Here is a 90,970-nt window from a genome sequence, read left to right as displayed (position 1 = left end):
CCGGCGAAGGCTGGCCACTCTATGGACGGGATGACTCGCCGCACTCGGTCGTAGAGCGCGGTCGTGCGCGTGGAGGCGTTGAGCATGCTTTACCCTCATTATGCTCTCATTGAGTATAATCAGGGTATATGCTTAACTTGAGCATATTGAATGTCAAGCGCGTGAAAGTGGCAATTTTGTCCCTACCACAGTTCGTTCCGCCAGAACCGTCTGGCGGAAGCGGAAGCGTTTGGCCGGAGGCCCTCGTGTTTCCGACACCGTCTCACCGGTCTCCTCGACTAGGTCCTGCTGTTCGATGAGACGCCGGAAGTTCTGCTTGTGCACGAGCCGGCCGGCGAGCGCTTCAACGGTGCGCTGCAACTGCAGCAACGTGAATGTCGGCGGCATCAGTTCGAAGACGACCGGCCGATATTTGATCTTGGCGCGCAACCTGGCAATGCCGGTGGCCAGAATGCGACGGTGATCAGCCTGCATTGCTCGGCCGAACACCGACTGCAGAATGTCTGGATCGCGGCCGCGGTTTGCTTCACAGACAAACGCCGCCTCGTAAAGCAGTTCGTATCGCTGCAGGACCAATTCCTCGTTCCAGCCATAGCCATCCAGACCGAAGGCGATCGCCGCTCGCTGCCGGCGATCATGGTGCATAGGTCGATCGTCGGCGGCATCCACCCAGGCCTTCAGTCGCGGAACGATCACCTCCAATAATGAAGAGGGGACACCAGCTCGATGATCTTCCCATGGGAAGTACTCGTACCAGTTGCGCCAAGCGCCTTCGTCGGCGGATGCCGCGTGCTCCTCTCGGGTCAAGGCGAGATAGCTGATCGAAACCACACGTTGCGCGCTCCCGTTCGACGCTCTGTCGCGATCGGCGAATGTGTACAGCTGCTCGATGTAACCCAAAGGGTGTTTTGTCTGCTGTTCAACCCAATCCCTTAGACCCGATTGCAGTGAACGATGAACGAGTTCAAAAGGGCCGGACGGCAAAGCGTCCGCCCGCCCAATCGTCAGGACGCGTGGCTCACCATTCGTCACGGCGATCACAACAGCGATGAGATCCGCACAGACGGCCTGGCTTCGGTTGCTTCTTGCTGGCTGCTTCGTCCTTAGTGTTGTCTTGTCCTGCATTGGGGTTCGATGAAATTCCGATTATCGAGTCGCCCCCAAGGGGCCAACGTGAGCCAAGGTGAACTGCTGTCTGCGGCCCGTCAACGTTCCGTGCTACCGCATTCTCCCCAGTCATACGACTGCCAGTTGGTCGGTGGAACAACGCAATGATCGAATATTCGTGGGCGAGAAGCGCAAACGGTTGGTATCGAAGCAGCGCGATGGGGGCTCTGACCAGGTTCCAGAGAAGATCGTCATTGTCGCCGGCGGCGCGGCCGGTTTCGCAGCGGCCAAAAAACTACGGCGCGAACACTATCAAGGCAGCATCGTCATGCTCAGCAACGACGAAGCGTTTCATTGGTCTGGAAGTTGCCGCGCCCCCTGCGCTCGCGCAATATCGAAGTTCATGTAGTCGCGCGGGACAAACGACCCATGGAGCGGGTCTTGCGTCCGCAAATGGGTCGTATTCCATCTCAAGGACACGGCGGGCAGCATTGACGGCAGCAAGGTGAAGCTCAGCTGCGGCCGCACGTTGGCGGCGGATTTCGTCGTCGCCGGCGTGCGACCGCGGACCGAGCTTGCCGAAAAGGCGGGCTCAGCCTCAATCACGGTGTCGCGGTGAACGCTTTCTGGAGACAAGCGCGCCGGGGATATTCGCGGCCCCCGAGCAAGCCCTTGAGCAATGGCGCGTTCTGGGCTGGCATATCCTCCTCGAAAAGCCCGTATGCAGTTCAACTCTTCCGCACCTGCCAAGCGAGGTAAGCAATCGCCGCGCCCACGCTTAGCAGCTCCATCCCCAACAGCAGTCCGATTAGCCACACGGCCGTCACGGGAATCCTGATCCACAGTATCGGGGAAAGAAGAATCCCGATCAGTCCACTCCCCAAGACCCAGCCCCAGTTGGGAAAGGGACGGATGGTGAGGGCGAAAACGACCTTCGAGATGCCCTCGATCATGAAGAAGACGATCAGCAGCAAGGTGATAGTTAGCAGGCCGTTTCCAGGATGGCGCAGAAAAAGGAGACCAATCATCACAGCAAGGATGACAGAGATGAGTTGCAACCAGAAATGAGGCACGTGGCGCGCACCGACCAGGCCTATGCCTTGCAGGGCTCCGCTGATGATCAGCAGCCACCCGAGCAGGACCACCACACCGACCGACGAGATCACAGGAAAGATCACCGCTAGAATTCCGGCCGCGACCAGCAGCACGCCCTCTACCAGATACCAAAGTGAGTACCGCTTGACAGTCTGCCGCATTGCGTCGCGAAAGACCTCTGCGGCAGCATCCAACGAAATCGAGCTGGCCCGCCTCCAAAAACCGTCTGTATCTACGATAACCTCAAGCCGGTCCGCATGCGCCTTTGCGATTCTCAGGAGAGTTGCCGCCGTTTCCTGGGCTGTTCATCCGCGGGCTTGTGAAGCGGCAACCAGTTCCTTGAAAGGGGCCTCTAATGCGACCTCACAGTTGACTTCCCGATCGGGGCTGTTCTCGGGCAGGATTGGTGGTTCAACCTTCTGGGACATGCACAAGAAGTGCATCGCGGAGGAAAGGTTCCGACGCGCCTCAATGATTGATCATGTTTCTGAAAAAGCGGCCGGCTCATCAGCCGGCGAGGCGCCCCTCGCATTGGTCGAGACATCCCCGACTCCTGGAGGGACAGCGGGGCGCCCACCACCAATGCCGATCTGCGCAAGCTCGCACGGCTCGAGCGCTTTGCCCGCGGCCTGGCTTGCGCTTTTCCCTGGCCGGCCGCGATGGTGCGGGCGCTCCCCGATGAAGCAATCGTCTGCCGCTGCGAGAACGTGACTGCCGGAGCCGTACGCGAGAGCGCGGGTTTCGGCGGCGGCGAGGCCAACAGGGTGAAATCGCTGTCGCGCGTCGGCATGGGGCGATGCCAAGGGCGCTATTGTCAGTTGGCTGCCGTTGAGCTTGTTGCGGGCCAAGCCGGCTGCACCCCCAGCGCTGTCGGCCGGTTTCGCGGGCAGGCTCCTGTCCGGCCAGCGCCTATCGGCGCTTTTCTGCGGAACGGTTGATGCAAATTGCGAAGGCCGCGCATGGATCAGGATCACATCCTAGAAATCGGCGACCTTCCCCCAGGCCGAAGCATCGAAGCGCCGCGGGTCGTAGGACTTCGGATCAACGATCGGTTTGGAGCCAGTCACCAGATCGGCGACGAGGTGCCCGGCGCCTGGTCCGATGCCAAAGCCGTGTCCCGAAAACCCGGCAGCCAGGAAGAAACCAGGAATCGTATTTATCTCGCCGATGGCAGGCACGCCTTCTGGCGCCAGTAGTGAGTGAATTGATCTAAAAGCGCGGCGGAGGCTCCGTTCGGCCTGATGCGCTGGGCGATCTTGCGGAAACCTGAACAAGTGCCAGCGAAGGCCGTTTCATGCCGTCGAACGTGTCCGTCGAAGTGGGCCGGTGAAACCCTCCTTCGCCGAAGGATTGCAAACTGGGCCAGTGGCCACCTTGTCATGTTCAGCTTGGTGCCTCGTCGCCGCTTCGTTCTCAAGGCAGCCTCTCAGCGCGCGCTTGCTAGGACGTAGTGACGATTTAAGGGTTTGGGATTCCCAAGGATTGGCAAATCAGATTCAACGCTGATTTTTGGAGATCGGCGATGGATTGCGATGCGCTTGGGGACGACCAGTGGGACCGGATCAAGGGTTTTGTGCCCGGCGGCACGAAAGGCAAGCGCGGCCCGCGTACAGATAATCGGAAGTTCCTCGACGCGCTGTTGTGGATGGCGCGTTCGGGTGGCCGTTGGCGCGACCTGCCGGAGCGGCTTGGCGATTACCGCTCGGTGAAGCGGCGCTATTATCGTTGGATCGGGATGGGTGTGCTGGACGATATGCTGGAAATGCTCGCCCGCGAAGCCGACCTCGAATGGCTGATGATCGACAGCACGATCGTGCGAGCGCACCAGCATGCCGCCGGGGCACGCAAGGTCAAAGGGGGGCGGATGCCCAGGGCCTGGGTCGGTCTCGCGGCGGCCTGAGTACCAAGATCCACGCCGCCACCGAGGCGCTCGGCCTTCCCATCCGCCTGATCGGCACCCCCGGCCAGCGCAACGACATCGCCTTGGCCCACGACCTGATCGACGGTATCGACGCCGATGCCGCCATCGCCGACAAGGGATACGACGCCGATCACCTCGTTGACAGGATCACTGAACAGGGCGCAGAGGTCGTCATCCCGCCCAAGCGCAACCGCAAGGCCCAGCGGCCATACGACCGCGATCTCTACAAGGAGCGCAACCGCATCGAGCGCTTCTTCAACAAGCTCAAGCAGTTCAGGCGCGTCGCAACCCGTTACGACAAGCTGCTCGCAAACTTCATGGGTTTCGTCAAACTCGCAGCGATCGCCATTTGGCTCAGATAGTTAAATCGTCACTACGTCCTAGTACTGGAAATCGACCAGCGAGCCGTTTCGATAACACAAAAAACCCGGCGGTTGCCCGCCGGGTTTTCGATTTCGACAAGTCGAAATGTATTAGAACGAGCGCTGGAAGCGGAGGAGACCGCCGACGCTGCTCTTCTTGTCGGCGCCAGTCCAGTTGGAGAAGTCGGCGTCGTCGAACTTGCCTGCATTGAGGTAGTCGACTTCGGCCGTGATCGTCATGCCGGGAACGATGTCGTAGGCGATGTTCGCGGCGACGCCGAGATTCTTCCATTCGTCATACGAAATCTGGGCGTTGAACGAGGTCTTCTCGTTGAACTTGTAGGTACCACCGCCCCACACTGCCCAGTTGCCGCCCCACTGCTTGTAGAAGCCGCGACCGCCAGCCGGAATGGCCCAGGTGCCGTCGCTCAGGTTGTCGTCGGTGCCGTAACCGCCCATGACCCACAGCTGGATGGCGTCATTGACGTTCACGTCCAAGCGGACCTTGCCGGCGACTTCTTCGTAGTTGCTGTCATAAGCAACGACGCCGGTGATCGCGCCCCAGCCCTGCGTGTACTTCACGCCGCCGACGACGTGCGGAACGTAGCTGTCGATCGTGCCGACCAAGCCCGCGCCTTCTTCGAGCGAGAGAACGGCCGAGAAGCCGTTGCCTGCGTCGAAGTAGTACTGGACGACGTTGGTGTCGAAATCGCCGTAGGGAACCAGCGTATCCTGGATGACGTTGCCGGCGTAGCCGATGAACGTGTTGAAGGCCGATTCGTCCTTACCGACGCGCAGGCCACCGAGCTGGATCCAGGCGAAGTTCAGCGAGGTGCCCTTGTTGCCGGCAGAGTTGTTGTTAAATTCATTTGCTTCCGTGAGCGGATCGTCAACCGACGGGTAGCCATTGCGGTTGCCGAAGTTCCACCGGGTCTCGGTGTAGGTCTTCAAGGTGCCGAGTTCGGTTTCCTGGCCGGTCCAGGTCTTCAGCGTGAAGCGGGCATTCTTGTACCAGGTGCTGTTTTCTTCACCATCCTCGTGATCGAAGCTCTTAGCACCATCGAACGAGCCGACGTCGCCGAGGCCGATGTCGTAACGGACATAGCCGCCGATGCGCAGGCAGGTTTCGGTGCCGGGGATGTAGAAGTAGCCAGCGCCGTAGACGTCGCAGATCTTGACGTATTCAGCGGGTTCCGGCTCGGCGACGACGACGGCGTCGGCGGCGCGCGCACCGGAAACTGCGAGCAGAGCCGCAGCGGAGCCGAGGAGAAGGCTCTTGATGTTCATTTTCTGACCTCCAGTCAAAAGTTAAAAAACGGGTCTGGGTATTCTTTGCTGAAGGACAGCGTTCCCTGCCCCATCCCCACTACCGAAAAAGATGCGCACCGCGCCGCTCCTTCGAATTCGACATTACCCATGAGACGGCGGCGTTCAACCACGATCGTACCGGCGAAAGGGCTGTTCGGCTGCTATCCCCCCGCGTTGTTGCACAAATGACACGATTTGGCCTCACTCAGAAAGCTCTCGTTAACCATTCGCCCCTCTGCAACCCCCTTGTTTGCCGCGGAATCCGGCGATCGGCCGACGGAATCATGGCAAGGCCCCGAGTCGCCAGCCAGGAAACTGCCGCAGAACCGCCGCATCCATGGAAAGACGCGGGTTCGGCGCGTTCTTATTTTTCCACATAATGACGCGGGCTTGCTGATTGTACCGGCGCTTTCCTTGATCCAGCGGCGCAACGGAGAGGTGGCCGAGTGGTCGAAGGCGCTCACCTGCCAAGGGAGTGGAGGTCAAAAGCTTCTCGTGGGTTCGGATCCCATCCTCTCCGCCACTTTTGCCGGCTTCGAAGGCGACCATCCAAAAATTATTACATGAAAACAGATGGATGGCGGGATATTCCGCTGCCAGCGCCGTGCGATTCGGCGATAAAACGCACTGAAGAAAACGCCGGTTTGTTCGATTCTGACTGGAGGTCAGAAAATGAACATCAAGAGCCTTCTCCTCGGCTCCGCTGCGGCTCTGCTCGCAGTTTCCGGTGCGCGCGCCGCCGACGCCGTTGTCGTCGCCGAGCCGGAACCCGCTGAATACGTCAAGATCTGCGACGTCTACGGCGCTGGCTACTTCTACATCCCCGGCACCGAAACCTGCCTGCGCATCGGCGGCTTTATCCGTTATGATATCAGCGCCGGCGAGGAAGGCAGCTTCGATGGTGCTCGCGCCTCGGACGTGGAAGACGGCAGCAGCAACGACACCTGGCACAAGAACGCCCGCTTCACGCTGAAGACCTGGACTGGCCAGGAAACCGAACTCGGCACCTTGAAGACGTTCACCGAGACCCGCTGGAACTTCGGCAACGGTGATGGCGGCGTCGCCAGCAATGCCACTCCTTCGCTGAACTTCGCCTGGATCCAGCTCGGTGGTCTGCGCGTCGGTAAGGACGAATCGGCCTTCAATACGTTCATCGGCTACGCCGGCAACGTCATCCAGGATACGCTGGTTCCCTATGGCGATTTCGACACCAACGTCATCCAGTACTATTTCGACGCAGGCAACGGCTTCTCGGCCGTTCTCTCGCTCGAAGAAGGCGCGGGCGCTGGCAAGCCTGGCGTATACGGCGTCGGTACGATCGACAGCTACGTTCCGCATGTCGTCGGCGGCTTGAAGTACACGCAGGGCTGGGGCGCGATCACCGGCGTTGTGTCGTATGACAGCAACTACGAAGAAGTGGCCACCAAGGTTCGCTTGGACGTGAACGCGTCTGACGCCATACAGCTGTGGGTCATGGGCGGCTACGGCACCGACGACAACCTCTCGGATCCGACCTGGGCCAGCCCGGCTGGTGGCCGCGGCTTCTACAAGCAGTGGGGCGGCAATTGGGCGATCTGGGGCGGTGGCACCTACAAGTTCAACGAGAAGACCTCGTTCAACGCTCAGGTCTCCTATGACGAGGACCAGAACCTCGGCGTCGCGGCGAACATCGCCTACGACATCGTTCCAGGTCTCACGGTCACGGCCGAAGTCGACTACGTCAATGAAGGCGACTCCAACTGGACTGGTATTCCGGCTGGTGAGGATAGCGCCATCGGCGGTCTCCTCCGCTTCCAGCGCTCGTTCTAAGGGCTGGTTCCAACAGGTGAAATCCAGCCCGGGCGCACAAACGCCCGGGCTGTTTTTGTTTCGCGGTTAGCAGACAAGAGGAAAAGGGGGATCGGTGGCTGAATAAGTCTGCGGGACGATTTCGTGGGATTCGTCGTCTTGGCGAATGAAATCGTTTTGTCTGACAAAAGCTCTTGAAAGGACGCTTTCAAGCGGGTAGGGCTGACCTATCCACTCGGGGGTGTGGCAAAAAAATGACGAACGAAGCGATTCAAGAGGGAGTGCCCTCTGACCATTTTGCGATATTCTCTTCTCAGACTGCAAAGATACAATACAGTTACAACAAGATACGAGAAGTAAAGTCGTTCAGGGTCGGGGAGCTGTTTTCAGCATATCGGGACATATTGTGGGATGATGGGCGGCATAAATACAATGTCAGCTCTTTCATCGGCGAGATAGATGAGCTTCTCCTCGGGGAGCGATTCAGCGCCTTTGACCAAAGTACCCTGGATAACCTTATTGGTACCTTGCGCCAGCGCGGCAACAGCAACGCAACCATCAATCGAAAGATGGCTGCCCTCAGCAAACTGCTGCGCAAGGCTCAAAAGATGGGGGATATCCACAGCCTGCCCGAGTTCCGCCGCCAGAAGGAGCGGGCGGGGCGGATTCGTTTCCTCGAGAGGGACGAAGAGGCACGGCTGTTCGCCACCATCAAGAACCGCAGCGAGGATGCCTACAGGCTGTCAGTCTTCCTGGTGGACAGCGGATGCCGTCTCGGCGAAGCACTCGGGTTGATCTGGAACGACATCCAGGAGCATCGCGTCAGTTTCTGGATCACCAAATCCGGCCGCAGCCGCACCATTCCGATGACCGAGCGGGTCAAGGAGGTCATCAAGCTGCCAGCCACCGAAGGCCGTCGGCCCAAAGGCCCGTTCACCAAGCTCAGCCAGGCACAGTTCCGTGCCATCTGGAACGATGCCAAAGCCGAAGTCGGCCTTGGCGCCGATGACCAGGTGGTGCCGCACATCCTGCGCCACACTTGCGCCTCGCGTCTCGTCCAGGGCGGCATCGACATCAGGCGCGTACAGATGTGGCTTGGCCATCAGACGCTGTCGATGACCATGCGTTATGCGCATCTCGCCACCAATGACCTCGATGGCTGCGTCGTCGTGCTGGAAACGCCTCGACCCGCCCAGTCGGACATAGGGGCGGAAAGTCCTCTGCCTTCTTCGGCAGCTCAGCAAGGGGCGAAGACCGAGCCCGTCGCGGCTATGACATCGTCCAGGGCGACCAGGAATGGCGCCAAAGCCTGACGGTTCCGTCGACTTGAAGTAAGTCTAGTGAATACCCGAGATCGATTTTTTGAGCTTGGGTTTTACTTTAGGTTAGCCTGTCGCCCGCCCAATCAAGAAAAGCCGCGATGTTGCCAGACGGACGGCCTGGCCACTGTCACGATCTTGGCACTCGCAATGCTCCGAAACTATCGAGCGATCATATCGATGTTGATGGAGCGATAGACTTTATCCGGGAGGGCAGTTTCAGGCGGACCAAAAATCCAGCAAGAATTCCTCGGGTGCCAAAAACACCCAAAATCTTGTCGATATTCGTTATGACGATCGACGCTGTCGTCACGATAAGGCTGACGTTAGAAATCGAGCCTAACACCGGCTTCATCCGGCGGGCGAGGTCCTCGTACCACGCCTTGAGACGAGCCCAACACCAAGCGGGAGGGCAAAGTTTTCCACTTGATCAGCGATGCAAATTCTCCGCGATCGGCACGCAACCTAAATTCCGCGATCGCCGCCGCCTTTTCCTCGGCCGACATCATAACTGCACCAGCACTTCCTGCTACTGGAGATCGCTCTCCCACGTGACGGATCCGCCATCGCGTTTATCTTCCTGCGCGTCGTGGTTGTCCTCGTCGCCAAGCTTGGCAAAGCCCGCGCCCTGAAGCGAAAACCCACGCTCGACCGTTACCAGACCTTCCTGGCCAACCATCGCCGCTTTCGGGGCACTGCTATCTGGGGCTTATCCATTTCCAGGTGCCGTCAAGTTGACACTCGTTCCAGGCCACGTCTTTACCGCCCTCGATAGCGCCAGCGCTGTAGAACTGGCCTCTGTAGATGCACCCCCACGCAGAGGCTTTGGTGGCCTCCCAAACGAACGCAGGCGAACACATCATTACGCCGTCACTGGCCCGCACCGTTGCGCCGGGAGAGTACCCCATGCCACCCAGCCAGCATCGCTGCTGTTCGGGTTGAGCTTGCTGAGCGATTGCCGCGCTCGATGCCATCACCAGAACAGCCGAAAGAATTGATCGCATCCGATAATTCCCTTCATGCAAACCGGCCCGCCTTTTTGAACGCCGTCGAAGTGGCTTGGTTCCGTATGGTCGGCGCAGGACCCTGGCGACACTGGGATGATCCGGTTACTACCGGCTTCGTCCATTTGGATGTGTTCCGTCTATTTTAGCAGGAGCGTATATTTCTTCGCCAGCCGGTTGCCGTTCCTCAGTCAATGCCGGCAAGGCTCGGCGCCGTTCTGTCGTGTGCCGACAAGAGCGCGCCGGGCCGCAGTCGGGATTGGCTTTTGGGAAGCTCGCCGGCCTACCATCTGACGCTGGGGCCTGAAGGCAGCTGCCATGGGGCACATGCGCATCGATATTGCACGCAAGTCTCTCGAGCCTTGGGCATGGGGGGATTCTCGAAAATTCCCCGTGCCGACGGCCACTCGCCGGACACGCAATCCTTTGGCGGCAGCATGAATGCCTGATGGCCTGGGAGGAACAGATGAGAACGGGATTCGGCAAACCTCTGAGCATCTTTGTCGGGCTCGGATTTCCCAGGGAGATTTCCGACGCCTGGGAAGCCTTCGAACTGCTCAACGACATGCCCTCGCACATGCGAGGACCGGCCCACAACGCGGCGTTGAACGCCTGCAGGGCGGCGATGCGCGGCGAAGTGGACCAAGACGTCGCGCGCGGTCTCGTCAGAACCTACGCCAAGGGGCGCAGCATTCTTCCCAGTCGCCGATTGCCGAAATGGCAGTCGGCTGGAACCAGAGTCTTCTGAGGGACCTGGAAGCTTTGCTCACCGTAAATGACCCGGGCACAACGCTCGCGGCAGCAGGAAAGGCTCGTCGGATTTGGGGTCCCTACGTCATTTCAGATGGAACGGCCGATCCTTCGATCAACCGTAGACTTGCGTCCGAATGGGGCCGCCTGCATTGGACCCTGGAAGCGGGAAGGGCTCTACCTGTCCTTCGGTCTTGTCCAGATATTGCATCAACGCCGTTACCAGGTGGTAGAAAATACTCGCGGGGACCTCCGTCGCCACTGACCTTCCGCGCTCGTCGATCCTGTCGACCCACAAGCCAAGCGGTGCCGGATCGATATGCCATCGGAAGAGGCGGGCGACGCGAGCTTCGATCTCGGGTTTCAGATCAGGCCCGCCAATGCCGTCCAGGGCGATGGCCGCCTTGACGGCTTCGCATTGCGGCCAGCTGCGAGAGAGCCGGTCGAAGGGCATTCCGTGCCGCGACACGGCCGCATAGGCCAGACCTGTGGCCCGGTTCAATCCGCTGGCGATCGCCGACGAATAGAGCTTCCTTGCGTAGACCGCCAAGTCTTTCTGCCCGCTTGCCCGCGCGAAATCGACGAGGAGCGAGGCCCATTCGAAATGGTGCCCTGGTTCGGTCCACTGTCCCTCGTCTCCCGGCAGCGGCACCCAATCGACGTCGAAACGTTCGCCGAGCGTCCAGCTCTCCTGGTCGAAGAAATGGCACCGGAAGAGATCGATGATGCGTGCCGCCCGACGCAGATAGGCGCGGTCGCCGGTGACGCCATACCAGGCAAGGAAGGATTCCAGCATGTGCATATGCGGGTTCGAGAACCGCACCCCGTTCCAGCCGGGGCTCTCGAGGAAGCCGTTCAGGCAGCCGTCCTCGAGATGGGTGTCGATGAAATGAAATGTCTCTTGGGCAAGCCGCAAGGCATCCGGATCGCCGCATCGATGTGCATGGGCAAGCGCCAGGAGCACACAGGAATGGTCGTAGGCATCTTCCACCGGGTCGGCCACGCTGCCGCTGGAATTGAGGGTGCGCACCCAGCCGCCGCGGTCGGTGCGGCCGTATTTCGCGATAAAGTCGATGCCATGGCTGATGAGCCTGTCGGCCGGTCCGCCCCAGCCGCGTTCCTTGGCTACCGCGAAAGCGTAAATCTGGCGAGCCATCGTCCGCATGCGCTTGGGTTTGCCCAACGGCCTTGCATCGAAACCGAGAGCTTCGTGGAAGCCGCCATGCACATCGTCGACACCTGCCGTGGACCACAGCGGCAGGGTCTCGTTGAAGAGCCAGTGCTCGACGCGCTTTCGCCATGATCCGCTGATGATGACGCGGTCGTCCGACGCGGTGAACTTCGTCTCGAGGCGTCCGCTCTTCTCTAACTGTTCGACAACTTTCTTCACGTTCTGGCTGTGGGTGACGGGAGCGACGAATACCGCGTCCGGTGTCGCAACCACCGCCACGTCCTTCATTCCGATGACGGTCAGCAGCCTGCCCTGGCTTCTGAGGTAGGAGCCGCCGCATTCCATAGCGACGACGTCGCCCACTACGACATTGCCGTCGCGGTCCGTCGGGCTGGCTTCGAGCAGCGATTGCCACGAACCAAGGTCGTTCCAGCGGAAGGAAGCCGTAACCATCGCGATGCCGCGTGCATGCTCCATGACCGCGTAGTCGATCGATGTCGACGGGACGGTCGAGTAGAAGCCCTGAGGCAGGTAAATGCCCGAGACGTCGGCCCGTGCGGCCTTATAGGCCCGCTCCGCAGTGTCCCAGATATCCGGCCGGAGGTCGAGAAATGCCTTCCGCATAGTGTCGGCGCGAAACAGGAAGATGCCGGCGTTCCAGTAGAATCTTCCCGAAGACACATATTTGCGGGCCGTCTCGACATTGGGCTTTTCGACAAAGTGCGAAACGGCAGCCACTCCGTCACCATTTGCCGCGACCTTTATGTAGCCGTACCCTGTTTCGGGATGCGTCGGTTTGATGCCGAACACGACAATGCTTCCTGAATCGGCGGCAGGCATGCCCGCTTCGACGGTTCCCCAGAATTGCTTTTCGGTCGATATCTCATGGTCGGATGGGACCACCAACACAAGCGCGTCGCTGCCATGTTCGGAGATTGTCTGCAAGGTGGCTATGGCGACCGCCGCGGCGGTATTGCGTCCAACGGGCTCGAAAATCGGTCTGCCGCCGTTGAGGCCGAGCGGACCGATGTCAGAAATGACGCGGTCGGCATGCCGTTCGGAAGCTATCAGGTAGATCGGCGTCTCTCCGTCCGGCCAGGCCTTGAGGCGTCGAACAGTCTTTGCGAGCATGGAGCCGTCGCCCGAAAGGTCGTGGAATTGTTTGGGATTGTCTTCACGCGAGAGCGGCCATAGCCGTGATCCGACGCCCCCACTCATGACAAAACTTACGATCCGGTCCGGCATGCTCCAATTCCTCTCAGCCAATTCCTGTCAGAACGTCTGGTTGTAGGCTCCGACCTCTGGATTGCGGCGCAGCACGGCATCGAGAGCCTCGAACATCTCGCGACGTCGCTCCGGCGAGACGGGGCTTTCCACCACAACGACAATTTCCGGTTTGTTCGACGAGGCCCTGACCAGACCCCATGTGCCGTCCTGGGCCACGACGCGCACGCCATTCACCGTGACGAGATTGGCCAGCGGCTGGCCAGCGAACTCGATCCCGTCCCCCTTCATTTTCGTGAATTCCCCGACAACTTTCGCGACCACACCGTATTTCACCTCGTCCGGGCAGTGGGGCGACATCGTCGGGGTGCCGAAGGTCAGCGGCAGATCGCGGTAAAGGTCGGCGAGTGTCTTGCCCAGGTTGCGGTCGAGCATCTCGCAGACGGCGATCGCGGTGAGGAGCCCGTCGTCGTAGCCGCGTCCGATAGGCGGGTTGAAGAAGAAATGCCCCGACTTCTCGAAACCAGCTATGGCGTTGAGTTCGGCAACGCGCCTCTTGATGTAGGAGTGCCCAGTCTTCCAGTAATCCGTCCTTGCACCGTTTTGCGCGAGAACGGGATCTGTCATGAAAAGTCCCGTCGACTTGACGTCCACGACGAAGACTGACGTCGCATGCAACCCGGAAATGTCTCGCGCCAGCATGACGCCGACCTTGTCCGCGAAAATCTCGTTGCCCTCGTTGTCGACCACACCGCAGCGGTCGCCGTCGCCGTCGAAACCGAGCCCGACATCGGCATGCGTCTCCAGAACCTTGTCCCGGATCGCGTGCAGCATCTGCATGTCCTCGGGATTGGGGTTGTAACGCGGAAACGAATGGTCGAGCTCGACGTCCAGCGGGATGACTTCGCAGCCGATGCCTTCCAGCACCTGGGGTGCGAAAGCGCCGGCGGTTCCGTTGCCGCAGGCCGCCACCACCTTCAGCTTTCGGCCGAGGTTCCTTCCTGTAGTCAGGTCTTCGATGTATCTCTCGCGAAAGCCCGGCACGAATTCATAGCTGCCCCCGCCGATGAGAGCGAAATCGCCGTCCAGCACGAGCGCTTTCAAAGCGGTCATCTCCTCCGGGCCGAATGTCAGAGGCCTTTGCGCCCCCATCTTCACGCCGGTCCAGCCGTTCTCGTTGTGGGAGGCCGTCACCATGGCCACCGACGGAGCGTCGAGCGCGAACTGGGCGAAGTAGGCCATGGGAGAAAGTGCCAGGCCGATGTCCTTGACGCGCGCGCCGGCCGCCATCAGGCCGGAGACCAGCGCCATCTTGATCGCCATGGAATAGCTACGGAAGTCGTGGCCGGTGACAATGTCTGGGCCTACACCCATTCGGCGGATCAAGGTGCCGAGACCCATGCCGATCGCCTGCACGCCCATCAGGTTGAGTTCGGGTTCTTTCTCCGAGCCTGGATGCCCGATCCACCAGCGCGCGTCGTATTCCCGGAAGCCAGTTGCTTTGATGAGAGCACTGGTTTCGAAGGCGAATGTGTTCGGTCTGGCTTGGCCGACTATGTTCAGGGCCACGGGTTCCCCTCCGCAACTGCGGGGGACAATCCTAGCACGCTGCCGTACCCAAGGCCCCTTCGCGAATGGGGGTAGCCCTAACGCCCTGGTTCGCGCCCACTCATCCAATAGGAGCATACCTGCCGACAGCCGATGGCTCGCCTCTCAAGCATTCGAGGGGAGGGGACGAAGGTTCGTCGGCTGGAAGCTTTTACCGCTCTCGTAGCGCTTCCTGATTATATTTCGCCAGCGGCGAGAGAAAGTAGCCGATGATGCTGCGCGTGCCAGTCTTGATCTCGACCGTCACCGCCATGCCCGGACCGAGCTTGACGAGCTTGTCATCCACCTGCATGGACGTACGGTCAAGGGAAACGCGCGCGGCATATTCCAGTTCCTGATCTGCCGGCTCACTGTCGCTCTGCGCTGCGCCCGACGTGCGGTCGTTCGACGCGCTCTGTTGCCTGTCGCGAGCTATGGCGTCAGATGACACGCTGAGCACATCTCCATGAAGAAGCCCGTAGCGGGTGAAGTTGAATGTGTCGACCTTGATTTCCGCCTTCTGTCCCGGGTGGACGAATCCGATATCTCGGTTGGAGAGCATGGCCTCGATCTCGAGATGGCTCTCACTCGGAACCACCACGGCCAGTGGCTGGGCAGGCGTCACCACGCCTCCCACCGTGTGAACGGCGAGTTGTTGCACGACGCCATCGACCGGCGCGGTCAATTGTTGGAGCTTAGTGCGTCGCTCGGCCTTGATCACCTCCTGCCCAGCGCTCGCAGCCCTCTGCTCAGCTTTCGCGAGTGCTTCATAGGTCGCGCGCCGATACTCCGCGGTAGTCCTTTCCCTCGTTTCCTTTAGCAACGCGATAGCTGCATCGGCTTCGCGCAGCCGGCTCTGCTGCAGGTTGACATCCTGCTGAAGGCCGACCAACTCCTGGTACTCGGAGAGATATTCGACCTTCGAAGCAAGTGCCTTGTCGACGAGCTTCTTTTGAATGTCGACTCGCTCCTGCAGCAGCGGTATCGTCGCCTGGAGCTTCGCGCCGGCCGCCAAGGTGGTCGATCGTTCCGCTTCCTTCTGAGTTTGCTCGCGATCGATCTCGGCGAGCTTGGTGTTCTGTTCGGCGAGCTGACTGACAAGAAACTGACGATGCATCTCGATCTCCGCGGCGCTCGCGCTCTGCGGTGGCCGGAAGGCTGCAAGCGGATCCTCCGCGAGCGCCGCCCGCAGCCGCGCGACGTCGAGTTCGGCCGAAAGGAAATCGCTTTTCTGACGTTCCTGGTCGGCGTCCGTCATGGTCGGGTCGAGCTCGATCAGGACGTCGCCAGCCTTCACGCTCTGTCCATCGCGTACGTTGATAGCGCGGACAACGCCCGTCTCTAATGGCTGGATCAGCTTGGTGCGCCCGCCTGGCACGATCTTGCCCGTCGCGGTAGCGACAATATCAACGCTGCCCAACGACGCCCACACCAGCGCGAAGCAGAAGACCGCGATGATACTCGCCGCGATCGCGCGCCCGATCGGCGACGGCGGCGATTCGGTGATTTCGAGCGCCGCCGGCAGGAATGCAACTTCGTGCTCGTGGCGGCGAAGTTGGGTTCTCGGAAATGCGACGATGTTTCGGCTAGCGGACTTCATGAATGCCCGCCTGCAGGTAGTGGAGGTTTGCGTAACGCCCGTTCGAGCGGATCAGGTCATCATGGCTACCGTCCTCGACGATGCGGCCATGCTCGATCGTGATGATCCGGTTCGCGTGGCGCACGGTCGAGAGCCGGTGAGCGATGACGAAGACGGTTCGGCCGGCGGAAATTCGTTTCATGTTCTGCTGAATGGCGCGCTCGCTTTCGTAGTCCAGGGCGCTGGTCGCCTCATCGAGGATGAGGATGCGCGGATCGGTAATGAGCGCCCGAGCGATTGCGACACGCTGGCGCTGCCCGCCGGAAAGACTGCTCCCGCGCTCGCCAACGACGGTGTCATAGCCCTCGGGCAGTTCCAGGATGAAATCGTGGGCGCCGGCGAGCGATGCGGCTTCAATGACGCGCTCCATGGGCATAGCCGGATCGGCGAGCGCGATGTTCTCGCGAATGGATCGGTTGAAGAGCACGTTCTCCTGCAAGACGACGCCGATCTGGCGTCGAAGCCAGGTTAGGTCGACCATCGCCAGATCGACGCCATCGACCAGCACGCGTCCACTCTCCGGCACATAGAGCCGCTGTATCAGCTTGGCGATGGTGCTCTTCCCGGACCCCGAGGAGCCCACGATGCCGATGACCTGACCGGACTCGACGCTGAACGACACGTCGTGCAGCACCTCGGGGCCGTCGACGCGGTAGCGGAAAGTCGCATGCTCGAATGTCACCTGCCCGCGGATCGGCGGCAGCGCGGCGCGGCCAGGATTGAAGCTTGGCTCGGGAATGGTGTTGAGGATGTCGCCGAGACGATCGATCGACAGGCGGGCCTGATGGAAATCCTGCCAGATCTGCGCGAGCCGCAGCACCGGCATGCTCACGCGCGAGGCCAGCATATTGAATGCGACGAGCTCGCCGACGGTCAAGTCGCCGCCGATCACGAGCCTGGCACCGAAATAAAGGGTTGCGGCGACGACCAGCTTGTTGATCATCTGCACCGCCTGGCTCGCCGTATTGTTCAGGCTGAGCACGCGGAAGCTCGCGGTCACATAGGCGGCCAGCTGCTCCTCCCAGCGGCGCTGCATCTGCGGCTCGACCGCCATGGCCTTCAGTGTCTCGACCCCCGTGACGGTCTCGACCAGGAAAGCTTGATTCTCCGAGCCGCGATTGAACTTCTCATCAAGGCGCCGGCGAAACAGCGGCGCGGCTCCCGCGGAAATGCCGATGTAGAATGGGAACGACGCCAGAACGATCAGCGTCAACGGCGTCGTGTAGTAGAACATCACCGCAAGGAAAACGACGGTGAAGACGAGATCGATGACAAGCGTGAGCGCCGAGCTCGTCAGGAACTGGCGGATATTCTCGAGTTCGCGGACGCGGGCGACCGAATCGCCGACGCGGCGTGTCTGGAAATATGCGATCGGCAACGCCATCAGGTGACGAAACAGCCGGGCGCCTAGCTCGACGTCGATGCGGTTCGTCGTATGCGCGAACAGATAGACGCGAAGCGTGCTGAGAACAGCTTCGAAAACGGTCACCGCGACGAGACCTGCGATCAGAACGTCGAGCGTGCTGATGCTTCGATGCACAAGCACCTTGTCGATGACCACTTGGAAGAACAGCGGTGAGACAAGCGCAAAAACCTGAAGGAAGAAGGACGCGATCAGCACTTCGCCGAGAAGATGGCGATACTTGTGGACTGCGCCGACAAACCAGCCGATATCAAACCGTCGAGAGAGATCCGTCAGGGCCGCGCGCCGGGTCATCATGATAATGTCGCCGCCCCAGATAGCCTCGAGTTCGGCCTGATTCATTGCAACGGGTTGCGGCGACGATGGGCGCTGAACGAGGAGCGTGTCGTCGACGACCTTCCCGAGGATCAGGAATCCACCGTCCCGAAGCACGGCGATTCCCGGCAGCGGCGTAACTGCAAGCCGATTCCAACTCGTCTTTTGTGCCTGCGCTTTGAGTCCGAAATCTCTTGCACAGCGCAGGACTTCGGTAACACCCACTCGCGCTGCGCCCATCCGATGCCGGATTTGCTCCGGGTCGGCCGCGATGCCATGGCAACGCAGCAATATCGCCAAGGCAATGAGCCCTGAATCATCGCCGCTCTCGGATGCGGTGCTCGCCGCCTCGACGGCTGTCTCGCGTCGATCGGCGAAACGTGGGCGCATCAAGGCGCGCCGCACCAGATCACGCCCGCGGACACTTATGCCAATAAGGGCATGAAGCGCTCGCTGCACGACGTTCTGTGATCCAGCCAAGATCAAACGGCCGTCCCAGATTGCTTCGAATTCCGCGCGCGTGATCAGCTTCGAATTCGACGAGGTCGGATACAGCACAACCGCGCCTTTGTCGCTGACCTTTCCGAGAAGCAGAAACCCGCCACCATGCAGCGAAGCGATGCCGGGCAACCGGATGCTCGCAAGTCGTTTCCAATGTGTCTTGTGCGAACCGACCTTAAGCCCGAACTGCCGGGCGCCGCGAAGCATCGCGCGTATGCCGACTGCACTGCCGCCGCCACAGCGATCGCGGATCTGGTCGGGCTCAGCGTTCACGCCATGAAGGCGCAGGAACAGAGCCAAGGCTCGAAGTCCAAGGTCTGCGGCGTGGGCATTCTCGTTCTGCATCGCCATTCTGGCTTAACCCTTCGCGGATAGACGTCCGCGTTCGATCTTCCTTCTCAGCATTCACAAACTGACGGTGCCGCACCCAGGCGCTGAAGCCCCTGGGTGCGGCGTCGATCAATGCTGCGGTCTGGTCAGGTACGAGTCCTGATTCCAGTTGGCTCCATTCGACAAGGACGCCACGATCTGACCGGCATCGACCCGGCCGGAGTGACCAGCCAGATACTGGTTCAGCAGCGCAAAACTCTGGCTTGCCAGAGACGCTGTGGCCGTGCCGGTCGCAAGCGGATGATCCGCCATGGCAGTGTTTTGCGGCGCCAAGGTCCTGGCGGCGCCGGCGACCAAGTCCCTATGCTCGTTCAGCAGCGCAAAGCCCTGGGTTGCCAGGGACCTTAGCGACGTAGCGGGAGCAAGCTCAGGATCCGTCTGGGCGATCGTCTGCGGCGACGTTGTGGTGGTCGCAGGCCGAGGATCCGTTACGGCGATGGTCTTCGGCGAAGCTGTCGAGATGGCGCCGGTGACCGGGTCCTTCGCCGTTGCCGTCAGCGTGAGTGTCGCCACCGGATGAGCCGCGCCCTTGTAGTTCGATTGCAGCGTCAGTCCGCTGTCGACCTGCGCGGCCGTCAAGGTGATGTTCTTACCGCTAAACGTCTTGCCATCGAGTTTGTCGGTGATCGTCTCGTATTTCGGCAAGCCCGTCACGTTCACGGTCACGACATCGTTAAGGTCGGTCGTTGTCACCTTGACCCCGAGGTCGATCGTACCGCCTAGCCCGTTCACCGTGAGCGTGGGATCCGCGATGGTCAGGACCGGCGCGATCGATGACGGGGTGGTTGGGGAGGTTGTTGGGGAGGTTGGGGTCGTTGGGGTCGTTGGGGTTGTTGGGGCTGTCGATGACGTCGCGACCTGGAGACCGGTGAACGTCTTCACCGCGCCCGCAAGATTCGCAGCGACACCGCTCGCGTCCTTGATGCTCGCACCGTTCGCCAGATTGACCCCGGTGATGGCGAGCGCCGAGGTACTGGTGTCGGTCGACGCGACCGTTGTGCGGAAGGTGAGCGTGCCCGTTCCGGAGCCGCCCGCATAGGTAGCGGCCGCGCCATTGTTGAGTGATAGCTTCGGCGTTCCCGACACCGTCACTGCCTCATTGAAGCCGAGCGTCAGCGTGACCGTATCTCCGACGTGCTCGGTGCCGGTTCCCGGAGAGGCTGTGGCCTGCGTCACCGCCGGCAAGATCGGATCGATCTGGAGACCGGAGAACGTCTTCACCGCGCCCGAGAGGCTCGCCACAACACCGGATGCATCCTTGATGCTCGCGCCGCTCGGAAGATTGACCCCGGTAATGGCGAGCGCCGAGGTATTCGTGTTGGTCGACGCGACCGTGGTGCGGAAGGTGAGCGCGTTCGTACCCGAGCCACTGACATAGCTGGCGGTTCCGCCATCATTGAGCGACAGTGCGGGCGTGCCCGTGACGGTCACGGCCTTGTTAAAGCCGAGCGTCAATGTGATGGCATCGCCGGCATGCTCGATTCCCGTTGCCGGCAAGGCGGCGACCTGCGTCACTGCCGGCTGGATCGTTGACGTCGTCGACGGAGAGACGTTGGCACCCGTGACGGTGTCGCCGCTGCCCGCCTTCTGATAGAGTTGAACGCCATCGATCTGCATGTGCATCGACGATGGGGTCGAGCTATCGAGAGCCGTGTGCCATCCGGCCGCGTTGGAATTCGCGACCTGATTGCTCATGATCAATTGCATCGGTTCATTTGGGATCGGCACCTGCGCGCTGGTCACTTGTGCCATCTGTTTCCCGTCGAGATACCAGGTGATCGATTTACCGGGGTCCCAGTTGATGCCGTAGGTATGGAATCCGGCCGTGAGGTCGATGCCGCTGTCGACCACGCCGCCGAACGTCCCTGACGGCGTGTGGAGGTGGTAGGAGAACGCCTGGTTAGCCGGTCCCGAACCGGTGTATCCACCCTCCTGCATATCGATCTCGAAATTGTCGCCGCTGGTGCCTGCGCCTTTGCCAGGCATCAGCCAGAGGCCCGGCCACGCGCCGTCGCCGCTCGGCGCCTTCATGCTGATCTGAAGGTAGCCGCCATTGAATTCGAAGTTGCCATAGCTGCTGACCGCGCCGGACGTGATCGGGAATGTCTGTGCGGTTCCCTGGTTCATACCACTGACGGGCTGTTTGATCGCGTTGAGATCCAGCAGCCCGTTGCTCACGGACACTTGGCTCGGCATATCGTAGTCGGCATCATACGCCCCGCCCGGCCCGCTCCCACCTGATCCATTGCTATTCCAGGCCCAGCCGTTGGCGGCATTGCTGGTGATGTAGTTATGCCAGTCGCTATCGAGCGCCGTGCCGGAGAAGTTTTCCTCAAATACGAGGTCGCTGGAAGCAAAGCCTGTGGGTGTGGAAAGAGCCATTCCGTGATCCTTCTTTGGCGTTGAAAATAGGGAATTCCACTGCCGCGCATCGCCAAGGTGCGCGACATGTCACGTGCTCGCAGCTAGGCGCCGCGAACGGATTTCAAAAAGCGGAGATTTGGATTTGGAAGTCCTCGCCGCAGACATTGTTGCCGCGCGGAATTAACGTTGAACTCGCCATCGCAGGTGAGCTTTGTCGACGGGAAGGCTCGTCGGGCCTTCCTCCTTGAAACCATAAATGGTGTCGTAGTCGACGGAGGGAAGGAGTTCAACGGTTCGAGCCGCAGCTGGATTTAAGTCGAGCGCAGCTTCTTCGGCGGGCGTATCGCCGAGCTTGCCGTATGGTATAAGCACAGTAAACCCTTAGTTAATTGCGTCTTTTTTGTTTTCATTCCACCTGCGCCCCTAAGCAAACGCAGGCATTTCCGCTGCCTTACTTATTTACACACACACACACCGTACTTGCACCAATATGAACTGATCATCTGAGGGTGATGCACATAACGTAAGCGACCTTACCGCCGTTTGAGGCGAGAATGAGGCTAGGTTAAAAACGTATTAACACCTCCTAATATAGAAAGTGATCGAAGAGCCGCACCCCAACGTGCCTGCATCGCCTCATATTTTTCAAGATCTGAACGGCGCCAAGACGTGCAACCGAGTCCAAGGCGGAAGTACGATCGCCTTATGCGGCTTGTTGAAATGGCTGGAAAGTGGCCCTACGGCGCGAGGGCGCTTCGGACGGCCCCGCGGATTGTCAATTTTGAATCGCGCAACCAGTCGCCAGAGCTCCACCTCGTGGCCGTTTGCCAACCGCCTGGCGTGCTCCTGCGCCTCATCGTCGTCTGTGCAGGCAAGGTTGACCCCGCCCATAAACTGGCCGTGTTCGTCCAGAACATACACACGATAATGCGGCATCGCTTGTCCCGACCGGCGACAACATTCTAACAGTCAGCCTCGCCGTGGAATGGCGAGATTTTTCTTACGAGTTACCTGCGATGGGCGCGTGCTGAGTGACGGTGCATGCGCTTGGCAGTTGCAGATCGACGCTCTCGATGGAGCCGGCGCCGCCAGTCAACAAGGCCATCTCTGAGCGTTCCGTATCAGCCAAACCGGGCTCCCCCTACAAGGCCTGCATCGGCGCTGGCTATGCTCTCCAGGCGCGGAACTGCGATAGCAAATGCTGTGACAAAGCTTCGGCGGCCCCGCCGAGGCGCGTCGTGGCGTAGGCGAACGCGGTAAGGGCAAAGCCCGCCATGATCGCCCCGGCCCGCCGGGCGGCGCCGACCTTGCCACGCGTGGCCGCTCTCAGGTCGCTCGCCACGGCGCGCGGCAGCACCTCTTGGACGTAGCGCCATTCGGCTCCAAGGCCGTCCTTGGACCCTGCGAGACCCGTCAACACCGCCTTGGCGGTGCCTTCGACCAGGCAGCGGTGGACGAAGTATTTCCACGTGGTGCGCTGGATCGGCACGGCGTGGAGCACACGCGCAGCTGGCCGATACGCCCAATAGCCCCCGGGGTATAGGCCGGCGGCCCGGATGCAGAATTCCGTCTCCTCGCAACTCTCGGCCTTGCCGCCGATCCTTGCTCGGCCGCTGACGGAGAATCCGAGCTTGCGGCGCCCGAGATCCGGCGCGAATCCACCAGCACGCCGCAGTACATCGGCGCGCACCGACATGTTGGCCCCGATCGGGTTGCGGATGCGCCCGTCCCGCACGTGCATACCGGCGTAGGTGCAGCCCACAACCCAGTGGAACTCGCCGGGAAACCAGGAGGGCGGCGGCGCTTGCCACAGCGGCTCAACCGGGCCGCCGGCTCCCAACACGGCTGGATCCCGATAAGCCTCCAACAGCGCCTCCAGCCAGTGCGGGTCAGCGACGGCGTCATCATCGATGAAGGCGATCACCGGGGCCGTGCTGTGTTCCGCTCCTGTCATGCGCCCGCCCGACAAGCCGGGTTGCCTGGCATTGGCGAGGACCGTGACGCCCGCAATCTCGCGCGCAGCGCGCTCCAGCAAGGCCTCGTTGTTGTCCACGACCACGACGATTTCACGTGGGGCAAGTGTCTGGGTGCGGACGGACCCGACCGCACGCTTCAACTCCTCCCAGCGGTCGAGAGTGTGCGCGCAGATCACTACAGAGGCTTCGGTCATGGGGCTTCCAGGGCGATTTCTGAGGCCAGGCGGGTGTCGCGGGTCTGCGCCGCCCAGGCCGTCGCGGCTTTGAGGATGTTCCAGATCACGCTTCCGTCATTGCGGATATCGAACTGGTCGTGTTCGTCGACGGGATAGCGTCCGCTGTCCTGCCGCGACACCAGCCGCCACACGATCCAGCCAGCGCACTTGCGATCGCGGGTAAGCGTATCGAGCCATGTGGCGTAAGCACCGGCGGAGTTCCCATTAGAGCGGGCATAGCCGAATTCCTCCAGAAGGACCGGCTTGTTGGCGCGCGCTGCCACCTGGCAGAACTCGGGGATCATGTCGTTAAATTGCTGGACCGTGAGGTTGTAGTAGAGCGGGTAGCCGTGCCAGGTCCCGAAATCGAGAGTCGGGATTGTCAAATCGGCTAGCTTCACGAGAATGTTGGCATTCCCTGAACCATTCCCTGAACTGACAAGGTGATTGGGATCGAGGGACTTGACGTAAGCCGACATTTCGGCGGTCCAGGCCAATCGCAAGGCCTCTGGCTGCGCATTGCCTTCGTTCATCAGCTCCCAAGCCATGATGGTCGGGTCGTCCCGGTAGGCAAGTCCGGTGAGCGGGTTGACGCGCTGCACGACGTGGCGGACCCAAGTCCGGTAATCCCGCTTCGTGCGTGGGTCGTTGAAGAAAAACGTGGACTCGTCGCTGCTCCCATACCAGGCCCGCATCTGCTGGGCGCCGCCCGTGTAGGCCCAGAAATCCAGGACGGCGACGATGAGCCTCAGGTGCCGCTTGCCGGCCTCGGCGATGAGGAAATCAACCTTCTGCATGCCGTTGGTGCCGTCATTGATCGCCATCCTGTTTTGACTGGGATCCCAGTAGAGCAGGTACGTGCCCTTGGCCGCCAGATTGCTGGCATCGCCTTCAAGCCGCCAATCCCAGATCGTAGCGACGCTTCCGTCGACCGACCCGATCACCGGCTGGAGGAAGATGCGGACCACATTGGCGCCCATCGCCACCGCGTCATCGAGAACGCGGGTGACCTCATCCCGCGAACCGTAGGTCAGATAGTGGTTGTTTACGCCGGTGACGAAGAACGGGCTGCCGTCCAACGTGAAGTTCGTTCCGGAAGTCTTGATGAAGGACGTTGCCGATGGATCGTTCGCGGTGCTCGCGATTGCCAGAACGGACACGAACGCGAGCATGAGCGCGCACAGCCACGCTTTGCGCAGTCCGTATTTCGCCCATTGCCAGTCGACAATCATCCCTCCACGTGACCCTTGCCGGAGGCGCAGCGCAAGAGCCCCGGAAGGACTACCCCTTCTGGCCTCGCACAGGCCGGCGTCGATCGGGCATAGTGGTGCTGGGCCGATTACGGTCGGTCGCTCGAGTAGGGATCCCGTGCTGTCAGACATCTCCCAGTCAAGTGTTCGGCTCCCCACATGGCGAGCCCCCGCAACCGCGGTAGGTGGAAACCACCCTCGCGCCGCGGGGCGCGCTGCGGCTTTCCATCTGCCGCCCCTGGCTCGCGGGACCCGCGGCGGAGTCCAGGTTAGGCGGTTGCCTGAGGGGGTTCTCGTGGAAGCCGCGAGCTGGCGTCCTTTTGAAATCCGAGAGCATCAATGCGCATTTGCCTGAGTCTCGATCCGTCCCGGCTGCTGCGGTGGCACCTCTGGCTGGCAGAAGCGCTTGCTGAAGTGCCCGGCAACGAAGTCTCCTGTGCCTTGGCGGCCGGTCGCCGGCCGCTGCCGTTGGTCTGCCGTCTGGTGCTCGAACTCGAACGACTAGTCTATGGCATTCGCGGGAAGGGCGCCATCGACCCCGTCGAGGCGGCGCTGCGGTCCCTGCCGCCGCCTCCGGCCGAACAAGTGGACGTGGTGATCGATTTGAGCGGAGAGGAGCCGCTCCCGTCGGGACGGCGCGTGCTGACGCCGCTCTTCAACGGCGTGCCGGGCGAGATCGGAGTCATGGCGGCCTTGGCGAATGATCAGGACCTTCTCGTCGACCTGCACGACACGGCGCGCCCGTCGCAGCCGTGGATGGCGCGTCCGGCCAGTGCAGACCGTGAGGTGTTCGCAGCGAGTCTCGATAGCGTCCTGTCCTGCGCTGTGGCGCTGGTCGTCAAAGCCCTGTGCGAGGAAACCGGTTCAATCGCGCCCGGTATCCCCGGTCCACGGACGGCAGCGCCTTCGTTTGGCGCGCTTTCGGCGCTTGCAACGGCGACCGGCACGGTGGCATCGAAGGCAATCAAGTTCTTGGACATCCTGGCGAGGGGCGGCAGGATGTGGGGGATTGGCTGGCGCTTCGATGAATCGGCGAGCCTGCTCGACAGAGGCGAAGCAACCTTTCGGGTGCTCACCGGAAATACCGACGGCTACCTTGCCGACCCGTTCCCGTTCCGGCACCGGGGGCAGGATTTCATCTTCGTCGAACAGTATCTCTACTCGAAGAACCGGGGGTGCATTGCGGTCGTGGCAGTGAACCGGGACGGGACCGCTGGCGCACCCCGGATCGTCGTGGAGGAACCGCATCACCTCTCGTACCCGTTCGTGTTCGAGCAGGATGGGCAGATCTGGATGATCCCCGAATCGGGGGCGGCCAGGAATGTCAGCCTCTACAGGGCAGTGGAATTCCCCTACCGGTGGAGGCGGGAGGCCTGCCTCATCGAAGGCATCGAGGGCTACGATACCACGCCGCTCTGCCATGAGGGCGGCTTCTGGTTTTTCGTCAGCCCAAGGCTGTGGAGGTCCACGTCCTGGGATGTCCTCAGCCTCTACCATGCCGAGAGCCTGACCGGGTCTTGGACGCCCCATGCCGCCAACCCCGTCCTGCTCGATGCCAGGCTCAGCCGCCCCGCAGGCGCCGTGATCCAACACGGCGGACGCACGCTACGCCCGGTGCAAGGCTGCGCGCGCGGCTATGGCGGCGCGGTGACGTTCTGCCAGATCGATGCGCTCGGCGCGTCGGAGTTTGCCCAGACCCCGGTCGGTCGCATTTGGTCCGGAGCGTTGGGGTGTCACACCTACAACCGCCGGTCTGGCTTGGAGGCGATCGACTTGTTCGGGCATATCGGGGGGTTGCGGGAGGTCACGACCTCATATCGGCTGCTGGCACCCGACACGCCGCTCTCGGCACCTCGTGAGGTCCCGGGACCAGTGGGCAACTCCTCTCCTGGCCGGTCTCGCGTCGGAGTTACCTACCCGTAGCAAGGCGGTCGAGCGCAAGGTACCCCGCCCGCGAAGGGCCGGCCGTGGTGGCCCCAGGGGTCTAACGGTTTTGGCAACGCTGCCAACACAGCTGCTGAAGGTGATCGGTGCCGCTGCCGCGATATCCGCGCTGGTGGTATGGGCTGGAAATAACCTGAAGGGATACCCCAAAAGAGCTAATCACATATTGTCTTTTCCTAACCATCTATCGTCCTTCCATTTCAGGTCTGCATCAGTAAAGCTCGTATAATCATACCATAATCACTACTGTCAAAGCTTAGGGGGTCACAGGCGCACCAATCCTCTTTTATCTCATCTTCATTTCATTATGGCCGGGAGTCCGCATATGGTTGGATCAAGCACACCCGTGGATGTAGCGGTCATTGCAGCCGGCCCCTACGCGGTGCTCTTTCGGCCTGCCCCCTGGGTCCCATCATACGACCTCCAAGTGCTGCCATGAATGCCCATCTCTCCAGCATTCTCGCCCCCGTCGGTGCCGTATCGCCGCCCGACCCGATCAATATCGCGCTGCAGCGATCGCTTGCTCTGCCCCGAGTGAGCTTCATCGTCCCGACGCTCAACGAAGCCGAGAACCTCCCTTGGCTTCTGCCGCGCATTCCAAAATGGGCGCATGAAATCATTATCGTGGATGGTCGTTCGACCGATGACACGGTCGCAGTCGCGCGTCGCCTGCGCGAGGATGTGAAGGTCGTGATGGAGCCCCGGCGGGGCAAGGGCGCTGCACTGCAAACGGGATTCCGGGCCGCCACAGGCGACATCATCGTCATGCTGGACGCCGACGGCTCCATGGTCCCGGAGGAGGCGATCGTCTTTGTCAGTGCGCTGATGGCCGGCGCGGATCTCGTCAAGGGTTCACGCTTCATCCAGGGCGCCGGCACCGACGACATGTCGCTGTTCCGGATGTTCGGCAACAAGGGGCTGACCCTGTTCGTGCGACTGCTCTATGGCGGTTGGTTCTCCGATCTATGCTACGGATATATCGCCTTCTGGACCAAGCACGTCGCCACGCTTGACTGCGATTGCGATGGGTTCGAGATCGAGACCCTCATCAACGTGCGGGCCTTGAAGAACCACCTCAATGTCGTCGAGGTGGCGAGTTTCGAGGCTCCGCGCATCAGCGGTGAGAGTCATCTGCGTGCCATCCCGGACGGCTGGCGCGTCCTCAAAACCATCCTGCGCGAGAGGATGCACCAGCAGCACAGGCAGAGCGCGACAGCCGGTGATGACGGTGGACAGGCCCGATGCGGATCCTGATGGTTGCCGCCCGCTGCTATCCCTTCATTGGCGGCATCGAAACCCACATCCAGGAAGTCGGTCCCCGCTTGATGGCGCGTGGCCACGCGGTCGACGTGCTCACCACCGATCCCTCGGGGGAGTTGCCTGTTGAGGAGGAGGTGCGCGGCATGCGCGTGTTGCGCGTGCCGGCCTGGCCGAGGGAACTGGACCTCTATATCGCGCCCGGCATTTATACCGCGATCCGGCGCGGGGCCTGGGATCTGATCCATTTCCAAGGCTACAACACCTTCGTGGCGCCGATCGGGATGCTCGCGGCCGTCAGCGGGGACCTGCCATTCATCCTGACCTTCCACAGCGGCGGGCATTCCTCCCGGCTGCGCAACGCCGTGCGCGGCACGCAGCACGCGCTGCTCCGGCCGCTGGTGGCCCGGGCCGCGCGGCTGATCGGCGTCTCCGAATTCGAAGCCAGCTTCTTCAGCGCGAGGATGGGCGTGCCGCGGGAACGGTTTGTCGTCATCCCGAACGGCGCCGCGATGCCGGCTCGGAGCCCCGGCGTCAAGGTCGATCCGCACCTGATCGTCTCGGGCGGCAGGCTGGAGCGCTACAAGGGCCATCACCGAGCGATCGCGGCGTTGCCCGAACTGATCCGTCGGGTACCGGACGTGCGACTGCGGATCGTCGGGACAGGCCCGTACGAAGGAGAATTGCGGCGCCTCGTCGCGACGCTCGGCCTCGAGAAGCGGGTCACAATTGCGGGTATCCCCGGATCCGAGCGACAGAAAATGGCGGACCTCCTGGCGAGCGCCGCGCTATTCGTACTGTTCAGCGAATACGAAGCCCATCCGGTCGCCGTGATGGAAGCCCTGTCGCTGCGCCGTCCGGTCCTGGTCAGCGACACGTCCGGTCTGCGGGAACTGGCTGCCAATGGCCTGTGCCGGGCGATTGCGTGCAACGCCGGTCCGCGAGAGCTGGCCGACGCCATGGCCGGGGAACTGCAGGCCCATCGGGAGGTCCCGGATCTGGCGTTGCCCGACTGGGATGCCTGCGCGCAAGCACTGAGCGACGTTTATCGTGATGTCCTGAGCAACCGATCCGTGGTCCGGTTGCCCCCCGGCGTGATGTCGTGGCCTCCTGCGAAGGGGGCATGAGGCTGATGATGTCGGCTCATTTCACCGCGGGAGCCAGGATCAACCCGCTGCGGGCCGGGATAGGGTTCGTCTCGGCCGTTATCGGTCCCGACCTTCGCGGCAGCGCCGATGCCCCGCTGCAACGCGCCAACTGCGGATGGATCGCGGTTCTGTGCCTGACGATCGCCGCGGCTCTACTCCTGGTCGTGGCCGGGCACGCGGCCGGGCGCCGGGACTATGACGTGGCGCCGCTGTTCTTTTGGTCCGGTGTTGTCCTCCTGATCGTCCCGACCAGCCTTCGCATCGCCTGGCCGACAACAGCCCGGGGTGAGCGCCTGTTCCTCCTGTTTCTGCTTACCGAAGCTCTCTTGTACTGCAAGATAGTTTATTCCCCGACGAGCTTCGGCGGCTACGACGAGGTCTTGCACTGGATCGCGGCCCAGGATCTCATCACCGCCCGCCGGTTGTTCCTGTCCAACCCGCTTTTACCGATCGGGCCAACGTATCCCGCTCTGGAAATCCTGGCGACGGCGATCGTCGATCTAACCGGACTGCCATTGTTTGCGGCGGCGACGCTCGTGCTGATTATCCTCAAGGGCACGTTCATCGGTGCCCTGTTTCTGTTCCTTGAAAGCATCGCCGGATCGCCGCGTATCTCGGCCATCGCCTGTCTGGCCTATATGGGCTGCCCAACCTTTTTCCTGTTCGACTCGATGTTCTCCTACGAGAGCCTCGGCATCGTGCTGTGCGTGCTGACCTTCGCTGTCGAAGCAGCGTCCAAGGATCTCGTCGGGCGACCGAGGTTGAAGTCGCTCGGGCTGATTGCGTTGCTGTTGGCAAGCCTCGCGGTCACCCATCACCTTTCGGCCGCCTTCGCTGCCATCTATTTCGGAGCGCTGGCGGCGCTCGAGGCTTGGCGCCGGCACGACCCCTTGCGGATCAAGACCAGCACCGCGGTGGGCCTCGCGGCGATCCTCGCCATAGCCCTGCCGTCGCTGTGGGTGCAGGCCCGTGGCATCCCTCTCACAGGCTATCTCGGCCCTGTGATTGAGTCCGGCTTCGACGCATTGCTCAGGAAGATCCTGGGGCCCGCCCCGCGGTTGGAGCACCTCGGAGTGCCGGACAAGGCCCTCTACATGCGGCTGACCACCTTGCTCGCGCTCCTCCTGGTGGCACTCGGACTGGCAACGGGATTCTTTCGGTCGCTGGCCATGGCAGCGCCCGGTGGCACGCGGTCCGGTTGGCATCCGATCCAGGACATTCTCAAACGCCGCTGGCACGACAGCCGCATCATACTCCTCACCTTGTTGGCCTTCGGGTTTCCGGTCTCGGTGGGCTTCCGGTTGACCAGCGCCGGATGGGAAATCGGCAACCGCATGGGAACGTTCGTGTTCATCGGCGTCGGGCTGGTCGTCGCGGTGAGCGTCGTCCACTTCTGGGAGGGGCGCACGCCACGCAGGTTGCGCCGCGTCGCTCCGGCCGTTGCTCTGACGGTCATCGTCCTGGGCGGCGTCATGAGCTCTTCGCTCAGTCCGATCCATGGGCGCTACAAGGTGGCCGCGGATCAGGAGTCGATCGAACCGATGGGAATCGAAACGGCACGCTGGACCAAGGAATGGCTCGGTGCCGGCAACCGCTTCACCACCGACCGCATCAACCGCCTTCTGCTTGCGGGCTATGGCCGGCAGGACGTCAGGGTCGCCATAGTCCAAGGCATCGATCCCGCGCGCCTATTCGAGGCCGAGACATTGGGGCCTGACGAGTTTTGGGCCTTGGCGCGAAGCGACATCGATTTCCTGCTGATTGACCTGCGCCTGACCACGGCTCCGCCGGTGCTCGGCTTTTACTTTCAGCCTTGGCAAGCGCGGCGGACAACGCCGCTCTCGGGCGCGGCGCTGCTCAAGTTCAATGACGTCAAGGGCGTCGCCCGCATCTACGACAACGGCTGGATCGTCATCTATGACGTGAGGGGATTGCATGAAAATTCGTAGCAAGCGGGACCTTCTGGCCGCGTGCCTGTGGGCCGGGGCCGCGGTGGCGGCCGTAGCGGTCAGCGACAGCGTGCTCCTCCGCACTGCCCTGGGCGCGCCCATGGTGTTCCTCGTCTCTGGCCACACGGTGCTGCGGGCCATTGGCGTCAGGACCACCTGCGCGTCGCAACACCTCGTCTATGCGGTCGGAGCAAGCCTCGCCGCCGGCATCGCCGGGGGCTTTGCCCTGAACGCCGCGGGCTTCCTTACGCCGCTCGGCTGGGCGCTGTGGTTCTGGGCCGTGACAGCTGCCGCCGCACTGGTGGCCGCCGTGCGCCGCGACACTCCCGATCTGCCAGCCTGGCCGGCTCCGGCGCGGGTCCGGCTTTGGCAGGGAGTCGTGCTCATGCTGGCGGTGCTTATGGCGACCGGAGCCTATGCGCTGGCCGTCAGGGACGAAGCGGTCCACCGGGAATTCAAATACACCGAGTTCTGGTTGTTGCCGTCGGCCGGTGGCGAGTCCCGCCGGATCACTGTCGGCATCAGGAGCGCCGAGACCCAACCTCAGCGGTTCGATGTGGAAATCACCCTTGATGGGCAACCGTTCGCCGTTTTCCGATCCGTCGCCGTCGCGCCGGGCGACACCTGGGCACGAGAAATCCCGGTGCCCGCCTTGGCAACTCGCCAGACGGCCGAGGCGCGGCTCTATCGACCGCAAGACAACCGGCTCTATCGCAGCGTTTCGACACTGGTGCCGCGTATCTGAAACGAGGCTCGATCATGCGCATCCTGCTGCTATCGCAGTTCTATCCGCCGGTGATCGGGGGCGAGGAGCGGCACGTCCGCAATCTCGGCGCAGCGCTGGCGCAGCGGGGCCATCATGTCAGCGTCGGGACCTTGATACATCCCGGATCGCCCGAAACCGAGCTGGACGGCGCGGTCCACGTGCATCGCCTGCGCGGCACGCTCCAGCGTCTGTCGGGCCTCCACACCGATCCCGAGCGTCGCCATGCTCCGCCCTTCCCGGATCCCGAACTGGTGCTTGCCCTGAAGCGGCTGGTCGCCCGGGAGGAGCCGGATATCGTTCACGCCCATAACTGGATTTACGCGTCCTTCCTGCCACTCAAAGGTCTAAGTGGGGCACGCCTCGTGGTTACGCTCCACGATTATGGCCTTGTCTGCGCCAAGAAGAACTTCATGCACTTGGGCGCCCATCTCTGCAGTGGCCCAGCGCCGGCCAAGTGCCTGCCCTGCGCCGCGGGGCATTACGGGGCGGTGAAGGCAGCCGCGACCACCTTGGGCAACTGGGCGTCGAGCTTCGCCGCTCGCCGCGCGGTGGACCGCTTTATCGCGGTGAGCCACGCGGTGGCCCGTCACACCGGACTCACCCAAGGGCGCGCCCCTTACGACGTCATCCCCAACTTCGTGCCCGACGATGCCGGGGTGCTTGGCCCGGAAGACGCCTGCCTGCGGGAACTGCCCGGGGATGGATTCATCCTGTTCGTCGGCGACATGATGCGCCTCAAGGGCATTGACGTTCTCCTGCAGGCCTATGCCAGCCTGGAGCGGGCGCCGCCGCTGGTCCTGGTCGGGCGCCGGGTCGCCGATACGCCAACCGAATTTCCGCCGAACGTTAGAGTCTTCAGCATGTGGCCGCATTCCGCCATCATGCATGCATGGCGGCGCTCACTGTTCGGCGTGCTGCCATCGGTGGGGCCAGAAGCCTGCGCGACAGTGATCATGGAAGCGATGGCGTCGGGCAAGACAGTCGTTGCAACCGACATCGGCGGCATGCCCGATCTCGTCGATCATGGCGAAACAGGCCTTCTCGTGCCGAGCGGCGACGCGCACGCCCTCGCCAACGCAATGCAGACACTTCTAGAGGACCGCACCTTACTCGCCCGCCTGGAGGCGACAAGCCTCGCCAGGGTCGAGCGCCTCAAGGCCGGAGCGGTCGTGACCCGGATCGAGCAGGTCTACCGGGACGTCCTGCGCCCAGACGCCGGCAGGTCCGCGGTGCCGGCGCAGCAAGGTTCGGGACAGCCATCATGTCGGTAGACCCCGCCGGGACGGCCATTATTCGCGTGCGCCAAGAGCTTCGAAAGAGCACCGCGCTCGTGATGAATTCCGGCGCTCTGGCAATCGGAACGATTGCAGCGGCCGGTCTCGGGTTTGTCTATTGGTGGCTCGCGGCGCGGCTGTTTCCGCCACAGGTGATCGGCAACGCCTCTGCCCTCCTGTCCGTGATGGGGCTTGTCGGCCTGCTGGGGGAGGCGGGGATCGGGACCATGCTGGTGGGCGAGATCGTCCGCAATCCTGGCAAGGAGCGCGGCCTGGTGGCCGCGGCAGCGTGCATCGGGGTGGCGCTGGCGGTCGGCCTGGCCTTGTTGTTAGTCTTCGGGCATGCCTACATCAATAGCTCGACCGGGCTGATCGGCGGCTGGTTCGAGGGTGTTGCGTTCGTCTTCGGCTGCGGTCTGACCGTTCTCGCCATCGTGGCCGACCAGGCGTTCCTGGGCAACTTGCGCAGCACCGGCAGGATGATCCGGCAAGTGCTGTTCGCCACGTTCAAGCTGCTACTGATCGCCACCGCCGCGGTTGGCGGCTACACCTCCAATGCCGCGCTTCTTCTGAGCTGGGTGGCCGGCTTGCTGGCGTCCGTCATCGGCGTGGACCTGTTGACCCGGGGCGGTGCGCGCCACCTCTTTGGGCCTCCCGATTTCCAGCTGCTGCATGCGCTCCGAAGCAAGGTCTTCGACCACTACGCACTCGACGTGTCCTTGCAGGCCCCGAGCGTCATTATGCCGTACCTTGTGCTGATTCTCCTGTCGCCGGCCATCAATGCCGCCTTCGTGTCGTTGTGGATGCTGGTATCCATGGCCTCGGTGATTCCCGCGGCCATGGCCACGGCCCTGTTCCCCGTGGTCAGAGCGAACCCGAAACAATCCAGACACGACATCCTTTTATCGGTGATGGCGTCATTGCTCTTCTCGCTGGTCTGCGCCGTCTTCATCTTCACCTATTCGCAGACGATCCTTGCAGTCTTCAATCCAGCCTATCCTGAGATCGCCGGTTCGAGCCTGCGCTTCCTCGGCTTCAGCCTGTTGGGATCAACGCTTAAATTTCATGCCTGCACGCTGGCCCGGTTGGGCGACAGGATGCGCAAGGCATCTCGCTGGTTCGCGCTTGGCGGATTGCTGGAGCTGTGCCTGGTGATCGCGGGAGCGAAGCACGGTGGACTTCAAGGCCTGGTCCTGGGCTGGACGCTCGCCGTCAGCATCGAGGGTGCGTGTGCGGCCCTGATCCTGGCCTTCGCGACGAACCTGGATTCTGCCGGCGGCGCTGTGCACGAACGACCGACCGCGTCGCGGCTCCAGACTTGAGGAGACATCGATCATGGCGCAGGGTTATCGACCGCAATTGGACGGCCTTCGGGCCATCGCGATCTGTCATTTGGTGGCGACTGCCGTGATGCCCATCAGGAAATGGGCCAATTGATTGCGCCGCAACCGAGCCGGAAGCTGTTGCAGAGCCAGTTCGATACCGCGCAGGAGCCGGTAGGGCGGCGTAGCGAGCCAATATCCGGCGACCACCAGCGGGAACTCGATCAGGCGAAAGCCCGCTTGGAGCATCAGGGCGCGCAGTGAGCAATAGTCGTATTCCCGCATGTGCATGCCCGTCGGCCACCTCGTCGAAATAAATCGAGATATCGTGCGGCCCGGTGATCGCGCTCGGGGTCGTGCACACATAGTGCGCGCCGGGCCTGAGCACCCGGTGGATCTCCCGGAGCTGGGCCTCGGCGTCCTCCACATGCAGATGCTCCATGAGTTGGTCCGAATGCGCCAGATCGACGGAGTTGTCCGCGAGCGGGATCTCGACCCCGTCCGTCTTCAGCGGCACAACTACCCTTTATGGGCACGCCTTCCGGATAAAGCCCAGCCTTGGAACTCGGCCAATGAGCACATTGCTGCAGTGCTGCGGGAGCCGTTCAATGGCACACGGGATGTCCAACCCAGTCGCAACCGACAGCCCCCGAGATGTGGCGGCGGCATTGGGCTCACGCCATCGACGCGACCACCTCCAGCATCACCTCCGTCGCGCCGCCGGCGATGGATAGGACGCGGGCGTCACGCGTTATCCGCTCGATCGGAGTCTCGCGCATGACGCCCATGGCGCCGTGGAACTGCACGCACGCATAGGCGACCTCGTTGACGAGTTCGCCGCAGATGGCCTTCAACATCGAGATCTCGCGCAGGCAATCTTCGTCCGCCGCCATGCGCCAAGCGGTGGCATAGAGAAACTGGCGGCCTGCCTCCACCTTCGCAGAGAGCATCGCGAGACGTTGACGGATCGCCTGCATGTCCCACAGGGCGCCCCCGAATGCGCGGCGCGCTTTCACCCAGGCGAGGGTCATATCGATCGCCGCCTCGGCCGTCCCTATCGCCATGGCCGCGAGGACAAGGCGCTCGTTCTGGAAGTTGCGCATGATGGAGTAGAAGCCTTGTCCCTCCGCGCCGAGCACGCTCTCGGCGGGGATACGGCAACCGTCGAAGACGAGCTCCGCCGTATCGGAGGAGCGCCAACCGTGCTTGTCCAACTCGCGGGCGACGCTGAAGCCGGGCGTGCCCTTTTCGACGAGGAACATCGTGATTCCGTTGCTTCCTGCCGAGGGATCAGTCTTGGCGGCGACGCAGTAAAGATCTGCGTGGACGCCATTCGTGATGTAGAGCTTCGTGCCGTCGAGGACGTAAGAGTCGCCCTCTCGGAGCGCGCGCGTGCGGATGGCCTTCACGTCCGAGCCTGCATCCGGCTCCGTGATGGCGACCGCGGTGATCACCTCGCCGCTGATAATGCCCGGCATCCAGCGGGCCCGCTGGGCTTTGGTCCCGTCGTGAAAGACATACATGGAAGCCATGTCGCTATGGACCAGCATCGCATCGGCGGCGCCGCCATAGGTCGAGCGCCCGAGCTCCTCGGCGAAGACCGTCGATGCAACCGCGTCCATCTCGGCACCACCATACTCGGCCGGGAAGCGGATGCCGAAGAAGCCGAGTTCGCCCATGCGGCGCAGGATCGGACGGGGAATGAACCCGTCCTCTTCCCAGCGATCCGCACAGGGCTTGATCTCCTCCTCGACGAACCGGCGGACCTGGTCCCGTAAGAGCTCGTACTCCTCGGCTGCCCAAGGCAGCCCCGGTCTTCGCGACGGTACCCAAGCTTTGTCCATCATCTTCATCCGCCCCAAGGCCATTCGGAGGGCCGTCCGATAGGCTAGAGTTCGATTTCCTCTCTTGGTCCCTCGAGTGAAGGGGCTCTGGAATCGGCCACCCAGCGCATTCCGTCGATCATTTCCGCCAGTCCGGCCACTGTCGGGCGCTCGAAGAGATTGCGAAGCTGCACGTCGACGCCGAAGATCTTTCGCATGCGCGACACTGCCCGCATCACCAAGAGCGACTGCCCGCCCAGGCCAAAGAAGTTGTCGTCACGGCCGATCGACTCGACCTTGAGGAGATCGCACCACAGCGCGGCCAGCGTCTTCTCGGTCTCCGTCGAGGGGGCGGCGAAGTCTTGTGCAGGCTGGATGTTTTCCGCCGTCGGTTCGGGAAGCGAGGAGCGGTCGATCTTGCCGTTGGACGTGACCGGCATCCGTTCGAGGCGAACATAGTGTGTCGGAATCATGGACTCCAAGAGTTCTTCGGCGAGGTGGGCGCGCAGGTCCGCCACGGTCACAGGTTTCGACGAGACATAGTAGGCCACAAGTCGTGCGATGCCGTCTTCGACCGCTGGCGGTTCGACATGGCCGATTTGGGCCATCATTTGTGTCGCTGGTTTCACCACCGAGGTGGCGATGGCAGCGACAGCGCATTCCTGAACGTGCGGGTGCTTCAGAAGCCGCGCTTCGATCTCGCCCAGTTCGACACGCGCGCCACCAACCTTCACCTGATGATCGGCACGGCCGAGAAAGTCCAGGCGCGCTTCCGAGTTCCAGCGGGCGAGATCGCCCGTCATGTACAGCCGCAGCTTCGAAAACCGATCTCGGGGATCGATGGCCGTGAGGAAACGTTCGTCAGTGAGGTCAGGGCGATTGAAATAGCCTCTCGCGAGACCGTCGCCGGCAATGAACATCTCACCGACAATGCCGGGGCTGGTGGGCTGATGCGCCTTGTCGAGGACGTAGATGCCCGCATTGGCGGCCGGAACGCCGATTGGCACCGATGCGGATTGATCCCGGTCGATGTCGAAACGGTGTATCATGCAGCCCACAGTGGCTTCGGTTGGTCCGTACTCGTTGTAGATCTCGATAGGATGGGGGATGGCTTTCGTGATATCGCGAGCCAACTCGGTCTTGAAGTCCTCGCCACCCACGATGAACTTGCGCAGCCTTGTGGTCCCAAGATTGCGGTCGCGGATCATCGCGAGATGCGCCGGCGTCAGCTTCATGATATCGACGGCATTGTCGTCGATGACCTTGAGCACGACCATGCTCTGGACTCCGGGATCACCAAGATAGACCACGATGCGGCCGCCGGTTATGAGTGGCGTGAAGAGCGTCGTGACGGTCAGGTCGAAGGCGAGCGATGAGAAAAGGGGCCATGCGAGACGTTCGCCGGAACTGTACACCCGAGCGGCCCACCAGATGTAGTTCACCAGGTTCCGGTGCTCGATCACGACGCCCTTGGGTGTGCCGGTCGAGCCGGAGGTGAAGATGATATAGGCGGCGGCGTCCGGCGTGGCAGCGGACGGTCGGGCCGAGTCCGGCTGATTCAAGATCGACCCGAAATCGGCGTCGAGCACGATAATGTCGGCAAGGTTCGGGGAAATGACGGGCTGCAGGGGCGTCTGGGTGATCGCCACCGGCGCCCGCCCGTCGGTCCCGTTGGCAATGTCCTTCAGGATTGTTGCGAGACGCCCCTTCGGTGTTGCCGCATCCACCGGCACATAGGCTGCGCCCGACTTCAGGACGCCTAGGATCGCGACGACGACTTCAATGGAGTGCTCCATGAACACAACGGCAATCCGACCCGGCCCCACGCCGGTCGAGCTCAGATGCGTGGCCATCTGGTTGGAGCGTTCGTCGAGCTGCTGATATGTCAGCGCTGCGTCGCCGAAGCGGATCGCTTCGGCGCCAGGACTACGCATCGCCTGTTCGCGGAAGAGATCGATAATCGTCCTGTCCGACGGGTAGGGCGCTGCCGTGGCGTTGTACTCGACAACCAGCGCCTGATGATCGGCATCTTTCAGCAGGGGAAGCGCTACGCCCTCCGCCGCGATAGGTAGGACTTCATTCATGAGATGCGTCCCCATTGCAGAAATCAGAAAATCAAATCATGTCAATCGTTCAGCTTTCTGGGTTGCTTGGCGATAAAGCTCTGCGATGGCAGGTGCGTCCGGCTCCTCCAGCATAAGTGTATCGTTGCAGTCCTCGGGCCCGAAATAGAATTCGGCATGGGGCACCACTCGAAGCCATCGGTGCGGTGCTGCACCCGATCGCATCCAGGCCTTGTTCGGAAGGAATATGCATACTCGACCCGAATACGGAGTGGGAATGTACCGCCGCAAAGCCGTGATCGCCGCGGATTTGAGTCGAGCTCTGCTCGCCAGCACCGGATCTGTCGCAACGGGCTCTTTGCTTTTGCGAACGAGGGTCACGAGGGCGCGGACGCGCTCGCCGAGATTCCAGAGGCGACTGCCGAAATATCGGAGACGGGCACCGAATGTCGGCAGCTTCGCCATCTCTCGCAGGAGCGAATCTGCGCTACGCCGAGCATAGAAATACAACAGACGCGGCAATTTCCTATAGATGGTGGGGTGAAGAGGGCCAAAGAGCGCTGTGCATGGGACCTCCGCTCCGCGTTCGTGCAGGATTTTTGCCAGCTCGAAAGCGGTTGCAGCGCCGGAGCAGTAACCGGCGATGATGTATGGACCGGTGGGCTGATATTCGACGATCTGGCGGGCGAAGTACCCGGCGATATCTTCGACGCCGTCCATCGGCTCGCTTTGCCCATCGAAGCCAGGCGGTTGGAGTGCGTAAAACGGTTGATCGCCGCCCAGGTGCTTCGACAGGTCCGAGAATGAGAAGGGCGCCCCGATATGCCCGGGTACGGCGTAAATGGGCGTGCGTGTTCCGCGAGACTGCAGGGGAACGATTGCAGGCTGTTGCCGGGCCGCTACCGTGGCCATATTCAGAAACGCGATGATTTCGCCCTTCCGGTGCCGCAACTGGTCGGTAGACTCAGCCGTCAGTGTGCCTGCTGGGGCATTGCACCGCAGCCGGTCGCCTTCTACCCAGACCTTGATGTCCTTGACCGCGAGGTCTGCGAGAAGCTCCGGGATTTGTATCACGTCCGCCGACATTGGGTCCCCCGACATGTGAGGGAAGCGCTGTCCCATGAATGAACTTTTGCGTGCCCTCGTTTACGCGCAGTGCATCGTAAGCGAATGATGGCATCGCGGGCACTTCAATTCCGGACTACCAATTCCGGACTACCACCGTCCCGATGTACCCAGGTCTCGGCACGAAGCTACGGACATCCCAATCCCTTTCATCCCAAGAAAGGGGCTGTCCTAAGCCGCACCCCAGGGCCTTGGAGATAGCCTCCAGCCGGGTCCAGCGCCGGAGGAAGCCCTCCAGCCGGTCTTCCGGACCAAGAGCGGTGTAGGACCCATACTCGGAGGCGGAAAAGCAGAGTGCTGCGATCTCGTCCGCTTCGGGCACAGTGAGAACTGTCTCGATATCCACCCCGACTTCCTGCCTGGTCGAGAGGGCGACGACGGCGACATTTCCGGATCGTGAGACACTGAAGCGCAAATCGCGAGTTGGCATCCGGTGCGAGAGGTGTGGTTTGCCTAGGCGTCCATACTCTAGTTCGACATCGGACGGCGAGATTCCCAGTTTGGAAGCGAGGATTCGGCGCAGTTGCCCACGGGTAACGACAAAGCGGCGACGGTCCCGCTCCAGTCTCAACCCCTCGGCGCGCCGACGTTCCTCTTCGTTGAGGCAAATGCCTATCTCACGGATGACGTTCTGCTCCGCATCGAGCATGAATGCCAGGACCTCTAAACCATCATTCTCGAGAACCGGTATTGTGATCTCGGGTCTCAGCGCGACTTTATCCAAAAAGTTTGGATGGGGCGGTGCCGGCTCCACAAGAGGCTGACTGACGCCGAATCTGACGGGTGGAATTGATCGATGTTCCGGCCGAACCGAGACAGCATGAAAATTCCAGCTCGCGCCCAATGCGCCATGGGGATCGCCCCCGCCCATGCCAGGAAATTGGAAATCGTCGAGCTCAGGACAGCAGTCAGAGGTCATACGTGGATTCCGGTCGCTGGGAGCGCTCATGCGCACAAGTACAATTCTCAACCAGGGTTGTGGTGCTGATTGATCTTTCCGGTACGGTGAAATTGGCTCAGTTTTGACAGGGTGTCAGATGACATCGCGCAGCGTTTCTTCGCGGCATTTGCTGCCTCCAGCAGCGCCGGGCCTGGATCGTCCCAGCGCCAGTAGGCGTTGTGAATCCTATGACCCGGTGGATAGAAACAGCTGGCGCCAAGGAGCCAAGCCGAGATGAAATCCCTGAATTCATCGCGCCAGACATGCGTTGGATCAAACTCCAACGGTGGGTATGGCTGCCCGGCGGCGTCGCAATAGCCGACATTGCAGAGATTGACGCCACACAGGGCGGAGATCTCCACCTGCCCATCGATCCGGCCAACCGTTGGCTCGACAAATCGAAATCCGCCGTCACGCCGGTCGCGCTTGAATTCCATGCTGGCGAAGCCGTTTGTCAAACCGATTGATCGGAAGAAGCCGATTGTCAGATCCTCCAATTCCTCGGCGACTTCCGGCGCCGCCCAGCAACTGGCGGTCACGCCGATCTGAGGCGGCCAGGAACGGCCTTTGCGGCCCGTGAAGGCGACCGAAGCACCCGGGCGCAGGTAGCACAGGCAAAAGTAGATGGAGTCATTCGACCCCTCAATCCACTCCTGAACAATCACCTCCCCCACCGCGTCCAGCACCTGCTGGCAGAGCAACCGGGCATCGGCTTGGGTTTCGATGCGATAGGCTTTCTTGAAAGAGCCATCATACGCTTGGGAACGGCTGTTCGGCTTCACGCAGAATGGCGGCCGAAGGTCACGCAAACCGTTCAAGTCAGCATAGTTTTTCGCCAAGAGGGTTCTTGGCACCGGAAAGCCACCACCCTGGGCCAGACGAAAAAATCGCTCCTTCAGAGTCAAGTCGACCAGCAAGTCGTGCAATGGAAGTTGAAAGCCGAACCAGGGGGCTACACGGTCACGGTGCCGTGACACGGCCAATAGTGGACGGTCATCGGCAAATATTATTACGCCTCCGTGAGGCATTCCTTCCCGCAGTTGAATCAATTCATCGACGAACTCTTCACCGCTGAATGTGGAAACGGTAACTCGCTGGGCATATCGCGACACAGCTGCCACATCATATTTCGTATCGACGACTACAATCGGTCGAAGCCCGGCTTGAGCCAGGCTGCGTACAGCGGACAGACCGTTTATTCCTCCTCCTAAGACGATCGGCGTCGGTGCGCCATCGGCTGCTAGGCTGTGTTGCGGCGGGTTTGTCACCTGACCAGGCATGATAGCCCCAATCCTAGCGAGAAGACTGACTTCCCCTTATTGGTTCAAGGTGAACGTCCACAGGCTTTTCCGGGCTGAAGACGTCGACCGTGGCGCGGTGCTGTCCCGCGGTCATACGACGGGATGCTCGCAATGGCCTGGGTCGGATCCTCGCTAGATGCCTTGATATCGTGCGACAGGTGAAGTCGGTGCCAAACACGAAACGCATGACGGGTCCAAACGTCGTGGTCGATACATGCCCTACGAAATACAACCCGGGAATGGACGATTCGAAGTTCGCGGACAGCGTCGGAGTTTTTCCGACAAGACGCAGCTGTTCAACAATTGAAGAGCTTAAGAAAGGAAAACGATGCACGTCGGCCTTGTATCCGGTCGCCGCGATTATGTGATCTGCCTCAACGACTTGAGTGTCGCCGTCCACGGATAGCAATTTTAACTGTACTCCATGCTCTGACACTCTCACCGCCTGCGGCGAGCATCCCATATGCAGAGGAACAGTTGCCGCCCGATCCTTCATTGGCGCCCCTCCCGAAGGCGAGGGGAATTTTTCTGCCATTTCAAGTCGATAGGACTCGGGGAAATATCGAAAGAGCCAAGGTAAGTCCGCGAACAGTCGATGCTTCCAACCCGGGCCAATACCAGATACGGGGCGGGCTAGACTGCTCAGCACCGGGAACGAGCCCCCCCATCGGCCACTGTAAATGATGGCCCGCTTGCGCGAGATAAGCTGAACGTCTACCCGCGCTTCGTTCAAGAGCACCGCTATATCTATTGCCGATGCTCCGCTTCCGATTACCGCGACACGCTGCCCCTGGAATCTCTCAAGGTCGTGAACATCAGCCGCATGCGACAGCCTATCGCTGGGCAATTGGGAAAACAGCTCGGGGACATGGCGAAAATGGGTCAGGCCCGTTGCGATCACCACTTTGTGCGTCCTGAAGGATAGTCCGCTCTTCATACGAAGATCGAAGCCTTCTGGAACTGGAATCAAGGAGACGAGTTCCTCGTCTTCCACATCCGGCACGCAGCTTTTTTGGAACGCCACCCCGTAGGCGGCGAATGTTTCCAAAGGAATCGGGAGATCCAAATGCTCATAGGGGCTGCCGTGTTCGATGCAGAATTGCCTAAGAGTAAAAGCCTGCTCGGGATCAGAGAGGTTTGATGCGAACCCGGCGGATTTGAGCAGCATGCCTTTCGGCATCTTGCTCTTCCAACTCTCCATCGGGCGGCCGATTATCCGGTAATCAACGCCCAGTCCGCGTAAGTGCGCTGCTACCGACAGTCCATAGGGGCCAGCACCGATAACGGTCACGTCGCACAATTAACAGCACCTCCCGTTGGTCCTCGCCTGCCGAAGGGGCGAACCTGCCTGCCGATTGTCCAGGAGCCTGCCTCCAATCCTTAATGCAGAGTGGGGCTCCTCCGTTGGTCGGCCCTTCGAGCCACGGCCTCTTTCATGTTCGTAGCAATGGTCCCTAGCACCCGCCTGGCACCGCGCAGCTTTGCCTCGATCCGGCGCTCTGGACTGTCCCTGCCTATTGCGATCCACTTCATGGAATGCTCCGTATTGGCCAGGTGAGACTTATGCCCGGCGGAGCCTGCCAGAAAATCGTAGCCGCGCTCCCCGCGTCCGATGCTGTCCTCAATAGCCAGCACATGGCTGACAAGTCCGGGCTTGAGCCGGCCGTCGCGCTCATAGAGAAAGCCGCTTTGGTAGTTGTAAACACGGCCGTCGTGCACGAAATTGTACAGGATCCCGATTGTCTGGTCCCCAGCCAACGTCCGTGAGATGCGGACGGTCCCGGTGGGAACTCCGAGTGCAATGAGCTCCTCGTGAAATCGACGGAAGCTCGGATTGGCAAACGCTCCCTTGCGTCCCCACCGCGCCTGATGAAGTTCGGCGAGCAAATCAAACGCGGCGAGCGCCTCCGATGTCACTTCCATGGTCCGGAACGCAATGGGGCCGCGTTCAGCATATAACCGCATGGCACGGCTTACCGCCTGCCGAGTATTGCGGCCCAACGTGGCGCGGAAATTTCCGCCTTTCTGGAGGACTTTGGCGAAATCAATCCACCGCGCCGTATCGTCCGCTCTCACATCGGTAAGGAGCCCGGCCCGGCCCGCGGTGCGACAAGCTGCCAACTCAAAGTCCGGATCAATTCCGGAGAGCACTAGCTGGTCAGAGTAGCGCAAGTGATGCGCCAAGGCCTCGAGGCATGCCACCCTGGTGGCATCGGCCAGGGATCGCTCCGCAAGAATGTTGTTGTACTCGATGAACAATCGATCGAAACGAACATCTCCGGTTTCATTGAGCAGCCAGCGCGCCCGCGCGTGCGGCCCGAAACTCCAGGCCCTCCGCCGGCAAATAATCGCCAATCCAACGATCCGGCTTGACGTCCGAGCGACCAGAACATGTGGTTGCGCGGCCCCCGGCAGATGCCGCAGCCAAGTTCCGATCCAGAGCCAGGACAGATAGAATGAGTGAGGTGCTCGCGCTTCGAGCTCCTTCCAAATGGTCTCGAGTCTCGCGATGTCCGGCAAGGTCTCCACGGTAACGTCGATGACTGTATCCTGGCTCATGTCTTGTTCTACTGAAGCCACACGATAGGGTTCGGCGCCGACAGCTGAGACATCAAGAACTCCTGACATGCACCCCATCTTCCTGATCCTTCAGGGTTTGTCCTGTTTGGAGAAGTCTCGTATCGCCAGCGCGAGAAGTGAAGACCCTATTCCTGACTACTCACGGCGAGCAGTCCATGCCAATATTCCGAGCCCCTGAGCGGATGCTCGTTCGTGAAGCGGCTCAAGCTGTCGGTGAGCAGTCGTTTCGCTTCCCACTTCGTCCCGACGAGTTCATCCACGCGGACCAGGCCGTGCAGACCAGTCTCTTGCCGGGCATCAATTCGGACCAATCCTTTGCTCCGCCACCTCGCGGCCAGGCCCTTTGGGAGTGCACGTCGGCGAGCACTCGCTGGTCCGCGACGAGGTCGGGAACGGCGAACCGCCCAGCTCTCTTGGCTCGCCCGCGATGATGTTGACGAGGTCGCCCGGCTGCAACAGGGTCATCCCGTCGGACTCGATGCTGACCGGCCCGGCTGCCGATTGGCGCACGATTTGATAGGTTACGCTGTTCGCGTCCTTCGCAAACTGGGCGCGGGTCTCCGGCAACGCGTACAGGACGCCTTCGCTGGCGTTCAACTCGCGCGCATTAGCCGCGATCTGGCTCTCCGTGGACTCGATCTCGACCTCCAGATCGTTCCTAAGGTCGGCCCGGGTCTGCAACGCCTCAGCCTCCAGCGAAGCAAGGCGCTGCTTGGCCATCGCGTACTGGTTGAGGGCGTCCTGCCGACGCTGTTCCGCGTCGGACAATTCGCTCCGGACCTGATCCATCACCGTCTGGCTGAGAACGTTGCGGTCCACGAGCGTGCGCATGCTGTTGACGCGCTCCTGGCGCAGCTTGACGAGTTCGTCGAGCGAGTCCATGTGCCCATACGCGGCAACATCCTGCCTGGCCTCGTCCAGTGCACGCAGGATCGTGCGCTCGCGATCTTTGCGGGCCGTGGCGACGGGCTTGCGCCGGTCGCTCTGCTCGTTGACGAGGTTGGCGGCTTCGGTTGCGCCGGCCAGCTCCAGCAACTGGCGCGGAATCGCGGGCGCGGTACCGTCGCGCTCGGCTTTCAGAACTGCCTCGCGCGCGAGCAACTTCGACATTGCATCGATCGCCCCGCTCCGCTTCTGCGTTTCGCGCACGGCTTCGATCTTCTGCCACGGCTCGCTCGCGCCCCGGTCGAGCCCGCCGGCCAGCGCTATGGCGTGCAGGATCGTCATGCCGGACGCGTACTTGAACGAGCCTGGATTCTTGACTGGCCCCAGTACGTAGATGGGCGAGCGCTCCAGCGACAGGATGTTGACCAGCCCCTTGCGACCCAGCAGCTGTTCGAAGGTTTCTGCCAGGTCGGCCTGTACCTGTTGTCTCGACCGGTTGGCGACCGGAATGGAGCCAAGCAAGGGCACGGAAATCGTGCCGTCGTCCTGGACAGCATACTCGCCGCTCAGTTCCGGTCGCTGCAGGATGCCGCTCAGGGCCGAGACCGAGGATGCCCCCCCCCACTTGTCTTCCTCGACGTCGACGCGCTCGTAGAACACGACCTTGAGACGGTCGCCGATGCCGAACAGGCTTCCGGTTGGCACGCCAGGCGCCGTGCTGATGGTTTTGGGGCGCTCGGCACTGGTGGGGACGGCAGGAGCGGCGATCCTTTCGGCCAACGTCGCGGCCGACGCATCCGTTCCCGACACCATCGCCCGGGAGGGTTCGGCCTTGGCTTGAACCGGTTGATCTTGCCAGCTGTCGACAGCAGCGGACACCTTCTGCGCCACTGCTCCGGAGACATCCTCAACCTTCAGCGCCACGGCTCCGGAAACATCTTCGACCTTCCGCGCCACGGCACCGGAGACGTCCTCGACCTTCTGCGCCACGGCTCTGGAAGCAACCTCGACGGCATCCCAGTTTTTGACCGCGCCCCCTCCCAGGGCGGTGACTCCAGAGAGCCCAAGGACAAGCAGGGTGGCCTTCATTCCCCTGTGGCCAGCCGCCTGTGGCGAGGGAGTGACCGGCTCGGAATTGTAACCTGTGGCCATGGCGCGTGGCTTTCACCTTTCAATGGTGGCCATCCCGTGTGGCCATCCCGTCCCGAACTGGTCGAGGCATGGGCCGACGAGCAAGACCCTCCCTTATCGTGACCCTTCACCGCCAGCGGCACAACTATCCCTTTGTGGGCACTCCTTCCGGATAAAGTTCCGGATAAAGCAGGAGAACCATCTCTGATGGCAAAAGGCGATCGCAGTGCGAGCTGCGCCGCATTTCCCTGGCCCTCACCCCAATTCGCCACTGCCAGCTGCGGCGCGTTGCGCCAGCTGCTGAAGCGCGGGGCGTTGGTCAGGATCAGCGTGTGTGACCTCAAGATTGCGTTCGCCTCGACGCATCCAACGCCACGATGGCGCCGGGCCCCGCCGCCCGCATCATGCCTTCCCCAAGGCTACAGGCTTGAGAAACCGGATAGGTATCGAGGATGCCGCCCCTACGCCTAAAGAGGGTATACTGGTGTAGGGTTTTCCTGGCGTAACGTTAAAAAAATATGCGGTTGGCGCGCAGAGCGCCTTACCGGGCGCGTTGGGGAAGCTACGATGACAAAACAATCTTTTACAACGGTGATTGTCGGGCCGAGCGAGTTACTCCGAGAAGGCCTTGGCCGAATCCTGGATGCAGCAAAGTTTCGTACTCTTTTCTCTGCTGCGTGTGTTCACGATCTTCTGCAGAAGCCGCTGCCCCGGCAGCGGCCCATCCTGCTCATCATGGACGTCGGCGGTACCGATGCAGACGCTGAATTCGCACAAATTGCTGACTTTAAAGCGATTTATCCGAACAGTCATGTCGTTGCGCTGGCCGATCACTGTCTGTCGAGCGATATAGTTTCAGCTTTTCGGGCGGGCGCTGACGCATATTTGACAAAGGTCGCCGCTCCCGACACTTTCATCAAAGCTCTCGAATTGGTTATGCTTGGGCAGGCAGTGTTACCTGTGGAGAATTCGATATTTATTCGAGATATAGGGAATGAGCTAAAATATGAGTCGATGACTAATGATTTGAAAAGAATAGATGTAAAAGTGGATAATATGGAGCAAGAACTTTCCATATTATCAAACAGGGAAAAATGTATTCTACGTTGCTTGATCGAAGGGGAGTCCAATAAAACCATCGCGCGCGAGATTAGGATCGCCGAAGCCACGGTGAAGGTACACGTCAAGGCGATCCTTCGAAAGATTCGGGTTCGCAACCGTACGCAGGCTGCGGTTTGGGCGATGAACCATGGTGTGCTCACTCCCGCGTCTGATAATGGCCCGTCAGGGACCGAAAAGATGGCGACTAAGCCCTCTCACTATCCGCAAGATCTATTTGAAGCACAAAAGGGGTACCACCTTCTTGAGAACACTCATCCGGTGTGACCGCTTTATTCGGGCTGATGCATTCACTTGCCCTGATGCGAGGCACCGCGATCAAGAACGCGTGGGTTCAAATCACCCCGGCGATGCTCACAAAGAGGTGGGGTGGAGACGGATCGCGATGGGCGCATGACGATGTAGGTGTCCAGACGAGTTGTTGACCCACTCCAGGCTCGATACCCGGCAGGATCACTGGAGATCAACCAGCTGAATTGGAAACGTCTTCCGCGATCATCTGGGGCTCGAATACGAGATACCGAAATACGACGGCGACCTTTGCCAACCGGAGGCGTACGTGCCCGCTTGCGGCCGACGTATTGGAACGCAAGCGCTTCCGGACGCAACGCCGCAAGACCTGGTTCGACCGTGAGACACTCGAGCTCTGGAGGTTACACATTAAGTCGCGAAAGGCGGTGGATTGTGAGTAAAAAAGCTTGACTCACTGGCGATCTCCTAAGAGCCTTGCGTATCATCCTCGTGTGAGACGTTTGCGGGAAAGACAGGTACAGAAGCAGTCATTCAAGCTAACGGATTTTTTACTATCCATTTTGGAGTTGAGGGGACTTATCAAGGTGGGCAAAGCAAAAATTGCTCCTGGATTTTCGCTCAACGAAGCCCGAATTGGAACGGTCGAGGGCGGAGAATCCGGCCTCCTGGTCTGGAAATTCGACCAATTGGTTGCGGTCCTTACTCGGATCGACGAGGAAGCCTACTCCACGAAGGGCCAATGGTTCCTCGAGACAGGCTTTGGCTTGCTGAGCGGGCAGCACAAGCATTTCGATACGATCGAGGAAGCCGTAAGCTGGGTGGGCGGCTACACCTTCCCCGATCCTGCTCCCGCTGATTGATCGGCGGATTCGCGGCGGCGATGCGGACGGCCGCGTGAAATTGTGCCCCTGAAGGGCCTCTCGGAGCAACGAACCACACCGAAGTGAGGCCGGCTCTCGGATGCCATTCACTGCAAGTCTCGCGACTTACTTGGGATCACTTTCAGCCAGTGCTCGTTCCGCGAAGAGATCCTTGACCTTGCAGGCGACTTCCGTGCGGTTGGCCGCCTTCAGCTTCTTCATGATATTTCGGATGTGGACCTTCACGGTGCTTTCGCGCAGGTTCAGTTCGTAGGCGATGATCTTGTTCGCCTTGCCATGCAGCAGCGCTTGGGCGACCTCGGCCTGCCTAAGCGTGAACAATCCCGTCAAAGCTTGCCTGTTGCAACTGCCTGGATCTATCAGATGCCGCATCGACAAGACGCTGCTCGCTGGAACGAAGATACCTCCAACTGCCGCGAGGTTGATTGCTTCGACACACACATCGATCCCTACCGAGGTCGGAATGTAGCCACGTGCGCCGCATTCGAGAGCCGTCAGTATCTGTGCGAGGTCTTCGTTGTCGGCCAGGATAATGACGGGGATTGATCTGAACCCGGACGCTATATGCCTGATCTCGTCTGCCACGCCATGATCGGTCGCCTTCCGGCCGCCAAGGTTGAAGAGTATGGCGACAAGGGGAGGGAACGAGCTCTTCCTCACGCGCCATTGTTCGATCGAACCCATTGCGGCCACTACCATGCCGAGTTCGTGGTCCACGAGGGCCGATGCGAGACATTCGCGGTCTAAAGCTCTTCCATCCAGGATAAGAAGGCATTCCTTACGAGGAACATTTTTTATTCCGCTGGATCGAACTCCTAACTGATTGGCCGAAGTGTAATTCTGCAGTCCTGTAACGCCACCCATACTACCCACCCTTTTCCAACACTGGCAGCCTTGCGGCCAACATAACTCCTTTCTTCTCGCCTCCCTTCAGCGAGAACGGCTTGGGTAGCTTAGAGGCTATTTATAAGCAGTCTCTAACATAAGTTAATTTTCGGTAAATTTCGGGTACGGAACGCCGTCGTCTCCTGACCCAAAGACACCGCAATCCGCCCGAAGGCACAGGGAATGGCGCCAATTAGGAACGCCGGCTCAAGCGAGCAGTCGAGCGAGGATCGGCAGTGCCTGCGGTAAACGCGAATTCCTGAACTTGAGATGCTGGCTCGGTGCAGATGCGTCTCGTGACGCTTGCACTACCTGGCGGCCAGTTTTAAGTGGTGCGCGGCCGACGGTGGCGGTATCGGACATGGCGATCCATTCCTTTGCGCATACGGGACGAATGGGGGTGAGTTCCACCAGACCGATGCGCTGCCGCTTAGGCCCGCAGCGAGGTCGACGCGAACGAGCCACGCAACGGTTGAACGGAGTCGGAGGGATAATTTTACCTGAGGTACTCTTTGTCGAATCCGGCTGTTTCGACCAGCTTCTTGCGATTTATCACCTCTACATGGCCTGCCTTGAAAGAGACGAGATCGGCCTTGCGAAGTTCCCTCAACGTCCGGTTGACGTGGACGGTGGTCATTCCGAGGATGTCCGCCAGTTCGTGCTGGGTAAGGGGACACTCATATCTTCCATGGTCCGACAGGCCAACTTTGGAGAGTCTCTCCTCCAGCTCGAGCAGAAAATGGGCGGTGCGGCTCATCGCGTTCCGCCGTCCGACATTCACGAGATGTTCGGCAAGGATGGCGTTCAGCCGGGCCAGGGAGCAGGCGATCTTGTTCCCGAGGCGACCGTCCGACAAGACGGCATCGATCAGTGCTTTCCTGGAAATTTCATAAACAGCCAGTTCGGTTATGGACGCCAGCGACGCGAAACGGGGTCCGTCCACGAAGCGGAACCCGACAATGTCTCCCCCGAGAGGAGTGTCGATGATCTGCCGTTCTCCATCGAGTAGTCCGCGGTAAAGGATGGCCCAACCCGATTTTAGGATGAATATCGTGTCGTCGTTGTCATCCTGGCGGCATATGACTGAATGGGGTTTGTAAATTTTGGGCGAAACATCGAGAAAATCGTTGGTTCCCCAACCGTTTTTCAACAATGTCGCCCCTGCGGGATGCGTGCGCATAAACTGCGACAGCGTTTGCATGAAGGTTCGCGAGTCCGCCCTAATCTCCGCACAACCTACAATAGCCGCTCCCGGAAAGCCAGTTATGCGAAGCTTGTTCCATGGTCGGCCGGAGCGTTTCGATGGATGCTGCATTGCGCGGCATGTCCGAGCCGGCAAAATTGGCCCTCAAGTCCGCGCATAAATCGCAGGCCCTTCGACAGGGCGGCGAACACCAACCGGACCCTATGAACCGCCTTCAGATCTTCATGCATGACGACCCGGGCCTCCATATCCGCACGCAGCCAGGGCAGTACGCGGCGCAGACATGCTTCCATGATGCATCACGGATAGAAAGGTCGCATACAAATCCCAGTTGGGAGGAGCCGTCATGGTCATTTTTTTCGAAGCGCTGGTTATGTTGCGACGATAGACTCGAAGCCGAATGCCGGGCAATGTCCCTGCATCATTGATTTTTTTGAGGTATTTGAACTGTGACCAGTAGCGCCATTCTGCCGGGCTCGCGCTCTTCCTCTTCGCCATTCGCCGTCACAGGCGTTCCACGTATTCTGCTTCGTCTTGAGGGATTGGCGGCTATCGGTGCGGCTGTATGGGCGTACCAGCTGTACGGCGGCGGCTGGGGCTGGTTTGCCGCATTGCTTCTGGTGCCAGACTTTTCGATGTTTGCCTATCTCGCCGGCCCGCGCGCCGGTGCAATCGCCTACAACGCGGTCCATACCTATGTCGGACCTTGTCTGCTGGCCGCGCTGGCCTGGGCGACTCATGCATCCTGGTTCGCCAGCCTGGCACTGATCTGGATCGCGCATATCGGTATTGATCGTGCGCTGGGCTATGGCCTCAAATATGCGACTGCGTTTTCCGACACCCATCTCGGCCGCATCGGCCGGGCGCCAAACAGCGTGACGTGACGGACATCCAGGGATCACGCCGTCGACGCGGTAACCCGTGAAGACGCCGCCCAGGTTTCCGCGATGGCGACGATTGCGGCGTTGATCGGTCCGCTCGGGATCGCCGGCATGATCGAAGCGTCGACGACAAAGACGTTGTCGAAGCCATTCAGCCGCAAGTCGGGGTCGACGACGGCGCCGGCATCGCCACCCATCCGACATGTGCCAGCCGGATGATGATGGGTGGAGGCAGCCCTGGCGATGAAGGCATCGAGCTCGTCGTCGGACTGAGCCGATGCACCCGGCAGGACTTCCGCATCGCGCCATTCGTCCAGCGCCGCATGGTGGCCGACCATGCGCGCCCGCTTCAAGGCCATCCTGAAGACCGCGCGGTCGTGTTCGGTTTCGAGATAATGCGGGTCGATCACCGGCGCATCGTTGCGGCCGGGCCCGCCCGGTGCGATGCGCCCGCGGCTTGTCGGATGGGTGACGCCGCACAGGATTGTGAAGGCGGAGCCGTAGCGCGGGGCATTCAGGCCCTCGGCCGCTGACGGAGCGACGACGCAGGCGAGCACGATGTCGGGACTTCCCGTGGAACGGGTCGGGTCGTCGCTGTGCAGGTACATCAGTGATTCGGAGTGCTGCAGGCGGGACGGCGGCACCGGCTTTTTCGTGCTATAGACATTTCCAAGAGCCAGCAGATGGTCCTGCAGGTTGCGGCCGACGTCGCGTCGGTCGGCAAGGCAGCGTATCCCCGCCTGCTTCAGAGTATCCGGACAACCAATGCCCGACCGCATCAGGATGAGCGGCGTGGATACGGCGCCGGCGCAAAGAACAATCCGGTCGGCGCAGAGCGTTCTGGTCTCACCTTCGCAAACCACAGTCACGCCCGTGACCTTGTGGCCGTTCAGCACGAGATGCTCGACCTCGTGGCCAGCGAGCAAGGTCAGGTTCGGCCGCGCCATGACCGGCGGCGGCAGATAGGCGTCGGCGACGCTCACGCGCTTGCCGTCGCGTATGTTGAGTGAATTGGGGCTGGTGCCGGCCAGTTCGCCGCTGTTGTGGTCGCTCAGTGCGGGAGCACCCATGGCGCGCCCGGCGGCGATGTAGGTACGCACGACCGGACTGATCTCGGCGTCCGGCAGATACACGTCCAGCGGGCCGCTCCTGCCTCGTGTCGGCCCCTCGAAGGCCGTGAAGGCTTCGCTGCGGATGAAGCCCGGCAACAATCCCTGATAGGACCAGCGCTCGCCGCCGGCTTGCGCCCAGGGTTCGAAATCATCGGGATGGCCGCGTACGTAAGCCATGGCATGCAGGCAGCTCGAGCCGCCGACGATCTTGCCGCGGGGCCATGCGTGGACGCGGTTGGCCGTAAAAGGCTGCGGCACGGTCCGATAGGACCAGTCGTAGGCGCGGCCCTGGAGCATCGTCCACTTCAGCGGGTCGGCGATATCGGGATCAGCCGGCATCGTCCCGGCCTCGATCAGGCCGACCTGGCACGACCGGTCTTCACTGAGCCGACTGGCAACAACCGAGCCGGCGGATCCCGCGCCGATCACAAGCACGTCGAAATGACGGTTCAATCTGAAATTCCCCGCACGGGCTCGATGTCAGGAGATGGTACGATCACGCGGCAAAGACGCCGGCATTCGATCGTTCCATGATCTGTCTCTGCACGGACAGCAGGTGCGCGCGCATTGCGGCCTCCGCCGCTTCGGGATCGCGCTGCGAGATCGCTTCGGCGATCAGGCGATGCTCGCCGTCGCGCTGGGCGATCCGCTTGGGGCAGGTGGGAGCGGCGGTGCGCGCGACCTTCACCCGCGCATCGACCCCGACTTGGCGTAGCATCTTGTAGAATTCCGCGGCGAGATGGTTGCGGGCGGCGGCGACGATCGCGAGATGGAAGGCAAAGTCGACCTCGCCCGACGGGGCATTTTCCGGCGTGGTTGCCGCGTCGATGATCCGCGCCGTCTCGAAGGAGGAGGCGCGCAGCGACGCCAAGCGGGCAAGGCCAGGCTCCATGATCAGGCGCAATTCCAGAACCTCGATCGGGTTGGTTACCCTGACCAGTTCCTCCCCGTATCTTGGAAGGGCGGTCGGCGCCCGCCTGGCGCGCGCCGGTTTGAGATCGCCTGAATGACGCAGCACTTCAAGCGCCTTGCGAAGCTGATGGCGCTTTACGCTCAGATGTTCGGCAAGATCGCGCTCGGACGGAAGTTTGCCGCCGCCCTGTTGCAACTGGCGGACCGCGGCAATGATGTCATCGAGATCCGATGGTTCGACCTGCGGCTCGAATGCGCTCAAAACCAAATCTCCTGTCCGATCGGCAGGCGCCGACTCAACGTCCGGTTATCATATTGTGACACGAAACCTGATGGAAACGGCACTCAACCAATTCAACCAATCCTACATCCACATGCGATGGTTGACAACACCAGTTGCGCGATGGTTGACTGACTTCGTTGACGGCTGCCATCGCGGCTGTCCTTCTCCCGAGGATCACGCATGCCGGCTGGCGAAACCTTTGACTACGTCATTGTCGGCGCCGGTTCGGCCGGCTGCGTGCTGGCAAACCGGCTGAGCGAAGACCCCGCGGTTTCGGTGCTTGTGCTGGAGGCGGGGGATTGGGATCGCGATCCGATGATTCATATCCCGCTTGGCTGGGGCAAGATCCTGACCGAGCGCCGCCACGACTGGATGTATTTCTGCGAGCCCGAGGCCAATGTCGGCGGGCGCAAGGTCGAATGCGCGCGCGGCAAAGTTATCGGCGGCTCTTCCTCCACCAATGCCATGGCCTATGTGCGCGGCAATCGCGGCGATTACGATCGCTGGGCGGCAACCGGGCTGACCGACTGGTCGTTCGACAAGGTGCTCCCTTATTTCAAGAAGCAGGAGCGCTGGGAAAAGGGTGCAAGCCAGTATCGCGGGGGCAGCGGACCGCTGAACACCCAGTTCTGCCGCTACAAGGATGAACTGATCGATGCCTTCGCCACGGCCAGCCGTGATGCCGGATATCCACAGACCGACGACTACAACGGCGCCGTGCAGGAAGGTTTTGGCCGCCTGCAGATGACGATCGAAAACGGCCGCCGCTGTTCGACCGCGTCCGCCTATCTGCGGCCGGCCATGCGCCGCGGCAACGTCAAGGTGCTGACCGGCGCGATGGCGACGAAGATCCTGCTGAAGGATGGTCGCGCTACGGGCATTGCCTATACCAGGGGCGGGGCGGGGCATGAAGTTCTCGCGCGCCGCGAAGTTCTGCTCGCCGGCGGCGTCATCAACACGCCGCAGCTCATGATGCTGTCGGGGATCGGTGACAGCGCCGAACTTGCGGCCCATGGCATCGAGACGAAGCTCGATCGTCCGCAGGTCGGCAAGAATTTGCAGGACCATGTTTCGGTCATCGTGATGTATCGACGCAAGCAGCCAGGGCCATTTCTCAGGATGATGCGGGCCGATCGCATCGGCCTGGATTTCGTCAAGACCTATCTGACGGGCAAGGGGTTTTCGGGGGATGTGCCTGGCGGCGTCGTCGCGTTCCTCAAAAGCGATGCAAGCCGGCCGCTGCCGGACGTACAGCTGCTTTTCACCGCCGCACCGCTTGGGGCATGGCCCTATATGTCGCCGTTCAAGGCACCGTTCGCCGACGGCTTTGCGACGCGCATCGTCGCCGTGCAGCCGGAGAGCCGCGGCAGTGTCAACCTGGCGTCGAGCGATCCCCTCGCCGCTCCGCTGATCCATCAGAACTTCCTGTCTTCGCAGCGCGACTGGCAGTCGCTTCGCGCCGGCTTTCGTGTTGCGCGCAACCTTGCCAGCCAGCCGTCCATGGCCCCGTTCGTTGGCGCGGAATTCTTCCCCGGTCCGACATGCGAGAGCGACGACGAGATCGACGAGCATATCCGCAAGACATCGATCACCGTGCACCACCCGGCCGGCACCTGCCGCATGGGTGTCGATGCGGAATCGGTGGTCGATCCGGAATTGCGGGTGTGCGGCATTGCCGGACTGCGCACCGTGGACGCCTCCGTGATGCCGGATCTCGTCTGCGGCAACATCAATGCGGCGGTCATCATGATCGCCGAAAAGGCCGCGGATCTGATCCGCAGCCGCGCTCAACAGAGCGTGGCGGCCTGATAGTGGCGGCTGGAATGCAACCAATATCTTTTGGTTGAGACTAAAATCTGCGTTGGTTGGGCTGCCACGCGATCCCGCATGGCCGTGGCAGGTTCGGTGTGGTTTGCAGATTTGAGCATGGTTTGTGCTATTTTCGTGTCATTTCTGCCTATTTTCGAGCTTTTGCCGCTCAAGAGTGCATCTCAACCAAAAACTTTCAAATTTCGCGATTTGGGGATTGTCGAGCAAAACCAATGCGAATACGGTTGAATTGGTTTGAAGCAGTTTCTGCGTGACGAGAGGTGTCCGATATGTCCATGGCGCAACCAGCTAACGATACGCTCACCAACAAGAAAGCGGCACTCAAGGGCCTCTATGACGCCCTCTACGAAAAGAACATGTTTCCGTTCTGGGCGACGTCGGAAGGCGTCGACCATGACGAGATCAAGCAGCTGATGGCGACGTCGAAGGCCATTCCTTTCGTATGGTCCTATTCGGACATCGAGCCGCTGCTGCAGCGCGCCGCGGAATTGGTGACCATGGACGACAGCGAGCGCCGCTCGCTGATCCTGGTCAATCCTGGCCTCGCGCCCAAGCGCGCATCGGTCAGCACGATGTACACCGCCTACCGCCTGAACGATCCGGACGAGATCATGCCGCCGCACAAGCACTCGCCGAGCGCCATCCGCTTCGGCCTGACCGGCAAGGGCAACTTCACCGGCGTCGAGGGCGAGGACGTGGTCTTCGGTCCGGGCGACATGGTGCTGACGCCCAACGACGCCTGGCACAATCACGGCACGGTCGGCGGCGAGCAGGCGGTCAACCTGTCGGTGCTCGACCTGCCGCTGGTCGAGACGCTGCACGCCGTCCATTTCGATCACAAATACACCGAGATGGTCGATGGCAAGGAAGTCGAGAAGAAGGTGCAGACCGCGCGCTATCCGAGCGATTACTCGCAGCGCATCTATGGCGAGGGTGGCCTGATGCCGCGTTTCGTCGACCACAAGCGCGGCGGCGGCCTGTCGTCGCCGATGTATGTCTATCGCTGGGAGAAGATGGAAGCGGTCCTCGACGCCCACAAGGATTGGGATGGCGACCCTCATGAAGGCATCGTCGTCGATTATGTCGATCCGGTCACCGGCGGGCCGGTCTTCCGCACCATCAATTTCTACGTTCAGATGCTGCGCCCTGGCGAGAAGACCTTGCCGCAGCGCGAAACCGCCAGCCTGCTGCTGGCACCGTTCCGCGGCAACGGTCATTCGATCATCGATGGCAAGCGTTACGACTGGAACCAGTTCGACACGATCGCCATACCCGGCGGATCGTGGGTCGAACATGTCAACGGCTCGTCCAGCGAGCCGGTGATCTTCTTCGGCGCAACCGATGCGCCGACGCAGAAGGCGCTGCTCCTTTACAAGCGCTGGGGCCGCAACCAGGCCGGCGATCTGCTTCGCCTCGCCTGATCCTGGCCCTCCGGCAAGAATGTGGCGCCGCCTTGGCGGCGCGGCATCGAGAATGACGTTTCAGCAGCAAAGGCGTACGCATTTGGTTTCTGCGTTCAACACCAAGCAGATCGGTCATGTCGACTGCCCGGGCGGCGGTCAGGTCTGGGTCGACGGCAACATCCTCTATATCGGTCACATGCGTCCGCCGAGCGGCACGACGCTGGTCGATATTTCCGACCCGCGCAATCCGCGCAAGATAACCACGATCGATGTCCCGCCGGGTTGGCACTCGCACAAGGTGCGCGCCAAGGACGGGCTGATGATCATCAACCACGAGCGCTTCGGCAATGCCGGCCCGGCCGATTTCGGTGGCGGCCTGGCGCTCTACGACACGACACGACCGGCAGAGCCGAAGCTCATCTCGAAGTGGATGACGGGCGGCCATGGCGTGCATCGCTATGACTATGACGGCCGCTACGCCTATATCTCGCCAACCGCCGACGGCTATGTCGGCAACATCGTGATGATTCTCGACCTGATCGATCCGGTACACCCGGTCGAGGTCGGGCGCTGGTGGATATCCGGCCAGTGGACCGGCGGTGGCGAAGAGTATCCGTGGCATGACTATGTCTCGCCGCGCTGCCACCATCCGCTGCGCATGGGCGACAGGCTCTATGTCAGCTACTGGCATCACGGCCTGTTCATCCTCGACATTTCGGACATCACCAGGCCGAAGCTGGTCTCGCACGTCAATTCGAGCCCGAGCTTTCCGCATCCCACCCACACATGCCTGCCCATCCCGCAATTGCTCAAGGGTCGCAACATCATGGTGGTGGCGGACGAGGATGTCGCCAAACTCCGACCTTCGGCGCCGGCCTTTACCTGGATTTACGATATCACCGACGAGACGAACCCGTTGCCGATCTCGACGTTCCAGGTGCCGGGCCTCGACCCGGACGGCGCACCGCAACCGCCGATGACGGGCTGCCATCAGCCTTCCGAACGGTTCAATGGAACCGTCATTCCCTTTGCGTGGTTCGCGCAGGGGCTGCGACTGGTCGATATCGCCGACCCGTTCGCGCCAAAGGAAGTCGGCCATTTCATGCCCGACGCGCCGGAAGGCGCCGAGCGCTCCTCGTCCAACGACGTGACCATCGATGACCGCGGCATCGTCTACCTGATCGATCGCATCCGTGGCGTCGACATCATCGAAACCAGCGTTCTCTAGGGGGATATGTTGAGCGACAGCACACGAAAATCCGCCAGCCACTACGCCATCGGCAACAAGAATCCGAACCTGCCGTTTCATCCGGCGGTGCGTGCCGGTGATTTCATCTTCGTCTCGGGCCAGGTGCCGAAGGACGAGAACAACAACATGATCAGCGGCACGATCGAGGAAGAGACGCTGGCCACGCTGAAAACCATCGCGCGCGTCATCGCGCATGAAGGCGCAACGCTGTCCGATGTCGTCCGGATCACCACCTATCTCGAGGATACGCGCGATTTCGGCCGCTACAACAAGGCCTTCCTCGAAGGAATCGGCGACGCCGTCCTGGCGCGCACGACCGTCGAGGCAAAGGCGGTCATCAACACCAAGATCGAAATGGACGCCATCGTCTACAAGCCGCTGCCGGCTGCCAGGTAGGCCTTGGACACAATCGAGGAGACGACATGTACAGGCTCTTAGGCCGCCAGACATCAGGCAACGTCCAGAAGGTGCTCTTCATGCTCGAGGAGCTTGGCGCCGCGTATACGCGCGAGGACTACGGCCGCCAGTTCGAGAACACGCAGACGGCGGAATACAAGGCGCTCAACCCGACCTCCAAGGTCCCGACGCTGGTCGACGGCAGCACCGTGATCTGGGAGTCCAACACCATCCTGCGCTATCTCGCGGCATCCGGCGGCGAACATTTGCATGGCGCCACGCCGGCAGAAAAGACCGAGGTCGAGCGCTGGATGGATTTCCTGCTGGCGGCGGTCAATCCCGGCTATCTGGCAGCCTTCAAGGGCGCCAAGCTGACACCCGAGGAACAGACCGCGGAATACAAGGAACAGGTGAAGGATCTTGTGGCGCAGCTCAGGATCGTCGACGGCCACCTGGCCGGCAAGGACTTCCTGGCACTCGGCAAGCTGACCCTTGCCGACATCGCCTGCGCGCCGATCCTGAAGCGCTGCGTCGACTTCAAGATCGACCGGCCGTCGATGCCCAGTCTGGAGCGCTGGGTGGCCGCGATCGCCGCCCGGCCGGCCTTCAAGGCGGCAACCGCCGCTGCCTCGGCAAAGGCGGCGTGATGATCAAGCGCGCCGCTCTCATCGGATTGGGGACGATGGGTCCGGGCATCGCCGCGCGGCTTTCGCGCGGCGGGCTCGATGTCACGGCGTATGATGTTTCGCAGGCGGCGGTCGAGCGTGCCCGCGGCATGCTTGATCTTGCCGGCGGCGTGCTCGACCGTCTCGACATCAAGGCGCCCGGGACAGGCGCCGGCAGTGTGCGTTTCGTCGAGACGATCGCCGAGGCCGTCGACGGCGCCGAGCTGGTCATCGAGAATGTGCCGGAGAATATCGACATCAAGGCGCAGGCCTATCGTGACATCGATCCGCTGATCGGCCCGTCGGTCATCGTCGCGTCCGACACGTCGGGCATCCCGATCACCAAGCTGCAGGCGCATATCTCGCACCCCGAGCGGATGGTCGGCATGCACTGGTCGAACCCACCGCACATCATACCGATGATCGAGGTGATCGGCGGCGAGAAGACCGCGCCTGAAACCGTGGCGACGATCCGCGACCTCATTCGCTCGCTTGGCCTGCTGCCGGTGGTGGTGAAAAAGGATGTTCCGGGCTTCGTCGAGAACCGCATCCTCTACGCGTTGCTGCGCGAGGCGGTCGACCTCGTCGAGCGCGGTGTCATCGAGCCGGAAGATCTCGACACCTGCGTGTCGTGGGGCATCGGCTACAAGATCGCCGTCATCGGCCCGATGGCGCTGCTCGATATGGCGGGCCTCGATATCTACAAATCGGTCTCGTCCTTCCTGAATGCCGATCTCTCCAATCGCGACGATGTCGCGCCACTGGTGCTGGAGAAGACCGCCGCGTCGAAGTTCGGCATCAAATCGGGCGAGGGCATGTTCTCCTACACGCCTGAGCAGACAAAGGCGCTGCAAGGCGAACGGGCGCGCAAGCTCGTCGCGGTACGGCGCATCCTGGAAGGCCGGGAGTAGCCAATGTCTCATCGCACGCACGAGGTTGGCCGGGTCGGGGAGTTCCGGTTGATCAATTGCGCGAAGCGTGCCTTTGCGGGCCAGACGCTGAGGGTGCGGCCGACGACAACGCGCGGGGCGACAAACCATGCGCATTGAGACCATTCGCGCGGCCGGCGACAGGCCTGCCCATATCCGCCATGACGATCTGATCTTGGCCAAAGGCGTTTCGGTGGTCATGGCCCGGCAACTGATCCTCCAGAACATCGATCTCGCGGTGCCGAAGGGATCGTTTGTCTCCCTGATCGGCCCTTCCGGTTGCGGGAAGAGCACCTTGCTCAAGGTGCTGGCCGGGCTGGTGCAGCCGAGCCAGGGCGGCGTTTCGATCGGAGGGCTGGCGCCGGCCGAGGCGGCCCGCAAGCGGATGATCGGCCTCGTCTTCCAGGACGCCAATCTGCTGCCGTGGAAGAACGCCGTCGACAATGCCTCGATGCTGCTGGGTATCGCCGACAAGTCGCTGTCGCGCTCGGACTTGCGGGCGCGCGGGCAGGAGATGCTGGAACTGGTGGGACTGGGCGATTCCGCCCACAAGCGCCCCAACGAACTGTCGGGTGGCATGCGGCAGCGGGTCGCCATCGCACGAGCCCTGGCGCTCGATCCGGCGGTGCTGCTGATGGACGAGCCGTTCGGCGCGCTTGACGCCATCACCCGCGACGCGATGGGCCAATCGCTGCTGGAGATCTGGCAGCGCACCGGCAAGACCATCGTGCTCGTCACCCATTCCATCGATGAGGCCATTCACCTGTCCCGCCATGTTCATGTGCTGGGGATCAAGCCGGGGCGGATCACCGAGAGCCTCGACATTGCATTGCCTTATCCACGCGACCTGTCGGTCACGGAAAATCCTGAGTTCGTCAGGTTGGTGGTTCAGTTGCGGACGATGCTGCGCTCCAGCCATCAACCGGGAGGCACATCTTGAGCGAGCAACCGATCACGGGTCTCTCCGAGCCGCGGCTCGTCTCGAACTGGAGCGCCGCGACGGGCGGTTGGCTTCCGGCGGTCATCCTCCTGCTGGCGACAATCGCGGTGTGGGAAGCCGCCGTGCGGATCTTTGCCATATCCGCTTTCATCATTCCCGCTCCGTCCGAGATCGCGCGATCGCTGGTCGCGCAATGGGGCACGCTGATGCAGGCGACCCTGGTGACGGCAGGCGAGATCCTGTTCGGCTTCCTGGTCTCGGTCGTGGTCGGCATTGCCATTGCGCTGGTCATTGTCCGCTTCGACTGGCTGGGGCGCGCGCTGTACCCGCTGGTGGTGCTGTTCCAGAACGTGCCCAAGGTGGCACTCGCGCCGATCTTCATCCTCTGGTTCGGCTATGGGCTCGCGCCCAAGATCGGCCTGATCCTGGTCATCGCCTTCTTCCCGGTGACACTGTCGATGCTGGCGGGCATGCAATCGGTCGACCGCTCGCTGCTGTCGCTGATGAATTCGGTCGGCGCCAGCCCGACGCAGATCCTGTTCAGGATCCGCGTTCCGCACTCGCTGCCGAACCTGATGGCCGGAACCAAGATCGCCGCCACCTTGAGTGTGATCGGCGCCATCGTCGGCGAATTTGCCGGCGCTTCGGACGGTCTCGGCTACGTCATCCAGTTCGCTTCGACCCAGCTCGATACGGCGCTGGTCTTTGCGGCGCTGCTGCTCGTTTCCGTGCTCGGCATCGCCTTCTACTACGCGGCCGAAATTCTCGAACGAATCGTGGTGCCGTGGGCGCCGAAATTCAGCCAGTCCTAGGCCCGCTCGATCAACCAACGTCATAAAAAGGGGAACAAAAAATGCTGAGACGCTCACTTATCAAGGCAGTTGTCGTTGCCATGGCTGTCGGTGTGCTTGGCTTCTCGAACGCGGCTCTGGCGGCCGACAAGGTCAACGTCCAGCTCGACTGGGTGGTGCGCGGCAATCACGCCATGTTCTTCGTCGGCAAGGAAAAAGGCTTCTTCGCCAAGAACGACATCGATGTGGCCGAGATCCGCAAGGGCTCCGGTTCGCCCGACGCAATGCGGCTGGTGGGCAATGCGAACGCCGATTTCGGCTTCGGCGATCTTCCCACGCTCGCCGTTGCACGCTCGCAGAATGTTCCGGTCGTGGCGCTGGCCGCCGTCAATCAGCACTCGCCGCTGGGCATCATTTCGCTGGCCAAGACGTTGAAGCTGGCAAAGCCGTCCGATCTCAAGGGCCTGACCATCGGCATTCATCCGGCCGGATCAACCTATATCTTCTTCAAGGGCTTCCTCGCCGCCAACGGCCTGACCGAAAAGGACATGACGCTGAACAGCGTCTCGCCGCCCTATGAGAGCTACCTGCTTCTCGGCCGGGTTCAGACGGTCGTGGGTTATGTCGACGCAGAGGTTCCAGAACTCGAGGCCAAGGCCGGCGGCCCCGGCTCGCTCAGCATCATGATGGGGGCGGACCACGGCTGGAAGGCCTATGGCTCGGGCCTGTTCACCTCGCAGACGATGATCAAGGACAAGCCGGACGTCGTGCGCCGCTTCGTCAAAGCCTACAGGGAGGCCTTCGACTATGTCGTGGCTCATCCGGACGAGGCCGCCGAGATCACCGCCAAGGCAGCGCCCGGCTATGCTGAGAAGAAGGATGTGCTGCTGGCGCAGATCAACGCCGACATCGCATCGACGTTCAACAGCCCCGACACCAAGGAACACGGTCTCGGCTGGATGACGAAGACGCAGTGGGAGGAAACTTTGAAGACGCTAACGGATCAGGGCGTGCTCAAGGCGGCGTTGTCGGCGGACGATGTCTTCACCGACGCATTCCTGGCAAAAGAATAAGGCGCGCGCGGTGTTCGAACGGACGCATCGATGAGCGCCTATCGGCAGGCCAGACTGTCCTGCGCCATGGCGCAGGACACGGCACGCTCGCCTTTCGCCGCGTCGGCGCGGTCCAGCGCGATCTGCACGCGGGTGGCATATGCGCGGCCCGACAGCCCGCACCAAAGCCGCTCGACGGGCAGGTTCTCGCGCTTGTCGTTGAGGATCGTGAAGGTGCCGGTCTTCGGATCGAACCTGAATTCGACGCGGGCGCTTGCGCCCGGTTCGACCGTTGCGATCTCCGCCGAATACCAGTGGGCGAAGTCGGCGTTGCAGGACAAGCCTTCGCTGCCCGCATTCGAAATCGTCAGCGGCACCATGTCGAGCCCGTCGGTGCCCGTGCGGACGATGACATGGTGCAACTCAACCGCGTTGGCGAAGGAGGAGAACGCCAGCGCCATCGGAAGGACATAACGGATCTTCACTTTGCCTGGGCTCCATATGTAATTTTCTTACGCAGTCTACCTCGCTTTCGCGCAATAACAAAAAGAATATTGATTGGCAAATCAAACAGAGAGGGTAACATGTTAAAGATTCTGAAGAGCAGTGTAAGTGCAGCTATATTGAGTGGGATCTTGATGGGCGGCGGGCTTGCCGCCGAAGTCAAGTCGATTGCTATTCTGACGCCCGAAGAAGGCACGGATTTTGGCTGGAACCAGCAAGGCATCGACGCCGCCAAGGCGGCAGGCAAAGCCGCCGGCGTCGAAGTGGTCGTGGCCCAGGGCCTCGGCTATGGCGATGTTCGTCCGACATTGCGCGAACTTGCGTCCGACGGCGCCAGCCTGCTGATTGCCCACGCCAGCGGCTACAACACCTCGGCTCCTGAAATCGCCAAGGAATTGAAAGTTCCGGTGGCGATCGTCGACACGCCGAACGGCCTGGAGAAAGACCTCGTCGCCGACTACACGCTGAGCGGTCACCAGGGCGCCTATCTCGCCGGCCGCCTCGCCGCCAAGATGTCGCGCTCCAAGTCGGTCGGCATCGTGGTGTCGGGCGAACCGCCATCATGGAATTCGCAGTCGGCGGCGTTCGCGCAAGGCGTGAAGGCGGAGAACCCGGACGTCAAGATCACCTATGCGGTGATCGGCCCGGCCGCCTATAGCGACGCGGCCGGCGGCAAGCGCGTCACCGAAAGCGTGATCGCGTCGGGCGCGGATATCATTTTCGGGCAGGGCAACGGTTCAAGCTTCGGCATGCTGCAGGCGGTCGAGACGACCAAGGCCGCCGATGGCGGCAAGGTCTATTTCATCGACGTCATCGGCGACAAATCGCCGATCGACAAGGGCTTCCTGCTGTCGTCGGTGGTGTGGAACATCGAGCCGGTCTATGCGGCGATGATTGCCGACCTGAAGGCCGACGCGTTCGGCACCAAACACTATACGATCGGCCTCCAGGACGACTCGGTCAAGCTGCTGAAGACCGCGGCGATCCCGGACAATGTCTGGACCGAAATCCAGGCGCTGCGCGAAGACGTTATTTCCGGCAAGATCAAGGTCGATCCGGTCTATGACGCGGCCGCCGTCAGGGCGCTGATGACAAGCGTCGCCCAGTAAGGCGATCAAGGTCGGCTGCCGGAGGGGTGATCCATTCACCCCTCCGGACGTTCCCATTTTCTGGTGCTGGGCTTCTATGAGCAGTCTTTCCTCATCGTCTGTTGCCGAGCGCGACATTGTCGCGCTCGAAGGCGTGACCAAACGGTTCCCGGGCATCGTCGCCAATGACAGCATCGACCTGGCGATCCGTCCGGGCGAGGTGCATGTGCTGCTCGGTGAGAACGGCGCCGGAAAATCGACGTTGATCGGCATGCTGTCTGGCCTGCACCAGCCGGACGAGGGACGCATATTGGTCGACGGCAAACCGACCCCGATCACCTCGCCGCGCCATGCGTTGTCGCTCGGCATCGGCACCGTCTTCCAGCACATGATGCTGGTGCCGACGCTGACCGTGGCTGAGAACCTGTTGCTTGGCGGACTCTGGTGGCAGCGGCCGAGGACCGAGGAACTGGCGGCGCGCGTCGCCGAGATCACCAGCACGCTCGGTATCACGGTGAAGCTGCATGCCAAGGTGTCGGAGCTTTCGCTTGGCGAACAGCAACAGGTCGAAATCCTGCGTGCGATGGTCCGCAACAGCCGGTTGCTGATCCTTGACGAGTCCACCTCCATGCTGACGCCGAAAGGCATCGACGAACTGGGCGCGCTGATGCGCCGCCTCGTCGAGCAGGGCCTGGCGATCGTCTTCATCACCCACAAGCTCAAGGAGGCGGCAGCCTTCGGCGACCGCATCTCGGTGCTGAAGCTCGGCCGCAAGGTCGGCGAGATCCCGCCCGAGCGGTTTCGCGCGCTGGGCGAACAGGAGATCATCTCGGAGATCGTGGAATTGATGTTCGGCAAGCAGAAGGACGATCCGGAAGCCGTCGAACATCCTCTCCGCACCATCCGCGCCGAAGCGGCCCCGCTGCTTCAGGTCGCGGATCTGGCGGTCGCGCCGACGGACAATGCGCCGGGCCTGTCGTCGATCTCCTTCGACATCCGCCCTGGCGAGATCCTCGGCATAGCCGGCATCGACGGCAACGGCCAGAAGCAGTTGGCGGAGGCGCTGGCCGGCCAGCGCGCGGCGACTGGTGGTTCGGTGAGGCTGGAGGGCGTTGCCATCGAGGCGCTGAGCGTCGGCCAACGCCGCCGGCGCGGACTGCGATACCTGACCGACGACCGGCTGGGCGAGGGCACTGTCGGAACCTTCCCGGTCTCGATCAACTTCTTTCTCAAGCAGGTCGGCGCGGCCCCGTTCTGGCGCAGCGGCGTCGAGCAGCGCGCGGAGATCGACAAGCGCGCCGCCCAGCTGGTGCGCGAATACGATGTGCGCACGCCAAGCCTGAAGACGCCCGTCGCACGGCTGTCCGGCGGCAACATCCAGAAGGTGCTTCTGGCGCGCGAACTGGCGGAAGGCGCCAAGGTGGTGATCTTCAACAAGCCGACCTATGGGCTCGATCTCGCCAACACATTGGCGTCGCGCCAGCGCATCCGCGACACGGCGGCGCGTGGCCTTGCCGTGCTTTTGATCTCCACCGACCTCGAGGAATTGCTGAGCATGTGCGACCGCATCGCCGTCATCGCCAGCGGAGCGCTGGTCGGCACCGTCGAGAACGCCGACGACGCCCGCACCAGGGTCGGTCGCCTGATGATCGGACTTGCCGCATGAGCATCGACACCGCACCCACGGTCAGCGCGACCGCACTCGATGCCACGAGCGGGGCGGCGACACGCCGCGACATCCTGCATCGGCTGCTGATGACGCTCGGCCCGATCCTGGCCGCTCTCGTCATAGCCGGCTGCATCCTGCTTGCCGTCGGCGTCGACCCACTCGCCTATTATGGCTACGTGCTGGAGAAAGGCCTGTTCTCGCCGCTCGGCATCCAGCAGACGCTGACGCGCATGGCGCCGCTGCTTTTTCTTGCCGCTGGCCTGATCGTGGCCTTTCGCGCGGGCATGTGGAATCTCGGCGGCGACGGCCAGTTCCTGCTCGGCGCGGTGACGGCGGCGGCCAGCGCTCCGGTGTTCGTTCAGATCATGCCGTCCTGGCTGGCGCTGATCTGCTCATTCCTCGTTGCCATGGTGGTGGCGATGATCTGGTCGCTGGTGCCGGCCCTGCTGCGTGCCTATCAGGGCGTCAACGAGATCATCACCACGCTGATGATGACGTTCCTCGGGACGTCGCTCGCCAATGTGCTGGTCAAGCTGGTGTTTCGCGATCCAGGCACGACCGTGCCGCAGACCCGCACGCTGTCCGTGGAAGACCGGCTGCCGCGCCTGTTCGAAACGACCATCACCAGCGGCCTGCTGCTTGGGCTGGCGGCGATCGTCATCGTGCATCTGGTGATGACGCGCACGGCGTTCGGGCTGAAGCTGAGGATCGTCGGCGCCAACCCGCGCGCGGCCATTCATTCGGGGCTCGGCGTGCCCGGCCTGACCATCGCCGTCTTCGCCATCTCGGCCGGGCTGGCCGGCCTTGCCGGCGCCGTCGACATCATCGGCGTCCAGGGCAATGTGCGCGCCGACTGGAATCCCGCCTACGGGCTTGCCGTTATCCCCGTGGTGTTTCTTGCCCGCATGAACGGCTTTGCAGCCATCGGTTTCGTGTTCCTGCTTTCGGTGCTTTCGATCGGCGGCGAGAGTGCGGCCCGGCGGCTCGGCGTACCCAATCATTTCACGCTAGTGCTGGTCTCCATCGTGCTGATCGTGCTCGCGCTCGCCGAATATTTCGATCACCGCTACAACCAGTCGCGGAGGGCATAGGGCATGACCGGGCTCTTCAGCGAAGTCTTTCTCGGCGCGCTGCTGTTCGGCGCCGTCACCGCGGCGATCCCGCTGCTGCTTGCCGGGCTCGGCGAGCAGATGTCCGAGAAGGCGGGCGTGCTCAATATCGGGATCGAAGGCATGATGCTGGCCGGCGCCTATCTCGGCTTTGTCGGCGCTTTCTATTCCGGTTCGCTGTGGCTGGGCTTTCTCACCGGTGCCGCCGGAGGCGTCGCGGTGGCGCTTGTCATGGCGCTGCTTTGCGTGCGCATCGGGCTGAACCAGATCGTCATTGGCATCGCGCTGACCTTGGGACTGGAAGGCCTGACGGCACTGCTTCACCATTTCCAATTTTCGCGCAGCTATCCGCGCCTGCCGGCAGCGGACGCGACGGTCATTCCGCTGCTTTCGGACATTCCGGTCATCGGCCCTGCCTTCTTCAAGCATCATCTGATCGTCTATCTGGCGGTCGCGCTGGTGTTCGGCATGGGCTACCTCTACCGGCGCACGCAGCTGGGCCTCAACCTGCAGGCTGCGGGCGACAAGCCGGCCGCGCTCGATGTCGCCGGCATCGACGTCATCAGGACCCGCACCATCGCCGTCTTGACCACCGGAGCGCTGGCCGGGCTTGGCGGCGCCTATCTCGCCAATGTCGGGGCCGGGCTGTTCATTCCGTTCATCACCAATGGTGCGGGCTTTCTCGGCATCGTGCTGGCCATGCTGGCGCGCGGTCGCCCGGTCTGGGTGCTGTTCGGCGCGTTGCTGTTCGGTGTCTGCCTGTCACTGACGACGGCCATGCAGGTGGCCGGCATCAACATACCGACCGACATCATCCAGATGCTGCCGTTCCTGGCGGTGATGGTCATGCTGGTGCTGTTCGGCCGGCGCGCCAGTCTGCCGGCAGCACTCGGCATTCCATACGAACGCGGCGCGCGCTGATCACAATCAAGCGCGGACGGGACCGCGCGCAAACAGGAGGCAAGAATGTCGGATACCAAGGTCTACCTGCTCGACGGCGGCTCGCTCGTTCTCGACGGTTATCACGTGTTCTGGAACCGCGGCCCCGGCGGCGAAGTGCGCTTCCCCGTCTATTCGATCCTGATCGAGCATGCCGAGGGCCGCTTTCTCATCGACACCGGCTACGACTACAATCACGTAATGAAGGTGCTGCCGTTCGAAAAGCCGATCCAGGAAAGGCACCAGACCATCCCCGGCGCCCTGGCGCTGCTCGGCCTCGAACCGAGGGACATCGATGTCGTCGTCAATTCGCATTTCCACTTCGACCATTGCGGCGGCAACAAGTATTTTCCGCACGCCAAGAAGATCTGCCATCGCAGCGAGGTGCCGCAGGCCTGCAATCCGCAGCCTTTCGAACACCTCGGCTATTCCGACCTGAGTTTTTCGGCGGAGGCGGCGGAGGCACGCGGCGCGACCGCGCAGTTGCTGGAGGGCACGACGCGCGCCAATTCGACCTTCGAGGGTATCGATGGCGACGTCGACCTTGCAAGGGGCGTCAAGCTGATCTCGACGCCTGGCCACTCGATCGGCCACTACAGCCTCCTGGTGGAATTCCCCAGGCGCAAGCCGATCATGTTCACCGTCGACGCTGCCTATACGCAGAAGAGCCTTGAAACCTTGTGCCAGGCGGCCTTTCACATCGATCCGGTGGCGGGCGTCAATTCGATGCGCAAGGTGAAGAAGCTGGCCGAGGACCATGGCGCCGAGCTGATGTATTCGCACGACATGGACAACTTCAAGACCTACAGGACCGGCACGCAGTTCTACGGCTGACCGTTGCCAATGCGGAGACAAGACCATGCGCTATTTTGACCATGCTGAACCGGTCATCACACTCACCTCGGGACCGGTGAACGCCTATCCTGATGTCCTGCGCGGCCTCGGCCGCACGGTGCTCTACGACTACGACCCGGCGTTCCAGCTCTTTTACGAGAAGGTGATCGACAAGGCGCAGAAGGCGATGCGGCTGTCGAACAGGCCGGTCATTCTGCATGGTGAGCCGGTGCTTGGCCTGGAGGCTGCCGCGGCCTCGCTGATCGCGCCCGACGACGTCGTGCTCAACCTTGCCTCCGGAGTTTACGGCAAGGGGTTTGGCTATTGGGCGAAGCGCTATTCGCCACATCTGCTCGAGATCGAGGTGCCCTACAACGAGGCGATCGATCCGCAGGCGGTTGCGGCCATGCTGAAGGCGCATCCGGAAATCACCGTCGTTTCCGTCTGCCACCACGACACGCCGTCCGGCACCATCAACCCGATCGACGCCATTGGCGCACTGGTTTCGGCGAATGGTGCCTATCTTATCGTCGACGCTGTCTCGTCCTTTGGCGGCATGAACACGCATCCGGAGGATTGCAAGGCCGATATCTATGTCACCGGCCCGAACAAATGCCTCGGCGCGCCTCCAGGGCTCACGATGATGGGTGTCAGCGAGCGGGCCTGGGCCAAGATGAAAGCCAACAAGGCAGCGCCACGCGCGTCGATGCTCAGCATCGTCGACTGGGAAAATGCATGGTCAAGGAACGAGCCGTTTCCGTTCACGCCGTCCGTCTCCGAGATGAGCGGGCTCGACGTCGCGCTCGACCTCTACCTGGGTGAGGGACCGGAGGCGGTGTGGGCGCGCCACGCACTCACGGCCAAGGCCATGCGCGCCGGCGTCGCCGCGATGGGCCTGTCGATCTGGGCCGCCAGCGACAAGATCGCATCGCCGACCACGACCGCCGTCCGCACGCCCGACGGCGTCGACGAGAAGGCGCTTCGCCAGGCCGCGCGCGCCCGTTACGGTGTGGTGTTCTCGTCGGGCCGTGGCGAAACATTGGGGAAGCTGACACGTATCGGCCATATGGGCCCGACCGCCCAGCCGATCTATGCGATCGCGGCGCTGACGGCACTTGGCGGCGCCATGAACGCGGCAGGGCAGAATCTCGCAATTGGCAAAGGCATCGATGCTGCGCTGGCAGTGATCGACGCCGACGCCTGACCAGACACCATCAGATCACGGATTGAGGGAGCATTTTCATGACTGAACGGCTTGCGGGAAAGACGGCCCTGGTTACCGGGGCGGCGCAAGGCATCGGCAAGGCGATCGCCGCGCGGTTGGCCGCCGATGGCGCGACGGTCATCGTCAGCGACATCAACGCGGAAGGCGCCAGGGCGGCGGCCGCGACGATCGGCGGAAAAGCGAAGGCGATCGCCGCCGACATTTCCGATCCGGCATCCGTCAAGGCGCTCTTCGCTGAAATCCAGGCCCTCACCGGCGGCATCGATATTCTGGTCAACAATGCCAGCATCGTGCCGTTCGTCGCCTGGGACGATGTCGATCTCGACCATTGGCGCAAGATCATCGACGTCAATCTGACGGGTACCTTCATCGTCAGCCGTGCCGGCACGGACCAGATGCGTGCGGCAGGCAAGGCCGGACGGGTGATCAGCATCGCATCCAACACCTTCTTTGCCGGCACGCCGAACATGGCGGCCTATGTCGCGGCCAAGGGCGGCGTCATCGGCTTCACCAGGGCGCTCGCCACCGAACTCGGCAAATACAACATCACCGCCAACGCGGTAACGCCTGGCCTGATCGAGAGCGACGGCGTCAAGTCGAGCCCGCATAACGAGGCGTTCGGCTTCGTCGAGATGCTTCAGGCGATGAAAGGCAAAGGACAGCCGGAACATATCGCCGATGTGGTTTCATTCCTGGCCTCCGACGATGCGCGCTGGATCACCGGCCAGACGCTCAATGTCGACGCCGGGATGGTGCGCCACTAAGCGCGTCGCGTCCCAAAACCACCGCACACTTTTGGGCGACTGCATCGGGTCGCATCAGCGGACGGGTGCGGCCTGAAGTGTATCCGCATGAGCAATTCCAGGAAAAGTGTGAAACGGTTTTCCGTCCGGAATTGTGTCGAACAAAGAGACGGAGCGGGCCGGCGTTTCCCTGAAACGATGAACCGCGCCGGACGGCCAACCAAGGGAAAATCATGGTGAACTTCGGATTCGACACGTCGCTGTTCGATGGACTGACGATTGCAATGCTGGTCGCCGGTCTGGCCATCACCGGCGTGGCGTCCGGCGTACTGGCCGGCCTGCTGGGGGTCGGCGGCGGAATCGTCATCGTCCCGGTGCTGTTCTGGGTGCTTGCGCTGTTTCACTTTTCGCCTGATGTGACCAGCCATCTGGCGGTCGCGACGTCGCTTGCGGTCATCATTCCTACCTCGATCTCATCGATGCGGTCGCACGGCAAGCGCGGCAATGTCGATCGGCCCCTGCTCGATCTCTGGGGGCCGGCCATTTTCATCAGCGCCCTGATCGGCGGCATCATGTCGAAATTCATTCCGGGCGGCGGCTTGCGGCTGGTTTTCGGCGTCGTCGGCCTGCTGGTGGCCGTCAACATGGCGATGCCGAAACATCTTGTGATCTCCGATCAACTGCCGCAAAGCAGCTGGATCAACCGTGCGATTGCCTCCGTCATCGGCGTCGTTTCTTCGCTCATGGGAATTGGCGGCGGCACGCTCTCTGTGCCGACGCTTTCCAGCTTTTCCTTTCCGGTCCATCGGGCTGTCGGCACGTCGTCGGCGCTTGGCCTGCTCATCGCGCTTCCGGCGGTGGCCGGCTTCATCTGGTCGGGTCTCGAGGTTGCCGGCAGGCCTCCGCTCAGTCTGGGTTACGTCAGCCTGCCGGCCGTTGCCATCGTAGCGCCCGTGAGCTTTCTGTTCGCACCCTTGGGCGCCAGGCTCGCCCATGCGCTTAACCCGCGCTATCTGAAACTTGCCTTTGCGTTCTTCCTGGCGATCACCGCCGGGAGAATGTTGCTTTCCTGAATCCCGGCTTCGCCCGGAACCCGTGAGCCTGGCGCGGTTTTCGCGGATTCTCCTGGTTTGGGATCAGCAGGTGGCGCGGCCGCCGGATACAAATCCGCCGCGCGCGCTTCGGGTTGAGGCCGACGCCGCTGCCAGAAGGGCGTGTCCCACCGCGCGGCGGCGGCATAGTGAGCAGCGAGCGCGGAGGCGTAGTCCGCAAAGCCCTGCGAGGCGATCATGGCGTAGCGCGTGCGTGCGAGTTCGTCATTTCCATCGACCATGTCCGACGCGGCATAGGCGGCGAGAATGCCCGAGCGCAGCGCATGCACGATCCCGCGCGACGAAAGCGGATCGGCGGCGAACAGGCAGTCGCCCGCCGCCACCCAGCGTTCACCCGCGGCTGGATCGACCGTGGCCGTTCCCGCCGACTTCACCGACGTTGCGGTTTCACGCGCGCCAGAAGGCAGCAGCGGTGCGATCAGCCGTGTTGCCGCCAGTGCGCGATACCAGGATTTCGGGTCGCGCAGTTCGTTACCGAGATCGGGATCGGTCAGGCACGCCACCACCCGGCGCCGGTCAGGCAAGTCGGCGCTGTACCACCAGCCCTCGGGGCGCGCCTCGATGACCATGCGACAATCGCCCGGCGCGCGGTCGAAGAAGCGGGTATACGCCGCGAGGTGACCGTGCACCCGCAGCTTCGCGCCGAAGGATCGCGCCAGTCTCCATCTGCGGCCCGCCGCCCAGATCACGGCGCTGGCGAGGATGTCGCCATCGACCAGATTGAGCCGCCAGCCCTGGCCCTCACGCACCGCCGAACGCACCTCGGTGCCAAGTCGCACCTGCGCGCCTGCTGCCGCTGCCGCCTGCACCAGAAGCCGATCGAACCGCGCCCGGTCGAGTTGCCAGCCTGCGCCTTGCGCGGAGTAGATGCTGTTCTGCTCGTCGGCCGCCTCGCCAGCCCATGCTGAAACGACTGCGCGGCTGTCCACGAAAGCCGCGGCAACGAATGGCGCCCAAACCCCGAGCTGGCGTAGCAGCCCCTGCGCCACCGCCGCCAACACCTCACCCGGTTTCATCAGGTCGTGCCGTCCCGCCTCGAGCAGCACCACGCGCCGTCCGGGCGCATGGCGGCGCAGCATCAGCGCTGCCGCCGCACCCGCCGGTCCGCCACCGATGACGACGAAATCAGCCTGCTCGCACGGCATAGAAGGATGCCACCACCCCTGCCGGGTTCGTGCTGCCGCCGTCGCCCGAATGTGGGATGGTGCGCACCACCGAGCCGACGATCGCGGGCACTTCCAGCCGGTCGGTGCTGTTCGGCCACACCGGCACAAGCCAGCCGATATAGTCGTAGATCCACTCTTCGCCGCCGACCACGCCCTTGCCCTGGAAGCGGACCTGCATCGGCGAACCGTAACCGAAGCTGCCGCGCAGATCGAGCGACCATCCCGGCCCACCGATCGTTCCCGAAAGCTCGGTCACCGACTGCTCGGCAATGGCCAGCGTGCCTTCGCCGAACAATAGGTCGTTGGCCGCCTTGCCTATGTCGGGGTCGTTGTTGAAGCTGCGATAGGTCCAGTTGCCGACAAAGGGATTGGTCACGGTCATTCTCCCGAATCTTCGACGCAGATGTATTTGACACCGGGCGAGGGCTGATCGAGCCCGCCGGAGGGATTACGGACCATGAAGCCGAGCTTCGACCATTCGGTCACCATCTTGAGGTCGCCGGCAAGCGTCTGCGGAATGCCGCGTGCCCAGTTGCGGAACTGGGGATCGGGGTCGGCGGGGTAGTAGACCTGCATCGGCCGGTGCGCCGGCCACCACAGCGTCTCCCACACGCGCCGCTCGCGCTCCATCAGCGTGTCGCCGACGCTGCCTGGATAGAGCACGTTCCATTCCTCGTAAGTGACGTCGATCGTCTGGGTAGAGCATTCGTTGAAGTCGGCCTGCCAGGGCAACCCACTGAGCTTGGTCAGATCGCCGGGCTGCAGACCTGTATCGAAGTCACTACCTTGCGACAGCGGGTCGGAGGCATAGGCGATATAGCCTTCCTCGCTGACACCCGCACCCCAGCGATTTGCGTTCTCCTGGGCGGCGGTCAGCGCGAAGCTATACCATTCGGGGTCGGCTTTGATGCGATAGGGCTCGCGCCAGATCGCCGGGTTGCGGATGATCCACGTCACCTCGCCGCCGGGGCAGAAGGCGCCGCCGAGCCCGTTCGACAGCACACCCTGGTCGAGTCCACGGCCGCCCGGCACGTTCCAGTCCTTATAGGGCTGCCATGGATCGATGGCCGGCGCGAAGCCCGCATCCACCTCGTCGATGAAGATGCCCGCCGCCCATTGCCTGAGCAAAAAGAGCTGCGTGTCGGTCAGTCGCAGGAACTTGCTCACCGTCTTGTTGGTGATCGGGTTGTCGCCGGCCAGCAGCGGCATCAGCGGCAGGTGGTAGGTGCGCGTCGCCGGGTTGGCTTCGAGCCGGAACAGGTTCTCTTCGCCGGGCTTGCGCAAGAGGTCGAACAGATATTGCCGCGCGGGGCGGCCCGGATCGGTCGTCGCGTCCTTGGTCGCCGCGGCGAGCGCGCGGTCCAGCAACTGGCCGGAACGGTACTCGAATGCCAGCCGACGCAGCGCCGCTTCGATCGGCTCGTCCGGGTCGGTCGTGCGGTCGGGCTCCTCCGGCTCCTGGCGCGAGGACGAGCGGGCGAGCGCCAGCAACCGCTTCTGGGGAGGCGTGGCGGCAGCGGTGATGCGCCCGATGACGTCGGTGACATCAGCGTCGAATGCCTTGCGCGCTCCTTCATACGTCGCGTCCGCAGCGGTGTCGTTTTCGCTGAACACTTGTCGCCAGCGCAGCGCATAAGCGCGCGGCGCCTCGCCATTTTCAGGTGGGCAGACTGTAGTGGTGAAGGTGGCCGCAGCTGCCTTGAGCGTCGCACCAGCATCGCCGACGACGGCATCTTTCGCGGCGCCCGGCGCTTGCGTTGCGTCGAGCAGCATCAGGCTCGGCTCGACCGCAGCCTCGAGCAATCGTCCGGCGACATGATCATCTTTCGCCCGGCCCTCCTTTTGCGTTAACGCACGCGGCGCGATACGCGGCGGGATGCACAAGCGATAGGGGTCGAACGTCCCCCGGCTCGACTGGTTGTGCGGAAAATTCGATTGCTGGAGTATGTTGGCAAAGTAGGAGAATTCGTCGGCGCGGAAAATGATCGGCCAGATGTCGCGCCAGAACCACGGCCGGTAGGCCGGGTTCCATTCCACCGGCCCGGCTTTCCAGTGCAGCAGGGCAGCCGTGTCGGTCGGATCGATCTTTTGCGGCGCGTCGAACGTTCCTGCCGTGCCGTACATGTCGGTGCGATAGGCGAATTCGCGGATCGACATGTCCTCGACCACGTCCTCCAGCGTAACCATGTCGAGCACTTCCGGCGCATAGCGGGGATAACCGACCAGCACCCAGGCCGGATATTCGACATCGATGTAGCGCAGCCGCTGGACGCGCTCCTCCATCATCACAAGCCGCGCCATCACCGGGCCGTCCGAAATGTCGTCGAACCAGCCGTCGCTGTTGGCGTAGGTCTCGATGCGCGGATGGCCAAACCCGCTGAGGAACGAGCCGCTGTTGCCATGCCCGCCCAGCACCAGCAGCCGGCCGTTGTCGTCCGTCATCATGTCGCCCAGCGTGTCGATGTCGTTCGGCGCCATCCCGGTCGGTGGGAAGGTGACGGCATAGGCCGGGTTGGTGTCGCGCCCGAAGCTTGCCTTGCGCCGCGCGGTGCAATCGACCGCTTGCGGGCCGGCGTCGACGATCAGATTCTGCCGCTCGACCGGATCTGTGATGCCGGCGTTGCGCAGCGGCGTGCCCGCGGGATAGCCCGCTTCGCCGCGCAGGCCATCGAAGGTGAACCACACCGCCTTCTTGTTGGCGAGTTGGACGCGCCACTGGATATCGACCAGCTTGCCGCAATTGCCGCCGCCCTCGACATGGTCGCCGATCTTCAACGGGACGCCGTCCGGATTGTCTGCGTTATAGAAGAAGATCTGGAAGCGCGCCGCCTGGCGCTTGATGCGGCCCTTATTGTCCTTGAAGTGCTTGATCGGCGCGTCGCCCTTGGCGGCATTGCCGTTGGCGTCGCATTCGATCGGCAACTGCGCCGGCTTTTCCGGAGAGATGCAGAAACCCTCGGGGCTGTCGCCGAGCCGGGCGATGCCGACGGCGGGGTGGATGCGATAGACTGTTGGGTCGGCCATTTGATTTCCCCTCGGTGCCTGTGCCGGCCGTGTCTTCTGGTTCAGTCGAGAAAGTTGAGCGAGACGCCGTCGAGCCGCAGCAGCTCACGGTCTTCCTCATAGGAAGCGCCGATCACGACCAGGCTCACCGTGAGGCTGGTGGCACCAGCCGCGATCAGCCGGCGTGCCGCGCGCGTTACGTCGATGCGGTGGTTGCGCGGTGTGTTCATGCTGCGCTCGCGCAGGTCGAACTTGCGGTTCTCCGCTGGCGGAATCTCGCAATGCCCGGGTCCGCCGAAACATTCGCCATGGCCGAAGATCGCTGCGTAACCGGCGTAGCCTGGTAGGTTGAGCGGCGTGCTGGCATCGGCATCCGGTGTGTTGAGAAACACGCGGATGAAGCAGGAGCGCGGCAACTGCGGCACGCGGTGCAGCCGCACTTCGGCCGAGCGGAAGCTCTTGGTCGCGTGAGGCACCGCGATCGGCGCCGAGACGAAGCGCCCGACCGGATTGGTCAGCCCGACCGGCATGAGGCATCCGCCGCGCACATACTCATAGCCGAAGCGGTTCATGTCGAGCGTATCGCGCACCGCGTAGCTCCACGGCGTCAGCGCGGAATCGAGATCGGCGGGCAGCCCGTCGGGATGGTCCTGCTGCCAGCGCCACCAGAGCCGGTCGATATTGGCGTGCACCGGCCAGAAGATCGGGTCGTAGGACGCGGTCAGGTTCGAGAACATGTCGCCGAACTGCGGCTCGGAGTAGAGGTCGTCGCGCTGGTGGAACTTGCGCCCGGCTACGCGCACCGCGCTGTTGCGGTCGGCGGGCGCGCTGGTCTTGAACGCGGGGTTCATGCCCCCGGTCCAGATGTGCATGGTGTTGTGCGGATTCTGGTCGAGGAAGCCGAAGCTGTCGACATAAAGGCTGCCGCCGCCGAAGTCGCGAAAGGTGCGCAGGCTGAGGATCTCGTCGATGTCCTCCTGCGCCGGGTAATGATAGTGGATGACGGTGTTGATCGTACCTTTGCCGAACTGGCCGGAATAGCGCAGCGGATACCAAAGAGAATTGGCCTCGAGCAGCGCATCGATCAGCCGCTTGCGGTTCTCGCCCGCCACATAGTCCTTGCCGCAGGCGTCACTGACCGCGTCATAGATTTCAGTCGGGTTGGCCCAGAGCTGGCCGACCAGTGTGTCGATCTTTGCCGGGAAACCGTGATCGCGCAGGAAGCGCGCCGAGTCTTCCGTCAGAAAGCCCTTGAAAGCGTCGGGGAGGATTGCGCCGTTCCCCGGATCTCGCGGCTTGTAGCGCTCGGCCGGGAAATCCCACCAAGGCATGGTCACATCCGGGCAGAAATCCTGCAGCGCCTGTTCGAATTCATAAAGATACACGCGATGCCACGGCAGGAAGCGCTCCCAGCCATGCTGACAATGGTTCTGGTGGATCAGCGCCAGATTGTTGTAGCTGCGCTTGTCGCCGACCCATTTGTTGAGCTTGTAGAGCTCGCGAAATGCATGGCGCAGCCGCTCCTTCTGCGCGTCGTCCAGCACATCGACATCCATGCGCTGCCGCAACTCGCCCTTGGCGTAGCGCCACGCCGCCGGATCGGATGCCGGGCCGAAGACCGGTCCGGGGAGCCCCTTGACCTCGACGCGGGCCTCGGTCGTTACGCTGACTTCGCCAGCAAGCGCGACCGTCTCGATCAGCTCTCCGGGGCAACCTTCTTCGATCCAGGTCTCGATGCGGTCTATGTCGTCGTCAGCGACCGGCGTGCCGCCCCAGGGCAGACGCGGAAATTGCTTGCCGTCGAACGGCGGCAGTCCGCGCAGACCGCGAACCAGCGCCGAGCGCGCACCGCGCCCTTTGGCGTCGCTCTTGCCGCAGCAGGTGGTCGAAAGCGGCGCGATCAGCGGCATGCCGTGCAATTGCAGCCCTAGGAAGTCCGGCAGCGTCAGCCCCGTCAGGCTGCCTGGCCCTTCGTTGCCGCCGGCTGCGGTGAGGATTGCTTCGACGTCACTCCACGTAAACGGCGCGCCGGGATCCGGCGTCTGCGCCTTACTTGTGGGCATCGTGACCACCCATCTGCATCTGCCCATCCATTCCCTGCATCAGCATGGCGTCGCCCTGCGTGGGGCCGACCACCTGGTCGGGCAGCACCACGGCAACGTTTTGCATCATGCCCTGATCCTCATGGTCGAGGATGTGGCAGTGGAGCACGTACTCGCCGATATAGCGTTCGTAGCGGGTGCGCAGCGTGATCGTGTAGATGCCTGAAAAGCCCGTAGGCAGGGTTTGCGGTATCAGACTCTTGATCCACAGCGTGTCTTTCCACACGCCCTTGAGTCCCGGATATTGCGGGTCGGGCGCGCCGGCGATGTCGTCTATTGCTCCAGGAGCGCTGACGTCCTTGCCGAGGGGATCGGTGATCGAGACGATCTGGAACGGATTGACGTGGATGTGGAACGGATGGCTGACGAAATGCGACTGCAGCGTCCAGACCTGCGCCTTGCCGAGCGGCAACTGGCGGTCGATGCGGGTCGGGTCATAGGGTTTGACGTCGGCGGTGTTAAGGGTGTTGCCGACCTCGAACTTCACGTCGGGCCCCGTCGTGTCGATGAAGAAGGTCAGTTCCTGCGTGCCGTTGCCCTTGACCTCCTCGTCCGTGATGTCGGGGTGCGGCGTGAAGCTGGTCAATTTCATGCCAGCCTTGAGATCGGCCACCACCGTCGCCTTGACGTTGGCGGGCATGTTGGCCTCGGCGAGTGCAACCAGCTTGCTGTTAATGTAGGTCTCAACATTGTCGACCGGCTTGCCCGGCGCAACGTCGACCAGGCCGAGCAGCTGCGGCCCGACATCGAGCCCGTTGACCACGCCCGATTTCGGGGCGGAGGAATCGATCACGCAGTAGCGCCCGGCCTCCGGAAAGACCACCAGCGCGTCGAAGCGATAGCCGGGTTGGAACGTCGCCAGCTTGGTCATTTGCGTCGCCGCCATTGTCAGGCCATCGGCGGCGACCAGCGCATAGGGCACTGGTTTGGTGTCGCAGGTGTCCTTGATGAAGGAAGCCGTGGCGTCAGCCTCGAGCAGCGTCTTGACGCCGGGCTTGAGCTTGCCGTCAAGCACCTTGAAGAATTGCAAGCTGATCGTGTCGCGCACTCCGGCATGTACCATGCGCCAGCGCTCGATCTGGCCCTGCGTTGCCTTGAGGGGGTCGTTGGGATTGAACACCCTGCCATTGAGTGAGGTATAGCGCCCCGATGCCGGCCAGGTGCCCGGCCCGAACTGGTCATAGCCCTCGATGCCGCCGACATCGCCGGGGTCGCAGAAATAGCGGCCCTTAATGTTCTGCTTGATCGGGCCGAGGTCGCCGGGCTTGGCCGCCGGCCCGCGGCAGGCATACTGGATCTGCTGCATCACCAACACCCGCTCGGGGATCGCCGAGGTCGGGATCAGCGTGTCGATGTCGCCATGCGCTGTCGGCGTCGGCGGACGGTTGCCGCGAATGATTAGCGCGCCAGCCATGCCGCTCGACACCTGCAGCGCCGTCGAGCCGTGGCGGTGCGTGTGGTACCAGAACGTGCCCGAGGGATGATCCGACGGGATGTTGTACTCGTAGGTGAACTGCGTCTGCGGGTTGATCGACAACAGCACGTTGTCGCTGTTGCCGGTCGGGCTGACCCACAGCCCGTGGGTGTGCAGATTGGTGCCGTTGAAGCAGTGGGGGATGTCGGGCATCTGGCCCGCGGCCATGCAGCCAGGGTCGCCGGGCTGCGGCCCTGCCGGCAACTGATTGTCGAGGGTGACGCGCACCGTGTCGCCTGGAATGGCCTCGATCGTCGGCGAGACATAGGGAGCATTGGGATCAACGCCCTTGCCGGTGTAGCCGCGCAGATGGACCTTGTCGTAGCCGCCCGTGGACGGGTTGTAGATCTGGTTGTCGATATAGTCGATCTTGAGATTGAGCAGGCGGTCGCCGCGCACCGGCAGTGTGTTGCCGGGCAGTGGCGCGGCCGGTGCAAGCTCCGTCAGGGCAGGCTTGGCGATCGGCGCGCGTTCATCCTGCAGCACTGGTGGATTGAGGATCTCGGCCGCTGCGGGCAGCACCGCGATCGGTCCCAGGCTGCTGCTGACGAAAACACCCGCGAGAATTCGCGCACGCGCCATCGATCCACCAAGCGACATGGGGCCCCCTCATATTGGCTGTAGACTTCGATCAGTAAACATAGTGCGCCCGATCCGGAAAACTGTCCAGCTCGCAAAATCGCAAAATCTAAAATTTACTTCTAGCAACACTGTGATGACGCATTTAAGAACTCGCTTATACGACTCACGACCAGTTCATTTCAATCTTGCTCTATTTTTAATCAGTTTAGGTGCCGGTCAGTGGTCGACCAATCCAGCCTGCCGACCTTTACCCCGAAGCAAAGCTGATGGCCGATGGTCACAGCGCTTGTAATGTCACGGTGGGCGCGGCAGTCACCACTTTTGGAAGCCCGCTCAGGACGGAGCCGCTGCCAAAATAGGCTACGAACAGCACCGAGGTTCCCCAGTTGAACTCGAATGTGTAGTTGTTGCCGCCGGTCGTCCCATAATAGCCGGGCGGGGCCGCTGTCGGCTGGCCGGGCCCGGTATCGCCATACTGCGAATTCAGCGCGATCGCATAGGCATTGTTGCCTTTGCTGTCCTGAGGGCCGCCGATGAAAGCGAACAGGCACAGGCCGGGTGAATTCGTCTGGAAGCCCAGCTGCATGAATTGAGGCAGCGTGACCGCTTTCAACGTGGTGTCGACGGCGACCGGTATGGCGTCGCCGTTGGTCGGCAAAGGCGTTGGCGCCGCGCCCATGCCCGGCCCATAGGCCGCGATCCAGATCGGTGTCTTGGCGTTAACGCTGACGTTGGTGAGAGTCAGATTGTTGGCCTGCCAATTGTTGATCAGGATAGTCGGCTGCAAGGCCAGCGCCCGGGCAAGCAGGAATTGCGGCGGGTTGCTGCCGCTGGTCATCGCCAGCTTGCCGTCATTGTTCAATTCGGAGGCATTCTGGAAAGCCAGGATCATCGACCCGTTGGGCGTCTGCGGCATCGCCACGCTGTCGCGCACGGCAAGCTCCACGGGGGAGCCGTCCCAGTTGTCGTTGACCAGGGATTGACCCAGAATGGTGAAGTCCGAAGGTGGCATGGCTTCCGTCTCAGAGAGCAGCCAGGATGGCGGAAAGGCGGACCGATACGCAGGCCTACAGGGATTGCAGCAGAGTCGTCACCGGCGTTGCCGTCTGTGGCGAGAGATTGACCACGTAGACTATCGCTGCCCCCCAATTGAAGGACATCGTGTATCGGTTGCCGGCCGCCGTGGCGTAAAATCCGTCCGGGGGAGGGTTCCCGGGCGGTGGTCCGGTGTCGCCGCTCGGCGCGTTGAGCGCAATCACATAGGCATTGTTGCCGGACTGGTCCAGCGGGCCGCCGACCACCGCGACGACCTGCTGATTGCTGGTGCTCGAGCTGAATTCAAGCTGCATCCAGTTCGGTGTCGTTATTCCCTGCACCGCCTGCCGCATCGCCAGCTGGACAGGTGTCCCGATCGTGAGCGGGCCCGGCTGCATGCTGGGGATGCCGGGGCCGAAGGCCTGGACGAAGATGGGGGTCGCGGCATTGAGACTGGTGTTGGTGAGGGTCAGGTTGTTGGCCTGCCAGTTCGCCGTCAGGACGCTGATCATCCGCGCCAGGGCCGGAACCCGAGCGTTCGTTGGCGCGCTGCTGCCCGAGGTGAAGGTGAGCCTGCCTTCGTTGTTCTGCTGCGCCTGGTTGAAGTAGCCGACGATGAGGGAGCCGTTGGGCGTCTGCGGCATGCTCACGCTGCCACGGACCGCCAGGACCTGGGGCTGGCCGCTCCAGGCCGCGTTGACCGTGCCCCCTACGACGAAATCACTCATGTCAGGATGTCCTCTTTGCACCGGCGTTGCCGCGGGAGCCGGCGGCTTGCACCGCCGGCTCCCGCGCTTCGATCACAGAGACAGCAGCTCCGCCGTCAGCGAGGAAGCCGTCGAAGGCGACAGGTTCGCCACATAGACAACCGAGGAACCCCAGTTGAACTCGAAGGAGTAGTTGTTGCCGCCCGTCGTCGCATAATAGCCTTGCGGCGCCGGGGTGGGGGTGCCCGGGCCGGTGTTGCCGGACGCCGAGTTCAGCGCGACGGCGTAGGCGTTGTTGCCTGACGCATCCTGCGGGCCGCCGACGACGGCAACGACGACCAGCTGGCCGGTATTCGTCCCCAGGGTCAGCTGCATCCAGTTGGGGGTCGACGTTCCCTGGGCGATAGCGCCCGGCTTGAGCGTCAGCGCTGTGTTGATGGCAAGCGGGACCGGCTTCTGGCCCGGCAGCCCCGGACCAAACGCCTCGATCCAGATCGGCGTTGCGGTTGCAACGCTGATATTGGTGACGCCGAGGTTGTTGGCCTGCCAGTTGTTGACGAGGATGCTGGGCTGTGAGAGCAAGGCCGGCACATTCAGGATTGTCGGCTGCGAGCCGCCTGAAGTCAGCGCCAGCTTGCCGGCGTTGTTCAAGGCGGCGGTGTTCTGGTAGGCGAAGATCATCGACCCGTTGGTCGTCTGCGGCATCGCCGCGCTTTCGCGGTAGGACAGCGTTAGCGGCGAGCCATCCCAGTTTGCGTTGGATGCGTTTGCACCGAGAATTTCGAATTTTGCGGTCGTTGCCATAATTTCCCTCGCGGTTTTTGCGGGTTTCGGACTGTCGTTCTGCATGCAAGTTCCAAAGCGGCGGGACTTGCAAATCGAAGCGTGCCGTCGCTCTATCGTTTTGTTTCACCATCGGATTTCCCCAACCGGTTTCCCGGTTTGGGCTCAGATGCCTGTGGTTTCGAAACGGCTCCCTCCTTCCAGTCTTGTCTTGCGTGATGCCGCCGCGAATGCCCGCCTTGAGGCGGTCAACTCGCATCGATATCCGTCAGGTTCAGTTGCAGGTTGCTGAACCGCAGCACCGGCGTGTTGACGCCGCTCAGTGCTGCGTAAAGCGTGATGTCGAAGACCAGCCTCGCGCCTGCCGGCGTCGCATTGGCGCCGAAGACGATTTTGTCGGAGGCCCAGCCGGCGATCGCCGCCGCGAAAAGCGCGGCGAAATCGCCGAGCTCCGCCGGCTGTTGCCCATCGATCTCGAAGGACCGCGCCAGCACGATCGGGACAAGCGGGCTGATCGAGGCGCCGTCGAAGGCGCCGCCGGCAACGGCGGGGAACGGGAACTGATAGGAGCAGCCGACCTTGACCCGCCTTGTGGTTCCGCTGGTCACGTTGGCCGCCGCATGCGCCGCAAGCAGCGATTGTTCGTGCACCGGGTCGGCCAAAAGGTCGGCCATGATGGTGTAGATGCGCTGGCACAGGCTTGACGGCGATGCCGGGCAGGCAGCACCTGAACCCTGGCCGGGCAGCGTCGCCACATCGATCGGCGTCGCATTGTCGATGAATGGCGTGACCGGCTGGCTCGGCCTGACCTGCGGCGTCATGTACACGAATTCCGGCACCACCTGCCAGGCGGTGTTGTCGGAGGCTTCAAGCGTGATCAGGTTGCGCTCGATCTGCACCGAAGCAAGCGCATTCTCGGCTGCCAGCACGTTGAGTGCATCGACCTCGATCGTATGCGCCACGCCGAAATTTCCGGGCGCGGCATTGTCGACCTCGAACAGCAAGCCGTCTGGCGGCGACGGCTGGACCGGATGCTGGTTCGGGTAGGGCGTCAGCGTCGACGGGTCGAGCGCGGTGACGGTCAGCGCGACATTGGCGAAGCTCGATTCGCCTTGCGCGGCCGGCCATTGCAACTCGATCTGCCGCGTCGTCCCGTCCGGCTGCAGCGTGTCGGTGACGACATAGCTGTCGGTGACGTTGACCAGACCCTGGGCAAAGGCCAGGTTCTGGTTCGGGTTCCAGTCCTTGTTCGTCGTCACCTCGCCAATGGCGGTGGCGAAGGCGGCCACTGCGTCGGCCCAGGCGGGATCGGCCGGGTTGCGCAGCACCGGGCTGATCGCGCTGTAGACGGCCGAGGTGCGCGCCAGCGCCGTGAACAGGTCGTAGGGCGGCCCCGCGCTGGGGGCAGGGTTGGCGGAGTTCGGCGTGTTGTCCGGCGCCGCGCTGAGGTCGGTGTTGTAGGTGACGGCGGTGTTGATCTGGTCCTGCGCGACGAGGAAGGCCTGATAGGTATAGAGGTAGCTCCAGTCGGCGCCGTCGGCGATCGGATTGCCGGAACCCGATGGCGGCGTGTAGCCCGACCAGGTCTGGCTGACCAGTGTCGGCGGCGTCGGGTACTGGCGGTACACAACCGGGATATTCGTCAGCGCGCCGACCGGTCCGACATGCGGCACGCCCTTTGGATAGGGATCGACGAGCTGCAGCCAGATCGACGGACGCGCTTCGCCGGGTGAGCCAGCCGGCGCCAGGAAGAACTGCAGGTTGGTGATGGCCAAACGCAGATCGAACGGCACCACCGCGGCCGCGGCCGCGTCGGGATCGCCATAGAGGAAGGTGAGGGGGCTGGCTCCCGTGCTGCTGATGCCGACATGGGCGGTCGAGAGCCCGGCATTCTGGCGGGTGGCGGAGAAGCTGCCGGCGCCCGAGCCGCTGGCGGCGGTGGCGATCGTGAAGGTCGTGTCGCCAGTGACGGTGACGCCGTAGACGCCGTTGACCGGCAGTTGGCCTGAAGTGGCCGTAAAGATCATCAGCACCCGGCTGCCGTCGGTCAGGCCGTGCGGATTGTTGGTCGTCGCCGACAGGCTGAGACCGCTCCACGTGTAGTTTCCGGCGAGCACGGCTTCGATCTGGCCGAACAGCTCGATATAGCCATCGGCGGCAGCCGGGACCGACTGGTTCCAGGTCACGTCGTACTGCACGATGGTGTCGACGAAATAGGCCGTCATCAGCGCCGCGCGCATTTGCTGCTCGAACACATCCTTCGCGATGGCAAGTGCGGCAGTCGTGCCGGTGAACGGCGACTGCGGGCCGAACAGCCAGTCCACTTCGTATTGCGCGTATTTCTGCGCCAGCGCCTCGCGGCCGACCGCGATCGCGGTATAGTCTTTGGGGGCGACCTCGAAGGCCTTGGCCGCCGAGGCCGGCGACAGCACCTCGTCGACCGCCTGGAAGAAGATGCGGTTGAGCTGGTCGAGGTCGGTATCGATGAACAGCTGTTGCACCGGCAGCGCCGGCAGGTTGGACGACAGCTGCGGCAGTGAAACGCTGGCGCTGTTCAGCACATTGTCGAGCGGCTTGGGCGACAGGAAACGCGGTCCGGCCCCGGCAGCACCGATCGAGATATCGAGCAGCGATGCCGCGGCCGCCCACAGCGCTTGCGAGCCGGCGCGTGCCCCACCGGAGCCGTCATGGGCGAGCTTCAATGCCTTGAGCCGCTTGCGCGCCAGTGCTGTGCTAGACTGGGCCGTGCTAGACTGGGTCGTGCTCGACAGTTTCTGCTGCGGCGATGCGTCGGCCCCGTTCATGCCGATGGCGAGCTTCTGGGTGGGGAACGCACCGACGAAATCGGCGGCGAATTGCGAGATGTTGTTGGCGCCGCCGGTCGCCGCGACAAATCCGGTCGCGACGTTCTGTGCCGACGGCACCAGGATCGTGCCGAACTGGTCCTTCAGATAGCGCGAGATCAAATTGGCATCGCGGGTGATGCCGAACAGCACCACGATCTCGAACAGCGGCGGCAAGGCACCGGGGCCGCTGACCGGCATCGAGATGGTCACCGCACCGGGGAAGTTGGTGCTGAGCCCCGCCAGCCAGTTGACGAGGTCGGCAACCATGCCGGTGACCTTGCCGGTGTCTGCTGCACTGAGCGGGAAATTGACAAGGCTGCTGCCGTCCGCCTGCAGGGCAAGGCTGGTCTCGACATAGAACGAGACGCCCGGGCCGTTGATCTGGTCCTCGATGGTGCGGAAATTGGCCAGCGCCGCCGCCTTCTGGTCCGCCGACATGCCGCTGAAGGCCGCCTGGCTCGGCGTCAGGACGATCTCGATCGTGTTCGGCGTCGAGCCGTTGAAACCATAGGTCGGCAGGATCCCCGGCCATTGGTCGACCGGCACGATCGGATCGAAATAGAGGTTGATGTCGCTGTAGCTGGCCGGCGTCGGCAACTGGTTGCCGAAGGCGTCGTTGACGAAGAAGTCCAGCGTGAACTTGTCGTTGATCGAAGCGTAGCGGTCGGGCGTGGCGGAGCCGGCATTGGCGGTGGCGACGTTGTACAGCGGCGCGAACACCCGGTACGTGCCGGTGGTGCCGGACTGGTCGGGTTTTTGCGGCTGGATCGGCGCCGACAGATTGCTGAGCGTGAAGCCTGTCGTCGCCTGTATCTGGTACGTGACGAGACTGTAGAGCGAGTTGAGCGACGCTTTTGCGTCGCCCGCCGCGACCAGTGCTTCGTGCAGTTCGGCATCGTCGACGATGCCGGATGCGCGCAGCGCCTCGATGACGCGGCCACGCGAATGGGATTTCGCCGCGCCGAGCTGCCCGGCTTTGAGCAGGGCTGGCGTCTGCAACTGCATGACGCTCTCGGAGCGCGTCAGCTCGACACCGAAGGTGCCGGCGGCGACCTTGACGTAGCGCGCTTCCAGCGCCGGGTCGGCGGTCTCGGCATAATAGACGAGGCCGCTCTGGGTGCCGGCAAGCACGACCGCGTTGTAGTAGGGCTGGATCGCGAGCGGCGAGCCGCTCTGGTTGGTTCCGCTGCCGGGCTTGTAGGTCACCAGCATGGTCACCTGCGCGACGCCCTTGGCGAACAGCGCCGTTGGCAGCGCGTTGCCGGTCTTGTCGACAAAGCGCAGATAGTAACCCTGCGCGTTGGTGACCGTCGCCTGCTGGATGATCTGCAGGAAGCCGTAACCGCCATCGTCGGTGATGTCGGTGCTGGCGCCGACGGAGACGCCCGCGGGCAGGCCGAGCGCGAAGCCCATCAGCCCTTGCGGAGGCTGCGACACCGTCGTGGTGTTGGTGCGCAGCGCAAACACTGCACTGGGATCGACCACGGCGGAGACAAGGCCGGGCGCGCCCGCCGCCGTCTGGAACAGGATCTGGATCGCGTCGACGGGCCGGTCATTGCCCTTGAGATCGTCGAGGATCCTGCCGAGCAGCGCTTCGTCCGCCTGGCTGGCGCCCGACAGCGCGTAGACGTCGGGCAGCATGCTGCCTTGGGTGGCGCCCGGAATCTGCTTGACCGTCAGCGTGATGCTGGTGGCAAAGGTGATATCGCCGGCGGGCAGCGGCGTGCCGTCCGGCAGATAGGCGCCTTGCGCCTGGCGGGATTTCACCAGCACCGGGATGGCGGCCGTTCCTTCATTTGCCTGCAATCTCGCCAGGCTGGGCGCGAACGGCCGCAGGCTGAGCGCCGTCGCGTTTGGCGGCGTCCAGGCGATGGCGTTCTCCAGCGCGAAGGATTGCGGGCCGGTCGAGCTGAGTGCGATTGGTGTCGGGCTGCTTGGCGCCGTTATCGACGCTGCGGTGAGGCCGAGATAGGAGCCGAGCGCTTTTTGGGTGAGCGAGAACGAGGCGTTGACGGCAAGCCAGTCCTGCGTCTTGTCGGGGTTTGTCAGCGTGATGCTGTAGCTGTCGTTGTTGGCGATGCCGCCGGCGGGGAATTCCTGCCACAGAAGCGCAAACAGCGGGTTCGTGGTCGTCAGCGCCGTGCCGCCCGGCACGGTGAGACCGGCGGTGTAGGGCAGGCGCACGCCGCCACGCAGCGCGCTCGACATCTGCCCGGCAAGGCCCTGGAAGCGCGTCTGCGCGCCCGGCGTCGGCGCGGCCACCGCCGCCATGAACAGCTTGTCGAGCGGCGACGAGGTCAGCCCCGCATCCTGCATCGTCACCAGCAATTCGTGCACCGCGCCGCGGATCAAGCCCTTGAAGTAATCGAGGAATATCTCCTGCGACAGCGGCGTCGTGCCGCCGGTGTCGTTGACCGAGGTCGGGTTCGAGGTCTGGTTGACGAACAGCTGGTTGAAATAGGTGTCGACCGTCTGCAGGTAGCTCTGCGAGACCAGGTTCTGCGCCAGGAACTGATAGGACAGATCCTGTGCTTTGCCATTGCCGTCGGTGCGCCCGCTGGTCGCCATGTTGAGGAACGGCGGCATCGGGAACACGCACGCCTTCGCATTGCCGGTCGGTGCCGCAAGCGTGGCGGAGAAATTGGATAGCTGGCTAAGCAAAGTCGGGTAGTCGATCCAGCCGGTCAGCGCTTCAGGCTCGCTGTCCATGTCCTTCAACCCGGGTGTGCCGCTGCTGGAATCGAATTCGAGCAGAACCACGGAGTTGTAGGCCGGCAGGTTCAGCGCGTGCATCAGCGCGAAGGTCGCGAGCTGCGTCGTCACCGCCTCGAACGGCTTGAAGTCGGCGTAGGTCGGGTTCTGCGACGGGTTGTCGTCGTACTGTATGCCAAGCGACGTCACCACCCACGGCGCGCCGTTGCTGGTCGCGTCGGGAAACACCGCCGTCATCTCCGGCAGGAACAGGATCGGCAGGCTTTTCGGCAGGTTGGGGCAAAGCCCGACAACCGGCGCAGCACCCGCAAGAAGCCGCTGCTTCAGCCGCGCAAAAGTTTCGATCTGGGCCCGCTGCGACGAACCGGCGAGCTGCCATTCGAAGCGGAACGAGGCATTGAAGCTGAAGCTGATGGAGATGGAGAACAGAAAGAGGTTGATCTCCACCGTCACGCTGACACTGACGCTCGCCTCGATGTAGAGCAGGATCGAGCCGCTGCCGCCGCCCGGCACGCTGGGTGGTTCCAGCGCCAGGATGATGCCGATGCTCGCCTCGAGCCGGACATTGACGCTGGCCTTGATGATGACGAAGTCGAGCGAGCCATAGAGCTCGCCGATGATGCCGAACTGGCCCTGCAGCGACAGCGCGTCCGGCTTTTTGGTGAGATCCCCGCCACCGCTGGTGAGATAGCCGGCCGCACCCTGGATGATGCCGAAGAAAGTGACGCTCACCCCTGCCTTCAGCGGTCCGGCGGTGAAGTCCTTGCCGACACCCAGCCGCGCGGCAAAGCCGAAGGCCAGGATGCTCTGGTAGGTGCCCTTGAACACGTCCGGATCGGTGGCCGAACTCAGGCTGGCGATGTAGAAGCCACCCGATCCGGTCACCGGGATCGGTCCTGCCTGCGCCTGCACCTGGAAGCAGACACTCCAGTTGTCGCCGTCGGGGAAGCCGAGGTCGACCTTCCAGTCGCCATTGGTGTAGACGTCGACGCTCAGTGTCGGCAGCGTCAGCGAAGCTGCGCCAACCTGGAAAGTGCGCAGGCTGTCGGGCAGGCTGAAGACGGCGGCGAATTTGCCGATCGTATCGGAGATCTTGGTGTAGACGATCTCGAATTCCGCGCCCTTGCCGGCACCGCCGGTCAGCTTGAGCAGCAGCGCGTAGAACGGCGTCACGTCGTAGAAGACGAAGCCGACCTCGAGCACCTTCAGCAGCGTGAAGTCGGTGACGATGATCCACTTGCCGTCGGGATGGTAGATATCGGCAAATTTCTTGTTCTTGAGGGCATCCCAGAAGTCGCCCTGCATGAACTTCAGGAAAGCATCGAAATTGGCGGGCGGCTTGGTCGGGTCGGGACCGACCCGCTGGCCGACACCGAGATAGACCAGCTCGAAGACATCGCTGACGGCGCCGACCTTGGCGGGCACGGGCGCCGCCAGCAGGTTCTGCGCATCGTCGCCGCCACCGCCGCCGCCATCCTTGCCCAGGTTGTAAGCGCCGATCCAGCCGATCTGGTCGGCGCCCTCGGTTGGCGCGAACAGGCCAATGCTGATCGTTCCATCCGGCGGCAGGCGCTGGCCCAGGATCTCGATGAAGCAGTTGTGCATGCCGAGCACCAGCATCTTGGGCTCGGCATCGGTGGCGTATTCGAGGTTGAACTGTTCGATCGAAATGGTCAGCACGCCCTCGATCTTGATTTCCAGCTTGCCGTCGACTTGCGGAAGCTGGATGCCGAAGGCGAGGCCGCCGCCGTCCTCCGGGCTCAGCCAGCCGATGAGGACGCTGAACTTGAAGGCCGAGAGCGAGCCGACCAGCCCGCCCATCGAACCGAGATCGAGATCGAAGATCAGCGCGTAGTTGAAATTGTCCTGCAGCGTGACGCCGTTTTCCGCGAGGCCCGGCAGCGAGCCAAGCGAATAGTAGTTCAGGCTCTCGATCGTCTGGTCGGCCGTGCCCGAATAGAGGAACGATTTGAGCTTGAACGGGATCAGGTCGAGCAGGCTGTCGGCGCCGCTGCGCTTTTCGGTGGCGCCGAGGTCGAGCCGCAGGTCGCCCGGCGCGAAGGTGAGCGACGGCGTGCTCGTCGACGGCTGTCCCTTGGCCGGGATCGTCAGGTCGAAGCCGACCTCGATGCCGAGGTTGGAGAAGACCAGCTTCTCGAATGCAAACAGGTCCAGCACCTGGAATTCGTTGAACTCGATGTCGCCCCAGATGGCGAAATGGGCACCGATGTGGGTGGTGTCGGCTTTCGGCGGCGTCGCCGCGGTCTCGTCGTCGAACGAGAATTGCAGTTTCGTCAGCGTGATCTGCTTGAGATATTTGTTGTTCGACTTGCCGC

Annotated in this window: 69 protein-coding genes, 1 tRNA gene and 1 pseudogene (1 of these 71 running past the window's edge); 35 read left to right on the top strand and 36 right to left on the bottom strand. The window is 62.4% G+C overall.

What is annotated here, in order from left to right; all coding sequences use genetic code 11:
• Positions 1-153: 153 nt before the first annotated feature.
• On the bottom strand, positions 154-1,125 hold the full coding sequence (locus tag ACFSQT_RS36735) for an NUDIX hydrolase (RefSeq protein WP_379026917.1): 972 nt from the start codon (positions 1,123-1,125) through the stop codon (positions 154-156).
• Between the two features lie 160 nt (positions 1,126-1,285).
• On the opposite strand from ACFSQT_RS36735, the gene ACFSQT_RS36730 reads away from it, so the two are divergent.
• Entirely contained in the window at positions 1,286-1,516 is a 231-nt protein-coding gene (locus ACFSQT_RS36730; protein WP_379026916.1) for a hypothetical protein, read from the top strand.
• A 319-nt stretch (positions 1,517-1,835) separates the two neighbouring features.
• On the opposite strand, the gene ACFSQT_RS36725 is transcribed toward ACFSQT_RS36730, so the two are convergent.
• Positions 1,836-2,396: an HdeD family acid-resistance protein gene (locus tag ACFSQT_RS36725; RefSeq protein WP_379026915.1), complete on the bottom strand. Its 561-nt coding sequence runs from the start codon at positions 2,394-2,396 to the stop codon at positions 1,836-1,838.
• 465 nt (positions 2,397-2,861) lie between these two features.
• Here ACFSQT_RS36725 and ACFSQT_RS36720 point away from each other — a divergent pair, with 465 nt between their 5' ends.
• On the top strand, positions 2,862-3,140 hold the full coding sequence (locus tag ACFSQT_RS36720; RefSeq protein WP_379026914.1) for a (2Fe-2S)-binding protein: 279 nt from the start codon (positions 2,862-2,864) through the stop codon (positions 3,138-3,140).
• 39 nt (positions 3,141-3,179) lie between these two features.
• On the opposite strand, the gene ACFSQT_RS36715 is transcribed toward ACFSQT_RS36720, so the two are convergent.
• The gene (locus ACFSQT_RS36715; RefSeq protein ID WP_379026913.1) at positions 3,180-3,476 is read right to left on the bottom strand and encodes an FAD-dependent oxidoreductase; all 297 of its coding nucleotides are present in this window, start codon (positions 3,474-3,476) and stop codon (positions 3,180-3,182) included.
• A gap of 248 nt (positions 3,477-3,724) precedes the next feature.
• On the opposite strand from ACFSQT_RS36715, the gene ACFSQT_RS36710 reads away from it, so the two are divergent.
• Positions 3,725-4,485 (top strand): IS5 family transposase gene (locus ACFSQT_RS36710; RefSeq protein WP_378925984.1). Its coding sequence is split into 2 segments (ribosomal slippage): positions 3,725-4,064 and positions 4,064-4,485, totalling 762 coding nucleotides; the frame shifts between segments, so codons are not numbered across the junction.
• A gap of 111 nt (positions 4,486-4,596) precedes the next feature.
• Here the strand turns inward: ACFSQT_RS36710 and ACFSQT_RS36705 are convergent.
• The gene (locus tag ACFSQT_RS36705) at positions 4,597-5,772 is read right to left on the bottom strand and encodes a porin (RefSeq protein ID WP_379026912.1); all 1,176 of its coding nucleotides are present in this window, start codon (positions 5,770-5,772) and stop codon (positions 4,597-4,599) included.
• Between the two features lie 453 nt (positions 5,773-6,225).
• Between ACFSQT_RS36705 and ACFSQT_RS36700 the strand changes: the two genes are divergently transcribed.
• The 3 genes from ACFSQT_RS36700 (at position 6,226) to ACFSQT_RS36690 (ending at position 8,894) form a co-directional block, all read left to right on the top strand.
• A tRNA-Gly gene (locus tag ACFSQT_RS36700) sits at positions 6,226-6,316 on the top strand.
• A gap of 149 nt (positions 6,317-6,465) precedes the next feature.
• Positions 6,466-7,602 (top strand): porin, encoded by a 1,137-nt coding sequence (locus ACFSQT_RS36695; RefSeq protein ID WP_379026911.1) that lies wholly within the window; start codon positions 6,466-6,468, stop codon positions 7,600-7,602.
• A gap of 233 nt (positions 7,603-7,835) precedes the next feature.
• Entirely contained in the window at positions 7,836-8,894 is a 1,059-nt protein-coding gene (locus tag ACFSQT_RS36690) for a tyrosine-type recombinase/integrase (RefSeq protein WP_379026910.1), read from the top strand.
• 535 nt (positions 8,895-9,429) lie between these two features.
• Here ACFSQT_RS36690 and ACFSQT_RS36685 read toward each other — a convergent pair.
• Positions 9,430-9,579: a hypothetical protein gene (locus ACFSQT_RS36685; RefSeq protein ID WP_379026909.1), complete on the bottom strand. Its 150-nt coding sequence runs from the start codon at positions 9,577-9,579 to the stop codon at positions 9,430-9,432.
• A 791-nt stretch (positions 9,580-10,370) separates the two neighbouring features.
• Here ACFSQT_RS36685 and ACFSQT_RS36680 point away from each other — a divergent pair.
• Positions 10,371-10,652 (top strand): DUF982 domain-containing protein, encoded by a 282-nt coding sequence (locus tag ACFSQT_RS36680; protein ID WP_379026908.1) that lies wholly within the window; start codon positions 10,371-10,373, stop codon positions 10,650-10,652.
• 117 nt (positions 10,653-10,769) lie between these two features.
• On the opposite strand, the gene ACFSQT_RS36675 is transcribed toward ACFSQT_RS36680, so the two are convergent.
• The 7 genes from ACFSQT_RS36675 to ACFSQT_RS36645 all read right to left on the bottom strand — a co-directional run bounded on the left by ACFSQT_RS36675 (position 10,770) and on the right by ACFSQT_RS36645 (position 24,691).
• Positions 10,770-13,070, bottom strand: a complete 2,301-nt coding sequence (locus ACFSQT_RS36675) for an AGE family epimerase/isomerase (RefSeq protein ID WP_379026907.1) — start codon at positions 13,068-13,070, stop codon at positions 10,770-10,772.
• Positions 13,071-13,097: 27 nt separating this feature from the next.
• Entirely contained in the window at positions 13,098-14,618 is a 1,521-nt protein-coding gene (locus tag ACFSQT_RS36670; protein WP_379026906.1) for a phosphomannomutase/phosphoglucomutase, read from the bottom strand.
• Positions 14,619-14,808: 190 nt separating this feature from the next.
• The gene (locus ACFSQT_RS36665) at positions 14,809-16,236 is read right to left on the bottom strand and encodes an HlyD family type I secretion periplasmic adaptor subunit (RefSeq protein WP_379026905.1); all 1,428 of its coding nucleotides are present in this window, start codon (positions 16,234-16,236) and stop codon (positions 14,809-14,811) included.
• Positions 16,223-18,865 carry a type I secretion system permease/ATPase gene (locus tag ACFSQT_RS36660; RefSeq protein WP_379026904.1) on the bottom strand — a complete coding sequence of 881 codons (2,643 nt, stop codon included), beginning with the start codon at positions 18,863-18,865 and terminating at the stop codon, positions 16,223-16,225. The genes ACFSQT_RS36665 and ACFSQT_RS36660 overlap by 14 nt, the downstream gene beginning before the upstream one ends.
• A 108-nt stretch (positions 18,866-18,973) precedes the next feature.
• Entirely contained in the window at positions 18,974-21,286 is a 2,313-nt protein-coding gene (locus ACFSQT_RS36655) for a family 16 glycosylhydrolase (RefSeq protein ID WP_379026903.1), read from the bottom strand.
• Positions 21,287-22,433: 1,147 nt separating this feature from the next.
• Positions 22,434-23,438, bottom strand: a complete 1,005-nt coding sequence (locus ACFSQT_RS36650) for a glycosyltransferase family 2 protein (protein WP_379026902.1) — start codon at positions 23,436-23,438, stop codon at positions 22,434-22,436.
• Positions 23,435-24,691, bottom strand: a complete 1,257-nt coding sequence (locus ACFSQT_RS36645; protein WP_379026901.1) for a glycoside hydrolase 5 family protein — start codon at positions 24,689-24,691, stop codon at positions 23,435-23,437. The genes ACFSQT_RS36650 and ACFSQT_RS36645 overlap by 4 nt, the downstream gene beginning before the upstream one ends.
• Positions 24,692-25,048: 357 nt before the next feature.
• Here ACFSQT_RS36645 and ACFSQT_RS36640 point away from each other — a divergent pair, with 357 nt between their 5' ends.
• The 7 genes from ACFSQT_RS36640 to ACFSQT_RS36610 all read left to right on the top strand — a co-directional run bounded on the left by ACFSQT_RS36640 (position 25,049) and on the right by ACFSQT_RS36610 (position 34,369).
• On the top strand, positions 25,049-26,632 hold the full coding sequence (locus ACFSQT_RS36640) for a glucosamine inositolphosphorylceramide transferase family protein (RefSeq protein ID WP_379026900.1): 1,584 nt from the start codon (positions 25,049-25,051) through the stop codon (positions 26,630-26,632).
• 456 nt (positions 26,633-27,088) lie between these two features.
• A complete protein-coding gene (locus ACFSQT_RS36635) occupies positions 27,089-27,907 on the top strand; it encodes a glycosyltransferase family 2 protein (protein ID WP_379026899.1) in 819 nt (272 codons plus the stop codon).
• On the top strand, positions 27,895-29,037 hold the full coding sequence (locus ACFSQT_RS36630) for a glycosyltransferase family 4 protein (RefSeq protein WP_379026898.1): 1,143 nt from the start codon (positions 27,895-27,897) through the stop codon (positions 29,035-29,037). Before ACFSQT_RS36635 ends, ACFSQT_RS36630 begins: the two co-directional genes overlap by 13 nt.
• A complete protein-coding gene (locus tag ACFSQT_RS36625) occupies positions 29,034-31,007 on the top strand; it encodes a hypothetical protein (RefSeq protein WP_379026897.1) in 1,974 nt (657 codons plus the stop codon). The genes ACFSQT_RS36630 and ACFSQT_RS36625 overlap by 4 nt, the downstream gene beginning before the upstream one ends.
• Positions 30,994-31,752: a hypothetical protein gene (locus ACFSQT_RS36620; RefSeq protein ID WP_379026896.1), complete on the top strand. Its 759-nt coding sequence runs from the start codon at positions 30,994-30,996 to the stop codon at positions 31,750-31,752. The genes ACFSQT_RS36625 and ACFSQT_RS36620 overlap by 14 nt, the downstream gene beginning before the upstream one ends.
• Positions 31,753-31,766: 14 nt before the next feature.
• Complete coding sequence (locus ACFSQT_RS36615; protein WP_379026895.1) at positions 31,767-33,044, top strand: glycosyltransferase family 4 protein; 1,278 nt, start codon at positions 31,767-31,769, stop codon at positions 33,042-33,044.
• Entirely contained in the window at positions 33,035-34,369 is a 1,335-nt protein-coding gene (locus ACFSQT_RS36610) for a lipopolysaccharide biosynthesis protein (RefSeq protein ID WP_379026894.1), read from the top strand. The genes ACFSQT_RS36615 and ACFSQT_RS36610 overlap by 10 nt, the downstream gene beginning before the upstream one ends.
• Before the next feature lie 66 nt (positions 34,370-34,435).
• On the opposite strand, the gene ACFSQT_RS36605 is transcribed toward ACFSQT_RS36610, so the two are convergent.
• From ACFSQT_RS36605 to ACFSQT_RS36560, 10 genes and pseudogenes are all read right to left on the bottom strand, one after another.
• Positions 34,436-34,660, bottom strand: coding sequence for a hypothetical protein (locus ACFSQT_RS36605; RefSeq protein WP_379026922.1), 225 nt, complete (start codon positions 34,658-34,660; stop codon positions 34,436-34,438).
• Between the two features lie 127 nt (positions 34,661-34,787).
• Positions 34,788-34,886: pseudogene (locus ACFSQT_RS36600) on the bottom strand (class I SAM-dependent methyltransferase); the annotation flags it as partial.
• 157 nt (positions 34,887-35,043) lie between these two features.
• Entirely contained in the window at positions 35,044-36,216 is a 1,173-nt protein-coding gene (locus tag ACFSQT_RS36595) for an acyl-CoA dehydrogenase family protein (protein ID WP_379026893.1), read from the bottom strand.
• Between the two features lie 41 nt (positions 36,217-36,257).
• Entirely contained in the window at positions 36,258-38,276 is a 2,019-nt protein-coding gene (locus ACFSQT_RS36590; RefSeq protein WP_379026892.1) for a non-ribosomal peptide synthetase, read from the bottom strand.
• A gap of 36 nt (positions 38,277-38,312) precedes the next feature.
• Complete coding sequence (locus ACFSQT_RS36585) at positions 38,313-39,341, bottom strand: TubC N-terminal docking domain-related protein (protein ID WP_379026891.1); 1,029 nt, start codon at positions 39,339-39,341, stop codon at positions 38,313-38,315.
• Between the two features lie 115 nt (positions 39,342-39,456).
• Positions 39,457-40,299: a 4'-phosphopantetheinyl transferase family protein gene (locus ACFSQT_RS36580; protein WP_379026890.1), complete on the bottom strand. Its 843-nt coding sequence runs from the start codon at positions 40,297-40,299 to the stop codon at positions 39,457-39,459.
• 47 nt (positions 40,300-40,346) lie between these two features.
• A complete protein-coding gene (locus tag ACFSQT_RS36575; protein ID WP_379026889.1) occupies positions 40,347-41,600 on the bottom strand; it encodes a carboxylate--amine ligase in 1,254 nt (417 codons plus the stop codon).
• A gap of 13 nt (positions 41,601-41,613) precedes the next feature.
• Positions 41,614-42,912 carry an NAD(P)-binding domain-containing protein gene (locus ACFSQT_RS36570; RefSeq protein WP_379026921.1) on the bottom strand — a complete coding sequence of 433 codons (1,299 nt, stop codon included), beginning with the start codon at positions 42,910-42,912 and terminating at the stop codon, positions 41,614-41,616.
• A gap of 89 nt (positions 42,913-43,001) precedes the next feature.
• Positions 43,002-44,249, bottom strand: coding sequence for a GNAT family N-acetyltransferase (locus ACFSQT_RS36565; protein ID WP_379026888.1), 1,248 nt, complete (start codon positions 44,247-44,249; stop codon positions 43,002-43,004).
• Between the two features lie 249 nt (positions 44,250-44,498).
• A complete protein-coding gene (locus ACFSQT_RS36560; RefSeq protein WP_379026887.1) occupies positions 44,499-46,175 on the bottom strand; it encodes a polysaccharide biosynthesis/export family protein in 1,677 nt (558 codons plus the stop codon).
• Between the two features lie 609 nt (positions 46,176-46,784).
• Here ACFSQT_RS36560 and ACFSQT_RS36555 point away from each other — a divergent pair.
• Together ACFSQT_RS36555 and ACFSQT_RS36550 are read left to right on the top strand one after the other, a co-directional pair.
• Entirely contained in the window at positions 46,785-47,603 is an 819-nt protein-coding gene (locus ACFSQT_RS36555; RefSeq protein WP_379026886.1) for a LuxR C-terminal-related transcriptional regulator, read from the top strand.
• A 569-nt stretch (positions 47,604-48,172) separates the two neighbouring features.
• On the top strand, positions 48,173-48,448 hold the full coding sequence (locus ACFSQT_RS36550) for a hypothetical protein (RefSeq protein ID WP_379026885.1): 276 nt from the start codon (positions 48,173-48,175) through the stop codon (positions 48,446-48,448).
• Positions 48,449-48,574: 126 nt separating this feature from the next.
• On the opposite strand, the gene ACFSQT_RS36545 is transcribed toward ACFSQT_RS36550, so the two are convergent.
• Both ACFSQT_RS36545 and ACFSQT_RS36540 read right to left on the bottom strand, forming a co-directional pair.
• Positions 48,575-49,333: a LuxR C-terminal-related transcriptional regulator gene (locus ACFSQT_RS36545; RefSeq protein WP_379026884.1), complete on the bottom strand. Its 759-nt coding sequence runs from the start codon at positions 49,331-49,333 to the stop codon at positions 48,575-48,577.
• Positions 49,334-49,850: 517 nt separating this feature from the next.
• On the bottom strand, positions 49,851-50,555 hold the full coding sequence (locus ACFSQT_RS36540) for a Crp/Fnr family transcriptional regulator (RefSeq protein WP_379026883.1): 705 nt from the start codon (positions 50,553-50,555) through the stop codon (positions 49,851-49,853).
• 452 nt (positions 50,556-51,007) lie between these two features.
• On the opposite strand from ACFSQT_RS36540, the gene ACFSQT_RS36535 reads away from it, so the two are divergent.
• Positions 51,008-51,442, top strand: a complete 435-nt coding sequence (locus tag ACFSQT_RS36535; protein ID WP_379026882.1) for a DUF4260 domain-containing protein — start codon at positions 51,008-51,010, stop codon at positions 51,440-51,442.
• Positions 51,443-51,456: 14 nt separating this feature from the next.
• Here ACFSQT_RS36535 and ACFSQT_RS36530 read toward each other — a convergent pair whose 3' ends face one another.
• Both ACFSQT_RS36530 and ACFSQT_RS36525 read right to left on the bottom strand, forming a co-directional pair.
• Positions 51,457-53,004 (bottom strand): GMC family oxidoreductase, encoded by a 1,548-nt coding sequence (locus ACFSQT_RS36530; RefSeq protein ID WP_379026881.1) that lies wholly within the window; start codon positions 53,002-53,004, stop codon positions 51,457-51,459.
• A 43-nt stretch (positions 53,005-53,047) separates the two neighbouring features.
• The gene (locus ACFSQT_RS36525; protein WP_379026880.1) at positions 53,048-53,725 is read right to left on the bottom strand and encodes a FadR/GntR family transcriptional regulator; all 678 of its coding nucleotides are present in this window, start codon (positions 53,723-53,725) and stop codon (positions 53,048-53,050) included.
• A gap of 201 nt (positions 53,726-53,926) precedes the next feature.
• Between ACFSQT_RS36525 and ACFSQT_RS36520 the strand changes: the two genes are divergently transcribed.
• From ACFSQT_RS36520 to ACFSQT_RS36475, 10 genes are all read left to right on the top strand, one after another.
• Positions 53,927-55,555, top strand: coding sequence for a GMC family oxidoreductase (locus ACFSQT_RS36520; RefSeq protein WP_379026879.1), 1,629 nt, complete (start codon positions 53,927-53,929; stop codon positions 55,553-55,555).
• A gap of 78 nt (positions 55,556-55,633) precedes the next feature.
• On the top strand, positions 55,634-55,804 hold the full coding sequence (locus ACFSQT_RS36515) for a hypothetical protein (protein ID WP_379026878.1): 171 nt from the start codon (positions 55,634-55,636) through the stop codon (positions 55,802-55,804).
• Between the two features lie 47 nt (positions 55,805-55,851).
• Positions 55,852-56,997, top strand: a complete 1,146-nt coding sequence (locus tag ACFSQT_RS36510) for a cupin domain-containing protein (protein WP_379026877.1) — start codon at positions 55,852-55,854, stop codon at positions 56,995-56,997.
• A gap of 82 nt (positions 56,998-57,079) precedes the next feature.
• Positions 57,080-58,207, top strand: a complete 1,128-nt coding sequence (locus ACFSQT_RS36505) for an LVIVD repeat-containing protein (RefSeq protein ID WP_379026876.1) — start codon at positions 57,080-57,082, stop codon at positions 58,205-58,207.
• A 6-nt stretch (positions 58,208-58,213) separates the two neighbouring features.
• Positions 58,214-58,624, top strand: coding sequence for a RidA family protein (locus ACFSQT_RS36500; RefSeq protein ID WP_379026875.1), 411 nt, complete (start codon positions 58,214-58,216; stop codon positions 58,622-58,624).
• Between the two features lie 26 nt (positions 58,625-58,650).
• A complete protein-coding gene (locus tag ACFSQT_RS36495; protein WP_379026874.1) occupies positions 58,651-59,271 on the top strand; it encodes a glutathione S-transferase family protein in 621 nt (206 codons plus the stop codon).
• Positions 59,271-60,200 (top strand): 5-formyl-3-hydroxy-2-methylpyridine 4-carboxylate 5-dehydrogenase, encoded by a 930-nt coding sequence (gene fhmpcd1, locus ACFSQT_RS36490; RefSeq protein ID WP_379026873.1) that lies wholly within the window; start codon positions 59,271-59,273, stop codon positions 60,198-60,200. The genes ACFSQT_RS36495 and fhmpcd1 overlap by 1 nt, the downstream gene beginning before the upstream one ends.
• A 127-nt stretch (positions 60,201-60,327) precedes the next feature.
• Entirely contained in the window at positions 60,328-61,158 is an 831-nt protein-coding gene (locus ACFSQT_RS36485; RefSeq protein WP_379026872.1) for an ABC transporter ATP-binding protein, read from the top strand.
• A complete protein-coding gene (locus ACFSQT_RS36480; RefSeq protein WP_379026871.1) occupies positions 61,155-61,970 on the top strand; it encodes an ABC transporter permease in 816 nt (271 codons plus the stop codon). The genes ACFSQT_RS36485 and ACFSQT_RS36480 overlap by 4 nt, the downstream gene beginning before the upstream one ends.
• 41 nt (positions 61,971-62,011) lie before the next feature.
• On the top strand, positions 62,012-63,022 hold the full coding sequence (locus ACFSQT_RS36475; protein WP_379026870.1) for an ABC transporter substrate-binding protein: 1,011 nt from the start codon (positions 62,012-62,014) through the stop codon (positions 63,020-63,022).
• Between the two features lie 38 nt (positions 63,023-63,060).
• Here ACFSQT_RS36475 and ACFSQT_RS36470 read toward each other — a convergent pair whose 3' ends face one another.
• Positions 63,061-63,486 (bottom strand): hypothetical protein, encoded by a 426-nt coding sequence (locus tag ACFSQT_RS36470; protein WP_379026869.1) that lies wholly within the window; start codon positions 63,484-63,486, stop codon positions 63,061-63,063.
• A gap of 138 nt (positions 63,487-63,624) precedes the next feature.
• Here ACFSQT_RS36470 and ACFSQT_RS36465 point away from each other — a divergent pair, with 138 nt between their 5' ends.
• The 8 genes from ACFSQT_RS36465 to ACFSQT_RS36430 all read left to right on the top strand — a co-directional run bounded on the left by ACFSQT_RS36465 (position 63,625) and on the right by ACFSQT_RS36430 (position 72,185).
• On the top strand, positions 63,625-64,614 hold the full coding sequence (locus tag ACFSQT_RS36465; protein WP_417568618.1) for a putative B6 ABC transporter substrate-binding protein: 990 nt from the start codon (positions 63,625-63,627) through the stop codon (positions 64,612-64,614).
• A gap of 76 nt (positions 64,615-64,690) precedes the next feature.
• Positions 64,691-66,259, top strand: a complete 1,569-nt coding sequence (locus ACFSQT_RS36460; protein WP_379026867.1) for a putative B6 ABC transporter ATP-binding protein — start codon at positions 64,691-64,693, stop codon at positions 66,257-66,259.
• The gene (locus ACFSQT_RS36455) at positions 66,256-67,353 is read left to right on the top strand and encodes a putative B6 ABC transporter permease subunit 2 (RefSeq protein WP_379026866.1); all 1,098 of its coding nucleotides are present in this window, start codon (positions 66,256-66,258) and stop codon (positions 67,351-67,353) included. The genes ACFSQT_RS36460 and ACFSQT_RS36455 overlap by 4 nt, the downstream gene beginning before the upstream one ends.
• 3 nt (positions 67,354-67,356) lie before the next feature.
• A complete protein-coding gene (locus tag ACFSQT_RS36450) occupies positions 67,357-68,292 on the top strand; it encodes a putative B6 ABC transporter permease subunit 1 (RefSeq protein ID WP_379026865.1) in 936 nt (311 codons plus the stop codon).
• Positions 68,293-68,337: 45 nt separating this feature from the next.
• Positions 68,338-69,144, top strand: coding sequence for a 4-pyridoxolactonase (pldA, locus tag ACFSQT_RS36445; protein ID WP_379026864.1), 807 nt, complete (start codon positions 68,338-68,340; stop codon positions 69,142-69,144).
• A 25-nt stretch (positions 69,145-69,169) separates the two neighbouring features.
• Positions 69,170-70,348: a pyridoxamine--pyruvate transaminase gene (gene ppaT, locus ACFSQT_RS36440; protein WP_379026863.1), complete on the top strand. Its 1,179-nt coding sequence runs from the start codon at positions 69,170-69,172 to the stop codon at positions 70,346-70,348.
• A gap of 38 nt (positions 70,349-70,386) precedes the next feature.
• Positions 70,387-71,133 carry a pyridoxal 4-dehydrogenase, SDR-type gene (gene pldH / locus ACFSQT_RS36435; RefSeq protein ID WP_379026862.1) on the top strand — a complete coding sequence of 249 codons (747 nt, stop codon included), beginning with the start codon at positions 70,387-70,389 and terminating at the stop codon, positions 71,131-71,133.
• Between the two features lie 215 nt (positions 71,134-71,348).
• Entirely contained in the window at positions 71,349-72,185 is an 837-nt protein-coding gene (locus ACFSQT_RS36430; protein WP_379026861.1) for a sulfite exporter TauE/SafE family protein, read from the top strand.
• On the opposite strand, the gene ACFSQT_RS36425 is transcribed toward ACFSQT_RS36430, so the two are convergent.
• From ACFSQT_RS36425 to ACFSQT_RS36385, 9 genes are all read right to left on the bottom strand, one after another.
• On the bottom strand, positions 72,122-73,369 hold the full coding sequence (locus ACFSQT_RS36425) for an NAD(P)/FAD-dependent oxidoreductase (protein ID WP_379026860.1): 1,248 nt from the start codon (positions 73,367-73,369) through the stop codon (positions 72,122-72,124). The genes ACFSQT_RS36430 and ACFSQT_RS36425 overlap by 64 nt on opposite strands.
• Positions 73,350-73,772, bottom strand: coding sequence for a hypothetical protein (locus ACFSQT_RS36420; RefSeq protein ID WP_379026859.1), 423 nt, complete (start codon positions 73,770-73,772; stop codon positions 73,350-73,352). The genes ACFSQT_RS36425 and ACFSQT_RS36420 overlap by 20 nt, the downstream gene beginning before the upstream one ends.
• A complete protein-coding gene (locus ACFSQT_RS36415; RefSeq protein ID WP_379026858.1) occupies positions 73,769-76,414 on the bottom strand; it encodes a LodA/GoxA family CTQ-dependent oxidase in 2,646 nt (881 codons plus the stop codon). The genes ACFSQT_RS36420 and ACFSQT_RS36415 overlap by 4 nt, the downstream gene beginning before the upstream one ends.
• A gap of 41 nt (positions 76,415-76,455) precedes the next feature.
• Entirely contained in the window at positions 76,456-78,456 is a 2,001-nt protein-coding gene (locus tag ACFSQT_RS36410; protein WP_379026857.1) for a tyrosinase family protein, read from the bottom strand.
• Positions 78,443-80,569 carry a multicopper oxidase family protein gene (locus tag ACFSQT_RS36405; RefSeq protein WP_379026856.1) on the bottom strand — a complete coding sequence of 709 codons (2,127 nt, stop codon included), beginning with the start codon at positions 80,567-80,569 and terminating at the stop codon, positions 78,443-78,445. The genes ACFSQT_RS36410 and ACFSQT_RS36405 overlap by 14 nt, the downstream gene beginning before the upstream one ends.
• Before the next feature lie 259 nt (positions 80,570-80,828).
• The gene (locus ACFSQT_RS36400; protein ID WP_379026855.1) at positions 80,829-81,563 is read right to left on the bottom strand and encodes a hypothetical protein; all 735 of its coding nucleotides are present in this window, start codon (positions 81,561-81,563) and stop codon (positions 80,829-80,831) included.
• 55 nt (positions 81,564-81,618) lie between these two features.
• Positions 81,619-82,314, bottom strand: a complete 696-nt coding sequence (locus ACFSQT_RS36395; RefSeq protein ID WP_379026854.1) for a hypothetical protein — start codon at positions 82,312-82,314, stop codon at positions 81,619-81,621.
• 72 nt (positions 82,315-82,386) lie between these two features.
• The gene (locus ACFSQT_RS36390) at positions 82,387-83,097 is read right to left on the bottom strand and encodes a hypothetical protein (protein WP_379026853.1); all 711 of its coding nucleotides are present in this window, start codon (positions 83,095-83,097) and stop codon (positions 82,387-82,389) included.
• A 227-nt stretch (positions 83,098-83,324) separates the two neighbouring features.
• Positions 83,325-90,970: the 3' portion of a hypothetical protein gene (locus ACFSQT_RS36385; RefSeq protein ID WP_379026852.1), read on the bottom strand. It continues 2,590 nt past the right edge of the window; the window shows 7,646 of its 10,236 coding nt (coding positions 2,591-10,236); the start codon falls outside the window, past its right edge; it ends in the stop codon at positions 83,325-83,327.

Origin of the sequence: Mesorhizobium calcicola (assembly GCF_042682105.1) — a bacterium.
GTDB lineage: Bacteria > Pseudomonadota > Alphaproteobacteria > Rhizobiales > Rhizobiaceae > Mesorhizobium > Mesorhizobium calcicola.
This window is presented reverse-complemented; position numbering and strand designations above follow the sequence as displayed.

What these genes read in the sequence shown, in the direction of transcription:
- ACFSQT_RS36735 (WP_379026917.1), bottom strand. Translation starts at nt 1,125, where the DNA reads ATGCAGGACAAGACAACACTAAGGACGAAGCAGCCAGCAAGAAGCAAC.
- ACFSQT_RS36720 (WP_379026914.1), top strand. Translation starts at nt 2,862, where the DNA reads ATGGTGCGGGCGCTCCCCGATGAAGCAATCGTCTGCCGCTGCGAGAAC.
- ACFSQT_RS36705 (WP_379026912.1), bottom strand. Translation starts at nt 5,772, where the DNA reads ATGAACATCAAGAGCCTTCTCCTCGGCTCCGCTGCGGCTCTGCTCGCA.
- ACFSQT_RS36695 (WP_379026911.1), top strand. Translation starts at nt 6,466, where the DNA reads ATGAACATCAAGAGCCTTCTCCTCGGCTCCGCTGCGGCTCTGCTCGCA.
- ACFSQT_RS36690 (WP_379026910.1), top strand. Translation starts at nt 7,836, where the DNA reads ATGACGAACGAAGCGATTCAAGAGGGAGTGCCCTCTGACCATTTTGCG.
- ACFSQT_RS36685 (WP_379026909.1), bottom strand. Translation starts at nt 9,579, where the DNA reads ATGGTTGGCCAGGAAGGTCTGGTAACGGTCGAGCGTGGGTTTTCGCTT.
- ACFSQT_RS36680 (WP_379026908.1), top strand. Translation starts at nt 10,371, where the DNA reads ATGAGAACGGGATTCGGCAAACCTCTGAGCATCTTTGTCGGGCTCGGA.
- ACFSQT_RS36675 (WP_379026907.1), bottom strand. Translation starts at nt 13,070, where the DNA reads ATGCCGGACCGGATCGTAAGTTTTGTCATGAGTGGGGGCGTCGGATCA.
- ACFSQT_RS36665 (WP_379026905.1), bottom strand. Translation starts at nt 16,236, where the DNA reads ATGAAGTCCGCTAGCCGAAACATCGTCGCATTTCCGAGAACCCAACTT.
- ACFSQT_RS36660 (WP_379026904.1), bottom strand. Translation starts at nt 18,865, where the DNA reads ATGGCGATGCAGAACGAGAATGCCCACGCCGCAGACCTTGGACTTCGA.
- ACFSQT_RS36655 (WP_379026903.1), bottom strand. Translation starts at nt 21,286, where the DNA reads ATGGCTCTTTCCACACCCACAGGCTTTGCTTCCAGCGACCTCGTATTT.
- ACFSQT_RS36650 (WP_379026902.1), bottom strand. Translation starts at nt 23,438, where the DNA reads ATGACCGAAGCCTCTGTAGTGATCTGCGCGCACACTCTCGACCGCTGG.
- ACFSQT_RS36645 (WP_379026901.1), bottom strand. Translation starts at nt 24,691, where the DNA reads ATGATTGTCGACTGGCAATGGGCGAAATACGGACTGCGCAAAGCGTGG.
- ACFSQT_RS36640 (WP_379026900.1), top strand. Translation starts at nt 25,049, where the DNA reads ATGCGCATTTGCCTGAGTCTCGATCCGTCCCGGCTGCTGCGGTGGCAC.
- ACFSQT_RS36635 (WP_379026899.1), top strand. Translation starts at nt 27,089, where the DNA reads ATGAATGCCCATCTCTCCAGCATTCTCGCCCCCGTCGGTGCCGTATCG.
- ACFSQT_RS36630 (WP_379026898.1), top strand. Translation starts at nt 27,895, where the DNA reads ATGCGGATCCTGATGGTTGCCGCCCGCTGCTATCCCTTCATTGGCGGC.
- ACFSQT_RS36625 (WP_379026897.1), top strand. Translation starts at nt 29,034, where the DNA reads ATGAGGCTGATGATGTCGGCTCATTTCACCGCGGGAGCCAGGATCAAC.
- ACFSQT_RS36620 (WP_379026896.1), top strand. Translation starts at nt 30,994, where the DNA reads ATGAAAATTCGTAGCAAGCGGGACCTTCTGGCCGCGTGCCTGTGGGCC.
- ACFSQT_RS36615 (WP_379026895.1), top strand. Translation starts at nt 31,767, where the DNA reads ATGCGCATCCTGCTGCTATCGCAGTTCTATCCGCCGGTGATCGGGGGC.
- ACFSQT_RS36610 (WP_379026894.1), top strand. Translation starts at nt 33,035, where the DNA reads ATGTCGGTAGACCCCGCCGGGACGGCCATTATTCGCGTGCGCCAAGAG.
- ACFSQT_RS36605 (WP_379026922.1), bottom strand. Translation starts at nt 34,660, where the DNA reads ATGCACATGCGGGAATACGACTATTGCTCACTGCGCGCCCTGATGCTC.
- ACFSQT_RS36595 (WP_379026893.1), bottom strand. Translation starts at nt 36,216, where the DNA reads ATGATGGACAAAGCTTGGGTACCGTCGCGAAGACCGGGGCTGCCTTGG.
- ACFSQT_RS36590 (WP_379026892.1), bottom strand. Translation starts at nt 38,276, where the DNA reads ATGAATGAAGTCCTACCTATCGCGGCGGAGGGCGTAGCGCTTCCCCTG.
- ACFSQT_RS36585 (WP_379026891.1), bottom strand. Translation starts at nt 39,341, where the DNA reads ATGTCGGCGGACGTGATACAAATCCCGGAGCTTCTCGCAGACCTCGCG.
- ACFSQT_RS36580 (WP_379026890.1), bottom strand. Translation starts at nt 40,299, where the DNA reads ATGACCTCTGACTGCTGTCCTGAGCTCGACGATTTCCAATTTCCTGGC.
- ACFSQT_RS36575 (WP_379026889.1), bottom strand. Translation starts at nt 41,600, where the DNA reads ATGCCTGGTCAGGTGACAAACCCGCCGCAACACAGCCTAGCAGCCGAT.
- ACFSQT_RS36565 (WP_379026888.1), bottom strand. Translation starts at nt 44,249, where the DNA reads ATGTCAGGAGTTCTTGATGTCTCAGCTGTCGGCGCCGAACCCTATCGT.
- ACFSQT_RS36560 (WP_379026887.1), bottom strand. Translation starts at nt 46,175, where the DNA reads ATGAAGGCCACCCTGCTTGTCCTTGGGCTCTCTGGAGTCACCGCCCTG.
- ACFSQT_RS36555 (WP_379026886.1), top strand. Translation starts at nt 46,785, where the DNA reads ATGACAAAACAATCTTTTACAACGGTGATTGTCGGGCCGAGCGAGTTA.
- ACFSQT_RS36545 (WP_379026884.1), bottom strand. Translation starts at nt 49,333, where the DNA reads ATGGGTGGCGTTACAGGACTGCAGAATTACACTTCGGCCAATCAGTTA.
- ACFSQT_RS36540 (WP_379026883.1), bottom strand. Translation starts at nt 50,555, where the DNA reads ATGCAAACGCTGTCGCAGTTTATGCGCACGCATCCCGCAGGGGCGACA.
- ACFSQT_RS36520 (WP_379026879.1), top strand. Translation starts at nt 53,927, where the DNA reads ATGCCGGCTGGCGAAACCTTTGACTACGTCATTGTCGGCGCCGGTTCG.
- ACFSQT_RS36515 (WP_379026878.1), top strand. Translation starts at nt 55,634, where the DNA reads ATGGCCGTGGCAGGTTCGGTGTGGTTTGCAGATTTGAGCATGGTTTGT.
- ACFSQT_RS36510 (WP_379026877.1), top strand. Translation starts at nt 55,852, where the DNA reads ATGGCGCAACCAGCTAACGATACGCTCACCAACAAGAAAGCGGCACTC.
- ACFSQT_RS36500 (WP_379026875.1), top strand. Translation starts at nt 58,214, where the DNA reads ATGTTGAGCGACAGCACACGAAAATCCGCCAGCCACTACGCCATCGGC.
- ACFSQT_RS36495 (WP_379026874.1), top strand. Translation starts at nt 58,651, where the DNA reads ATGTACAGGCTCTTAGGCCGCCAGACATCAGGCAACGTCCAGAAGGTG.
- fhmpcd1 (WP_379026873.1), top strand. Translation starts at nt 59,271, where the DNA reads ATGATCAAGCGCGCCGCTCTCATCGGATTGGGGACGATGGGTCCGGGC.
- ACFSQT_RS36485 (WP_379026872.1), top strand. Translation starts at nt 60,328, where the DNA reads ATGCGCATTGAGACCATTCGCGCGGCCGGCGACAGGCCTGCCCATATC.
- ACFSQT_RS36475 (WP_379026870.1), top strand. Translation starts at nt 62,012, where the DNA reads ATGCTGAGACGCTCACTTATCAAGGCAGTTGTCGTTGCCATGGCTGTC.
- ACFSQT_RS36460 (WP_379026867.1), top strand. Translation starts at nt 64,691, where the DNA reads ATGAGCAGTCTTTCCTCATCGTCTGTTGCCGAGCGCGACATTGTCGCG.
- ACFSQT_RS36455 (WP_379026866.1), top strand. Translation starts at nt 66,256, where the DNA reads ATGAGCATCGACACCGCACCCACGGTCAGCGCGACCGCACTCGATGCC.
- ACFSQT_RS36450 (WP_379026865.1), top strand. Translation starts at nt 67,357, where the DNA reads ATGACCGGGCTCTTCAGCGAAGTCTTTCTCGGCGCGCTGCTGTTCGGC.
- pldA (WP_379026864.1), top strand. Translation starts at nt 68,338, where the DNA reads ATGTCGGATACCAAGGTCTACCTGCTCGACGGCGGCTCGCTCGTTCTC.
- ppaT (WP_379026863.1), top strand. Translation starts at nt 69,170, where the DNA reads ATGCGCTATTTTGACCATGCTGAACCGGTCATCACACTCACCTCGGGA.
- pldH (WP_379026862.1), top strand. Translation starts at nt 70,387, where the DNA reads ATGACTGAACGGCTTGCGGGAAAGACGGCCCTGGTTACCGGGGCGGCG.
- ACFSQT_RS36425 (WP_379026860.1), bottom strand. Translation starts at nt 73,369, where the DNA reads ATGCCGTGCGAGCAGGCTGATTTCGTCGTCATCGGTGGCGGACCGGCG.
- ACFSQT_RS36420 (WP_379026859.1), bottom strand. Translation starts at nt 73,772, where the DNA reads ATGACCGTGACCAATCCCTTTGTCGGCAACTGGACCTATCGCAGCTTC.
- ACFSQT_RS36415 (WP_379026858.1), bottom strand. Translation starts at nt 76,414, where the DNA reads ATGGCCGACCCAACAGTCTATCGCATCCACCCCGCCGTCGGCATCGCC.
- ACFSQT_RS36410 (WP_379026857.1), bottom strand. Translation starts at nt 78,456, where the DNA reads ATGCCCACAAGTAAGGCGCAGACGCCGGATCCCGGCGCGCCGTTTACG.
- ACFSQT_RS36405 (WP_379026856.1), bottom strand. Translation starts at nt 80,569, where the DNA reads ATGTCGCTTGGTGGATCGATGGCGCGTGCGCGAATTCTCGCGGGTGTT.
- ACFSQT_RS36400 (WP_379026855.1), bottom strand. Translation starts at nt 81,563, where the DNA reads ATGCCACCTTCGGACTTCACCATTCTGGGTCAATCCCTGGTCAACGAC.
- ACFSQT_RS36395 (WP_379026854.1), bottom strand. Translation starts at nt 82,314, where the DNA reads ATGAGTGATTTCGTCGTAGGGGGCACGGTCAACGCGGCCTGGAGCGGC.
- ACFSQT_RS36390 (WP_379026853.1), bottom strand. Translation starts at nt 83,097, where the DNA reads ATGGCAACGACCGCAAAATTCGAAATTCTCGGTGCAAACGCATCCAAC.